General features: G+C 30.6%; 110 protein-coding genes, 1 tRNA gene and 3 rRNA genes (1 of these 114 cut by a window edge). 25 read left to right on the forward strand and 89 right to left on the reverse strand.

Annotated features, from left to right (window positions below):
- The first annotated feature begins 77 nt into the window (after positions 1-77).
- The gene (locus tag MOV42_RS10320) at positions 78-824 is read left to right on the forward strand and encodes a hypothetical protein (RefSeq protein WP_324171097.1); all 747 of its coding nucleotides are present in this window, start codon (positions 78-80) and stop codon (positions 822-824) included.
- On the opposite strand, the gene MOV42_RS10325 is transcribed toward MOV42_RS10320, so the two are convergent.
- The 22 genes from MOV42_RS10325 to MOV42_RS10430 all read right to left on the reverse strand — a co-directional run bounded on the left by MOV42_RS10325 (position 821) and on the right by MOV42_RS10430 (position 22,312).
- Positions 821-1,138, reverse strand: a complete 318-nt coding sequence (locus MOV42_RS10325) for a hypothetical protein (protein WP_324171098.1) — start codon at positions 1,136-1,138, stop codon at positions 821-823. The genes MOV42_RS10320 and MOV42_RS10325 overlap by 4 nt on opposite strands.
- Positions 1,122-1,421 carry a hypothetical protein gene (locus MOV42_RS10330; protein ID WP_324171099.1) on the reverse strand — a complete coding sequence of 100 codons (300 nt, stop codon included), beginning with the start codon at positions 1,419-1,421 and terminating at the stop codon, positions 1,122-1,124. Before MOV42_RS10330 ends, MOV42_RS10325 begins: the two co-directional genes overlap by 17 nt.
- Positions 1,422-1,606: 185 nt before the next feature.
- Positions 1,607-1,846: a hypothetical protein gene (locus MOV42_RS10335; protein WP_324171100.1), complete on the reverse strand. Its 240-nt coding sequence runs from the start codon at positions 1,844-1,846 to the stop codon at positions 1,607-1,609.
- 1 nt (position 1,847) lies between these two features.
- Complete coding sequence (locus MOV42_RS10340) at positions 1,848-2,501, reverse strand: ParA family protein (protein WP_324171101.1); 654 nt, start codon at positions 2,499-2,501, stop codon at positions 1,848-1,850.
- A gap of 117 nt (positions 2,502-2,618) precedes the next feature.
- The gene (locus MOV42_RS10345) at positions 2,619-6,923 is read right to left on the reverse strand and encodes a relaxase/mobilization nuclease domain-containing protein (protein WP_324171102.1); all 4,305 of its coding nucleotides are present in this window, start codon (positions 6,921-6,923) and stop codon (positions 2,619-2,621) included.
- 8 nt (positions 6,924-6,931) lie between these two features.
- Positions 6,932-8,575, reverse strand: coding sequence for a type IV secretory system conjugative DNA transfer family protein (locus tag MOV42_RS10350; protein ID WP_324171103.1), 1,644 nt, complete (start codon positions 8,573-8,575; stop codon positions 6,932-6,934).
- Positions 8,572-9,549 (reverse strand): ATPase, T2SS/T4P/T4SS family, encoded by a 978-nt coding sequence (locus tag MOV42_RS10355; protein WP_324171104.1) that lies wholly within the window; start codon positions 9,547-9,549, stop codon positions 8,572-8,574. The genes MOV42_RS10350 and MOV42_RS10355 overlap by 4 nt, the downstream gene beginning before the upstream one ends.
- A gap of 5 nt (positions 9,550-9,554) precedes the next feature.
- Positions 9,555-11,738 (reverse strand): hypothetical protein, encoded by a 2,184-nt coding sequence (locus MOV42_RS10360; RefSeq protein ID WP_324171105.1) that lies wholly within the window; start codon positions 11,736-11,738, stop codon positions 9,555-9,557.
- A complete protein-coding gene (locus MOV42_RS10365) occupies positions 11,735-12,868 on the reverse strand; it encodes a TrbI/VirB10 family protein (protein WP_324171106.1) in 1,134 nt (377 codons plus the stop codon). The genes MOV42_RS10360 and MOV42_RS10365 overlap by 4 nt, the downstream gene beginning before the upstream one ends.
- Positions 12,861-14,078, reverse strand: a complete 1,218-nt coding sequence (locus MOV42_RS10370; protein WP_324171107.1) for a TrbG/VirB9 family P-type conjugative transfer protein — start codon at positions 14,076-14,078, stop codon at positions 12,861-12,863. Before MOV42_RS10370 ends, MOV42_RS10365 begins: the two co-directional genes overlap by 8 nt.
- On the reverse strand, positions 14,075-14,734 hold the full coding sequence (locus MOV42_RS10375; RefSeq protein ID WP_324171108.1) for a VirB8/TrbF family protein: 660 nt from the start codon (positions 14,732-14,734) through the stop codon (positions 14,075-14,077). The genes MOV42_RS10370 and MOV42_RS10375 overlap by 4 nt, the downstream gene beginning before the upstream one ends.
- 142 nt (positions 14,735-14,876) lie before the next feature.
- Entirely contained in the window at positions 14,877-15,794 is a 918-nt protein-coding gene (locus MOV42_RS10380; protein ID WP_324171109.1) for a type IV secretion system protein, read from the reverse strand.
- Between the two features lie 8 nt (positions 15,795-15,802).
- Complete coding sequence (locus MOV42_RS10385; protein WP_324171110.1) at positions 15,803-16,816, reverse strand: hypothetical protein; 1,014 nt, start codon at positions 16,814-16,816, stop codon at positions 15,803-15,805.
- Positions 16,809-19,145, reverse strand: a complete 2,337-nt coding sequence (locus tag MOV42_RS10390; RefSeq protein ID WP_324171111.1) for a hypothetical protein — start codon at positions 19,143-19,145, stop codon at positions 16,809-16,811. Before MOV42_RS10390 ends, MOV42_RS10385 begins: the two co-directional genes overlap by 8 nt.
- Positions 19,135-19,425, reverse strand: coding sequence for a hypothetical protein (locus tag MOV42_RS10395; RefSeq protein ID WP_324171112.1), 291 nt, complete (start codon positions 19,423-19,425; stop codon positions 19,135-19,137). The genes MOV42_RS10390 and MOV42_RS10395 overlap by 11 nt, the downstream gene beginning before the upstream one ends.
- A 3-nt stretch (positions 19,426-19,428) precedes the next feature.
- Positions 19,429-19,677 (reverse strand): TrbC/VirB2 family protein, encoded by a 249-nt coding sequence (locus MOV42_RS10400; protein WP_324171113.1) that lies wholly within the window; start codon positions 19,675-19,677, stop codon positions 19,429-19,431.
- A 24-nt stretch (positions 19,678-19,701) separates the two neighbouring features.
- A complete protein-coding gene (locus MOV42_RS10405; RefSeq protein ID WP_324171114.1) occupies positions 19,702-20,091 on the reverse strand; it encodes a hypothetical protein in 390 nt (129 codons plus the stop codon).
- 28 nt (positions 20,092-20,119) lie between these two features.
- Positions 20,120-20,437 (reverse strand): hypothetical protein, encoded by a 318-nt coding sequence (locus MOV42_RS10410; protein ID WP_324171115.1) that lies wholly within the window; start codon positions 20,435-20,437, stop codon positions 20,120-20,122.
- Positions 20,430-21,464, reverse strand: coding sequence for a hypothetical protein (locus tag MOV42_RS10415; protein ID WP_324171116.1), 1,035 nt, complete (start codon positions 21,462-21,464; stop codon positions 20,430-20,432). Before MOV42_RS10415 ends, MOV42_RS10410 begins: the two co-directional genes overlap by 8 nt.
- A gap of 10 nt (positions 21,465-21,474) precedes the next feature.
- Complete coding sequence (locus MOV42_RS10420) at positions 21,475-21,912, reverse strand: hypothetical protein (protein WP_324171117.1); 438 nt, start codon at positions 21,910-21,912, stop codon at positions 21,475-21,477.
- Positions 21,913-21,914: 2 nt separating this feature from the next.
- Entirely contained in the window at positions 21,915-22,133 is a 219-nt protein-coding gene (locus tag MOV42_RS10425) for a hypothetical protein (protein WP_324171118.1), read from the reverse strand.
- Between the two features lie 5 nt (positions 22,134-22,138).
- Complete coding sequence (locus MOV42_RS10430; protein ID WP_324171119.1) at positions 22,139-22,312, reverse strand: hypothetical protein; 174 nt, start codon at positions 22,310-22,312, stop codon at positions 22,139-22,141.
- A gap of 145 nt (positions 22,313-22,457) precedes the next feature.
- On the opposite strand from MOV42_RS10430, the gene MOV42_RS10435 reads away from it, so the two are divergent.
- Together MOV42_RS10435 and MOV42_RS10440 are read left to right on the forward strand one after the other, a co-directional pair.
- A complete protein-coding gene (locus MOV42_RS10435; protein WP_324171120.1) occupies positions 22,458-22,868 on the forward strand; it encodes a helix-turn-helix transcriptional regulator in 411 nt (136 codons plus the stop codon).
- 19 nt (positions 22,869-22,887) lie between these two features.
- Complete coding sequence (locus tag MOV42_RS10440; protein ID WP_324171121.1) at positions 22,888-23,493, forward strand: DUF4852 domain-containing protein; 606 nt, start codon at positions 22,888-22,890, stop codon at positions 23,491-23,493.
- Positions 23,494-23,543: 50 nt separating this feature from the next.
- Here MOV42_RS10440 and MOV42_RS10445 read toward each other — a convergent pair whose 3' ends face one another.
- The 6 genes from MOV42_RS10445 to MOV42_RS10470 all read right to left on the reverse strand — a co-directional run bounded on the left by MOV42_RS10445 (position 23,544) and on the right by MOV42_RS10470 (position 28,532).
- Positions 23,544-23,789, reverse strand: a complete 246-nt coding sequence (locus tag MOV42_RS10445; protein WP_324171122.1) for a hypothetical protein — start codon at positions 23,787-23,789, stop codon at positions 23,544-23,546.
- Positions 23,790-23,866: 77 nt separating this feature from the next.
- The gene (locus MOV42_RS10450) at positions 23,867-24,097 is read right to left on the reverse strand and encodes a hypothetical protein (protein WP_324171123.1); all 231 of its coding nucleotides are present in this window, start codon (positions 24,095-24,097) and stop codon (positions 23,867-23,869) included.
- Positions 24,094-24,342, reverse strand: coding sequence for a hypothetical protein (locus tag MOV42_RS10455; RefSeq protein WP_324171124.1), 249 nt, complete (start codon positions 24,340-24,342; stop codon positions 24,094-24,096). Before MOV42_RS10455 ends, MOV42_RS10450 begins: the two co-directional genes overlap by 4 nt.
- 187 nt (positions 24,343-24,529) lie before the next feature.
- Complete coding sequence (locus MOV42_RS10460) at positions 24,530-24,814, reverse strand: hypothetical protein (RefSeq protein ID WP_324171125.1); 285 nt, start codon at positions 24,812-24,814, stop codon at positions 24,530-24,532.
- An 88-nt stretch (positions 24,815-24,902) separates the two neighbouring features.
- Positions 24,903-25,991 (reverse strand): tyrosine-type recombinase/integrase, encoded by a 1,089-nt coding sequence (locus MOV42_RS10465; protein ID WP_324171126.1) that lies wholly within the window; start codon positions 25,989-25,991, stop codon positions 24,903-24,905.
- Positions 25,992-26,483: 492 nt separating this feature from the next.
- Complete coding sequence (locus tag MOV42_RS10470) at positions 26,484-28,532, reverse strand: TonB-dependent receptor (protein WP_324171127.1); 2,049 nt, start codon at positions 28,530-28,532, stop codon at positions 26,484-26,486.
- A gap of 115 nt (positions 28,533-28,647) precedes the next feature.
- Here MOV42_RS10470 and MOV42_RS10475 point away from each other — a divergent pair, with 115 nt between their 5' ends.
- Positions 28,648-29,613 (forward strand): AraC family transcriptional regulator, encoded by a 966-nt coding sequence (locus MOV42_RS10475; protein ID WP_324171128.1) that lies wholly within the window; start codon positions 28,648-28,650, stop codon positions 29,611-29,613.
- Here MOV42_RS10475 and mnmH read toward each other — a convergent pair.
- The 3 genes from mnmH to MOV42_RS10490 all read right to left on the reverse strand — a co-directional run bounded on the left by mnmH (position 29,602) and on the right by MOV42_RS10490 (position 32,284).
- Complete coding sequence (mnmH, locus tag MOV42_RS10480) at positions 29,602-30,681, reverse strand: tRNA 2-selenouridine(34) synthase MnmH (RefSeq protein ID WP_324171129.1); 1,080 nt, start codon at positions 30,679-30,681, stop codon at positions 29,602-29,604. The genes MOV42_RS10475 and mnmH overlap by 12 nt on opposite strands.
- A 273-nt stretch (positions 30,682-30,954) precedes the next feature.
- On the reverse strand, positions 30,955-31,833 hold the full coding sequence (locus MOV42_RS10485; RefSeq protein WP_324171130.1) for a radical SAM protein: 879 nt from the start codon (positions 31,831-31,833) through the stop codon (positions 30,955-30,957).
- Between the two features lie 7 nt (positions 31,834-31,840).
- Positions 31,841-32,284: a hypothetical protein gene (locus tag MOV42_RS10490; RefSeq protein WP_324171131.1), complete on the reverse strand. Its 444-nt coding sequence runs from the start codon at positions 32,282-32,284 to the stop codon at positions 31,841-31,843.
- 102 nt (positions 32,285-32,386) lie between these two features.
- On the opposite strand from MOV42_RS10490, the gene MOV42_RS10495 reads away from it, so the two are divergent.
- Together MOV42_RS10495 and MOV42_RS10500 are read left to right on the forward strand one after the other, a co-directional pair.
- Positions 32,387-35,023, forward strand: a complete 2,637-nt coding sequence (locus tag MOV42_RS10495) for a hypothetical protein (protein ID WP_324171132.1) — start codon at positions 32,387-32,389, stop codon at positions 35,021-35,023.
- Positions 35,020-35,298: a heavy-metal-associated domain-containing protein gene (locus MOV42_RS10500; protein ID WP_324171133.1), complete on the forward strand. Its 279-nt coding sequence runs from the start codon at positions 35,020-35,022 to the stop codon at positions 35,296-35,298. Before MOV42_RS10495 ends, MOV42_RS10500 begins: the two co-directional genes overlap by 4 nt.
- Here the strand turns inward: MOV42_RS10500 and truC are convergent.
- Together truC and MOV42_RS10510 are read right to left on the reverse strand one after the other, a co-directional pair.
- Positions 35,252-36,004 carry a tRNA pseudouridine(65) synthase TruC gene (gene truC, locus MOV42_RS10505; RefSeq protein ID WP_324171134.1) on the reverse strand — a complete coding sequence of 251 codons (753 nt, stop codon included), beginning with the start codon at positions 36,002-36,004 and terminating at the stop codon, positions 35,252-35,254. The genes MOV42_RS10500 and truC overlap by 47 nt on opposite strands.
- A gap of 9 nt (positions 36,005-36,013) precedes the next feature.
- Positions 36,014-37,288, reverse strand: coding sequence for a DEAD/DEAH box helicase (locus MOV42_RS10510; RefSeq protein ID WP_324171135.1), 1,275 nt, complete (start codon positions 37,286-37,288; stop codon positions 36,014-36,016).
- A gap of 127 nt (positions 37,289-37,415) precedes the next feature.
- Between MOV42_RS10510 and MOV42_RS10515 the strand changes: the two genes are divergently transcribed.
- Together MOV42_RS10515 and MOV42_RS10520 are read left to right on the forward strand one after the other, a co-directional pair.
- Positions 37,416-38,747: a sodium:alanine symporter family protein gene (locus MOV42_RS10515; RefSeq protein WP_324171136.1), complete on the forward strand. Its 1,332-nt coding sequence runs from the start codon at positions 37,416-37,418 to the stop codon at positions 38,745-38,747.
- Between the two features lie 29 nt (positions 38,748-38,776).
- Positions 38,777-39,271 carry a DUF2062 domain-containing protein gene (locus MOV42_RS10520; RefSeq protein WP_324171137.1) on the forward strand — a complete coding sequence of 165 codons (495 nt, stop codon included), beginning with the start codon at positions 38,777-38,779 and terminating at the stop codon, positions 39,269-39,271.
- On the opposite strand, the gene lgt is transcribed toward MOV42_RS10520, so the two are convergent.
- From lgt to MOV42_RS10575, 11 genes are all read right to left on the reverse strand, one after another.
- A complete protein-coding gene (lgt, locus tag MOV42_RS10525) occupies positions 39,268-40,095 on the reverse strand; it encodes a prolipoprotein diacylglyceryl transferase (protein WP_324171138.1) in 828 nt (275 codons plus the stop codon). The genes MOV42_RS10520 and lgt overlap by 4 nt on opposite strands.
- Positions 40,096-40,128: 33 nt before the next feature.
- Complete coding sequence (gene rhuM, locus MOV42_RS10530) at positions 40,129-40,962, reverse strand: RhuM family protein (RefSeq protein ID WP_324171139.1); 834 nt, start codon at positions 40,960-40,962, stop codon at positions 40,129-40,131.
- Positions 40,963-41,468: 506 nt separating this feature from the next.
- The gene (locus MOV42_RS10535) at positions 41,469-42,389 is read right to left on the reverse strand and encodes a hypothetical protein (protein ID WP_324171140.1); all 921 of its coding nucleotides are present in this window, start codon (positions 42,387-42,389) and stop codon (positions 41,469-41,471) included.
- A complete protein-coding gene (locus MOV42_RS10540; RefSeq protein ID WP_324171141.1) occupies positions 42,386-42,631 on the reverse strand; it encodes a hypothetical protein in 246 nt (81 codons plus the stop codon). The genes MOV42_RS10535 and MOV42_RS10540 overlap by 4 nt, the downstream gene beginning before the upstream one ends.
- Positions 42,632-42,787: a hypothetical protein gene (locus tag MOV42_RS10545; protein WP_324171142.1), complete on the reverse strand. Its 156-nt coding sequence runs from the start codon at positions 42,785-42,787 to the stop codon at positions 42,632-42,634.
- Positions 42,780-44,579, reverse strand: coding sequence for an Eco47II family restriction endonuclease (locus MOV42_RS10550; protein ID WP_324171143.1), 1,800 nt, complete (start codon positions 44,577-44,579; stop codon positions 42,780-42,782). The genes MOV42_RS10545 and MOV42_RS10550 overlap by 8 nt, the downstream gene beginning before the upstream one ends.
- Positions 44,576-45,334 (reverse strand): type I restriction enzyme HsdR N-terminal domain-containing protein, encoded by a 759-nt coding sequence (locus MOV42_RS10555; RefSeq protein ID WP_324171144.1) that lies wholly within the window; start codon positions 45,332-45,334, stop codon positions 44,576-44,578. Before MOV42_RS10555 ends, MOV42_RS10550 begins: the two co-directional genes overlap by 4 nt.
- Before the next feature lie 27 nt (positions 45,335-45,361).
- Entirely contained in the window at positions 45,362-46,642 is a 1,281-nt protein-coding gene (locus tag MOV42_RS10560) for a (Fe-S)-binding protein (RefSeq protein WP_324171145.1), read from the reverse strand.
- 3 nt (positions 46,643-46,645) lie between these two features.
- Complete coding sequence (hemN, locus tag MOV42_RS10565; protein ID WP_324171146.1) at positions 46,646-48,013, reverse strand: oxygen-independent coproporphyrinogen III oxidase; 1,368 nt, start codon at positions 48,011-48,013, stop codon at positions 46,646-46,648.
- A gap of 336 nt (positions 48,014-48,349) precedes the next feature.
- Complete coding sequence (locus MOV42_RS10570; protein WP_324171147.1) at positions 48,350-50,056, reverse strand: ABC transporter ATP-binding protein; 1,707 nt, start codon at positions 50,054-50,056, stop codon at positions 48,350-48,352.
- Positions 50,057-50,064: 8 nt separating this feature from the next.
- On the reverse strand, positions 50,065-51,672 hold the full coding sequence (locus MOV42_RS10575; protein WP_324171148.1) for an LTA synthase family protein: 1,608 nt from the start codon (positions 51,670-51,672) through the stop codon (positions 50,065-50,067).
- A gap of 446 nt (positions 51,673-52,118) precedes the next feature.
- Between MOV42_RS10575 and MOV42_RS10580 the strand changes: the two genes are divergently transcribed.
- Entirely contained in the window at positions 52,119-52,985 is an 867-nt protein-coding gene (locus tag MOV42_RS10580) for an NAD-dependent epimerase/dehydratase family protein (RefSeq protein WP_324171149.1), read from the forward strand.
- A gap of 1 nt (position 52,986) precedes the next feature.
- Positions 52,987-54,219, forward strand: coding sequence for an O-antigen ligase family protein (locus tag MOV42_RS10585; RefSeq protein ID WP_324171150.1), 1,233 nt, complete (start codon positions 52,987-52,989; stop codon positions 54,217-54,219).
- On the opposite strand, the gene MOV42_RS10590 is transcribed toward MOV42_RS10585, so the two are convergent.
- Genes MOV42_RS10590 through MOV42_RS10600 form a run of 3 tightly spaced genes read right to left on the reverse strand, consistent with a single transcriptional unit; the run spans position 54,180 to position 56,852 of the window.
- The gene (locus MOV42_RS10590; RefSeq protein WP_324171151.1) at positions 54,180-55,004 is read right to left on the reverse strand and encodes a glycosyltransferase; all 825 of its coding nucleotides are present in this window, start codon (positions 55,002-55,004) and stop codon (positions 54,180-54,182) included. The genes MOV42_RS10585 and MOV42_RS10590 overlap by 40 nt on opposite strands.
- The gene (locus tag MOV42_RS10595) at positions 54,998-56,113 is read right to left on the reverse strand and encodes a glycosyltransferase family 4 protein (RefSeq protein WP_324171152.1); all 1,116 of its coding nucleotides are present in this window, start codon (positions 56,111-56,113) and stop codon (positions 54,998-55,000) included. The genes MOV42_RS10590 and MOV42_RS10595 overlap by 7 nt, the downstream gene beginning before the upstream one ends.
- Entirely contained in the window at positions 56,106-56,852 is a 747-nt protein-coding gene (locus MOV42_RS10600; RefSeq protein WP_324171153.1) for a glycosyltransferase family 2 protein, read from the reverse strand. Before MOV42_RS10600 ends, MOV42_RS10595 begins: the two co-directional genes overlap by 8 nt.
- Positions 56,853-56,918: 66 nt before the next feature.
- Here MOV42_RS10600 and MOV42_RS10605 point away from each other — a divergent pair, with 66 nt between their 5' ends.
- The 3 genes from MOV42_RS10605 to MOV42_RS10615 are packed head-to-tail and all read left to right on the forward strand — an operon-like array spanning position 56,919 to position 59,900.
- Complete coding sequence (locus MOV42_RS10605) at positions 56,919-57,668, forward strand: hypothetical protein (protein ID WP_324171154.1); 750 nt, start codon at positions 56,919-56,921, stop codon at positions 57,666-57,668.
- 25 nt (positions 57,669-57,693) lie between these two features.
- The gene (locus MOV42_RS10610) at positions 57,694-58,755 is read left to right on the forward strand and encodes an NAD-dependent epimerase (RefSeq protein ID WP_324171155.1); all 1,062 of its coding nucleotides are present in this window, start codon (positions 57,694-57,696) and stop codon (positions 58,753-58,755) included.
- Entirely contained in the window at positions 58,755-59,900 is a 1,146-nt protein-coding gene (locus MOV42_RS10615; protein ID WP_324171156.1) for a glycosyltransferase, read from the forward strand. The genes MOV42_RS10610 and MOV42_RS10615 overlap by 1 nt, the downstream gene beginning before the upstream one ends.
- Positions 59,901-59,902: 2 nt before the next feature.
- Here the strand turns inward: MOV42_RS10615 and MOV42_RS10620 are convergent, their stop codons facing one another.
- Together MOV42_RS10620 and MOV42_RS10625 are read right to left on the reverse strand one after the other, a co-directional pair.
- Positions 59,903-60,865, reverse strand: coding sequence for a glycosyltransferase family 9 protein (locus MOV42_RS10620; protein ID WP_324171157.1), 963 nt, complete (start codon positions 60,863-60,865; stop codon positions 59,903-59,905).
- Positions 60,866-60,868: 3 nt separating this feature from the next.
- On the reverse strand, positions 60,869-62,194 hold the full coding sequence (locus MOV42_RS10625; RefSeq protein ID WP_324171158.1) for a UDP-glucose/GDP-mannose dehydrogenase family protein: 1,326 nt from the start codon (positions 62,192-62,194) through the stop codon (positions 60,869-60,871).
- Between the two features lie 61 nt (positions 62,195-62,255).
- On the opposite strand from MOV42_RS10625, the gene MOV42_RS10630 reads away from it, so the two are divergent.
- The 4 genes from MOV42_RS10630 to waaF are packed head-to-tail and all read left to right on the forward strand — an operon-like array spanning position 62,256 to position 67,102.
- Positions 62,256-63,515 carry a glycosyl hydrolase gene (locus MOV42_RS10630; RefSeq protein ID WP_324171159.1) on the forward strand — a complete coding sequence of 420 codons (1,260 nt, stop codon included), beginning with the start codon at positions 62,256-62,258 and terminating at the stop codon, positions 63,513-63,515.
- Between the two features lie 8 nt (positions 63,516-63,523).
- A complete protein-coding gene (locus tag MOV42_RS10635) occupies positions 63,524-64,192 on the forward strand; it encodes a phosphatase PAP2 family protein (RefSeq protein WP_324171160.1) in 669 nt (222 codons plus the stop codon).
- On the forward strand, positions 64,185-66,098 hold the full coding sequence (locus MOV42_RS10640; RefSeq protein ID WP_324171161.1) for an LTA synthase family protein: 1,914 nt from the start codon (positions 64,185-64,187) through the stop codon (positions 66,096-66,098). The genes MOV42_RS10635 and MOV42_RS10640 overlap by 8 nt, the downstream gene beginning before the upstream one ends.
- The gene (waaF, locus tag MOV42_RS10645) at positions 66,095-67,102 is read left to right on the forward strand and encodes a lipopolysaccharide heptosyltransferase II (RefSeq protein WP_324173023.1); all 1,008 of its coding nucleotides are present in this window, start codon (positions 66,095-66,097) and stop codon (positions 67,100-67,102) included. The genes MOV42_RS10640 and waaF overlap by 4 nt, the downstream gene beginning before the upstream one ends.
- A gap of 11 nt (positions 67,103-67,113) precedes the next feature.
- Here the strand turns inward: waaF and MOV42_RS10650 are convergent, their stop codons facing one another.
- From MOV42_RS10650 to rfaD, 3 genes are read right to left on the reverse strand one after another with little or no spacing between them, the layout of a single operon-like run.
- Positions 67,114-67,707 carry a YfaZ family outer membrane protein gene (locus tag MOV42_RS10650; protein ID WP_324171162.1) on the reverse strand — a complete coding sequence of 198 codons (594 nt, stop codon included), beginning with the start codon at positions 67,705-67,707 and terminating at the stop codon, positions 67,114-67,116.
- Positions 67,707-69,131: a D-glycero-beta-D-manno-heptose-7-phosphate kinase gene (gene rfaE1, locus MOV42_RS10655; protein WP_324171163.1), complete on the reverse strand. Its 1,425-nt coding sequence runs from the start codon at positions 69,129-69,131 to the stop codon at positions 67,707-67,709. Before rfaE1 ends, MOV42_RS10650 begins: the two co-directional genes overlap by 1 nt.
- Positions 69,131-70,138 carry an ADP-glyceromanno-heptose 6-epimerase gene (gene rfaD, locus MOV42_RS10660; protein ID WP_324171164.1) on the reverse strand — a complete coding sequence of 336 codons (1,008 nt, stop codon included), beginning with the start codon at positions 70,136-70,138 and terminating at the stop codon, positions 69,131-69,133. Before rfaD ends, rfaE1 begins: the two co-directional genes overlap by 1 nt.
- A gap of 110 nt (positions 70,139-70,248) precedes the next feature.
- Between rfaD and MOV42_RS10665 the strand changes: the two genes are divergently transcribed.
- Positions 70,249-70,536 carry a cytochrome C gene (locus MOV42_RS10665; RefSeq protein WP_324171165.1) on the forward strand — a complete coding sequence of 96 codons (288 nt, stop codon included), beginning with the start codon at positions 70,249-70,251 and terminating at the stop codon, positions 70,534-70,536.
- A 154-nt stretch (positions 70,537-70,690) separates the two neighbouring features.
- Positions 70,691-70,978: a cytochrome C gene (locus MOV42_RS10670; protein ID WP_324171166.1), complete on the forward strand. Its 288-nt coding sequence runs from the start codon at positions 70,691-70,693 to the stop codon at positions 70,976-70,978.
- Positions 70,979-71,011: 33 nt separating this feature from the next.
- Here the strand turns inward: MOV42_RS10670 and ccoS are convergent, their stop codons facing one another.
- The 29 genes from ccoS to MOV42_RS10815 form a co-directional block, all read right to left on the reverse strand.
- A complete protein-coding gene (gene ccoS / locus MOV42_RS10675; protein WP_324171167.1) occupies positions 71,012-71,227 on the reverse strand; it encodes a cbb3-type cytochrome oxidase assembly protein CcoS in 216 nt (71 codons plus the stop codon).
- Between the two features lie 3 nt (positions 71,228-71,230).
- Positions 71,231-73,621 carry a heavy metal translocating P-type ATPase gene (locus MOV42_RS10680; protein WP_416385455.1) on the reverse strand — a complete coding sequence of 797 codons (2,391 nt, stop codon included), beginning with the start codon at positions 73,619-73,621 and terminating at the stop codon, positions 71,231-71,233.
- 1 nt (position 73,622) lies between these two features.
- Positions 73,623-74,108 (reverse strand): asparaginase domain-containing protein, encoded by a 486-nt coding sequence (locus tag MOV42_RS10685; protein WP_324171169.1) that lies wholly within the window; start codon positions 74,106-74,108, stop codon positions 73,623-73,625.
- The gene (gmhB, locus tag MOV42_RS10690; protein WP_324171170.1) at positions 74,095-74,622 is read right to left on the reverse strand and encodes a D-glycero-beta-D-manno-heptose 1,7-bisphosphate 7-phosphatase; all 528 of its coding nucleotides are present in this window, start codon (positions 74,620-74,622) and stop codon (positions 74,095-74,097) included. Before gmhB ends, MOV42_RS10685 begins: the two co-directional genes overlap by 14 nt.
- Positions 74,623-75,210 (reverse strand): D-sedoheptulose 7-phosphate isomerase, encoded by a 588-nt coding sequence (gene gmhA, locus MOV42_RS10695; RefSeq protein WP_324171171.1) that lies wholly within the window; start codon positions 75,208-75,210, stop codon positions 74,623-74,625.
- A 122-nt stretch (positions 75,211-75,332) separates the two neighbouring features.
- Positions 75,333-75,448: ribosomal RNA gene (gene rrf, locus MOV42_RS10700) — 5S ribosomal RNA — on the reverse strand.
- 289 nt (positions 75,449-75,737) lie between these two features.
- Positions 75,738-78,645: ribosomal RNA gene (locus tag MOV42_RS10705) — 23S ribosomal RNA — on the reverse strand.
- Between the two features lie 277 nt (positions 78,646-78,922).
- Positions 78,923-78,998, reverse strand: a tRNA-Ala gene (locus MOV42_RS10710).
- 124 nt (positions 78,999-79,122) lie between these two features.
- Positions 79,123-80,642, reverse strand: a 16S ribosomal RNA gene (locus tag MOV42_RS10715).
- Together the 16S, 23S and 5S rRNA genes with 1 tRNA gene alongside form the textbook arrangement of a ribosomal RNA operon.
- A gap of 428 nt (positions 80,643-81,070) precedes the next feature.
- On the reverse strand, positions 81,071-81,754 hold the full coding sequence (locus MOV42_RS10720) for a type II secretion system protein (protein WP_324171172.1): 684 nt from the start codon (positions 81,752-81,754) through the stop codon (positions 81,071-81,073).
- Positions 81,755-81,827: 73 nt separating this feature from the next.
- Positions 81,828-83,642, reverse strand: coding sequence for a citrate/2-methylcitrate synthase (locus MOV42_RS10725; protein ID WP_324171173.1), 1,815 nt, complete (start codon positions 83,640-83,642; stop codon positions 81,828-81,830).
- Between the two features lie 10 nt (positions 83,643-83,652).
- The gene (locus tag MOV42_RS10730; RefSeq protein ID WP_324171174.1) at positions 83,653-84,984 is read right to left on the reverse strand and encodes an ATP citrate lyase citrate-binding domain-containing protein; all 1,332 of its coding nucleotides are present in this window, start codon (positions 84,982-84,984) and stop codon (positions 83,653-83,655) included.
- Positions 84,985-85,072: 88 nt separating this feature from the next.
- On the reverse strand, positions 85,073-86,266 hold the full coding sequence (locus MOV42_RS10735; RefSeq protein ID WP_324171175.1) for a hypothetical protein: 1,194 nt from the start codon (positions 86,264-86,266) through the stop codon (positions 85,073-85,075).
- The gene (locus MOV42_RS10740; protein ID WP_324171176.1) at positions 86,263-86,832 is read right to left on the reverse strand and encodes an aminodeoxychorismate/anthranilate synthase component II; all 570 of its coding nucleotides are present in this window, start codon (positions 86,830-86,832) and stop codon (positions 86,263-86,265) included. Before MOV42_RS10740 ends, MOV42_RS10735 begins: the two co-directional genes overlap by 4 nt.
- A 3-nt stretch (positions 86,833-86,835) precedes the next feature.
- Positions 86,836-87,678, reverse strand: coding sequence for a UTP--glucose-1-phosphate uridylyltransferase GalU (gene galU, locus MOV42_RS10745; protein WP_324171177.1), 843 nt, complete (start codon positions 87,676-87,678; stop codon positions 86,836-86,838).
- Between the two features lie 53 nt (positions 87,679-87,731).
- Positions 87,732-88,766 carry an AI-2E family transporter gene (locus MOV42_RS10750; protein ID WP_324171178.1) on the reverse strand — a complete coding sequence of 345 codons (1,035 nt, stop codon included), beginning with the start codon at positions 88,764-88,766 and terminating at the stop codon, positions 87,732-87,734.
- 15 nt (positions 88,767-88,781) lie between these two features.
- The gene (locus MOV42_RS10755; RefSeq protein ID WP_324173024.1) at positions 88,782-89,579 is read right to left on the reverse strand and encodes an ABC transporter permease; all 798 of its coding nucleotides are present in this window, start codon (positions 89,577-89,579) and stop codon (positions 88,782-88,784) included.
- A 5-nt stretch (positions 89,580-89,584) separates the two neighbouring features.
- Complete coding sequence (gene flgK, locus MOV42_RS10760) at positions 89,585-91,465, reverse strand: flagellar hook-associated protein FlgK (RefSeq protein WP_324171179.1); 1,881 nt, start codon at positions 91,463-91,465, stop codon at positions 89,585-89,587.
- Between the two features lies 1 nt (position 91,466).
- Positions 91,467-91,895, reverse strand: a complete 429-nt coding sequence (locus MOV42_RS10765; RefSeq protein ID WP_324171180.1) for a hypothetical protein — start codon at positions 91,893-91,895, stop codon at positions 91,467-91,469.
- A 26-nt stretch (positions 91,896-91,921) separates the two neighbouring features.
- Positions 91,922-92,128, reverse strand: a complete 207-nt coding sequence (locus tag MOV42_RS10770) for a flagellar biosynthesis anti-sigma factor FlgM (RefSeq protein WP_324171181.1) — start codon at positions 92,126-92,128, stop codon at positions 91,922-91,924.
- Positions 92,129-92,196: 68 nt separating this feature from the next.
- A complete protein-coding gene (locus MOV42_RS10775) occupies positions 92,197-92,499 on the reverse strand; it encodes a rod-binding protein (RefSeq protein WP_324171182.1) in 303 nt (100 codons plus the stop codon).
- Positions 92,500-92,509: 10 nt separating this feature from the next.
- Positions 92,510-93,556 (reverse strand): flagellar basal body P-ring protein FlgI, encoded by a 1,047-nt coding sequence (locus MOV42_RS10780; RefSeq protein WP_324171183.1) that lies wholly within the window; start codon positions 93,554-93,556, stop codon positions 92,510-92,512.
- Positions 93,557-93,625: 69 nt separating this feature from the next.
- Positions 93,626-95,368, reverse strand: a complete 1,743-nt coding sequence (locus MOV42_RS10785) for a hypothetical protein (protein ID WP_324171184.1) — start codon at positions 95,366-95,368, stop codon at positions 93,626-93,628.
- Positions 95,368-96,174: a PKD domain-containing protein gene (locus tag MOV42_RS10790; RefSeq protein ID WP_324171185.1), complete on the reverse strand. Its 807-nt coding sequence runs from the start codon at positions 96,172-96,174 to the stop codon at positions 95,368-95,370. Before MOV42_RS10790 ends, MOV42_RS10785 begins: the two co-directional genes overlap by 1 nt.
- A gap of 113 nt (positions 96,175-96,287) precedes the next feature.
- Complete coding sequence (gene rsmD / locus MOV42_RS10795) at positions 96,288-96,884, reverse strand: 16S rRNA (guanine(966)-N(2))-methyltransferase RsmD (protein ID WP_324171186.1); 597 nt, start codon at positions 96,882-96,884, stop codon at positions 96,288-96,290.
- On the reverse strand, positions 96,877-97,242 hold the full coding sequence (locus MOV42_RS10800) for a hypothetical protein (RefSeq protein WP_324171187.1): 366 nt from the start codon (positions 97,240-97,242) through the stop codon (positions 96,877-96,879). The genes rsmD and MOV42_RS10800 overlap by 8 nt, the downstream gene beginning before the upstream one ends.
- Positions 97,239-97,934 (reverse strand): 3'-5' exonuclease, encoded by a 696-nt coding sequence (locus MOV42_RS10805; protein ID WP_324171188.1) that lies wholly within the window; start codon positions 97,932-97,934, stop codon positions 97,239-97,241. The genes MOV42_RS10800 and MOV42_RS10805 overlap by 4 nt, the downstream gene beginning before the upstream one ends.
- The gene (locus tag MOV42_RS10810; RefSeq protein ID WP_324171189.1) at positions 97,928-98,347 is read right to left on the reverse strand and encodes a hypothetical protein; all 420 of its coding nucleotides are present in this window, start codon (positions 98,345-98,347) and stop codon (positions 97,928-97,930) included. Before MOV42_RS10810 ends, MOV42_RS10805 begins: the two co-directional genes overlap by 7 nt.
- Before the next feature lie 112 nt (positions 98,348-98,459).
- A complete protein-coding gene (locus MOV42_RS10815; RefSeq protein ID WP_324171190.1) occupies positions 98,460-98,888 on the reverse strand; it encodes a hypothetical protein in 429 nt (142 codons plus the stop codon).
- A 103-nt stretch (positions 98,889-98,991) separates the two neighbouring features.
- Between MOV42_RS10815 and murA the strand changes: the two genes are divergently transcribed.
- Complete coding sequence (gene murA / locus MOV42_RS10820) at positions 98,992-100,254, forward strand: UDP-N-acetylglucosamine 1-carboxyvinyltransferase (RefSeq protein WP_324171191.1); 1,263 nt, start codon at positions 98,992-98,994, stop codon at positions 100,252-100,254.
- Position 100,255: 1 nt separating this feature from the next.
- Here the strand turns inward: murA and MOV42_RS10825 are convergent, their stop codons facing one another.
- The 4 genes from MOV42_RS10825 to MOV42_RS10840 all read right to left on the reverse strand — a co-directional run bounded on the left by MOV42_RS10825 (position 100,256) and on the right by MOV42_RS10840 (position 105,471).
- Complete coding sequence (locus MOV42_RS10825) at positions 100,256-100,633, reverse strand: heat shock protein transcriptional repressor HspR (protein WP_324171192.1); 378 nt, start codon at positions 100,631-100,633, stop codon at positions 100,256-100,258.
- Between the two features lie 12 nt (positions 100,634-100,645).
- Positions 100,646-101,509, reverse strand: a complete 864-nt coding sequence (locus tag MOV42_RS10830) for a DnaJ C-terminal domain-containing protein (RefSeq protein WP_324171193.1) — start codon at positions 101,507-101,509, stop codon at positions 100,646-100,648.
- 151 nt (positions 101,510-101,660) lie between these two features.
- Positions 101,661-103,199 (reverse strand): bifunctional phosphoribosylaminoimidazolecarboxamide formyltransferase/IMP cyclohydrolase, encoded by a 1,539-nt coding sequence (gene purH, locus MOV42_RS10835; RefSeq protein WP_324171194.1) that lies wholly within the window; start codon positions 103,197-103,199, stop codon positions 101,661-101,663.
- A 76-nt stretch (positions 103,200-103,275) separates the two neighbouring features.
- The gene (locus MOV42_RS10840) at positions 103,276-105,471 is read right to left on the reverse strand and encodes a response regulator (RefSeq protein ID WP_324171195.1); all 2,196 of its coding nucleotides are present in this window, start codon (positions 105,469-105,471) and stop codon (positions 103,276-103,278) included.
- A 147-nt stretch (positions 105,472-105,618) separates the two neighbouring features.
- On the opposite strand from MOV42_RS10840, the gene MOV42_RS10845 reads away from it, so the two are divergent.
- The gene (locus tag MOV42_RS10845; RefSeq protein ID WP_324171196.1) at positions 105,619-106,569 is read left to right on the forward strand and encodes a 6-phosphofructokinase; all 951 of its coding nucleotides are present in this window, start codon (positions 105,619-105,621) and stop codon (positions 106,567-106,569) included.
- Positions 106,570-106,577: 8 nt separating this feature from the next.
- On the opposite strand, the gene purL is transcribed toward MOV42_RS10845, so the two are convergent.
- The 3 genes from purL to MOV42_RS10860 form a co-directional block, all read right to left on the reverse strand.
- Positions 106,578-108,794 carry a phosphoribosylformylglycinamidine synthase subunit PurL gene (purL, locus tag MOV42_RS10850; RefSeq protein WP_324171197.1) on the reverse strand — a complete coding sequence of 739 codons (2,217 nt, stop codon included), beginning with the start codon at positions 108,792-108,794 and terminating at the stop codon, positions 106,578-106,580.
- Between the two features lie 62 nt (positions 108,795-108,856).
- The gene (gene greA / locus MOV42_RS10855; RefSeq protein WP_324171198.1) at positions 108,857-109,384 is read right to left on the reverse strand and encodes a transcription elongation factor GreA; all 528 of its coding nucleotides are present in this window, start codon (positions 109,382-109,384) and stop codon (positions 108,857-108,859) included.
- A gap of 15 nt (positions 109,385-109,399) precedes the next feature.
- Positions 109,400-109,726 (reverse strand): hypothetical protein, encoded by a 327-nt coding sequence (locus tag MOV42_RS10860; protein WP_324171199.1) that lies wholly within the window; start codon positions 109,724-109,726, stop codon positions 109,400-109,402.
- A 124-nt stretch (positions 109,727-109,850) separates the two neighbouring features.
- On the opposite strand from MOV42_RS10860, the gene MOV42_RS10865 reads away from it, so the two are divergent.
- From MOV42_RS10865 to MOV42_RS10880, 4 genes are all read left to right on the forward strand, one after another.
- Complete coding sequence (locus MOV42_RS10865; RefSeq protein WP_324171200.1) at positions 109,851-110,651, forward strand: HDOD domain-containing protein; 801 nt, start codon at positions 109,851-109,853, stop codon at positions 110,649-110,651.
- Positions 110,652-110,658: 7 nt separating this feature from the next.
- Positions 110,659-112,599, forward strand: a complete 1,941-nt coding sequence (locus MOV42_RS10870; protein ID WP_324171201.1) for a ribonuclease R family protein — start codon at positions 110,659-110,661, stop codon at positions 112,597-112,599.
- The gene (holA, locus tag MOV42_RS10875; RefSeq protein WP_324171202.1) at positions 112,592-113,560 is read left to right on the forward strand and encodes a DNA polymerase III subunit delta; all 969 of its coding nucleotides are present in this window, start codon (positions 112,592-112,594) and stop codon (positions 113,558-113,560) included. The genes MOV42_RS10870 and holA overlap by 8 nt, the downstream gene beginning before the upstream one ends.
- Positions 113,561-114,001: 441 nt before the next feature.
- Positions 114,002-115,186, forward strand: a complete 1,185-nt coding sequence (locus tag MOV42_RS10880) for an IS3 family transposase (protein ID WP_324171025.1) — start codon at positions 114,002-114,004, stop codon at positions 115,184-115,186.
- Between the two features lie 12 nt (positions 115,187-115,198).
- Here the strand turns inward: MOV42_RS10880 and MOV42_RS10885 are convergent, their stop codons facing one another.
- On the reverse strand, positions 115,199-115,343 hold the end of the coding sequence (locus MOV42_RS10885; RefSeq protein WP_324171203.1) for an RHS repeat-associated core domain-containing protein. It continues 182 nt past the right edge of the window; only the last 145 of its 327 coding nucleotides appear in the window; its start codon lies beyond the right edge, outside the window; the stop codon is at positions 115,199-115,201.

Consider the following 115,343-nt stretch of genomic DNA (forward strand, 5'->3'; position numbering starts at 1 on the left):
TCCCAAAACCGACTATGATTTTTCTTTCTTTTTAGATACAATTAGTTGCTAATTAAACTAATTGTTAGGTGCTTATATTGACAAAAAATAAGAGAGTATTAACTAGAATTGATGATAGACTTTTGCTTAAAATCAACCGTAAACTGGCGTTAAAAAAATTTAGCAGTTACGACATAAGTAAATTAATAAGAGCATCTATCGAAAGCTTTTTTAATAAGGATTTATTTGCTTATGTGCAGAATACAAATATAATTATTAAAGTTTTAAATGAACTAAAACTTGATTTATCTGGAGTTATCTCAAACTTCAGTCAAATACAAAAACATATAAAAAAGTTTACAAGTTCTAGTGAGCTAGTCAATTCTTTAGAACTTATGCAGCAAGATGTTAAAAAGCAAATATTAAATATTAATTCTCTTGTCCTATTATTAAAACCATTTAATGATCTAAATACAAAAGACAATATAATAACTCTAAGAATTGGGTCTAATGTCTACTCCCAAATTATGTCTAAAATTGAAGAGTACTCATTTATAAATTTTGATAGAAGTAAATTCATAAGAACTTCGTTGAAATACTATTTAGATAAAAAGTATTTTGTTATATCAGATAAAAAAATAGTTTTGGCTCGTGAGCTTATGAAAAATGCTTCTCAAGTAGATGCTGTATCTAATGACATTAATCAAATAGCATTTTATTTTAATGTTGAAAAAGAAGTGGATATCAATGAGATTAAGAGTGTTTTTAACAGTTTTGATAAGTATCTAGGAGATACTTACCTTTTAGTTAATAAACTTCATCATGAGAGTTTAAAAGAGTTTTAAGAGTGCTCATAAAAATATTCCAGAGCTTCGCCAATAGTGCCTATTAGTTTTTCTAGCACTATTAAATCTTTTTTTAGAAATCTTACTTCAAATCTTAACGAATTATCAGAGAACTCAACCATAATCAATTGAACTTCATCGTATTTTATCTCAGGTGTATCGATTATCTTTACGCTCTCGGTTGTGTCTTGATTTTTAATGCATGTTTCAATATAAGTTTGAGTGAGCTTCTTGTCAAAACTCATTCCAGAGCCACTCATGTTTATCACTACTGAATTGCCTTGACAATCAGTAAATTCAATCAGATTTGACATTCTGTATCTTTTGTTTAATTCCAGTATGCTTTGTTTCCTTGGATATTATTTTATAGCCTTTAGCTTTAAGACACATATCTCTAAGTTTTTTAACTCGTTCATTGGCAGCGTATTCGCTAATCATGCCTTTTTGAGTATTTAAATTTGCTTCATATACACATTTATTTAAATCTTCTCTAAACACTGTATCGTTAGTTACAGATGTATCCCAGTGAGTTGTAGTTTCTACACAACCTGTAAGAAGTAAGCCAACAATAGTGGCGATTAAAACTATTTTTTTCATTTTGTATCCTTGTTATAATTTAGATGAGCAATTAAGCTCATCATTTTGTTTATGCTATAATTTCTCTGTTAAGACAAATTTAGCAAGGTCGCTAATTGTTTTCAATGCAATGCCTTGTACTGTCGCCAAACTCTGCAAGGCTATCATTTTTTGATAACTCATACTTTTTTACCTCCTTTATAAATTTAATTTTTTATTATTAGTCCTTCTTCTTTAGCAAGTTTTAGCCCAGCTCTTTTCAAAAAACCGCTCAAACTTTCTCCAGATGCTTCCGCAGCATCTTGTAATTCTACAGATATGCCATAGACCATTCGATCTATCTTTTTTTTTATCGGAACTGCTTTAGCAGTTTCTTTTAAGTGACTATCTTTTTTTAAGTTTTTTACTTTATCAGTTTTCAATAAATCAAATTTATCTTTTACCACATTACGCCTTTTCTATAATTTCTTGAACTAACGATTGAATCTCTTTAGATGGCTTACTAAAAAATTGTTTTTCTACAACATTTTTCCCGGTTGATAATAATCTTGTGTGCAACTTGTTATCTCTAACTACAGTATCAAATACATTGAATATAGTATTTTCTACATATTTTGTTAAGCCTCTATGTGTTGATTTATCAGCGTGATGAACACGATTAACTAAAATAAATGCTTTGGAATCTGTTCTAATCTTAAAAGTTTTTTCTATTAGATGAGAAAACTCTCTAAAACCATCTATATCATTATCACTATCTGACATGGGTATAATAATCATATCTGCAAGTAGTAGCACAACTCTGGAGAGATCACTGTCGTAACCACCTAAATCAATTACCGTAAGACCTTTATCATTTCGCAAGAATTGCTCTAGTTTTCTTTCATCCTTAATTACAACACTATTTATAGGTTCTTCTCTATTATTGTTATACTTTGTCATTTGCTGTAGCTTGTCAAAGTCTATGAATGTAGTTGTAAATTGTTTAGATAGCTCAGTAGAAACATTCATACAAATTGTACTTTTTCCACTACCCCCTTTTTGATGAGCGAAAACAATTACAAAAGGCAACTTATTTAATAACTTCTCAAGTAGTTTATTCATAGATATCCTTTAATACTTAGTTAAAATGATAGTATAATTAACTTTAAATAGATATTAAACCAATATTGTATAAATATCTAAACAATGCTATATAAATATTTATACAATATTGATTATTTATCTTTCCATATCTCTTTGTTTTAGGTTTTTTACTTGTTCTTTATGTAACTTAGAAATAGTTCGTTCTTGCTTCCAAGTAGGGTTTAATTTATTGAAATCTTTTAATAGCTGTGATGATTTATCCAATAGTTCTAATTTAGTTTCTTTATCAATCTTTGGAGTTTCCAACTGCTTATTTATCAATTTAAAATGCTCTATACCTCTATCTAGCATCTCATTTTTAATACCTGGTATAGCATCTATAATTCGTTCGCTATATCTATATTTGGCTAACTCATCATATAAACCTAATTTATACTCTAGTTTAGATTTATTATCTAAATCACTTTTATCTATTGTTTCTATATATTGTTTTACTGCATCATTAGTTTTATTAGCTTTATAAAAGAAATCATTTAAATTTTCTTCTAAACACTTCTTTTCGACCTTGTAATTTTTTGGCATCTCTTCTAATACTCTCTTAATATCTTCAATTTGGTTTACATTTCTTTTGAGTTCACTGGAGAGTGTTTTAGAAGCTTTAAATATCATGTCTTTATAATCATGTGCCTTTTGCTCATTTAGTGATTTATCAAGCGTTACGATGAGTTTGTTTATAAACTCTTTTTCTTTATTAACATATTGCACTTTTAGTTTGTCATGCTTTGTAGGACTAATCGGCTCTAGTTCCTCTTTAATTTCTGTTGGTATCTTTAAATCAGTCTCAAGCTCTTTTGCAATTTCTTTAGGTTTGATGAATACTTGTTCTTTTTTAGGTGGATATTTATGTTTATCATTTTCAACAAAATCTTCTAAAAGATATGTTTTTTTATCCAATTCATTTTCTTTATTTATATGTAATGCAGCCGACTCTAAATCATTAGCAAACATATCGATATGCTCTTCATAATAGCCATCTAAAATCTTTATATCAACCTCACCAAGATTTGAATTTTCTATAACTTCTCTAGCCGATTTGAACTCTCCATATTTTAAGTGTTCTTTTACTGATTCTATGTTTTTTTGATATTCTTCATTTAAAAAGTATTCTTCTTTAAAATCTTCTAATCCTTTATTAAACTCGTCTATATTTTTTTGAATAAGTTCTCCGGGTATATCGTTTCTTTCAGACATAAATAAAAGATACTCTATAGAAATTTCATTTACATATTCTTCTATAAACTGTTCTTTATAATCATGCACCAATGTTTCTAAAACCATATCATCTGCTTTACTCCAAACTTCTGGCGGTGGTTGTTTAGTATTGCTATACCAAATATTTTTTTTAATATTTTTCGGATTTACATTTAATGCTTTTCCAAAATCCTTTATCATTTGGCTTTTGTCACTAAAGCTATCTAATTTGTAGGCTTCAACCAGTGTATCAATATCTTTGGCATCTTTGGCATTTGAGATTACAGCAAATAGTTTATAAAAGTCATTTTTATTCTTTTTCATAGATAAATTTTCAAATTTCATATTTTCTATTTCAGTAAAAACTTCTTTGTAGTTTTGATTTTTAATAATCTCATACGCTTCATCGGAAAATGAATCTAAATTAATAGGAGCATCTGGATTATTTAACTCTTGAATATCATCAATCTCTCTATTTTTAAATAGCTCTAAGTTCTCTTTTGAACTCATGGCTATTGTAAATACTTTTTTATCTATCTTCTCAACAGGAAGGTTAGCTGTATCTATATTTCTTGACTCTAAAAAGCTTTTAGGTACTTCTTTGATTTTGTCTTCATTTATCATGTACTGCATACCAGATAAAGTTTTAGTGTCTAAAACAGCTGCTAAATACTTTTTACTTTCACTCTTGTTTGCAGCTGCTTTAATGTACTCCTTTGCTTTATCTTTGAACTCTGCTTTTGTCTTATACTGGTTCTCTAGCTTATTAATAGCTTTTAAATCTATTTCATTTATCTTTACTTGCACTTTTTTGTCATGAGAGTTCTGCATCATAGTGTCAAATATATTATTAATACCTCCTCTAGTGTTATCATTAACTGGTACTACATCAACTTTTATAGAAGTTTCCATTTTGTCTTTAAACTCAAGAGTGTTTAAATTTATTTTACGCATATCGCTTTCAAAGATAGGATATAAACCTGCATTTTTTTGTAAAAATCCGGTTAAATTATTTAACTCTTTTTCTTCATTGCTTAATTTAGTTTTTGAAGCTTTTTTAGTTTCTATTTTGTCCAGGTACTTTTTAAATGTATTGTTGTCTTCTAGTTTATGTACTTTTCTAAAATCATTAATATTTTTATGTATTTCATTATCAATTAATTTTCTTAGTTCTGAGTGTTTACCTATTTTATTCATATTTTGAGATAACTGTTCTTTAGTCTTTATCTCAATACCAAGTTCATTTTTTAGTCTACTTGATATAGTCTCTAAAAATTTACCACTATTAAAAATTGCAGTCGATACAGTCTCATAGTAAATAGTATTTTGGTTGTCATTTAAATATTTATGATAACTATCAATATTTAATATCTCTACCTCTACTTCTCTCTTCTCTAGTTCTAAAGATCGCTTCAAATCAACAGGAAGCAATTTTATATTTTCATTGTTTGTAGCTTTTTCTAAAGCATAATTAAAATTTCTGTCTATTAGTTTATTTTCTTGTAGCTCTTTAACTAAAGTTTGATAGTTTTTTTTATCAAAATACTCTTTAAACTTCTCAAACTCTTTTAGATTCTCTGGAGTATTTTTTATATGATCAACCTGATAAACTTTTGTTGAACTCTCAAATGTGTTTAAATCAAATCCTATACTCTTCATGTCTCTCGCAGACACATCTTTATTGTTCTTGACATTGTTGATAACAACATCTAGTTTTTTATCTATATTCTTAATGAAATTATTTGTAAATTCATCATTTATAGGAATAGCTTTATTGCTGCTCTTTACTTCATTTAGTACTTTTAAAAAATCTGATTTGATTGTAGTGTGGTATTCATCATCTAAAATATCTTTTTTTAGCTCTTTTATCTCTTTAACTAACTTTGATTTTGGCATCTTTGTTTCTAATGTATTAAGTCTATATAATAAACTATTTATATCTTTTTTTGAATCATCCTTTAAATAGTCATTTAAATAATACAAAGTGTCTTTTTTTATCTTACTATTAAATGTAAGTTCGCCTTTTGTAGTTTCAATATAAAGTTGAGCTTTATTTAGCTCAAGCTTCTTTTGAATAACTAGCTCTTGAGCTTCATTAGTTCTTTTATCTATTTCTTTATAAGCACCTGTTTGTTTTAAATACCACTCTATGCTGTCTCTTTTTTTTATTAAGCTCGTATAATTCTTTGTTGCCTGTTGCAAATCATACTCCAAGCCATTTAGCTTGTGGATAATAGCTCTTTTATCTGCATATAAATGACTTATATTATCACTTATGACTTTTTTATCTTTTTTTAAAAGTTTTATATTTTCTTTTTGTTTTATTAAAATTTCTAAATCTTTGTCTATACTTTTGATAGTTTTAAGTAATCCATCGATGTTTTCATTTTCAAACTTTTTCATGTTTGATTGAAACCAACTTAAATCATTATGTTGCAGATATTTGAGTTGGCTATTAATGCCTAAAATTTTATTAAAATTTATAAAATTCTCGTAGTTTAATCCTCTTGAACGAAGTTCACTAGCAAATGTGTCTTTTACCTTATTTATGTCATCTTTTTTTATATCTAATCTCTTATCTTCCATAGCATTGTGTACTCTGACGATAGCATGTACATGTGTATGTTCTCTATCTCTATGTAAAACAAATATATAGTTATAGCCATCTTTTGCAAATTGTTTAGATAAAGTTTGTCGTGCTGCATCTAAAATTTCTTTATCATGAGTACCTGGTGCTTCTTTAGTTGAGAGTAAAATATGTTCAAAATCTTTACCATTTTTTCTATTTGTAAAAGTTTCTTTCCATTCGTTATATAAAATTAATCTGTCTTGTTTTGATTCAAGTTTTCTACCATCATCACACTCTAAAACCAAATTTTTATCTAAAAAATCTGGTCTATTTTGTTCCATCTGTTCTATTTTATCAGGTGCTGCTTCTTCATTAAGTTCGTCTACATCACGAGCTAAATAATCAAGAGCTTTCATCGTTGAGTAGCCTACATTTCTATTTGTTTTACCAGTTGCTTTATCTATATTTTTTATTATTTTAAATACAACTGGTGTAGGTACTCCATCATAATATGCAATTTGATTGCTGTTAGGTGATTTAAAATGCATGACTTTACTTCTAATGGCTTTAGCCTTTTTACCGGCTCTGTCATACTCTTCATATTCCTGTGCTAGATTCATAGACATATTTATTTATCTTCATTACGGGGAACAAGTTTTTTTAATTTTCTATCTTCAAAATATAAATATGGTTTTGCTTTAATTGGATGTTTGTAATAGTTCTTAACAAGTATATAAATTTGACCATCATTCATATTTAAGATATCTTGCTTTGATATTAGAGCTTGTCCTGAAAGTTGAGTAGATAAACTTTTGTTTGTGTGTCCATTAGCTCCAGCTGACCTACTTTCACTTCTGGTTTCTCTTGTAAAATCACCAATATACTTACTTGTCATTTCAGCTGTTTCTACATTTGTTTGAGGGAAAATAACTTTATATGCAGTAGAAGTGTTAATTTTACTAATATATGCTTTGCCATATAGTAACTCTATCTGACCATAATCTTGTGCTATTAAAAATGATATTATTTTATAGCTACGACCGAGTTCCGGCAAATCCACTAAATAAGGAATTTTACCAAATCTTGGGAACTCATCAAACATACCTAAAATATCTAAGTCACTTTTTTTAGGCTCTTTTGATAATAATTTTCTTAAATTGAAGTCAATAAAAATCCTATTGACAGTTGCTAATCTTTCCAAATCTTTTTCAGCTATCGTAATATAAAGAGTTGATGATTCTTGTCTAAAATCCTCAATAATTAAATCATTTGTTCTAAAACATTCTCTTACTGTTGTAGTAGCAAATATATTAAGTGGTGATTTACATGATGAAATTACACCAGAGAGTTCTTTATCAACTTTCCTTAAAAGTGAAATAGCTTCTTCTCTTATTCTTAAAGGTAAGGCTTCATCTTTTATCATGTCTTCTCTAATAAAATACATCATAGCTTCTGTTTCATCTTCAAATTGATACTCTTCACCATATAACTTACTAAAATCAGATATTATCAACTCTCTAACATCTGGTATTGAAGTAAATCCATTTTTAAAAGTTAAATATAAGACAAACATTATAAATAAACTTCTACCTTCTTCCATCCAATGATCATGGTGTTCTTTTTGTTGATAAATTAAATATCCAATTTGGTCTATAATCTCTTCTTTTTCATGCCATTGTAAATGTTGAAAAATTGATTTATCAAATGGATTAAATTTCATCGTTTCTAAAGATGCAGGATTGAATTTATAAATTTTAGATCCAAACTTTTTTTTTCTATATTCGTTTGTTTTATCGTAAAGCTCTCCTTTTACATCAAGCACAAAAGCAGAACCCTCATGAGTCAGTAAATTTGGTATAGCAATACCGGCTGTTTTACCTTCCCCTGGAGGAGCCAATACCAAAACAGCTAATTTTTCATTATATCTCAATAGTTTATTTCCAAATTTACCTAAAACAACACCTGATTTTTCAAGCAATTTCATTTTTTTTATTTGTGCCGCAGTTGCAAAACTTGCACTGCCATGTTCGCCTTTTACACCTTTTTTTGGTAAAAAGACTAAAAAAGGAAATACAAAAGCAACAATAGTAGACAGTTTAAATATTGGTTGTGCCGTTTTATTTACTATACTCTCAAGAGCTTCAACATGCTGCCAAAGGTGCAACTTAAGTGGATCTATTTGAAATATAAAATGTATGCTATACAAGTATAATATAGGTGTAAAAGTAAATAATAAAAATAAAAATAAATAAAATCTATGTAAAAATTTCATAGTTGGTTCTCCTTTAATAATTCTTTCATGGGCATGATTTCTACTATTTGATGGTGATACATTTGAATAATATGATCAACACCACTTCGCATAAGGTTATGCATCGCTTTTAGTGAAATTGGATTCTTTGTATGTCCTAAATTTGACTCCAGTGCAGTGATTGCATCTACTGGTGTATTTGCATGTAATGTTGCTATCATTCCTTTATGACCTGTATTACCTAGTCTTAAGAATGTTGATGTGTTGTTAGTGTCAAGTTCTCCAACTAATAGAACAGTTGGTCTTATTCTCGTTGAAATATCTGTAGCTTCTTTGTATGTAGTTTGTGAAATATTTGAACCACTTTTTGAAATTAGAAGTTGTGTTTTATTTCTATGTGGTATGTTTAATTCTGGAGAATCTTCTATAGTGACAACTCTATAATTTATATTGATAAATTCTATTAAAGCATTAAACAGTGATGTTTTACCGCTATTAGTTCCACCAGATATTAGAACATTTTCTTCTTTGTCCATAATAGCTTTTATTTTTGCCTCAAAACTATCATTTTTATTATAAGTTGGATTACCTGCTTCTTTATATGAGTCTGGTATTTCAGATTTTAAAAAACTCTCAAGATGAAACTTTGTAGGTTTTTGAATACGAATGTTTATAGTGTTACAGTCATGAATTGAGCGAAGTATAGATTTATGAATTACATTTACACGATTATATGTTCCTGGTATTGCTGTACTTAAATTTATAGTCTTTTCATCAAACTTTTGATTTGACCAAGTAGCTAACTGTTTTGGGAAGTTTTCCAAAAAAGCTTGAGTTATTACTTTGCTATTTATGTATTCCCATGTTTCATTACCTAAATCAAGTTTAGCTATACCAGGTTCATCTAAGATAATCTCATTTATATCAGTCCTTTTTAGTATAGGACTGATATCGCTTAACAAGTTCTTTAATATTTGTGAAGATTTATGAGGCATATTAGCTACCTATTAACTCTTAAAATCTCTTTAGTACTTTGATGAAAAATAGAGCTATCAGGTCTTAAAAAATCTGTTATAAGATTATATTTATCTATTTTTTCATAGTAATTCCATTTTCTACAATCTTTGTGAGTGTATGATTTTGTAAAATAACATTCTTTTAGTGGATACTCATCATCACAACCTATTCCAAGATTTTTTTTGTATATTTTGGTTGAACTAATTACATCGCCTCCTGAGCAACTAGAATATGTAACACGCAAATCCTCAAAAAAAGTGCCAATAAATAAAGTTGTAGTAATATTAATAACATCGTCATTATAAGTTGGATACAAGCCACCACCAAAATCTATAACCTTACTGTCATCACCATAAAATATATAATCATCATTAACTTTATCAAGTCTTTTATATCCTAATTGTTCTACAAACTCTAAGTTTTGTACACTCTTGACATAAGGTTGAGGAGCTAATGCTACATCATCACTACCATCATCACTTATGTAAACATCTGTATTTTCAAACTGATTATCAGTAAAAAAGAGTTTTACATGTTTTGTTCCAGTTAATTTTATATCATCATTCTCCCATCTAATTAGCTCTTGTTTATGAGGAAAATTGAAAGGTTGCTTTAAACACTGTGTAAGATATTTTTTATTATCTGTATCTGGGTCTTTAAACCATTTTCTACTTTTTGGATAAGACTGATGATTATTAAAATCATGTTCATACCCACAAAATTCTTCATACAGTTCTAATGCTCCATCTGTTGAAGGTTGACATTTAGTAATATATTTAACTATATTATTTACATCTCTATAAGCTACTCTTTTTTCAAATACTACCTTATCATCTCCAATTTGTTTAGGAGTGCATGTGTCATCAGTGATATAATGTCTAAAATCTACACTTGAGTCTTTACATTCTCCGGCAAAAACTTTTTTATTTTCAAACATATAATAAAATTTTTCTTGCTGAACACTTATCTTATTTGTAAAATCATCTCTAATCTGACAATCTTCATAAGTAGAGATAAGTTCATTAGTATTTTTTTCATAAGCACAAGGCTTTATCTCTTTTATAGACCCTTCTACATTGGCAACAGTTCTGTAACCAAATTGTACCTTTTTAGTTTTGTAATTAATAAGTGGAGAACATTCTTTATTTATCTCAATAAAAGTAGACACATCAAATGTTATATCACTATCTACACAACTACCGATGAGTATATCTTTTGTATTAAATATATAAAATAGCTGTTCCTGTTGTACTTGCTTAAGCAAGTCTTTTCTAAAAACTATGTCACAACCAACAGTTTTTGATTGAAGTTTTACAGGAGTTTTATAATCAACTGTGCAATCTTTAACCAAAAATTCTCCACCATCTTTAAAAGCAACTTTTCTTGAAGATACAAATACTTCTTTAGTTTTATAATCTATAATAGGATTACACTTTTTAGTTGTAATTTCTATGGGTACTGCATCACCCTTATTTATACAAGTATCTCCTACAAGCGTTCTAAATTGAATAGTATTACCATCAATGATATTGTCACAACCAACAGTCTTTTCTTTTTTAGATGCTGGAGGATTTGCTGTTCTAGGTTTATCATCTTTGCGGTATGGAGATGAAGATGGTTGTCTAGTACCTGAACTTGTAGCTAATGTACCTGCTACACCATTTGTCGGAGAATAATCACTTTGGTACTCATCTCTTTTATTTTTACTATCATCATCTTTATTCTTAGAATTTGAACTATCTACTTTATCCTTTTTATTAGAATTTGATTTATTACTATTTGGCATCTTTGAAACAGTGTTTAAATCATTATTTAAACTTTTAATATCTCCCTGAGCCTTAAAAATAGAGTTAGCTTCTATATTTGTAGAAGTTACTAAAATTGAATTAAGTGGTTTTTTAATTCTAATTGTAGCTTTACCTTTTTGTATTTCTGTCCATAAAATATCAATTTTATTTTTTCCACTTAATAATTTTGTGGGTTTATAAACTCCTTTTATTTCGTAAGTACCTTTAAAATTTTTATCAAATAAAATTTTTGCTGTTACTTTACCATTCTTATTTTTAATAAACATACTATCTATCGACTCAACTTTTATTACATCTTTAGCATTTAAAGATATAAACAAACTTAGTAATATTATTACTGTTTTTATAATTACTTTCATCTATTTTTTCCTTTTTTATAAGATTGAATTTTATTTACCAATCGAACATCTACTTTGTTATTCTCAGCTTGAGAAAACCAAATATCATCTATAGGTACTATATAAATACGAGTACCGGCAGGTATTTCAAGCGTTGGCTCAACTTTTTGCTCCTTTATAATTTGATTTGTGATAGAAGAAATGTCATTTTTATAATCTCTAATAATGTCATTTCTGGCATCGGTTGTTGTTGCCGAGCCAATAGTAGTTGTTTTTATTCCATCTGTCGCAAGATAACCTACAGCATTTGATACAGTTGATAAAGTAATAGCTAAACCAAACCTCATGAACCAACGATTATCTAGTTCACCTATTGCACCACTTCTGCCCATAACATCTGCACTTGATGCAAAAAGATTTATATTTACACCTTGAGGGGTTCTTATTTTGGTCCAGGTAATAGCTAATCTTTCATCACCAATTTTTTTAAGTGGGATATATCTACCATATGCTTTACTTCCTTTTGGTATTAAAATATTTCTCCCATGGGAAGCATATATATTATCTTCTATCATTGCCATGACAGGACCATCTAAAGTTGAGTTTACTGTAGGAAGAAGTATCGCACTTATCATTGTATTTAGCTCTATAGTTCTTTCTAAATTAATATATAAAGAGGCAAGATTTTTATTTTTACTATAATCAGATGCTCTTAGATAAGGGTCTTCTTCATCTTTTTCATCTACCTTGAGATTATTATGTAAAACATCATTTTTTTGAGTAACGATTTGTATCTTATTTTTAAAACTTGCTATCATCAATTTTGCAAGTATTTCTTTTCTTTTTTTTTCAGCTTCGGTCTCTTCATCTCTTTTAAGAAAGATTGAATAATCTATATTTGGCTCCAGTACTATTTGTTTAGGTTTCGTAGCTTGTTTAGGTTTATAATATTTTTTTGGTGTAGGTTCAAGCTGAACAATAGGTTTTTGACGAGGGAAATAATCAGCTGGTAGACTCAGGTTAAAGTCCATAAATTTAATTGCTGCATCTTCATCACTTGAATTAAAATATTTAGGAACAAGTATTATTCCTAAAGTAACTACTGTTAAAATTGCACCAAAGATTGTAAAATATTTATTTTCTTTAGTCATCTTCAAGCCTAATGCAGTTATGCTTTTCGCCTAATCGAAGAGTAAATTTTTTGTTTAGAGATTTCACAACAATAAAATCATCAATGATTTCAAAAATTGCAGGATTATCATAGCCATCAATTACTTTGTAGATTGCAGGAAATTTTTTAAATCCATCGCTTATATCAAATTTGAAATATGTAAATTCTTTATCTCTAAATATTGTTTCCGGTTTAAGCTCTTTAGCACCAGAAATACTTTTTAAATCAAATTCAGTTTCTGTCATATCCACATATATTTTTTTAAGAGAAAAATTTGCTTTAAACTCTCCAGTCTTTTCAATTGTAATATATGAACCATCTAGTTCTAGTTGCCATTTTTTTGACAACTTATGAATTTTAATAATATTTTCAAACATTGTGAAATTCATATTTACTTTGTCATGCAAAGTATCAACTGTAAAAAACTTAGGAATATTAAACTCTTTATCAAATTTGAAATATGTGTATTCTTTGTCATTAAATATTGATTGAAGTTGAAAATCTTTTTTAAATTTATAATCAAATTGAATTTTTGTTATATTAAAATTTTTTAGATTTTTTGTCTTTTTCTCTTTTATAAGATTTAATTTTTGTTTATACTTTTTTATCTCCTTGCGGAGTTTTGATATCTTTTGATCTTTCACATCAAAATCATCTAAATAATTTGCAGTTGGTATCTTTCCATTTTTAGTTATATATACTGTGCTGTTTGGAATTTTGGCACTATCAGTGCCAATAGAATAAAGATAAAAATTATATACTCTTCCACTTTGACCAAAAATTGTTAATGTTGTATCTGTACCAATATATCCAGCTGTGATAGTAAAAGTATTATTTATGTTGTATTTGAAGTCTATACCTTTTGAAAACTCAATTTTAAAGGCTGCTGGATTACCATTTTTTTTACTTACAGGTATTTCACCCTTTGGTAATATTACCGTTGTTTGTCCTAAAATTCTTGTTCTAATTTTCATTAGATTTTTTGGACTATATTTATATGAAATTATTGCATCGTTGGTTGGCTTAGTTAAATATACTTTTTGTAAGCTATCTAAATCTATAATATTTCCGATGGAGCTTTGCATTATTTCAGAACTTATATCTTCAACTTTTGTAGTTTTTTCAGATATAAAATCTTCAAAGGCAAAAATATTTATTGATATTACTATGATTAAAAAGATTTTTTTCATTTTTTATGTCCTTGATTTAAAGTAGTGATTGCGTAGCCAATAATATTGGTACCCAATGGATTTAAAGTTAAGTTTTCAGTGCTAATTTTTTGATTTATAAAGTTGTATCTAACAGTCACTTTAAACCATCTCTTTAGTGGAACTGTTCCATCTGCATACTCGTCGATAAGGCTATACTCTGCTATAGCTATGTACTCATTTGCTTGTGGTTCAAAAAGAACATCAGAAATAGATTTGATTTTGCATTTTCTTTTAAAACCTTCTAGTTTCCACAATCCTTTATTAGCTTGATAACTATTTAAAAAAGTCTTATAAATGCTATCGTTGCTTTTTAATCTAACTATCTGCGTATATCTTCTTACTTCATCTATCTGGTTAATATTTTCTCGTGCAATTATGTAGCCTTCAATTTCATTATGAAGTAAAGCCTTGTTGCTCAAAATTGTTGCATTGGCTTTTTTTACTACAACATAATTTTCTTGAGAAGATTTAAACTCTACAAAAAAAACTTCTTTTTCTTTTAGTGGAAACAGTGTCGCTATTGAAATAGCCTCAATTATTACAACAAGTACAAGAGCAAATATTACTTTCATTAAAATGACTGGTAGCTCTTGTAATGCCTTCTGTGATTCTAAGCCTTCTGATTTTTCTTTCATTTTTATGCCCTTTTTACATATGTGACATTGTTTATTGCACAAGGCGATTCTTCAAGCTGTATAGCTTTGGAAGCACATCCACTAAAGACAACTGTTATTAAAATTAAAATTACTAAAATTACTATTCTCATCTTCTATTTCCTTATTTTCTAAATTTTGAATACAGCTCTTTTGATTTTTTTGCTGCATTTATTGAGTTCATCGCACCACTTTTAAACCCTTTTCCCGTATTCATACCTGGCGTTATTTGACCTCCCATACCACCACCATCACTTGTAAGTGATGACATGATTCCGTTCGCAAATTCTGGTATCATACGAGTTAAAAATAGTAATACCCCCAAAGCTAGAATCACAAAAAACATTCCATCAAAATCTGTGCTAATAGATGCCGCTGATACTTTAGTTACATAGTAAATAAATATCATCATTATCGCCGATATTGGTCCGTAAAGAGCATAAGTGATAGTAGAGCGAAACCAACTACTAGATATATTTTTTGTTTTCTCAAATGCAAAAAGTGCGAGAGGGATAGGACCGGCTGTTAAAAATAGACCAGGAACTACAAATGAAACAATATGAAATGTTCCTATTGCTAAATATAATAATCCAAGTTCTAATAAAGCTGCGACTGATAATATCAAATCTACTATATTCCAATCTGTCCAACTAAATTCAAACCCATTATAAACTGTATCTTTCATACTTAAAAAGATTGTGTCTAGGGCAATAATATTATTAGTGCTTCCTTCATTGGCAATTGCTGTAATATAAGTTACAGTAAAATCTCTTATGATCATGATTGGATTCATTATATAATCTCTGTACATACCATAATCCATTACAATCATCATAATAATTGGGAAAATTAGAAATAATCTGATAAGATTTTTTTTACTTGTTTCTTCTTCGCCAAGAATTATTTTTATACCTATAAAAACAAGATATAAATTTATTACTGGGATAACAAAAGGTGTTAATGTGTCTTGAAACACACTATATATAGCATTACTAATTAATCTCAACGCCTCTTGGAACAAATATGACAACTTCTCAATCATGTTAAATCCTAGAACCTAAAGCCAACACCCAATGCATTAGCTCTTTTCAAACTATTGTATTTTGATGTGTCTCTTTTGTAAGGAATGTTTTTTAAATCCTCTTGTATCTTTTTTTGATTGTCAACTAATCGTGCTAAATATGCAGGATTATTTATATTTTTAATATGAAGAGTTGCAATTGCATTTCTGTATCTAAGAGCAGATTTATATTCTTTGTTGAGGATATTTAATATCTCAAGCAATATTAAATTAGATGTTTGTGTCTGCTGCATTAAATCATCGCTACTCTCTATGTATTGAGTAAAAGATTTTAATCTTTTTATATTCTTTTCTCTTTTATATTTTTGTTGAGCAGTAGGATGAAAAAAACTATTATAATTTTCTTGTACATTGGCAAAAGAATCCTGTTTAATATCATCTTTTGTTTGTCTCTCTAACTTTTCTAAATATTTAGATATTAATAGACTTTGATTTATTTTTTTATCATCTACTTTTGTAGCCATCATCGCTTTAAAATCATTAAGATTTGTTTTGTCTAAAGCTTTTCTAAAAGTATATAATTCAATCTCTAACTCTTTAAGTTTTTGTTTTCCACCCATCCGCTCAATTATCTCATCATCAGCAACTTTAAAATAAGCTCTTATTTTTTCAGAAATATCATCATACATTAAGCCACCTGACCCACCTCCTATTGAACTTCTTTTAATAGACCATAACGATTTGATTTCGGTGTTACGCATTGCATCAGTTAAAGTTTCCATACTTTCCAACATATTACCCATAACATTTTCTAAATTGTCTTTAGCATTGTATATATTTTTTTTTGTTTCATCTATTACTGTTCTTATTCCACCTAAAGTTTTAATCTGCGTAGTTATCAAATCAATTTGTTTAGTAACTTGTGTGATTTGTTGCATATAATAAGCATAAGAACCGGGGTCAGAAACTATATCCCCAGCTCCGCCTACTCCAAACAAATTTATATTTAATAAAATTGTGAGTAATATACTTTTCTTAATCATTTAAATACCTCTCTTTCCAGTTTGTTGGGAATTTCTTCTTTAATCTATCTAGTTTTAAAACAGCAACTGTTGAACTGTTGAATATATTTAAGTATTTTCCTAACGATGATAAATCTACATTTAGTTGCACAGAACCACCAGTATTTACTCTTTTTAAGAGTGGTTTTCTTTTATTTGTTTGAGTTTTTATATAGTTAAATTCTTCACTTGTGAGGTTGAGTATTTTTTTAGCTTCTTCTATTATTAAAGTGTCAGGAAATAATATAAAGTTGGCTATTGATGAGCCAATTATTTTTCTTCCTGCTTCCGTATCTAAAAAAAGACTCAAGCTTTGCCCCATTAAAATAGCTATGCCATCTTTTTTTCTTATTTCTAAGATTATCTCTACAACTTTTTTACCAAAATCTATATTTGCCAGGTAATCAGGTATTTCATCTATTACAACAATAGATGGGGAAGTAGTTTCAGAAACAATCATTTTTAATCTATGAAATATGTAATAACTTATGAGTGTTGGAGCTTTTTTATTATGAAATACGCTATCCATATTAAAAGCTGATATTTGTGTTGAAAAATCTAAGCTGTCTTTGGTAGCACTAAAAAATCTTTTATTTGCTCCAGTTGACCATATCTCTAAATTTGCTTTTAAACTGTCCTCTTCATTAGTTCCTGGTATTGCAATTACAAACTCTTTTAAATTTCTTTGTGCTTTTGGTAGATGCTCGTAAACTTGACTCAATGCATCATCAATATCTTTTATATCTTTTGCACTATTCTTTCCACTCATAATTTGAAAAAATGAATTTAAAAACTCTCTATTGATATCATTGTCTTCTAGTTGCAGAGGATTAAGAGAGATGTCTCCTTCAAACTTTGAATAACTTCCGTCCATGAACTCTGTAAAAACTTTCATACCTTGTAACTTGTCAAAATATAGTTGTTTCATATTTGGATATTTCAATGCCATCATGCACAAAAAAGTTATAAGTGTAGTCTTACCAGATGATGAACCACCGATAACAACTGTATTGCCAAGAGCTTGAGCGTTGGTACTCTCATGAAAAATAAAATCATAGTTTGTACTTTGAGAAGTTAAAAATTTTGTTAAACTCTCATTTCCCCAACTGCATCTATCATCACCTTGAGCAACAGTTGTAAAAGTTATCATTGAGCTGATGTTTGTAGATATAAGATGTCTTTTTGTTGCGTTATATCCTGCATAATCAGGCAGAGAAGACCAATACAGTGGTTCAATATTTTCAGTTTCTATATAAGAGCGATATCCATACCCATCTATAATATTCTTAATATTTTCAACATCATATTCTAATCTATTTAAATCACTGTTTTTTATTTGTATTGAAAATGAATAATTAAACAAAGAAATAACACTTCGCTCAATTGCTTGTCTAATATCATCTATTTCATCATACGCTAGAGAATTTGATGAGTCAGTATTGTTTTGTAAAATATTTAATTTTTTTTGAATAACAGCAAGTGCTTTATCTTTTGGAAATTTTTGAAAAGATTGGTATATTGTAAATACAGCTTTATAGCTCATAAGTTCTTCTATTAAAAGTTCATCAAATTTTTCATTATCAAAAAGTTGTATAGAAACCCATTTGCTGTAAATATTAATATTATTTTCGTAGATCATATAATCTTTATCTTTTGGAAATTTCAATGTCATACCAGGTAGTATATTTGTTAAACTTTTATTTTGTGGAATTTTTTGATTTGTGCTTTTTCCGTTTATGTAACTAGAAAAAAATGAAACCAATTCTTCATTCTTTAATATGTATGGTTCAAAATCACTAAGTTGTGCCTCTATTTTTTTACTATTGTCTAATACTTTTGATTTTTTGATTTTTTGGTTCGTTGATAAATTTTGAGATAGTTGTGTCATTATTGATAAATCAAGAAGTGAAGAATTTGAAATAACTATATAATGATATGTTTTATAGCTTTTTTGAAAATTTTCATTCCACTTTTTTGTAATAATGTCTTGATACTTTTTAGAATTATTTATGTAACTGTTGTTAATATCTACTTCTCTTACAGAATGTGTTGTTACATTAATATCATCATCAATCATTTGCAATAGTTCTGTTCTTATATTGAAATACTCTTCTATTTTTGTAATGTCGAGTCCACTATATTCTTTGCCTCTTAATTTTAAAACTCTTACAAAGTTACTATTTTTTGTTAATATTAAACTGTCTTCTTCTCTATCAAGTTCTAAAAATGGATTCATTTTTTCCCATGTAGTTTGAGCTTGAATTTTAGTAGTCAATAATTTAATTACTGTAGATATTATATTATGAGACATAGCAATTTCCTTTAAAATTTCCTGCATTTATCGTTGATTTTATTTTAATAAATAGTATGAGTTTTATCATTATGAAATCTGGGTTTATTTTTGACTTTAAAAGTATGATTCCATATAAAACTAAGACAGTAGGAAGAGTCACTGCTATTGCTATCATTACATTTGAAAATATAAGGGTGATATCAAATAATACTAATGAAACAACGGCAATAACAAGCCAACCTAATATACTAATGCCGTTAAGTATATTAGGTGCAGTAATTATTCTATAGTTTTTCATCGCTTATCCAAAAATAGCAGCTATTGAACTGGAAACGAGGATTAATACACCACCTTTCATTATTTGAATCAATCTTTCTTTCTGCTTTTCATCGTTTTGACCAAACATGTAACTGTAACCAACAAAAACGAGAGCTAATGTCATTATTATTGCCACAAACTTGCCTGTTAAAGCTACTGTTATTGATTCTGTAGGCTCTATCGCATTTTCAATATCAATAGTTGCTGCATATATTTTGCTCATAAATGTCATGAATAAAAAATAAATTTTTAACATTTAAACAACCTCTTCTTCAATATCTTCATCTCTTTCAATTTTTAAGTAATATCTAACTTCTTCCTTCTTTTTATTTTTACCTATAGTTGGATTCTTTGCATCTATAAATACAGTTAAATTATTTATGCGTAGAGTATCTTCACCGACAAGTGCTTTTAATTCATCTTTAAGCAGTAGTTTTGGTTCTAAGAGTTTTTGATTTGAGTAAACAATAAAATCACAACCAACATTTTTCTTTTGTTGTTGATCATATATATTCGTTGCACATTTGATTGCTTTTAATTTTTTTGTTGTTGGGTCTGTAGTGAATTTTACACCAGCACCACAAACTGGACAATTATATGCTTTTTTTTGCTCATTACCTTGCTCATTACTTATCTCTTTGCTCATCATCTTTACCTTTTTTTTTAATTACTTTTTAGTTAAAGCAACTTATATCTTTTAAACTCGCTAGTACATTATTCATAATAACTGAGTCACTAATTGTTGTTTTTTTCTCTCCTTTATTCATAGATTTAATCATATTCTTTACTGTATCAATCATATTTTTATAGTAATTTGGTGCATATACACACTTAAGTCTGCAAGACACTTTTATACTTTCTGAAACATAATTATCATAATTTTCATCTACCATAACCTTGTCATAATATATTTTGATAGCATTTCCAAAATCATCTTTATACTTTAACAATTCAGGATATATTTTTACATTCACACTATATCTTTCATTCATTTTTTTTCCTTAGTGAATCCCAAATAATTGTAGATTCAAACTCTTCTTTGAATTTATCAAGAACTTCTTGTTCTTTATAGCTCAATCCCTTACTAGCTTCTAAAAATGCGTAATCGATTCTATTTGTTGTTTTATAACTTTTTATAAAAATATCAATAGCATTCGAAGGAGTTTTTGCATCTATTAAATCAGTAGAAATATTTTGTTGTTTAGGTGATTGTTCTGTTTCTATTTTTTTTCTTTCACTTTCTAGTAGACCAGCATAAAGTAAGTCTATACCATTAAATGTATTATTTTGTATCTGTTTTTTTATCGAGTTTTTATATCCACCAATATTTTTAATTTTACCTTCTGCAATTTTAGTTTTTATCTTTTTAGTATTCATAATCCATTCGACAGTTTTATTTATATTTTCTACTGGTATTGTTACATTTGGACTTTCATCTTTTATCTCAACTTTCAATTTACTTGTTAAGCTTTCTAGTTGTGTTGCTAAATTATCTTTTGAAATGTTTCCTTCATTTGCAAGTTTTGTGATTAGTGATAGCTCTTTATTAATTTCATTTTCTGTTGGTTCTGTATCTTTAGTGTCATCATTAAAGTATTCATCAAATTCTTTTAGATATCGCTCTTTTGACCACTCCAAATCTACTACTGCATATGATTTAGTATTTATAATTTCCCTCTTAATTACTCCCAATTTTTCTAATTGTCCTTTAATATTTTTAACTGTCTGAATTGCATTTTTGATTTTCTTTTTTTTGTAAGCTATTTTTTCATCTGTTGTTAATGTCTGAAAATACTTATAATCTTTAGTATCACTATTTATAAGACCAAAGCCACCATAAAAAGCAATAGTTTTATTTGAAGCAAAACTATCTTTAGAGCGTGTTACATAATCGGCATGTGCAACAATCGCACTTAAAACTTTTAACTGTCCCGCATTTAAGTATCTAAAAAACCATGGTTCAAGCTGAACAGGTCTTGTTTTTGGTTTTAATATTTTTAAATATTTTATATTTACCAAATTTCAATCCTCAACTAGCTAATGTATTTATTGCACTTTTTAAAGCAACTGGGTCGACTTTGTAAACAATCGAATCAACTTTATAATTTTGAAGATGATCATATATTTCATCTATGTTAAAAACTCTATTCTTTTTAGTAACTTCAATAAATGGAACTAACCTAGCTCTTATTAGCTCTTCAAATTTTCTCATTGATATTGGAAATATTTTAATAATGTTTTTTTTTGATATATATGCTGGAGTCGTTGAGAAATTCTTTAATAAAAAAAGTTCTAAAGTGCTTGATAAAGCTTCTTGTGGATTAGTAGCACTTTCAAGATTTAAAATAAGTTGTTTTATCCAATTGTCATCTGCATGTAAAACAATTTTATCTATAATAGTTTCAGAAAGTTCAAATATTTGAAGATGTGTTTTTAAGTCTACTTGATTTTTATTTGCAAATTTCATATTTAACCTTTTTGTTTAGATGCTTCTAAAGCCTTTTTAACATCTTCAAAGCTATATTTCCATCTTGCTATTTTAGTTTCTGGTGTTCTTACATCAACTGCTGGGATTACCTTAGAGTTTCTTAATTTAACTATTGTTCCTGTTGAGAAATTAGAACTAAAATGTTCATTTAGAAAAACTACAAGTTGTTCTATTTTTATTAGATTCGATGATTCTTTCATATTTATTAATCCTTTTTTCGATAGATAGACTTCTTTAGTTTTTTAATAAGTTTTTGTTTGGATGTTATTTCATCTCTAACAAAATCATTTTTATGCTTATTAAAAGCTTCCCAACTCTTTAAATCAGTCTTTAAAAGTTTAATTTCAGACTTTATTTTTAAGATATATTCATTAATCATTAAAATTCCTCGTAGTTTATTTCATTACAATTTAATCTTTTAATTGGTATCCTAAAAGATTAAATCGTAAGAATATGTATAAATATTATGTATATCAATAATTATACATCTATTTATAACATAAGTCAATAAAAATAGGTTAATAATGAATATAAATAGCAATATATTGAATATTAGAAAAGAACTCAGGTTAAATCAAACAGATTTTGCTAAAAAACTCAATAGTACACAGGGTCAAATTTCTAGTTATGAGAAAGGGCAAGTAGAACCTCCGCTAAAAATAATTATAAACATGAATAAAATATTTAATGTAAATATTAATTGGTTAATAACTGGTAAAGGCGAGATATTTATTCAAGACTGTAATGGCATTAATGTTAATCATTGTAGTAATGTAGCAATAAACGGTTTTATCAAAGTGAATACAAATGACTACGCAGATAGTGAAGAGATTCAGGAGCTTCTTGAACTTCTAAAAGAAGTTCCTAAGTCTTGGATTGATAAAATCTTAATTAAACTAAAAAAACAACTTCAAGCTTTTGACGAAGAGTTTTAAATAAAAAAAGGATAACAATATGAAAATAGTAAAAATAGGATTAATAATATTAAGTTTATTATTGAGTTTAAATGCACAAACAGCCGATAGATTGACAGATGAAAATATAGCATTTATATATGAGTCGAGAGCTGACCTCCCTATAACGAATGAGAACCTTGTAAAGACCTTATCACAAGAATATAAAAATGCTCGTGACGAATTTACTCAATACGAATTAATGAAAAAAATCAAACCTGTATTTAAAAAGAAGCTCACTGATGCAAAAGCTAACAATAGTTATTTTGTAAAAGTTGGTTCTACACTTGGTAAGTATGATTTCAAAAACAATACATTTTCTACTGGTTTTTCAAAGGATACTTATATACCATTTAAAAATGGATATGCCTTATCATTTAACAATGTTGAGGATATAGCAAATATTAAAGTAGCATTTGTAGATGCTAAAAGATTATCAAAAAAACTACAAAGAAATAGAAAGATAACTGCTATTATTTATATTAAAACATCTAAAGTTCAGGTAAAAAAAGTGCATTGGAATCATTCTAAAGTTTTAAACGCAGATATAACAAGTATAACTATTTTAACAGATGATGGAAATGAAATAATTTCTAAAAATTTGTAAATAGTAAAAATAAATCAGGAGCTGTTTTTTCATACTCATAAGAAATAGCATTAATGCTCAGCTCTCAATGTATCAACAAACAGCCAACACAGCCAAAAAACAGAACCAACCACATTTCCTATTATTCCCCACAGAAGAGGTTCGAAAACAACATCTGAAAATCTAAAATTATCAGCTCCTAACCATCCAAGAAGCGGAAAAATGTTATCACCTCCACTAAATAAAACTACTATGTAAAACACAAGATACATCATCATCCCAACTACACTAAAAGTTAATGTTAATCCTCTATCCATCTAATTTTCTCCTTTTTTATTATTTTTATCTTTAGCTTTAGATTGAAACTTCATTGTATTCTCCAGTAGAATAATATTTAGCTATGAGGAATAAATTCCCAAGAACTAAAGATACCGAACTCATATCTAGTATCATTTGAAAGTGTCATAAATATTTCAGGTTTTATATCTTCACAATAAATAGCTTTTTCGTTAAGGTCTTTATTTAAAAAACCTTTACCTGAACCATGATAACCAATTCCAAAACCGTCTGATTGGCTATCTTTATTATAAAGCTTATGTTGCTTTTGTAAATTAACTACTTTCACAATACATGCTTTAGTATCATAAAAGAAGGATTAACTCTGTTCCATTTTTTTGGATTAAATTCTTCTGCTAATTTGAAAGTTTTTGCAACTCCATTAGAAACAAAAGTAACATCATTACAAATTGGTAAATCTATATTTTCTTTTGTTAAAACCTTAATTTCTTGAGGGTTGTAATTTACAAAACTACATTTTCCATGAGGAACAACAATTTTTAAACCATTTACTTCTTTAATATAAGTTTTCATAATTTAGCCTTTTCTTTTAATATAGTATATTATTACTATACTTTTTTACTTTTATTTCTTTTAACCGCCACAATCCATGTATCATTAAATCTCTTTTAATTTTAGGATATTGTTTGACGGTCTGTTCTGAAACTGATAGATATTTTGCTAGTTCTTTGTATATTGGTTTTTTTATTTTATTTATAATTTAATCCTCCTCTGTCTTGAAAAATCTTTTTTCAAAATCTTGTGCCGATAATTCTATTTCTTCTATTTTTTCATGTGAATTGTGTTTGCCTTTTCCATTTCTAAAAAGTTTGAATGTAAAGTTATCAGTATAACCAAAAGATAACTTATAGCCATCTTTCCCACTTTTTCTAATTAATTTTGATGGATGCCAAAATAAAAATTCTGTTTTTGGAACTTTAATTAAAGTCGCTTTTATTGTTTCAGTTTGAACGCTGTTTGAGTTAATTTCTATGTTCTTCCACATTTTAAGTCCTTTTTCTTTTGATATAGTATATTATACCTATACCTTGCTTAAATATAACTTAAAAAGTATATTATTACTATACCTTTTTCTATTTTAAATGCTCAAATATTAAATTAAGACCTTTTGATATAGTGTCTACTCTTACATCGCTGTACCGTTCTTCTACCATTGCATTAGTTGAATGCCCTAAGATTGCTGCTGCAACATTAGAACTAAGTCCAAGCTCATTTATTGTTGTGTTACCTATTAAATGTCTTATATCGTGTATGCGGAATGATTTAGTAATTTTTGCTTCTTTTTTTATTCTTACCCATGCTTTTCTAATATCTTTAAACTTAGTTCCAGTTACTGGAGACTTAAAAATATATTCACTTTTATCATCTATGTTTAAAAGAATCTCAAATAAAATATCTGTAATCGGATGTTTTTTATTTTTCTTTGCTTTATTTATCTTTGCCGGTATTTCATAAACTCTATTATTTAAATCTATATAATCCCACTTAAGATTTAAAATCTCTGATTTTCGATGTCCATGAAATAAAAAAGTGAATATACCTCTATACACTAACTCATTAAAATTTAAAATTGTAGAAAAGAGCTTTTTTGCTTCATCATTTGTAAGCGTATATTCAACGGTGTTGTCAAATTTTGGAAGTTCTACATGATTGGCAGCATTAAAATTTATGTATTTCATTCTAATAGCATAGTTTAATGTTGCTTTTATAATATTATTTAAATGCTTTGCAGTCTGAGGAGCATAACCATTTTTTAACATTTCGTTTATAATTTTTTGGATTTCACCTGGGACAATATTATTTATTAGCTTATTAGCTATTTTATTTTTTATATGCTTTTTAAAGTAGTATTCTTTCGTTTCTATTGTTGCTGTGGTTTGCACTTGTTTAACTGATTCTATATATTCATCAAAAAGTTTTTCAAATGTATAAATTTTTTTAATCTCTTGAGAGTCTTTATTTTTATATTTAGCTCTAAGAGTTTCTTTATTTATAAATGCCATTCTGGCATTTGTCTTATAATCGTCGTTACTATAACCTACTGTTCTTTTATATTGATCTTTACCTATTTTAAATGAGCCTACAAATACAGTTCCTTTAATTGGATGTTTGTATGTATAGATTCCTTTATGTTGTGTTGCGGTTAACTTTGGAAAAGCCATTTAAATCCTTGGGTCATACTTTAGGTCATACTTAATATTGTAAAGATATGTAATTATATTCGGAATATTACCGCATATAAACTTAATAATCAGGCTCAATATCGTGAAATAGCCCCTCTGTATCAATTTGTATATTTAGACCTTCTATCTCATAAGCCGGGGGTCGGGGGTTCAAGTCCCCCTCTTGACACCATCATTCTAAGATAATTTACTTTTTAGGTGGTACTTTTTGTAGGTAAACACATGTTGTAATTACACAATTACCCCTTCACTTTTAAATATACCAACCGTTACTTTTTCAATTACTAAATAGTAACTACACAATTACAAGTCCAACCATGTAAACTCAAATACCCAAATAAGACCTATAAGATATACCTTTTGAGCCTAATATTGCAGGAATTGCCCCATAGAAAAACCTAATGCTACAAACTGCAATGTATACAATAAAAGTAAAAAGAGATATTTTGTTATCTAAAATTTTAAAATTCATTAAAATCTATAGTTAAGAGCTACTCCAAAACTTTGTGGTGCTCCTGCTCTTGCATACCAAGCATTACTTACTTCGAAGGCTCTTGTTTTATACTCTTCATCTAAGATATTATTTCCATAAATATATACATCATAATCATCTTCTTCATATCCAATCTTGATATTTGAAATAGCATAACTTTGTGATTTTGTATTTCCATTATCAAAGTACAATTTACCAAATTTTGAATAGTTTACACTTGCATATATACCACTTGCATCTCTATAAGTAGAACTAAGATTAAAAGTAGTTTCAGGTACATCAACAACTTTTTTCCCACTATAATTTACTGTTCCCCTTGAATAAGAATCATATTTAGCCTCCACTTTAGATATTCCCATAGAGATACTTAAGTTATCTGTTGGCATATAGTCCAATTCTAATTCAACACCTTTACTTGTAGCTGTTGAAGCATTATCAGTATATACAGAAGTTCCTACTAAAACTTCTACTTGCATATCATCCCATTTTATATAGTATAAAGAGCCGTTTAAACTTAAATTATTTGCAAGTGATGATTTGAAACCTATTTCATAATTTGTAGTAAATTCAGGTTTATAAGATGTTCCCATTTTCTCTTTATCATTAAATCCACCACTTCTATATCCTTTAGAAATAATGACATAAGGTATAAAATTTTCATTTTTTTCATACATTAAAGATAGTTTTGGTAACCAAGCATCAAATGTTTTACTTTTATTGCCAGTTTCGTTAGCATACCCCATTGCTGCTAACATACCAACTCCACCAATACCAGTTTGGGTATAGTTAAATTCTTTTTTCTCTCTATCATACCTAAGACCAAAAGTAATTTTTATATCATATATTATTTTACTAACTTCACCAAAAAGGGCTGTTCCTGTTGTTTTGGTATCACTTTTTTGATTTAAAGTTTCTCCCGGTACTCCCATACCCATATTGGCAAAATTCATCCAAGTATTGTATTCTCTTTTATCTTTTTCTAATAATAAAAACACTCCACCAATCCACTCAAAATCATCATTGTTATTTGACATAAATTTCAACTCTTCACTTATATAATCTATATCTTTTGCTAAATCTAAATATACTAAATCAAATGGATTAAAATCTACATCATTTGCACTTTTATATTGTTCATCTCTTACAGAAGTTATTGATACAATTTTCATATCTTCAGTATCATACTTTAAGTTTAAATTTAGTCCTTGTGACTTTTTAGATGTTTTACCCAAGGCATCTACATTGATATCTTTTCTTAAATCTTTTGAATCATAAGCTGCAAATTGTGCATAAGATGGAGAATCACTATCTTGCTTTTCATACCCTAAAGTAAATTTTAATTTATCATTTATTCTTCTATCTAAAAATACTCTAAAGTCTGTAGTTATATTTTTACCTATCTTATCATCATTGTTATACTTATTTGTAAAATAGCCATCTGTTTTTGTATATCTAATAGCTGCTCTTAATACTGTATCTTTATTGATAATCTTATTTATATAAGCATTTGTTTTAATAGTATTAAATGAGGAGTAATCAATCCCAATTTTAGCACTATCTTTCATTTTACCTTTTTTTGTTACTATATTTACAATACCAGCTTCAGAATTTCTACCATATAAAGTACCTTGAGGTCCTTTTAATATTTCAATTCTCTCTATATCAAATAAAGCCATATCTAGCCCACTATAATATATATCATCTACATAAAACCCAACAGCAGGTATTCCTGTCATTCCACCTGTAATCCCTCGCATAGAAGCAAATGTAGTCATGGCAGTTGGTCCTGTTTTGGTTATGTAAAAACTAGGAGTCAAGCTTGTTAGTTTTGTTGTTTCATCAATATTCTGATCTGCAATTTTAATATCATCTACAACACTAACACTTCCCGCAATTTGAGATACTTTTTTGTTGCCTTGTTTGTTTGCTGTAACTGTGATATCATTGAGTATTGTTGTTTCTGCCATCAATATACTTGATGTTATTATACTCAATACTATTGCTACCCATTTAGTTTTTTTTATCATTATTTCTTTCCTTTCAAGAATAGTTAAATTTAATTACACTATACTTTAGTTAATAATAAATATCAATATCAATATCAATATCATTTTTATTATAAAAAAATTATGAAGGATTAAAATGTCTAAAGTAATATCTTTTTTGGATATAGAAGAATATACCAAACAGAAACTAAATACAAATACTAGTGATGAACTTATTATTCCAGACACTTTGGGTATAGGTACTTTTAAACATATAAATATTTCCAATGGTATTGGATTGACTCAAATAGATATAAAAGTAAAAAAAGATTTCATAATAAAAAATAAATTTGAAAAAAAAATGTTTTCCTTTACTAGTTTTCTACAAGGAGATATGCTATATCATAATTATGATTTTGATATTAGTAAAAAATTTGAAACAAATCAACTCAATATTTCTGCTTTAAATTGTGAAAATGGTACAAGCTTTTACAAAAAAGGCTCACATGTAAAAGCGATAAATATTTTTACATCTAGTGATTTTTTAAAACAAAATATTTTAGAAAAAAATTCTGATTCTAAGATAAATACAATTTTGTATAAATTAGAAACAAAACCTTATTTTGATTTTATAAATCAATCCCCCTGTAGTTATGACACAATATGTAAATTACATAATATTTCATCATTAAATTCTCATAATAAACTTCAAAAACTATTTATACAAAGTCAAACTTATGAACTCTTATATGATTGGCTCTCATCTATACAAAATATACAACAGAGTTCTATAAATCAACAAGAAAAAGCATATTTAGCTAAAGTACAAGAGTATATAATACTTAATTTAGATAAGGAGATTAGTCTAAAAATACTAGCAAAATTAGCAGCTACAAATGAAACAAAATTACAACAAAATTTTAAGCTTTACTTCAAAACTACTGTATTTAAATATATTTTAGAATGTAGAATGATAAAAGCGAAAAATCTATTAAAAAAAGGTAAACATTCAATCTTTGAAATTTCTTCATTTGTAGGTTATAAATATCAAAGTAATTTTTCTATAGCTTTTTTTAAAAAATATGGAATCTCTCCAAAAAATATAATTAAGTCAGCTTATTGACATATACTTTTTTGCTAAATACTCAACTATTTCTTCGCTTGAACCTCTAAACTCTACTTGTTCAAATCGTTTTTGAATTTGATAGTCATACATTGGATCATAATACTCAATTAAAAGAAACTCTATCCATTTTTTATGTCCTTCAATCGAGTTTTTTTGTAACTGCTCATTAAAAGCTTTTTCAAATATATCACAGACCTCTTTATGCCTCTGGCTCCCAAGTCTTTTTTTTATTCTATGCATCGCACCCAGTATTTCATCCCTCCATTTTTCAATATTATTTGCATACATTGTTTGTGCTTGGAGTACATATTCATAAAATGTTATCTCTACTCTTTTCTTTATTGGTGTTTCAAGTATTATTAGTGGAGCTTTGGAAAGATAGTCTGCAAAAATTTTAGGGATAAATACACTACCAATACGATTACCTTCATCTTCAAAAACTATGTATTTTAAACTCTTATCCAGTTTTTTAATAAGCTCATAAGCCATATCATTTTCAAAATTTATTTGTGAAGGTTGTGGAGTATTTTTTTGACCAAAAGATGAACCTCTGTGATTTGCTAGACCTTCAAGGTCTATAGAGTTTTTTAAAGTTTTAAGTAGGATTGTTTTTCCAGAGCCTGTACGGCCACCAAGGATAACTGGCTTAAAATTGTTGATAGACTCTTCTATTTCAGTTATAAGATAATTTCTAAAGGCTTTATAACCACCTTTAATTCTTGAAATATCGTTCCCTGATTGGCTAAGCCATTCTTGTGATATTTTTGAGCGTTGACCACCTCTAAAGCAAAAAAGCTTGGCATCAGAATTTTCTTTTATAAAGTTCGACCATGCTTGAACACGCTCATTTTTAATCCTACCGCTAACAAGTTTATACCCAAGTTTTACAGCTTCGTTATTACCATGTTGTTTATAACAAGTCCCTATTTTATGTCTCTCCTCATCATTAATAATTGGCAGATTTACTGCATGAGGAAATGAACCTTTTTTAAATTCCACAGAAGCACGGACATCAATAAGAGGTGTAGAGTTTAAAACGATAGACTTGAAGTCATTACTGAACATTAATTTACACTTTTACAAAAAACTATAGTTTTCATAGTCTTAGTATTACTAAAAAATCTATTATTTTTGATAACCCATCCTCTACTTTTTTGTACAATAATATTACCACACATAATCTTTTTGTTGGCTCTGAAATCTTTATATAGCTGTACTTTTCTATTTTTTTCATAAAAGCCGTATAGAGCTATTAAGAATATTACAATAATGAATATAACCACTCCATATATAAAAGTTTTGTTATTTTTGTTTTTCATACAAGATTATATCTATATTTTAGAACCCTCTAAACATCTGAGGTACAAAAGCCCTCTCGCCAACGATTAAAGCATTATTCAGTTCTTCTATGAGTCTAGCCTTTTCTCTTGGTAAGTTCCCTGCTAGATGCAGAGCATTAGAAGCGTGGTTCGAACGAAATATGACATTGTTAGTTGGGTTTAATAGTTCTAAAAACTTTTTTTGCTCTTGCAGTAGTTCTATATCATCCAACTTCTCAAAGTCGTTGAAGTGTTTGTAAAATTTTTCCTTTGCATCTTCTTCAAGTCCTAGTTGCAAAGTTGAGAGGTAGTTTACTCTTGTGGCATTCATGACTTCTGCACTTTTCTTTATATGCTCATCTGAATACTTTATTCCACCCATGCCAAGTATGACTGTTGCAGATATTTTCAGTCCTGCATCTGAGGCTTTATTTAGTGACTCGATGATTTCGCTTTGATTTACACCTTTTGTTATCTTCTTTAAAACTGTGTCACTGCCCGTCTCTACTCCGTAGTAAATAAGATTTAAACCATTTTCTTTTAACGCTTCTAACTCTTGACTAGATTTGTTAAGTATGTTTTGTGCAGATGCGTATAGAGAAACGCGTCCTAATTTTACAAATGATTGTTTTAAGTACAAAAGCAGTTTTAACAGATAGTCCGTATCAAGGGCTAGAGCATCTCCGTCTGCTAAAAATACTTTTCTAGCATCTGGATATGAGTGAGAAAGGGTATCAACATCTCTAAAGACATCTTCTATGACTCTTACTTCAAAGCTCTTTGTTTTGTACATAGAGCAAAATGTGCAGTTATTGTAGCTACAACCGTATGTAGCTTGTATGATGATATTGTCAGCTTCTGCAGGTGGTCTGTAAAGCGGGTATGAATATTCTAGCATCTATGATTTAAGCTATAAACATCCACTTAGCAGCTATTACTATAAAAAGTCCTAGAACTATTACAAGTTTATGAAAGTGATGTTCCATAAAATTGCTCTTTTTGCCCTTTGTATATCTTACATAAAGGTTTGATAAAACTCCTGCAACTATGACTAATACTAAAACAATTTTAAATACCAATATCTTTTGCAAATCTGTTTGGATGAAACCTGCATCCGAGTTGATGTACTTTGACATCATCATACCACCTGTTAAAACTAAAAGTAAAAGTGAAAGGGGAAATATCTTAAAACTTCTTTGTCCAAGTGTCTTGTTTATTTTTTGTTGTGTTTCTTTTTCAAACTTGTTCTTAAGTGTTGAGATAACAGCCAAGTCACTAAATACATAACCTAAAAAGATTATTGCTAAGATAAGGTGTATAATATGCGTATATGGATAAATTGCTTCCATAATTTCTCCTATTAAAATTTAATGGGATTATACATAAAGAGTATAAATTAAACATTGACAAGGTGCAATATTGTAAAATGCCTTAAAAACAGGAAAACTCCAGTGAAAAAGTATATTTTTGGTGTTGTTGTTGTTAGTGTTATTTTTTTCTTTAAACCTATTGTATCTCATTTAATAGAAAACTATGCATCTGCACTATTAGAACGAAAAGTAAAAATCACTTCACTTAGCATCATCCCTTTAAGTGCAAATGCTTATGTTTCAAAAACAAACAACACTATAATTGCAAATGTCATCAGCATCTATCCACTTAAAGTTAGAGCCTACTATCGTGGTGACATAGACGCTTTTAAAACTTACCATCCACTAAAAGGTTATGGAGAAGCTACTGCAGACATCTACTATGACAAGTTACTTCTTATAACTGCTCAAGCTTCTCTTTACGAAGCTGACGCAAATGTTACAATAAAAGAAATGCAAAATAACTGGTTCGTTGGAGTAGATGCAACTTCTTTAAACCTAAAAACACTTCAAGAGCAAAATGCTCAAGAAGTAAAAGCAAATGCAGTGCTTGACCTTTCACTAAAACTCTACACAGATGCAAACATATCTATAAACTTACAAACTAAAACCATAAATATTTTAGGAACAGAGTTTAAAGATGTAGCTATAAAACTACTTCATGAGAAAGATAACTTCAAACTTATTAGCTCATTTAAGCCTCCAAATTTTCACAAAACAAGTGTAGATGCTAATGCTACTTTTAAAGATGGAAATATTTCAGCCTATACAAAGATAGGCTTTAGAAATGAGAATATAATTTTAGACAATTTAAACTTTAATACTAAAAACCTCCATACTACACTTCACACATCTTCGCTTGGAGGTGAATTAAATATTACATATAAAGAAGATTATCTCTATTTAGATGCAAAAAATATACATCTTTCAAAAGTTCTTAAAACTACACAACAAAAAATAAAAGCGCGTGGTTATCTAAATCTAGAGGCTAAATTAGACATAAAAACACTAGATGCTGACTTTCTATTTAGCTCTCCTTGGCTCGTTTACAATAAACAGAGAATAGAAAAAGTTAAACTATCCGTTCCAAACTTAAAATATAAAGACAATAAATTAACTGCTTCATACAAAATAAGTGCCTTCTTTATGAAAAAACTGGACTTAAAAGAGCATAATATAAGCGTAATAGCGGATGGTTCATACAATCTAAAATCAAAACTACTAAAGTCTAACTTCAAAGCATCTGTGCCACTTAAAAATAATTTACTTGATATGAAAGGAAAAGTAACTTATCAAAATAACTTAAAACTGCAAGTATCTAGTTCTAGTTTTGAGTCTCAGACACTTTTAAAATTAGAAGATAAAAATTTTAACTTTTACACTCGTAACTTAAATCTTCATGCTCTAACTGCTGCACTTAATAAACCTATCGTATTCTTTGGATATATTGATGTTGAGGCAAAAGGTAATCTCAATAATATGGACTTTAACATAAATAGCGAAGAACTACGAAGAAACTTTAAACTAGGAAGAGTAGACAACTATTTATCACTAGATATTCAAGGAAACTATACCCCAGAACTACTATCTATTAAAAATAAACTTATTTTAAACTATAAAAAAGAGCATATACCGCTAAAGCTAAACCTAAAAATAGAGCCTGAAGCTCCATATAATTCTAAAGGGTCACTTTTTCATAAAGAAGATAAATTAGTGATACACTCTTTTTCTTATGAAAATGAACAAGTAAAAAGTGACTTTCTTTTTGATGTAAAAGAACTCAATTTATATAGAGCATTAATGGCAAATAAATTCCGAGGTCCAATGAGAATAGAGGGTACATATAAAGATGCATTAAATATAAAAACAAACTCTCTTGGAGGAGAGATAAGGTTTGTGCTAGACAAGCAAATAGCTTCACTATATATGAAAAAAGTTGATATTACAAAAGTTGCTAAACTCATAGAACAAAATGGCATACTTAGCCATGGAGTCATTGATGGAAATGCTACTTACAATATAAAAGAAAAAACTGCAAAAACAAATATAGCCCTTAGAGATGCTATTTTAACTGGTATAAATATAGATGAAAAAATATCATCTATAAACGATGCAATGGGTCTCAATATTATAAATTTATCAAAGTCTGTTATCTCTAACTTTTCAGATACAAATTCAAGTTATACAAAGATAAATCATCTACAACTAAATGCCTCATTAAAAGATAAAAAGATAAAACTTGATGATGTAGCATTTTCAACTGACAAGTTTCTCATAGTAGCTATTGGTGACTTTGAGCAAAACGGAGATATAAATTCACTTGATGTTAGCATCGTAAACAAACAAGGATGTGCAATAATCACACAAGCCTTAAAAGGAAATATTAAAGACCCACAGACAGCAAAGACTACATCAACTATTGTTAATATAACACAAAGAATTCCTACTTCTATTTTGAAGACAGGAAGAAAGATTCTAAACATTGGAACACAAGCTATTGATGATGTCGCTACATTTGGAGTAAATAAAATCTTAAAAGCAGATACCAATATATCTATAATTTCAGATATAGTATCTGGGAGTTCATCCCTCATAGAATCCACATCAGATATTATCGTTCCAGATATAATTATGTCAAAAGAGTGTCGTGTGATATATGATGGGAAAGTAACGCATCCAAGGAATCTAAGTAACAATTACATAAAGGAGAACAAATGAACAAAAAATTTAAAGTATTAAATATAAAATGTGGTGGTTGCGCTAAAACTGTTAGTGAAGCTCTAAAAAAAGATTTTGGCGAAGTTAAAGTAGATTTAGAACAAGAGCCAAGAGTTGTAAGCGTTGATATAAAAGATGAAGAACATGAGAAACTGTTTCGTAAAAAGATGCGTGGTTTAGGTTATCCTATGGATGATGAAGAACTAGGAGTTTTTACTGCGACAGGTCTTAAAGCAAAAAGTTTTGTTTCGTGTGCTGTGGGAAAAATGAGTTAAGCATAAAAGAAAAAATCTCATCTAACCCTGCTTCTATTTTTAAATGCTTTTTTCTATATGGATGCATAATCTCTAGCGAAGAAGCATGAAGCAAAAGTCTATGACAATTAAACTCTTTTCTTATTAACTTGTTATGCTCTCCTCTTCCATATTTTGTATCACCTAAAATATGATGAGACATATACTTCATATGTCTTCTAATCTGATGTTTTCTACCTGTTTTTGGAAGTACTTTTACAAGTGAATAACGAACTTTATCGTATCTTCCAACTGCAAAGTCGAGTTGTACAGATGCTAAAGTTTCATACGCAGTCATAGCTTTTTGAGGCTCTTTTTCTTTACTTTTATCTTTATCTGCAATTTTATCTAGTTTTTCTTTTAAAGCATGGTCTATTAAACCTGAAGCATCTGTAAACCCACGAACAATACATAGATATGTTTTTTTGATAGTATGGCTCATAAACTGCTCTGACATTAGTTTAGCACTATGTTTATCAAGAGCAAAAAGAAGCACTCCTGAAGTTGGTTTATCTAAACGATGAATCGGATAAACCCATTGACCTAGTTGATCACGAAGTATCTTCATAGCAAAATAAATCTCATGTCTATCTATCATAGATTTATGGACTAAAAGTCCAGATGGTTTATTAATTGCTACTAAATACTCATCTTTATAAAGAATTTCAAGAGAATAGTTTTCAAACAAAATCTAAGATTAATCTCTTTTTGTAGTTTTTCTTTTTTTCTTTGAAACAGGTTTTACAAAAGCTTTTTTTGAAGGTTTTCTAATTCTTTTTACTTCTGTTTTTTTATGTTCACTTTTTAGTTTTAATTCATCTTGGTCTTTTCTGCGTATGCTAGGGTCAGGTTCAAAGCCTTCTACTGTTTCTTGTGGAATCTTTTGACCTATAAGTCTTTCTATATCTCTAACATCATACTTTTCATATATATCTAAAAGTGTGATAGCCTCTCCATTTCGCCCTGCTCTTCCAGTTCTTCCAACACGATGTACATAGTCTTCAGGGATAGAAGGAAGCTCATAGTTTATAACATATGGAAGTTCTTCTATATCTAAACCTCTAGATGCTATGTCAGTAGCGACAAGGACTCTAACTTTACCTTCTTTAAATTGATTTAATGTTTTAAGTCTATGTGCTTGTGTTTTATCTCCATGAATAATTCCACACTTAAGTCCATCTTTTTGAAGTTCTAAAAATAACTCATCAGCACTTACTTTTGTTCTTGTAAAAACTAAAACTTGAGGGAAATTTCGTGAGCCTATAAGATAAGCTAAGAGTTCAGCTTTTCTAGTAGTATCTACCATATATGCAACTTGATTTATTGTATCTACTGTTGTATTCTTTTTCGCAGTTTCTATAAATGCTGGTTTTGTAAGTATCTGTTTTGAGAGTTTTCTTACCTTATCGCTATATGTCGCAGAAAAGAGTAGAGTTTGATGTCTTTTAGGAAGCATCAAGTGGATTTTTCTTATCTCTTTTGAAAAACCCATATCTAACATTCTATCTGCTTCATCAACTACAAATGTAGTTATGCCAGTAATCTTCAAACCATTTTCTATATGCTCCATAAATCTACCAGGAGTAGCAATAACTATATCAACACCTTTTTTTAGTATGCGTTGTTGAGCTAATATATCTTTTCCCCCTACTAATATCGTGCTAGTTACACTCATATTTTTAGAGTAATTTTGTATGTCTTGTTCTATTTGAATAGAAAGCTCACGAGTTGGAGATAAAATCACAGCTTTTATTAGTCTGTTTTCATCAGCAGTTGTGTTTCGAAGTTTTTGAAGTATTGGTAATGCAAAAGCAGCGGTTTTCCCCGTACCTGTTTGAGCCGTCGCAAAAACGTCACTCTTTGCCATAACTAAAGGAATTGCTCTTTTTTGTATGGTTGTCGGATTCTCATAACCCAAATCTTTAATCGCACTAAGTAGGGGTTTAATAAGTCCTAATTTTTCAAATGACATATGTACTCTTTATTTTAAATTATCGAATTTTAGCATATTATTAAACAAATAAAAGAAAATAGGTCATATAAATAGATTTTCAATTCTTTTTTGATACTATGGAGTCTATATTTACTAAAGGCACTATGTGGAATCCTTAAATCAAATAATTTCTGACATCTCATCATTAGTATGGGGCGTTCCTATGTTAACACTATTAGTAGGAACAGGTCTATATTTAACTATTAGGCTAAAAGGCTTACAGTTTTGGGCACTTGGTCATGCTTTTAAACTAATTTTAAAAGATGAAAAAGATGCCAAGGGTGATATCTCCAACTTTCAAGCACTCATGACTGCTTTAGCTGCAACTGTAGGTATTGGAAACATTGTTGGAGTTGCCACAGCTATCACCATGGGTGGTCCTGGAGCTGTTTTTTGGATGTGGGTTACTGGACTTGTAGGAATGGCTACAAAATACTCAGAAGCAATACTAGCCGTAAAGTATAGAGAAGAAGGGACAAACGGCTTTAAAGGTGGACCAATGTACTACCTTGCGAATGGTGCAAACCTTCCAAAACTCGGTTATGCATTTGCATTTTTCACAATACTTGCCTCTTTTGGTATAGGAAATATGACGCAAGCTAATGCTGTTGCTCACGCTCTTTCTACTCAGTTTTCTATAGAACCTTGGGTAAGTGGCATCGCTTTACTGACTGTTACTTCATTTGTAATTCTTGGAGGTATAAAATCCATTGGAAAGACTGCTTCTATCCTAATTCCATTTATGATTCTTGTCTATATTTCTACAGCTCTAGTCATTATAATTATGAACTTTGACAAAGTCGGGGATGCTTTTGGTCTGATATTTTATCATGCGATTAATCCAATAGCCGCTGGAGGTGGATTTTTAGGTGCCGCTGTTGCATCTGCGATTAGATACGGTATTGCCAGAGGTGTATTTTCAAATGAATCAGGTCTAGGTTCAGCTCCAATAGCTGCAGCCGCCGCAAGAACTGATGACCCAGTAAAGCAAGCTTTGGTATCAATGACACAAACTTTTATAGATACACTGGTAGTTTGTACTATGACAGCCCTTATAATTTTAATGGCTCCAGTTTGGATGACTGGAGGCAGTGCAGGAGAGTTAACACTAAAGAGTTTTGAATTTTTCTTAGGAGATACAGGTGCTATAATCATCGTTTTTGCTACTGTATTATTTGCCTACTCTACAATTCTTGGCTGGTCATATTATGGAGAGAGAGCTTTTGAATATATTTTTGGTGAAAAGTCTATCAAAATATATAGAGTCGTCTTTGTTAGTTTTGTTCTTGTTGGAGCAATGATGGAGTTAAAGTTTGTTTGGAACTTCTCAGATGTAGCAAACGGGCTAATGGCAGTTCCAAACTTGATAGCACTTCTTATTTTATCTAAGGTCGTGGTAGAAGAAACAGATAGATATTTTAATTTAAAAAAGATATAATTTGAGTAATATAATAATAAGCAGTATAAATGGTCAGAAAAAATCTTAAAAAAATAAGTAAAAGTGAAAAGTTAAAAAAATTTATAAAAAAGTATAAAGTCCCACCTGAGTACCTTTCAACAAACCGTAAAATGGTTTCAAAAGCTGTTTTCATAGGTCTTTTCATCGCTTTTATACCGATGCCAATGCAGATGGTTTTAGTTTTAGCGATGATGCCATTTTTTAAGTTTAATGTTCCAATTGCACTTGCTATGTGTTGGTTAAGTAATCCTTTTACAATGCCTCCAATGTACTATATCGAGTACCTGACAGGCTCCTATATTTTAGGGAGTGAAGCACTTTGTGTTGAGATGACTTTAGAGTGGTTTAGCGAACATCTTGATGATATTTTTATAGACTTGTATTTTGGAACTTTAATTTATGCGATAGTTGGTTCATTTACTGGGTACTGGTTAGTGAATTATTTTTGGAAAGGCTCAGTAAATAGAGATAAAAAACTTCATCGTCATCATAGAAAAACTTAATATTTAACTATCTTTCTACTATTATGCTTATAATAAAACCAAGCCAAAATACTTACAAAACTCATACCTAAACTCATAACTTGACCTTGAGTTATCATGTTGCAACAAACATATCCGATTTGTACATCAGGCGCACGATATATCTCTGCAATAGCTCTAAGAATTCCATAACTAATAGCATAGATTAAAATTAGTTCTCCACTAAATTTTTGATATTTTTTATATGCAAAAACTACAAGAAAAACTACAAAACCCTCAAGAACAGCTTCATAAAGTTGAGATGGATGACGAAGAACACCATCAACTAATATGCCCCAACTAACATCAGTTTCGCGACCTATAAGCTCTTGATTTAAAAAATTCCCTATGCGACCAAAAACAAAAGCCAAAGGAATAGAAAGAGCCACTAAATCCATAATCTTTCCAAAGGCAATTTGATGTTTTATGGAGTAAATATAAGTGCTAAGTAAAAAACCAATAACTGCACCATGATAACTCATGCCACGGATACCTACAAACTCACCATTTTGAAATGGGTTAAAAATCTCCCAAGGATGAGTAATATAATACATTGTTTGAGTGTCATAAAAAAGAATATAACCCAATCTTGCACCTAAAATAACCCCAATCTCTACATATATAAAATAGTTATCTAAATCTTTACTTTTAAAATCAAGTTTATCTTTTTTAATAAATGCTTTACCTATAAACAAAGCACTCACTAGGGCTAAAACATACATGATTCCATACCAATGTACAGGAAATGAAAATATATAAAAGGCTATCGGGTCAAAGGTATCGTATATATAATTCCAGTTATTCATTATTTGTTTTCCTATTTTTTATTTTCTTTTATACTACAGTTTTTTTATTATATCAATACTATCCATATCAATCTTACTAAATGCAAAAATTTTATTGCCTAAATCTTTTAAACTAGCCCCTATATGATAAACTTCTTTGTCATCTATTATCATAAATCTATCATGGAAATTTTTAGTAATCTTTACATGTAGATTATTGTATTGTTTATTGTATTTTTGTACATCTAGCTTTAACTGTTTTGATATTGATTGAGTATAGATGATTATATGGATATTCTGATTTTTAGACAATAATATCAATACTGCTTCATCAATGTAATTATCTATTAATACAACTGATTTTTTAGCATTTTTAATTATCTCAGATACAAATAGATAAGCATCAAATATCTCTCCTTTAAAAAATATCCCTTGCCTTATTTCTAAGATATTATTTTTAATATGTGATTTGAAAGTAGTCATATCATTTTCCAATGATTGTAGTCTTTGTTGTGTTATCTTTTCTCTATTTATAGCATAACCATCTTGAATATAACTTTTCAATACAGATGTAGCCCACTGTCTAAATTTTGTAGCAGTAATAGAATTTACTCTATATCCAATAGAGATAATCATATCAAGATTATAATGATCTACATCTCTTTGAACTTCTCTGTTTCCCTCTTTTTGAACTACTCTAATTCTTTGAGTAGTTGGATTTTTATCTAGTTCTTTTTGCTTATAAATATTTTTTATATGATAAGTTATATTATGAGATTCTACACTAAAAAGTTCCCCTAATTGCTTTTGTGTTAGCCACACTGTTTCTTTTTCTATGGATACATTTAATTCTAGTTCACCATCGTTGTATGTTATTAGATTATTCATTACTAAGCTTTTACATCTAAAGTATAATCAGTATTTATTATATTTTGTCTGCTTATATCTGATATTATTAAGTTTTTAGTCATTACCACATTTCCTTAGGTTAGTCTATATATAAATATATTAACTCTTTTAATATATTTATCAGTTTATACAATTGTCTTAAAAAATAAAATATTAAGACACCATATACAATAAACAATAAAATTAGGACTAGTATATTTGGTAAAAATACAATTTTTGACAATTCAATAAATAAGATAAATAAAAATAGATAAAATGATGCTTTGATAAGGCTTATATATCGTTCAAATATTTTCTTTTTCATTATAGGATTATCATTTATTCTATCAATATTTTTATTATTTTTTATTTCTAGAATTTGTATAGTCAATGGGATTGAAGCTATAATAAAACCAAATAATCCTGCGATTAAAGTTATTAGATACATAGAAATATTATTATTACCAACTAGTATTTTTTCAATTATATTTAAAATTATTGATATATTATTCATAATGCTCATCATAAAAATCAATGATTGTCTCATATATACTTTTTGAATATTTCAATCTTCTTTGTACATTATCTTCCATACTTTGAAATTCTTCTAAATAAACTTCTCTATCTTTTTTAAAAACCAAAAAATTATCTATAAGAGATAACGCTTCTAGCTGAGATTCTTCATTTTTATACTTGACACTCATATTTGATATATTTTTTAAAATTTCATTTTCTACATTTTTATTAAATAATTTAGAAAAAATATCAAAAACATATTTTCTTCCTTTATCTGTATCTAAATATGTTTTAATTTTTAATTTTGATTTATTTGTTCTTATGAAGTTCAAATACTCATCTCCATCTATATCTTTTAATATAGATGAAAAGTTTTTCATATCAATTTCTACACTTTCGATAGCCTCTAAAAATGTATTTAATCTGCTAATTGGATCTTCTCTTTGAATTGGTGAGAATTTAACATTTTCTATAATATAACTTTTAATAGCTCGTTCAATAACTGATTTAGATGGAGCGTTTTCAATTTCTTCAACACCTAAAACTTGTTTATCTGGAAAGTAAACAAAATGTGCAGGAATTTTTAAATGTATCTCGTCATCTATTATATTTTGATGAGATAGCTTATTATTCTTTTTGTCTTCTTTCATTATACTAGATACATCTTTTGCTAATAAAAAATAATATATATTATCAAAATTAAAATATTCTTTTTCATTAATATAATCAAACCAAATAGATGTTTCAAGTCCATTTTTATTTGTATCAATTACCTGTCTATTTGTATCTCCATCTAATTTTGTAGCCAATTCATTTAAAGATTCTTGAAAACTTTTATACATGAAATATGATTGTCGTTTCCTATTTATTTTTGATTCTAATTTATAAAATGCAATCTTAATTGTTTTCATTTGTTATTATCCTCAATATATTCCATAGCCAAATTTTTCCCATCTTCAATAGCAATCTCAACAGCTCTTTTAGCTACTTCTAAAAGTTGTTTTGATTCTTCTTTTAATTTAAAAGATTCTTTTACTTTTTCTTCTATTTTAGTTTGGATTATATCATCTATAATAGGAATTAAAACCTCTCCTATCTCTGATGGTTTCCAATGTTTTATTATAGAACCACCTGCATCTCTTTGACTTTGCATTTATACTACTAAACTATTTAATACAAGTGTTAAGTATTCAGGTAATACTTTATTGTCTTTTATTGTTAAATGAAGTATTGCACCAAAAGTTATAATATTTGTATCTTTTTTAATATTATAAGCTATTCCTACCGTTCCATCTTTTTGATTAAACATTTAAACTAGAGAAACCTTCATATTTCTTAAATGATAATAAATATAAACTTTTTAATATATTCTCATCTATACCTTCTAGTTCTTCAAATACAGTATTTTCAATACCATTTTGTTGTATTTCTGTTAAGACATCGTCCATCACTTGGGGTAAAGCTTCAACTAATTGTTTAAAAGCTTCTTTTTCTCCTGTTACTATTTCATAAAACTTATCAATAGAAACTCTTCTAATTCTATCATTTGACATTGGATTACCATTTAGAGATACTGCCCATTTTATATTTTGACTATATTTTGCTATTACTTCAACAAGCATACAAGTTGCTTTTTCATCTTCTAGTAATTTATTTTGCATCATCATGTATGTTGCAGGAGATGATTTAGAATTCATTGTATTGTGTTTATTTTTCATTTCAACATAAATTTTATCAACATCATTAATAATATCAAAACCTTTTTTAGGTACACTCCAGTTTGCTTCTTTAGTCTTCCCATTAACAATATACTTAAAAAAATTTTGCTGAAAATATCCTAGAGTATTACTATTTGATTTATCCATTTGCCTTATTGATTCTGCTTCAATAATATCTTCTATCGTTTTTCCATAAATTTTAGAATCAAATGTTAATTTAATTGGGTCAATTAAATTCTTATTGAATTCTTTTAAATTAATTTTAAATCTATATTTTTCTATTGTTTCTTTCACATGGTTAAATAAATTCACATCACTTATAAAACTTAAATTATATTCTCTCATTTTTTTTACCTCTTTTAATTTATCTAAATACTTTATTATTGATAATCCTATTTCTTTTGCCATATTTACAGGAACTGCATTACCAATTTGTTTGTATTGTTCTGCTATTGAACCCTCAAAAATCCACTCGTCTGGAAATGATTGTATTCTTGCATTTTCTCTAACACTAAATGGTCTTAGTTCATCAGGATGACACCTTTCAGTTTGCTTCTGTGCTGGTGTACATAGTACAGTTAATCCTGGTTCATCCCAAGATAATCTTCTGGCTATTCCAGTCCTTCCACCACCCATAAAATAAGTGGTTTTCATATATTCTCTAGCTATATCATCAGGTAAATCTCGCCAACAACCACCAGGTTTCACATGTTTTAAAACCTCTTTTTTCTTATCATTGTATGTAGCACATGGAGAATGTGGAACATTTCTTAATATATCTTTTAAAACTAATTGTTTTTTATATGGTTTAGGAAATGTATAATCTACCCCAATCTTTTCTTTAATATCATTTCTTATTCCGATTATTAAAATTCTTTGTCTTTTTTGAGCAACACCATAATCTAATGAATTTAAAACTTTATAAGTTACAGAATAACCAACTTCTTTAAATATATCTAACATTATTTGTAATGTATTTCCCTTGTCGTGAGTTGCCAAGCCTTTTACATTTTCAGCTAAAAACATTTTTGGTTTAACTTCTTTTAAGATTTTTGCAAAATCCCAAAAGAGTGTTCCTCTTGTGTCTTCTAGTCCTAGTTTTTTACCTGCATAACTAAACGATTGACAAGGATAACCCCCTGATAATAAATCTATTTCTTGATTGTCTTGTAAATAACTTTTTATTCCATTTTTTGAAATTTTTGTTATATCTTCTTGTATAACATTCCAATGTGGTCTATTTTTTAATAAAGTTTTAGTTGCCCATTTATTGATTTCAACAGTGATTTTAGTGTTAAATCCTGCTTGTTCCAATCCTAAAGCTAAACCACCTGCACCTGCAAATAGTTCAATAACATTATATTCTTTTGTAATTATTTTCAACTTGCTAACCTAACATACTCATCTTCTTTTGGGTTCATTATCTTTACACACATATCTATAACATCGAGATTTGAATTAAAAAGTTTTACATCCTGAGGTGATAAAACACAAACAGACAGATGAGAAGGGGTAAGTTCTATGATTTCATCTTCCATATCTAAAACGATACTTTTAAGACTTCTTTTTTGAGTTTTTAAAATATCTTTTTTGATTAAATCTTGTATAGTAAATTTTTCTTGTAAAACATCTCTTAATGATTTGTTTGCTTTTGGAATATCAGGAATAGGCTCAAAATAATTAGGGTCTTTTCTATGATAATAAATAGTTTGTTCACCATTACTCCATATAGCAATAGTTGCACCCGTAGAGTTACAATAACTCTTTAACTGCTCTTTTCCATCTTTTAATTTTGGCTTTTTTACTTCTATGACGATATAAGGAACAGTAGGCTGTACCTTGTCCATGATAACTATATCAGCTCGTTTCACTTCTCTTCCAAAATGTACTGCATATTCTATTTGCATACGACTATAAGGATAATCATAATCTTTATGAAGTGATAATAAAAAAAGTTGTCGTACTAACTCTTCTCGCTTAACTTGTATATCTTTTTGTCTAACTAAGCATTTTATAAAATTTACTTGATTACCTCTTAATTCTTTTTCAAAAATCAAAGAGTCTATCTCTTGGATTTGTTCAGTTTTAAATTGAGTTAGTTTATAGTTAGTATCTTTTAGTATTTCACTTATTTTCATAGCTTAACCCCTAATTTGATAAATGTTTTATTTCCTCAAAGCTTCAGCAATAAGCTCAATAGGATTTTTAAATATAGTAGTAGCTTCGTTCCCCATAGAGTTATTTATCTGCATACGACAAGCACTACACTCGGCACTTACGATATCTGCTTTTGTATTTTTTATCATAGCTGCTTTTGGAAGACCAGCAGCTTTTGCAAAGTGATATTTCTCACTCTGCATAGTCACACCACCAAATCCACAACAAGAGTTTGGGTCACTCATCTCTACAATATTGTAATTTTGACTTATCAAATTCCTTGGTTCTTTATGAATACCTTGCATCTTTTTTGCATGACAAGGATCATGGTATGTAACTATTTGAGTGTCTTTTTTCTTAGATGCTAAAAGTTCTTCTAGATGCGTGTGATGTTGGAGCCACTCTGTAGCCATAAAAATTTTATCTTTAATAGCTATTGCCCTAGCCTTCCACTCAGGTTGGTCATGAAAGTAGTGTTCATAGTCAATTTTTAGCATTGCAGAACAGGTTGCTTCTGGAACTATAATAGCCTCAACATCACTACTAAAACTCTCAAAATACTCTATATTAAACTTAGCGTTATAATCAACTGTATCAAAATCGCCCGTAAAATAAGCAGGAGCAGAACAACATTTTTGACTCTTTGCTAAAAAAGCATCTATTTCTAAATGTTTTAGTATCTCTAAAAGTCCTTCTCCAACATCTTTGTAATTGTAATTTCCTAAACAGCCTATAAAAATCGCTACTTTTCTTTTTCCACCATTATTTATATTTTCAGGGTGAGAATTTAAAAATGATGTTTTTGTAAGACTTGGAAGAAGTCTATCTGCTTTTAACATTGGAAATGAAAAACGAGAGTTCATAGAGTCTATGTCAGCTTTTATCTTAAATCCACAAGTTTGAAAAACCCAACCTAGCTTAAAAGCTAAATCATTCATCCATCTATGACGAAGCAAGAGAAAAAAAGCTCTCTTATACCAAGCAATACCAAACTTTTTTGCTATGTCTGAACGAACTTGCTCTATTACCATATCTGTTGGAAGTGATTTTGGACATACTTCAACACAAGCGGTACATAAAAAACAACTCTCAAAAATCTCTTTTACATTTTCATCTAAGTCTAGGTTTCCTCTTTGATACGCCCCTAAAAGGTCTAAAAAACCACGAGGAGAAGTTACCTCATCTGGATTTACTCTGTAAATAGTACAAACAGGAACACACTTTGCACATTTAATACAGTCATCAGTTATATCTATATAATTGAAAATTTCCTCTCTTGTTTTACTCAATATCTACACCGTTTTTGAAAATGTCTTAGAGTTTGCTGCATGTTTTTTCATATAAGCATCAAAAGGCATCGCAATATTTCTAATAAGCAAAGTTCCAGTTTCACTACACTCTATATGCTCTTCATCCATAGTTAAAAGTTCATCTTCGACAAATGGTTTAAGTGCTTCTATCGCATCTGCAAAATATGTTTTAAACTCTACATTAAATAACTTATCAAACCTTTTAATATCAAGTTTAAAGTTACTCATCAACTCCATAATTACAAATTGTCTTATTTGGTCATCTTCATTTAAAACAACTCCCCTTTCAAATGGTAACTTTCCAGCATCTATGGCTTTTTCATACTCTTTCATATCTTTAAAGTTTTGATTATATGAGTCAACACCTTCACCGATAGAAGTTAATCCAACCCCGATTAAGTCAGCTCCACCTTTTGTTGTATAACCTTGAAAATTTCTATGAAGTTCACCTTTTTTTATAGCCTTAAAAAGTTCATCTTCTGGTTTAGCAAAGTGATCCATTCCAATCATTTTATAACCATGAGAAGTTAAAAAGTCTATTGTATATTGCATGATTTGTAATTTTTCATCTGGGGGAGGAAGACTTGTTTCATCAATCTTTCTCATAGTTTTTTTCATCCAAGGAACATGAGCATAGTTGAAAACTGCAAATCTATCTGGGTCAAGTGTTAAAGCAAGAGATAAAGTTTCTTTAAAAGTTTCTAGTGTTTGATATGGAAGTCCATAAATAAGGTCAGTATTTACCGAGTGCATATTGTATTTTCTAGCTAAATCCATTGCATCTTTAGTTATCGCATAAGGCTGAACCCTATGAACTGCCACTTGAACTTTTTCGTTAAAATCTTGAATACCAAAACTTACACGATTGAAACCTGCTTCACTCATCACACGCATCTGGTCTTCATCGATATGTCTAGGGTCTATCTCACAACTTATTTCTGCACCATCTATAAAGTTTGGAAAGTATGATTTTATATTCTCTATAATTTCTTTTAATTGAGAAGCTGTAAAAAAAGTTGGGGTTCCACCACCAAAGTGCATCTGTATAACATTCCGTTTACAGTCTAGATGCTTAGATAAAATTTCTAATTCTCTTTTTAAATAGTCCATATAACGAAGCATTTTGTCTTCTTTAGAGGTAAAAACAACATTACAGCCACAAAAATAACAAGCATTTCTGCAAAATGGCAAATGAAAGTAAAGACTTAAAGGTCTAGAAGTAACTTGTGACTCTATTTTTTTGATGTACTCTTCATATCCATAAGCATCACTAAATTCTAGTGCAGTTGGGTAACTTGTATATCTTGGTCCAGGTTTTGAGTATTTTGTAAATTTTGCAAAATCGAGCATATTGTATAATCCATGTTTATTTAAGTTACAGACCATAGATAACTTTATTCTCAACAACATTTAAAAGGTTTAGGTTCAAGGCAAACTTTCTTTGGCGATACGAGTATCGTTAAAGAAAGTTTAACGCAGAAGATGAATCTTTTAAATGTTGCCCTTCGGGTGAGAAGATAAGCTACAAGCTACTTCGTTAAAAGCTCTTTAAGCTACTAGTAGCTCATGCGAACTTTCGCCTTATATCTTATAGCTTCTCTTCTCATTGAGTATGAAGTTATCTATGGTCTGTAACTTTATTACCGCGATTATCTCTAAATTTTACTAATAAGTCTATTAATTATATTATTCAAACTTTCCAGCTAATCTTTGATAAATTTCACAATCAGCTAAAAGCTCATCGTGATTTCCAGATGCGACTATGCAACCTTTTTGAATAACTAAAATTTTATCAGCATGTTTTATGGTGCTTAGTCTATGAGCGATAGTGATAGTGATTTTATCTTTTGTATATTTATCAAGAGCTTCTTGAATTCTTTTTTCACTCTCATTATCAAGAGCTGAAGTTGCTTCATCAAAAAGAAGAAGCGATGAATGTTTATATATGGCTCTTGCTATGGCAACTCTTTGACGCTGACCACCAGAAAGATTTGCTCCAAATTCTTCCATCTTAGTATAGATGCCTTCTTCTAAAGACTCCACAAAATCCCAAGCATCTGCTAACTTCAAAGCTTCATTAACTTTATTCTCATCTACCTTTTGTCCATAAGCAACATTTAAAGCAAGAGTATCTTGAAATATATAGATGCGTTGAGTCACTAAAGAGATATGATGTTTTAAAGATTCTAAAGTGTACTCTTTTATATTTTTTGAATTTATTAAAATTTCACCATTTTCACTATCATAGAAACGAAGAAGCATATTTATAAATGTACTTTTACCGCCTCCACTATCTCCAACAAGTGCAATGTTTTCACCCTCTTTCATAGATATATCTATATCTTTTAAAGCATAAGTTTCATCATACTTAAGACTTACATTTTTAAACTCAACACTTTTTATGTCAATATCTAAAATATCCTCTCCATCTATCGTTTTACTTTTAGTATCAAATATTTCAAAAACTCTCTCACTAGCAGCTACTGCATCTTGAATTTTGGAGTAAATTGAACCGATACGACGGATAGGTTGAAATACAAGTCCAACAGCCGTTAAAAAAGCTGTAAATTCTCCAACTGTCATACTTTCATTGTAAACTTCTTTTCCACCTATATATATAACTGCTGCAAGTCCAGCTGCACCTATAATTTCCATCATTGGAGAAACTATTTCACCAACATAAACAGACTTCATATTTATCTTAAAAAACTGCCAATTTTGTACACTAAAACGATTTATTTCAAACTTTTCTGTTGCATTTGCTTTTATAATTTCAGAGTTGTTAAAAACTTCTGTAAGCCTTGTTACAACATCTGCATTTTTTTCTTGTGAACGTCGAGAATATTTTTTAAGTTTTTTTGCAATTAAAATTAAAGGATAAATCACAAGTGGTACGACAACTAAAGAATAAAGGGCAAGAAGAGGGTTTAAATAAATAGTATACGCGACAAGAGCCACAACACTCAAAGACTCACGAAACAACTCAGGAAGCATGTTTGATACAAAATATTGAATTCTTCCAATATCATTTGTCACACGAGAAATAAGCTCACCACTACGGTTTAAATATAAAAAACCCATGTCTAAACTTATCATCTTAGCTAAGAGCATCTCTCTAAAACGAGTGACTATATGCAGTCCGATGTAGTTCATATAAACTGACTGTATATATCGTCCAATCGCTTTTACAAAATATATGCCGACTAAACCAAGTGGAATCAGATAGAGCATCTCTTCTTTTCTATTTATAAACATATCATCCATCAATGGTTTCATAATATAAGCAGTTGCAGTTGTTGCTGCAACTGTTAAAATAATCCCAAATAAAACTAAAAGATATTGTAACTTGTACTCTTTTATATATGGCCAAAAACGCTTTAAAACTTTATTCAAATATTTTCCTATTTTTTATGTGACTTTATTAAATACTCAGTTACTGACAATGAAGCTTTATAATATTCATAACATTTTTTTTGCTCATCAGACACAGCTTTTGTAGCTTTAAATCCACCCTCTTTTGCCATTATAACACCTGCATCATTAAAACCACAATGCAAAGTATTATTATTAAATAAATTAGTTCCGATTGCAGTATACTCCTTATTATAAAGGGTTAAATTATAAAGTGTTGGGAAGATATCCTTATGTGATGAAGCTACGGTTGTATCAATTACCGCTTTAGGTATTAAAGCATCTGGTAAATAGATATAAAAAGGAACTCTTTTAGATTGAGTATAATAATCATCGTACTTCATTACACCTTCAACAGTATTATTATCAGCTGTAATTGCTACCACACTATTTTTAGACAAAGCTGAAGACTTTATTTTATCCAAAAACTCACCCGCACTATCAACCGCATAAGCATAATCTTTAAATCTTTTTTTAACTAGACTAAGGTTACCACTAATATGTTTTTTTAAATCTGCTGAAACCTCTAAAGAATTTGATTTATAATGAGATGGAATAGTGTATGGAGGGTGATTATTAGTTGTTAATACAAAAATAAATTGTGGCTCTGTAGCATCTTTTAAAATCTCATACACATACTGATAAAGATACTCATCAAATACGCCCCAATCATGAGAAATTGCACCTATATTTTTATCTAACGATTTTGCTATTGCCCCTTTCCCTACTATCTGATTAAAGCCCTGTCTTGACATAAAACTACCAATATTTCTCCAAAATAAATCTCCACCGTAAACAAAACTTGTCTTATAACCTGCATCTGCATAGACCTTTGCACTTGCTTGTGTGAAGTGCGTATTTAAATATGAACTCTGGGCAAAAGATGTTGAGTTTGGGCGAGCTGTTATGTTTAAAAGAAGTGGTTCTAGAGATACTATTGTGCCGTTTGAACTTGAAATAAAAGATGTAAATAAAATATCTTCTTCAAAATGTTTTTTAATTTTCCCCATAATATTAAAAGTATCACTTTGATAATCAAGCAGAGGCATACCGAAACTCTCAACCATAACAACAACTACATGGGGTAGCCTACCTTTTAAATGCTCAGCCTTAGATGTTTTTTGAACCAGATTATTTAAAAGATTTTCTCTATCAATTTCCTTAGTTTGTCTAAATACTTCAAAAGCTTTTGGCATATTACCTTTATAACCAGACATTTTAATAAGATTATAATTACCTGACTTACTTTTTGTATACTGATTATATGAATCAAAAATTGCAAAGCTAGGAGTTTGTGGAAGTTTATTTACAAGTTGATCCTTACTCACATCTGAAATGCTATAAGCGAGAGGAAATATACCTACTGACCCCCTACCTAAAAGAGCCACACTTATAATAAGAATAAGAAAAAAACTTAACTGTTTTAGCCAGCTTAATTTTAGTTCAAATCTTTTAGTAACTTTTATCATATTAAAGATTAAAAAATATAAAAAACTAAAAAAAACTACTAACAATAATGCAACTAGCACTACATTATAGTTGTTAAATGCTGTATGGATAAGAGCTTCAGTATCATCATCAAAAACACCAAAAATCATGAGCGTAGAATGTTCCCCAAAAAAAGAAAAATATGTTAAATCTATAAATGTAATAAAAGCCAAGAATGTCAAAAAAAATATAAAGTAGACTCTATAAAAAGTATATAAATGGTTTTGCAAGAATTTCATTCTCAATAACCATATAATAAATATTAGTAAAACTCCAACAAAATTGATATAGGCTAACATACTTGCATCTAATCTAAATCCTAGGAAAAAAGCATCAAAAAGCTCAAAATACGAATAACTGCCTGATATTGCATAATTTAAAAATAAGTATAGTCTCGACAAAGTCATAAGGAATAAAACAACTAAAGATAGTTTCAATATCGAATATAGTAAATTAATTAAAAAATTGAAATGTTGGTATTTTTCCATTTGGAATTATACTCTTTTTAATCATCTTTTTAGTAATATAAATAAATATTTAAACTCAAGGCTAATTGATGAAAAAACAAATATTAGTGACAGGTGGGGCAGGATTTGTTGGTAGTAATCTATGCGAACGCTTAGCACAAGATGGAAATAACGATGTATATTCTTTAGACAATTACTTTACAGGTTCTAAAAAAAATCATGTACCTAATGTTAAGTATATAGAAGGTTCTACTGTAGATATAGCCAAATTGATTACATTTACGCCAGACATGGTCTATCATCTTGGAGAGTATTCAAGAGTCGAGCAAAGCTTTGATGATATTGAAGAAGTTTGGAGGTTTAACAAAGATGGAATTTTCGCAGTTTTACAATTTGTCAGAAAACATGGATGCAAGATACTTTATGCTGGAAGTTCTACAAAATTTGGCGATGGAGGACTAGGGAGAAGTGCATCTCCGTATGCATGGACAAAAGCTTCAAACACTGAACTTGTTCAAAATTATGGAGCTTGGTTTAATGTTCCATATGCAATTACATATTTTTATAATGTTTACGGGAACAGAGAGATTCAAACTGGAAAATATGCAACACTTATAGCACTTTTCAAAGAGAAAATGAAAAACAATGAGCCACTTACAATAGTAAGTCCCGGTACTCAGAAAAGAAACTTTACTCATATAGATGACATCATAGACGGTTTGGTTTTAGTCGGTGAGAATGGTTACGGCGATGAATTTGGCATAGGAAGTCCTGAATCTTACAGCATTAAAGAGATTGCTGAGATGTATAATGGAAAAATAAAAATGCTACCTGAGAGAAAAGGTAACAGGATGACCGCAGATGTTATGATTTCTAAAACGCAAGCTCTTGGATGGAAACCAACTAGAACTATTAAACAATATATTGAAGCTTCAAGAGCTAATAATTGGAGATAATATGGAATTAACTACAAATAAATTAAAACGAATTGACTTTAATAAACTAACAAATATTTTTTTTATAGGTTTTGCATTTTCAATACCTATATCCAAAGCCCTAGTCAGTATCTTTATGGCACTTATGATTTTATCGTGGCTTGCTGAAGGAAAATTTCTTGATAAACTAAATATTATTAAGCATGATAAACTAAGCTTAACTTTCATGTTCCTAATAGGTTTTAGTTTTTTGTCTCTTTTATGGTCACCAGATATATTGTATGCTCTAGATTTTATTATTAGAAAATATTGGCATTATTTAACAATTCCTATTATACTTACCTCGCTTAAATTAGAATATATTAAATATATTTTAAATGCTTTTTTAACAAGTATGTTTATAAGTGAAATCATGTCATATGGCATATTTTTTGAAATATGGACATATAAAAATATTCTACCTACTGATCCATCACCCTTCATAAACCATATTGATTATAGTATTTTTTTAGCTTTTGCTTTAATGATAATACTGACTAAGTTATTTAAAAAGAATGAAATTAAATGGAAAATTTTTTATTTATTTTATTTTTTAACTGGCATATCAAATCTTTTTATAAATGGAGGGAGGACAGGTCAAATAGCATTTTTAATATCTATATTTATTATGGTTTTAATTTATTTTAAAACTTCCTTCAGGATAATATTAAGTTCAGTAATAGGTATAGCATTAACATTAACACTAGCATATAATTTTAGCCCTAATTTTAAAAATAGAATTTCTCAATTAGAAGTAGATATTATTAACATTAGTAACAACAATTTCTCTGGGTCTGTCGGTCAACGAGTTTCATTATGGATAATTGGTAGTAAAATTTTTATAGACAACCCTCTTTTGGGGAAAGGTATCGGCGGAGAGATGGAAGACACTAATGCATATTCAGAACTTCTTAATATCAACTATACAAAAAAGAGTGACTATCATAATACTTTTGTGCAATATGCTGTCCAACTTGGTATATTAGGATTGCTTGTTCCTATTTTTGTATTTTATATATTACTTACTCTTAAATTTAAAACAAAAGAATATAAATTGTTAACAGTATCTTTTAGTTTGTTATTCTTTATGCATTCCATGGGTGGTTTTTCTTTTCATATTATGAACCCTTTAGTTTTATTATGTACATTTGCGGCTCTATTTAATGCTATATCATATCAAGAAAGCTTAGGTCTTAATATTCCAGAAGAACAATAAAACTTATTCTTAAGCTTTTTATTATTCATAATTTTTAAATTATCAAGGTTATCCCTAACTCTATTCGCTCTAGGATGATTTAAGTGTAATAGATGTGCTGAGTATTTGACACTTTTGACACTTAAACCAAGCGCTTGCAACCTCCATTCTAAGTCTACATCATCTGCTAAAGTTGTATTTTTAGAGTAAGATTCATCAAAGCCGTTTATCATTAATAAATTTTTCTTATGTAGGGAAAAGTTACATCCAATTAATGCTGTTTTCGTTTTTAGTAATTTATTAAACTTCAACTTAAGTATAACTTTCATTCCACATTCCAAATGTCTAGCTCCATCCTTTTTCATTTTAAAATAGTTTTTAAAAAAATGCTTCTCTAATTCCTTCACATTTATTTTCTTAGATCTTAAGTAATGAGAATATTCATCTCCAAGATTTACTCTTCTGCCACATAATACATAATTATAATTAGCATTACCAATATGAGCTTCTACAAAGTTTGAATAAGGTAAACAATCTCCATCAAAAAAAATAATGTATTCACCTTCACAAAGCTTAACTGCGCCATTTAATGCTTTTGGTTTTTGATATCCATCATCTGCTTGTGAGTAATGTTTAATTTTTAATTTTAGATTATTATCTTTCAAATATTCTTTCACATCATCAGAATCATTATCTTCTGCTACAACAACTTCAAAATTTTTATATGTTTGAGATTCTAAAGCTTTTAGAATAAGTTCTAGGGCTTCTAAATCTTTATATGTTGGAATAATTACAGAGACTAACACCTAAGTTCCTCTTGAAATATTTTAGATAATTTCTCAAACTGCAACTTATTAGAAAACTTTTCATCACATTTTTTTTGTCCACCTTTTGCTATATCTGAGAGTAATTCTGAATTATTTATCAGTTTTTCTATTGACGAAGCCAAACTTTCATAATTTTTACTCTCAAAGAGTAAACCAGTTTTTTCATCATCTATTATCTCAATGACCCCACCACTGTTTGCACCAATAACAGCAGTACCAACTTGCATAGCCTCTATAAGAACAAGTCCAAAAGTCTCTTTCTTAGATGCAAGCACAACAGCATCACAAGCTTGATAAAAGTGGTGTGGATTTTTCATAAAGCCTAAAAAATGTATATTATTTTCAAGTGTTCTATCTTTAACATCTTTTTTTAACATCTCTAAGTAAGATTCTTCCATCGCATGTCCAACAAAGTATGCATTTACATTTAAACCTTGTTTTATTAAAATATCAACAGCTTTTATAAGCAGATGCTGTCCTTTTGCTTCATTTATGCGACCTACTAGTCCAAGATTAAAAATATTAGTATCAAAATTCAATTCTGATTTTAGTTTAGTGACTTCATCATCACTTAGAATTTCAGGTTTATCTGAACCCATATACAATACTTCAATCTTTGGTCGTATATCTTGGGGTATAAACTTCTCTAACTGCTCTTTTACCTGAAATGTTACAGGTAGCATCAGGTCCATGTTTTTATACATAAGTCTATGATAGAAATCATCTTTAAATCTAGTCATAGTCATATTTCTGGTTTGAGCAATTTTTGGTTTTTTATTAGAAAGCATTTTTGCCAAAACTACGAAAGGAATATCTTTTGTCCAATGCATATGAATAATTTCTACTTGTTCTGTATCTATAATATTTGCAAGTTTTTTAGCGGCACCAAACATAAAAAGATTAGATATTTTTTTTATTTTTATATATTTATCATTTTCATCGTAATACTGTTCTAACTTTGAATTTTCATTTATGACGCTTATAACATTAAAGTCACTGCCTAAAGCTTTTGCAGCTCTCAGCATATAAAGTTCAAGTCCACCTAAATCAGGAGACATACAAAGTTCTAAAATTATTGTTTTACTCATTTTCTTGTTTCTCCAACATCAAAGCATATTTCATATAAGAACTAAAAGCAGAGATTACAGCCACATTCCACCCATGTATTCCATGGAATGCTCCACCTTTTAATACTAGTGCTTTAAATAAAGCTCCTATTCCATGAACAAATGGGTCAAATACAGAAGCTCTTTTTCCATCTTCATATGATATTCTAGCTCCTCGTGTTATAAACTTATGTGTTGTTTTTATCATATGAGAATAATCTTCATAAGAGTAGTGAAGCATGGCAGCATCTAATGCTTTTATATTTTCACTCTCTACTTTTGCATGCCCACCTTCTGTAGAGTAACCACACAAATCTCGATTATAAAGTCTAGTTACACGATCAGGGTACCAAAGCTTTATAAAATTCTTACCTACAAATGTTTTTCTTGCAAATGAAAAAGCTTCATAAGAAGTTGATTCCAAATCAATATTTTTTATAGCTTCGATAGCATTAATATCTAATCTCTCATCAGCATCTATGCTTAAAATCCATTTGTTCTTAGTCAAAGGAGCACCAAAAGCTTTCTGTCCACCGTCACCAAGATACTTTTGCTTCACAACTTTAGCACCCATTGATTCTGCAATCTGACAAGTTTTATCTGAACTAAATGAATCAATGACTAAGACTTCATCACAAACTTCTTGAACTGATTTTATAACAATTTTAATGTTTTCTTCTTCATTAAGTGTTATAATATTGGCCGTAATATATTTTTTCATAAAATTCCTAAGTATATTCATGAATTCTATCCAAATATCAGTTATACATAACTAAAGGCTTTATCTTTGTCACATAAACATGAAATAAATACAAAATATAATTTTTTTTTAAATGACTTACTTGATATAAAAAAAATATTTTTAAGTTCTAATAACACTATTCATAAAGCTAGAAATGAACTTAAAATAGTCGAATTAGATAGTATAAAGTGTGTAATTAAATCATTTAAAATTCCGCATATTATAAATAGATTTGCTTACACATTTTTAAGAGATGGAAAAGCTAAAAAATCTTACCATAACGCAAGTAGACTAATAAAACTTGGGGTTAGTACTCCAGAGCCTATAGGAATAATAGAATTTTTCAATTATGGTCTTTTATCTAATAGTTATTTTATCTCATCTTATGAGCCATATGACTTTACCATTCGAGAAGTCTTCCATCATAAAGTAGATAATCACAAAGAAATTTTAAAACAGTTTGCTAAGTTTACCTATGAGATTCATAAAAAAGGTGTTTGGCATGTAGACTATTCTCTTGGAAATATATTAATAACTAAAATGGATAACATATATAAATTTTCACTTGTTGATATTAATAGAATGGAATTTAAATCTATTGAAGGCTATGAAGGTTTAAAAAACTTAAATAAATTTTGGGCAAAAGATAAAAACGACTTGATTCTTTTAGCAAAAGAGTATGCTATAGCTGCAAATCTAAATGAGGACAAAGCTATTGAAATAGCTTTAAATGAAGCAAAAATTTTAGAAATAAAAGTTAATTTTAAAAGAAAAATAAAGGGTAAACAATCATAAATAAATATAACACCAAAGGTAATTTATGAAAATACTAGTAACAGGCAGTGCTGGTTTTATAGGAATGTTTTTATCTAAGAAACTTCTTGAGAGAGGTGATATTGTAGTTGGTATCGACAATCTAAATGACTATTATGATGTAAACCTTAAACTTGGTCGTCTTAAAGAACTTGGTGTGGAGTTAGAGAATGAACATCTAGACAGTTCTAAAGAGTCAGTAAAATTTGAAAACTTCACATTCATAAAAGCCGATATTTCGGATAATGTTCACATAGATAAAATATTTAAAGAAAATAATTTTGATGCTGTTTGTAATTTAGCTGCACAAGCTGGGGTAAGGTATTCTATAGAAAATCCACATACTTATGTACAAAGTAATGTAGTTGGATTTTTAAATATTCTAGAGGGATGCAGAAACTATAATGTTAAAAACTTATGCTTTGCATCTAGTTCTTCTGTTTATGGACTAAATAAAACTCAACCATTTAAAACATCTGATTCTACTGATCATCCTGTTAGTTTATATGCAGCAACTAAAAAATCTAATGAATTGATGGGCCATACATATGCTCATCTATATGGTATACATACCACTGGGGTTAGATTTTTTACTGTTTATGGACCATGGGGAAGACCTGATATGGCTCCTATGCTTTTTACAGATGCCATATTAAACAATAGACCAATAAAAGTCTTTAATAATGGAAATATGAGCCGTGACTTTACCTATGTTGGGGATATCGTTAATGGTCTTGTTAAAATAATAGACAATCCAGCTTCATCATCCAACAGTTGGGATGCAAATAATCCAAGTCCAGACATATCATCTGCGAACTATAAGCTATATAATATTGGAAATAACAAACCCATTAAGCTTCTAGATTTTATTAAAACTATTGAAAAGCACTTAAAAAAAGAAGCAGATAAAGAGATGCTTCCAATGCAAGATGGTGATGTAGAATCGACATTTGCAGATGTTGATGATTTAATTTTAGACTTAAACTATCAACCATCAGTAAACTTAGATGAAGGTATTGAAGCATTCGTTAAGTGGTATAAAGAATTTTACAAAATGCAAGATAAATAATGAGAACAGCAGTTATAGTAAAAAGTCTTAAAATAGGTGGAATGGAAAGAGCAGCTATAAATCTAGCTGATACTTTTGCAAATGAAGGACATGAGAGTCATTTAATTTATTTCAAAGCTAAAGACAAATCTCTATCACCAAATAAATCTGTAAAAACACACCTATTTGAATTAGAAAAATTATTAAAACTCACAATTATAGGTGTTATTTTAAATTTAATCGCAAAATTACTAAACGGTATAATTAGACATAGTTATTTCGTATGGCAAGGTCTTTTACTATCACCAATATTCAATTATAAATTAAAACAACTAGAAAAAAAATATGGAAAATTTGATTTAATAATTATTCGTGGTCAAGGTACTTTCGAAATGATTTGGACATACAATAGTGATAAACTTGTAATACAACAAGTAAATATATTAAGGAAATACAAAACACCCTTAAATAATTTTTTTAGAAGACTTATTTTCTCTAATAAACAAATCATGTGTAATGCACCAAGTGTATTTAAAGAGTTGGAAGTTGACTTTAAAAACAGTAAAGTTAATTACAAAAATTTATATGTAATTCCAAGTCCAATAAATACTAAGTTGATTAAACAAAGGGCTCTTGAGTATGAACCAGATATTAATAGTAAATATATTATAAATATTGGTAGATTAGCACCAGTTAAAAATATTTCTTTACTAATAGATGCATTTGCTTATGCCAAGTATGATTTAGGACTAGATCATAAACTTGTAATAGTGGGTGATGGTAATCTTAAATCTACTTTAGAAAAACAAGTACAAAAACTTAATCTTTGTAATGATGTTTATTTTACTGGAGCACTAACAAATCCATATCCATGGTTAAAAAAAGCCGAGTTATTTGTTTTTACTTCACTTAATGAAGGACTTCCTAATGTATTATTAGAGTCTTTAGCATGTGAAACAAATATAGTTTCCACTAGAGGTAGAGGTGGCACACTTGATATTATGTCAGATGAATTATCAAAAAATCTAACTAGTTTTGAGAAAAAAGAAGTTGCAAAAAAAATAATAGAACTTTTAAATAGCACTAATAATGTTGATTACACTAAACAATTAGAGAGATACACACCCTCCGAAATTGTAAAGAACTATATCAAGGCTTACTTGTAATTTCAACTATTAAGTAAACCTTTTACCTTTTCAAACAACTCGTCTCTTTTAAATCTATCAGATGGTATCTCAAAATTTTGCTGAAGTTTTTCATCTCCAATACTTTTCCATCTAGCAGAACTTGCAAAAAGTGAATCAGCAAAAAATGTCATAGTTGGGGTTCCAAGCATAGATGCCAAGTGATAAGTTCCAGTTGATGTGGATATAAAAAGCTTAAACTTACTTATGAGTTTTGCAAAATAGAGTATGCTTTCTTGAGAGTAGTAATATATTATATTATATTGCATTAGTCTATCTTGCATCTCTTTATAAAGATCTAATTCATCTGGTCCAAAAGTTAAAACTACTTGATACTTATTAGCATCAAGCACTTCTTTTATTAATACTTCATATTCATCTAAATTCCAGTTAGCATCTGAAGACCCACCAAATCCTAGATGAAAAGCTATGATTTCTCTATTAACCCCATGATTTAAACAAAATATATCATAGACTTGAGTAGAATCATCAAAACTTAAAAGTGGTTTTGGATAGTTAAATTTTATATCTTTAAATAACTCTGTTGTTAGCTCAAGATTGTACTCAAACTCAGCCATCTTAACTTCACTTCTTCTCTGCTTTACTCTATGTGTATAAAAAATTTGTGCAATTTTTGTAGCTGGAGCGATTCGTTTTGAAATTCGTGCTAAAAATTGAGCAATAGCAATTCGTGTATTGGAAAAAAGAGTTATAGAAGCGTCTATCTTTTTCTCTTTAATTTTTTTTGCAAGAGAAAAAATAGAACTATTTTCATCATCTATAATAACCTCATCTATAAAGCTACAAGACTCAGCTAAAGTTTTATTTAGTGGTACCACACAAGCTATAATCCTGTTATTAGGATTATGATGCTTTAGAACATACATTGTTGGAAGTGCAGTTATAAAATCACCTAGCTTATCTGTGCGACATACAAGAATATTCAACTTTTAGTTTGCTCCAATTTGGAAATACTCAAAACCATATTCATTCATTTTCTCTTTTTCAAACTGATTTCTTCCATCAAAGAAAATAGAATTTTTCATAAGTTTTTTCATTTCATCAAAATCAGGAGCACGAAATTCTTTCCATTCTGTAACAAGGACAACAGCATCTACACCTTTTAAAGCATCATATTTACTATCAACATAAGAAACTTTATCGTTACCTTTTAAGTAATGACTCTCTGCTTCATGTCTAGCTTTAGGGTCATAAGCTAAAATTTTAGCACCTTTTTTCGTTAACTCATTTATAATCGTAATAGAACTAGCTTCTCTCATATCATCAGTTTCAGGTTTAAAACTAAGTCCCCAGATTGCAAAAGTTTTTCCATCTAGATTTTCACCAAACCTTGCAATTACTTTGTTGCTCATTACATATTTTTGATCATAATTAACTGCTTCAACAGCATCTAAAATTCTTGGACTATATCCAAAATCTTTTGCTGTTTTTGCTAGGGCCTGAACATCTTTAGGAAAACAACTACCACCATAACCACAACCTGGATATATAAAACTATATCCTATACGACTATCACTTCCGATGCCGTTTCTTACTTTATTTATATCTGCTCCAACTCTCTCACAAATCTGACTCATCTCATTCATAAAAGATATTTTAGTAGCAAGCATTGAGTTTGCTGCATATTTTGTCATCTCTGCACTTTTAATATCCATGCCGATAAATCTATCATGGTGCTTCATAAATGGAGAATATAACTCTCTCATAATATCCATTGCTTTTTTGCTGTCAGCTCCAATTACAACGCGGTCAGGATGCAAAAAGTCTTGGATTGCTGCGCCTTCTTTTAAGAACTCTGGGTTTGATACAATATCAAATTTTATATCAGCACCTCGTTTATCAAGTTCAGCTTGAATAGTAGCTCTAACCTTATCTGCAGTTCCAACCGGTACAGTAGACTTATCTACAACAACCATATAGTTTTTCATCGACTGCCCAATAACTTTTGCAACAGATAAAACATACTGTAAATCTGCACTTCCATCTTCACCCATTGGAGTACCAACAGCTATAAAAGATATCGAAGAATTCTCGATTGCTTCTTGTGCTTTAGTTGTAAAAAAAAGTGTATTTATTTTATAATTTTCTAAGGTCATATCTTCTAAACCAGGTTCATAAATAGGAATAATTCCCTTTTTTAAGTCTTCTATCTTCTTTTCATCTATATCTATACAAGTCACGCTGTTACCCATTTGGGCAAAACAAACTCCAGCAACTAAACCTACATAACCTGTTCCAATGACTGATATTTTCATTAAATAATTCCTCAAAAAAATAATTAAACGATTTTACCTTAAAAAGGATATAATTCGCCTTATGAAAGAACCATTTAAATGGGATAATTATTCCGACCAACCAGCACAACTAAAAGATAAAAACTTTAAAAATAATATGAGAAAGAAAGAGTCTTCTTCAATTTTAAAAACAATCTTTACTGGCCTTATCATTTTGCCTGTTTCACTTGTCCTGATGCCTTTTGTCAAAAGAAAAGAAGTTGATTCTAAAAACTTTTTCTCTCTTGGAGTTGATTATAAAAGAGAAGAGGCACTTACTCTTGAACTATTAGAAGAACTAAATGTAAAAAGAATACTAATTCGTTTTAAACTTTGGGAAATTGATGAACTTAAAAATCTAAAAACATTTATACTAAAAAATAAAAATAGGAAAATAACACTTAAAATACTTCAAGACAGAGAACATGTTGAAAACTTAGAACTCTTAGAAAGAGATTTAAAGACTATCTTTACAAGTTTAAATGGACTAATAGATATTTATGAAATTGGTTCAACTATCAACAGAGCTAAATGGGGATTTTTTTCTGTTGATGAATATAACAAATTTTATAGTGTTGCTTATAATTTAAAAATGACCAAATTTAAGAACATAACCTTGATAGGAAGTGGTGTCATTGATTTTGAATATCATTTTACAGCTCACACTTTATTTAATTTTTTCAAATACAAATATGATGGTATTGCATCTTTGTTGTATGTAGATAGACGAGGTGCTCCTGAAAACATGCAGATGGGTTTTGCTCTTTCAGATAAAATCGCACTTTTAAGCACTATGATTTGGCTTAGTCCAAAAAGTAAGAATGTACTACATATTACAGAAACAAATTGGCCAATTAGCAAAACTGCTCCTTATGCTCCTACAAGTGAGCATGAGTGTGTAAGTGAAGAGTTATATGAAGATTTTATGCTTAGATATTACTTTTTATCTCTTGCTTCTCAACAAGTAGATTCTGTATCTTGGCATCAACTAATTGCTAGAGGTTATGGACTGGTGGATAATATTGACACTATTAAAAAGCGTTCAGCATTTTATGCATATAAATTCATGTTACAAACTTTACAAGAAGCACAATTTTTAAGACTTGATATAAAAAGAGGCTACTATATTTTACAGTTTTTAGTAAATGACAAACTTCTACAAATTCACTGGTCACTAAAACCAACAACATTAAAAAATGAAGACTTTTTTAATGTTTACTCAAGTATAGGAAAGTCCATAAAAGATGAGACTCTACAAATTGGATCATCTCCTTTATATATCTACATAAAAGACGGGGTATAATTTCATTCATGAATAAAAAATATTTAAATGTCAGCATCTATATCTGGATTTCTTTTTTAATCTCAGCATTAATTTTTATCTTTTTTCCACAAATTGACTTATTTATTGCATCTATGTTTTATGACGGTAAGTCATTTTTCATGAATGGAACTTTTTTTGAAGAGTTGTTTTACTATTCTGTTAAACCTATCATTATATTTTTCGTTTTAACTACTATTGGTATTTTCTCCTATAATCATTTTAAGAAAAAAAATATTTTAAATATTAATTCTAAAGTTCTTTTATATATTGTATTGTTTTTAACTATTGCTCCTGTTCTTATAGTAAATACTACGCTAAAAGAAAATTGGGGTAGAGCGAGACCAGCACAAACTATTAACTTTGGAGGACAAAAAGAATTTACTCCTGCTTTTATTATGAGTGATCAAAACGGATACTCTTTTTCATCAGGTCATTCTGCTGCAGCATTTAGTTTAATTGGTTTCGCTCTTCTTGCACACAAGAGAAGAAAAATGTGGATTAATATAGCTATTAGTTATGGTGTTTTTGTAAGCATCGCGAGGATGTCGGCAGGTGGACACTTTTTCAGTGATGTTGTAACTTCTTTTTTTATAGTTTATATCTCAACTCATATTATTTATAAATTAGTTTTTAAAGAGGATTCTGTAATTGAATAAAAATCAATTTACTCAAATACTATCTCTCTTAGTATTTAGTTTTGTAGTTTTAATGGCTATACGACTTACCCTTTATAACTTTTATATAGATGATTTTAGTGACCTTTCAACAAGTGAATTTTTCGCTTCACTTTTAATGGGTTTTCGAGTAGATATGATTACAATTTTTACTTTTTCTTCTATATTTATTTTAATACTTCTATTTATAAAAAACTCCAAATTACGATCAAAAATTGCACTACTGTGGGCTTTTATATTAAACACTATTTTTGTTATCAGCTTTAGTGATGTTTTATATTATGACTATATTCATAGACATATTTCAAATGAAATTTTTAATCTCGCTGATGATACAGATATTATTGTCGGTATGGCATTTGGTTCTATGTTGCACTATACATTAGGGGCAACTCTTATAAGCATCTTATTCTTATATTTAGTATTTAAACTATTTTCAGTAAAGTTAACTAGTTTTATTTCTGGAAAATATCTTCTTATATTAACTGTATTATCTATATTAGTTCTATTTATTGGTATAAGAAATAACTTTGGTGGAAAAAGTTTTGGAAGCAGTGACGCATATGCTGTAAATAAAGTGAGTAGTGGTAACTTAGCCTTAAATGGTTTTTTTACAATTTATAGAACTGCGAAAAAAACCATAAAACATGACCTTATTGATTATCATGAAGCTATTGAAGTTACACAAGAATTATTAAAAACACCAAATGCTCCATTTATTGATAAACAATACCCTTTAATGAGACAATATTCATTTAAAAATAAAGAAAAATATAATGTTGTAATAGTCCTTTTAGAATCTTTTGGAGCTGAACATATAGATGGATTTACATATTATAAAGAATTAAATGTTACTCCTTACTTTAAAAAACTAAGTAATGAAGGTTTGAAATTTACCTCTTTTTACTCAAATGGTTATCGCTCTATATTTGGAATCACTTCAATGTTTACAGGAGTTACTATACCAGCAGGAGCACAATACTTAGGAAAAGGTTTAGAACTATCAAACTTAAGTTACATAGGTGGGGTAGCAAAAGAAAATGGCTATTCTACTATCTCTATGCAAGCAGGAAATAGACGCTCTTACCGAGTAGATGCTGTTAGTGCTTTAGCTGGATTTGATGAGTATTACGGTGCACAGGACATGCCAAATGTTGAAGAAGTTGATGAAGGAAGAAAACCCCTAACTGGAACATATGATTTTAATATGCTTGATTTTTACCATAAAAAACTAAACACAATGAAAGAACCATTTTTAGGTTTCGCTTTTACATCTTCAACTCACTCAGATTTTCATTTACCAAGTAAAAAGTTTGAAAGATATCCACATGATTTAAAAAATTACAATGGCTCTTTAAATGCTTTTATATACGCTGATGATTCCATTCGTCGTTTTATGGAAGGTGTTAAAAATGAGCCTTGGTTTGATAGAACAATTTTTATATTCACATCAGATCATGGAAGTGGAAATGCTTTAAATCCTATCGCAAGAAAATATCGACCTAATGATAAAGCTCTTGCATCTATTGAGCATTTTAGGATTCCTCTTATCATATACGCCCCTAAGATTTTTAAAGTAAAAGAGATTAAAATATTAGGTTCGCATAATGATATATTTCCCACAATTGTTGATATGCTAGGTTTTAAAGCTAATATAACTACTATGGGAAGCTCACTATTTGATGAAAATATAGGTAAAAGATTCGTTTATTTTTTTGCAGGAAATCTCATTGGACTCATAACAGATGAAGGATATATAAAATACAATTTTAAAAATATAGTAGAAACATCCTCAAATGATACGCAAACAAAAAAGATGAAAAAACTTCTCTTTAGCATAGATACTACTGAGGCACAACTACTAGAAAAAAATAGGTGGACAAAATGATATCTTGCAAGATATTGGTAATATTACCAAATTGGTTAGGAGATGCTATTATGGCAACTCCTGCTATCGAACTTCTAAGTAAGTATTATCACAATGTTGAGTTCACATTTGTTGGAAGTTATGCTAGCATCCAAGCACTTAAACATCATCCACTCTGCAAAAGAGCAATAGTAGATAAAACCAAAGACTCTGGAAATAGATATATAAACACATATAAACTTGCGCATGAATTAGGGGAGTTTAATCTTGCTGTAACTTTTAGGAATCAGCTTCATTCATCTTTGCTTTTAAGATTTACATCAACCGTTATCTGCATTGCTAAAGAGTCATGGCATTCAAGATTTTTACTTTCACATACTCCAAAGATCAGCACCAAACAACATCTAGTAAAACAATATTCTCAGCTTGCCATGATTGATACAGATGCCTATGATGAAAATATATCTAAGTTAAAACTATATATACAACCAGTAAAGTTTGAGAAACCAACTCTTGGCATAAATGCCGGTGCAACTTATGGCAGTGCAAAACGATGGTATCCTGAACGATTTGCTCAAGTAGCAAAAGATTTTTCTCATCTTTATAATATTATTATTTTTGGTGGACCTAATGAAATAGAGATGGCTTTTGAGATAGAATCAAATTTAAAAAATTTAGATGTTGATAACTATATTAACCTTGCTGGAAAAACAACTATTAAAGAACTATGTGCAAACATAGGTGGGTGCTCACTATTTATTACAAATGATAGTGGACCTATGCATATTGCTGCTGCTTATAGAGTTCCAACAGTTTCAATTTTTGGGCCAACAAGATATAAAGAAACTTCACAATGGATGAATGATAAAAGCAATATTGTAAGACATGAAATGGCTTGTTCACCATGCATGAAACGAGAGTGTCCGCTAGAGCATCATGAGTGTATGAAAAGTATTACAGCTTCTGAAGTCACAGAAGCTGTAAATCTGGCACTAAATACCGATACCCTCGTGGTTAAAGCCTAAGTGGGGTAACATTAAAATGCGAATTTAAATCCCATATGAACTGATTTATTGTAATTTAAATCTCCACCTTTCTCTTTTACATAGTTTGTATCAATAGTTCTGTACCCAAGAGTAACACTTCCATTTTTTATGACTTCCAAATCAAGACCAACACGGTACTCTAAAAAGTTTTTTGCATCTTGCATTGATAAAACTTCAGGTGAATAGTAAATACTGCCGTTTAAAAATAGAGGCATTTTCTCACCAAAAGGAAGTTTATAACTAGCTTCTGCTCCTAAAGGAAATGAATTATAATTTTTTGTTCCATTAAGTTTTACACCAAGACCAATTACAAGATCGGTAGCTTTAACTTTTCTTTGCATCAAAAAATTAAACTCATAGTAATCATTTAAACTACGATTACTAGATGCATCACTATTTTCTTTACTACCATGAAGTAACTTTGCCCCAACAAAAACTGTATCTGGGTCTGCCGCCTCATTAAATTGACCCATATCAATTTTTACACCAAACTCCAAATCTTTATCATTTATATTAAGCTCTACTGTGTGCATCGCAAAAGCAGATGCAGCACAAAGTGCCAATAATCCAATTTTTTTAAGCATTACTGTCCTTGTATTTTTTGAATTGTTTTTGTCGTACTTTTTCCATCTACGAAGTCAACAAGTTTTAACTCACTAGCAAATTCGGTTCCAACAACCTCTTTTCCTTTGTAGTCCCCACCCTTAACCAAGGTATCTGGAGCAATCATTTTTATCAAATCAGAAGGAGTATCTTCTTCAAATGGAACAACAAAATCAACAGCCTCTAATGCTGCTAATAAGTATGCTCTGTCATGTACCATATTTATTGGGCGAGTTGGTCCTTTTAACCTAGAAACTGATTCATCAGAGTTTAGTCCAACTATCAATATATCTCCGAAACTTTTTGCAATTTGCAAATACTTAACATGTCCAACATGCAAAATATCAAAACATCCATTTGTAAACACAACTTTTTTTCCATTCTTTTTGAAACGATTAACTATATTTTCTATATCACTAAAACTTTTTATATGTGCGTCTGAGGTACTTTTATGTAATGATGCTTCATACTCTTCGATTTCATCAAGGGTTACTGTCGCGGAACCAATTTTACCAACAACAACACCAGCTGCCAAGTTTGCAAATGATGCGCTATCTTGTATACTTTTACCTGCACTAAGAGAAAAAGCTATAGATGCTATTACTGTATCACCTGCACCTGTTACATCAAATACTTCTTTTGCTACAGTTGGAAATTTTTCAACTTTCTTATCATAAGTCGCTATTCCATCTTCTGATAGAGTTATTAGAGAGATATCAAGATTTATATCATTCTTTAACTTAAGTAGTGCCTTTTCTAAAGAAAGTTCATCATCAATATTTATATTTGTTGAAAGAATTGCCTCTTTTTTATTTGGTGTTAAAAGATATGCACCTTTATATTTTGAAAAATCACTCCCTTTAGGGTCTACTAAAACTTTAATATTATCTTTTTTTGCAAGGGCTATAACTCCTTGACATAAAGCAGTAGTTAAAACTCCTTTACCATAATCAGAAAGGACAATAGCATCATAAGATGATATATTATTAGTAATTGAGTTTAGTATTTTTTCAACAGAGTCTTGAGTTATTTCATTTTTACTTTCTTTGTCATATCTTAAAATTTGTTGACTAACTGCAATAATACGACTTTTTTTAGATGTTTTTCTACTGTTTTGTATTATTAAATTTCTACTATCAATATTAATTTCATTTAACATCTCTTTTAGTTCTAATCCATTATTATCATCTCCTATTACACTTGCCACGCTAACATCTGCGCCTAATGCGTTTAGATTATTTATAACATTTCCTGCTCCACCTAGAACTGTAGTTTCTTTAGAAATATCTACAACTTGAACTGGTGCTTCTGGAGAAATTCTTTCACAACTTCCCCATAAATAGTGATCAATCATCAAATCACCAATAACTAATATTTTTGGTGTAAAATTCTTTAAAATTTGCATTATTTGACTTCTTCTTCGTATAACCTTTTAATCTCTTTTACATAGTCTTTAATAGCATCTTCCATTTCAAACTCTGGTTTATAACCGAGTGCTTCTTTAGTTGTTGATATATCTGCTTGGGTATGAAACTGATAACTTCCAACAAAAGGATTTTCTATGTACTCACATTCTAAAGTTGTACCTAATTCTCGTTGTAATATATTTACAATATCTTGAAAACTTCTAGCTTTTCCAGTACCTACATTATAAATTCCACTTTCATTTGGATTCATAGCTTTTATATTCGCTTGTATAATATCTTCTATATATATAAAATCTCTAAGTATTTTATCACTATCAACAAAAAGACGAGGTTTTTTTCCTGCTAAAAGCTGATGTCCAAATTGTAAAACCATAGATGCTGTTTTATCTTTAAAGTATTCTCCACTTCCGTAAACATTAAAATATCTCAATCCAACTATTGATATATCACTAGTTTTTATATATTCTCTACTTATATTATCCATGCTCAACTTAGAAAAACCATATACATTTTGAGGAGATTCTCTTCCTACTCTTTGAGGAGATTTTGCATTTCCATAAGTAGCGGCTGAAGAAGCATAAATCAGGTTTGCATCATGTCTTAGTGCAATTTCTAGTAAATCTTTATATGCATTTACATTTGTTTTTATCATTAAATCTTGCTCAAGTGCTGTTGTATCTGATATTGCTGCTTCATGAAAAATATAGTCAAATTTATAGTTTATTTCTAAATCAAGAAGTAAGTCTTTATCATTAATATCGCCACTTATTATTTCACCACGAAAGCCAAGAAGATTTTTAAAATGTCCAAAACTTTTTAAATTACCATTTGATAACATTTTTCCACTTCTAAAACTATCTAAAACAACAACTTTTGCAAAAGGATGATTATTTTGAAAATAAAAAGCTAAATTTGAACCTATAAAACCCGCTCCACCCGTGATTAAAATTGTTTTTCCTTTCAAATCATTTTCTATATATTTCATTATAATTCCTATTATTTTTAATTTATAAAATCATACACTATTATTCATTAACATGTATTTAAGACGCAAATCACTATAATTGTTTCGAAAATTAATCTTAAGGAAATCAAATGAAAAAAATCGTAATCGCTTCAATCGCAACTTTAGCACTAGCAACAGCTTCAATGGCAGCAGTAAATGCAAAAGCATGTACTTCTTGTCATGGTGCTGACTGGAGTAAAAAAGCTCTAGGTAAATCTAAAAATGTTGCTATTATGACTCATACTGAAATTGCTGACGCATTAAAAGGTTACAAAGCTGGTACATACGGTGGAGCAATGAAAGGTCTTATGAAGGGTCAAGTTCTAAAATATTCTGACGCTGATTTAGACGCTTTTTCACAAACTATCGGTAAATAAGCTATTTAAGTCGCCCTTTAGCAGGGTGGCATACTTCATTCTTCCTCTCATAAACCTATAATTAAATTTAATAAAACTACACTCTCAAAAACTTAACATACCCTTAAGTAGCATGCTACTATAATTTATTCATAAAAATATTTAAGGAAAATAAATGAAAAAATCAGTAATCGCGACAATAGCTATTTTAACTCTTTCATCAGCTTCTATCGCTGCAGTAAATGGAGCAGCATGTGTAGCTTGTCATGGTAAAAATTTTGAAAAACACGCATTAGGTAAATCTAAAATTGTTGCAAATTTATCACATAGCGAAATTGCTACTGCATTAAAAGGTTACAAAGCTGGAACTTTTGGTGGAACGATGAAAGCTGTTATGAAAGCTCAAGTGGCAAGATACTCTGACGCTGATTTAGAAGCTTTTGCACAAACTATTGGTAAATAATGTTACTTAAGTAGTCTGTCCATTTTGGGCAGTTTACTCTGGTCTATAGTTATTCTTTAATCTTTCTTTTTTTTCCTCTTGTTTTTGAGCATCGTTAAGTTCTTCTTCACCATCAAATTTTGCAGCATTTAGAAACTTTTTTTCATCATCAAATTGACCATTTCTTACTGCCCATAAAAATCCAAACAATGCAATCGCTCCTAAAAATAAAGAAACTCCTAGCATCATAGCAATTATCCAACTATCCATTAATTAAACCTTTTTATATTTATATTTTATCCTCATAGAATTACCAACAACAAGCAGTGAACTAACAGACATAGAAATAGCTGCAACTAAAGGAATAACATAGCCAGCCATCGCTAATGGTATCGTAATAGCATTATATGCTAAAGATATAAACAAGTTTTGTTTTATCAGTCCAAATGTTGTGCGACTAATTCTAAAAGCATCATGAAGTGATTTTAATGAATTATTCAACAAAACAACATCTCCTATTTCTACTGCTATATCACTACCACTTCCCATAGCAATACCAATATCAGCTTTTGCTAAAGCCAATATATCATTCACCCCATCTCCAACCATAACAACTTTTTTATTCTCTTTGTGCAATAAACTAATATAATTTGATTTATCTTCTGGACTTTGATCATATTTAAAATCTTTTATTCCAACTTTTTTAGCAATCTTTTGGGCACTAAATCTATTATCTCCAGTTAGCATAATAGTTCTAATATTTATCTTTTGTAAATTTTTTACAAGCTCTAATGCATCATCTTTAATCATATCACTTAGTTCATATATGGCAACTACTTTGTTATTTACTACATAATAAAATAAGCTGTTATCACTGCTGAAATCTATACTAATATTATTTTGTTCTAATAATTTTAAATTTCCACCAAAAACTTCTGTTGTTCTATATTTCGCTTTAATGCCTAAAGCAGGTATTTGAGATAGTTCATCAAAAATAATTTCTTGTAAATTTTCATCTTTTTCTTTTAAATAAGTATGTATGCCAGATGCTATGGGATGCTTAGATGCTCTAGTTAAGGAATAAAGCAATCCCGTATCAAAATCTTCATAAATATGTACATTAACTACTTCTGGCTTGCCCACTGTTATTGTTCCTGTCTTATCAATAACCAAAGTATCAACTTTAGCCATTGTTTCTAGCTGCAAGGCTTCTTTAAAAAGTATTCCTTTTTTAGTTGCTAAACTTAATCCAACAAGAGTCGCAACTGGTGTTGCTAAAGCTAAAGCACAAGGACAAGCTATAACAATTACAGAAATTCCTATCATAAAAGACATCTCAAAACCATTACCTAAATAAAACCAAAGACAAAATGTCAAAAATGAAAGAGCCAATATCATAGATGAGAAGTGCTCTGATAATCGATTTGCCATTTGCTGAATTTTTGGTTTTGTATTTATGGCCTCTTCTAAAAGTGTAACTAGATTTGATAAAGTAGAATGTTTAAAATCTTTAGTTGCAATAAAATGGACATCAGCATCTATACTTGTAGTTCCACTTATAACACTTTCTCCCAATTTTTTTTCTACTGGTTCACTCTCTCCTGTTAAATTTGACTCATCAAAAGAACCTTCTCCCTTTATAATTTTACCATCAAGTAAAATTTTCTCTCCAGACTTAACAACAACTATATCACCAACTTTTACATCTTCTAATTTAATACTTACAATCTTGTCTTCTAAAATAATATTTACTTCACTTGGAATATGTTTACCAATAATATCAAGGGTATCCGCTACATTTTTTTTACTTAAAATTTCTAAAAATTTTCCTATTAAAACAAAGGTAATAATCATACTTACAGAATCAAAATAGGCTTCTCCATTTTGCATTATTGTTATGTATATAGAATAAATATAAGTAAAAAGTGCACCTGTTGCTACCAACAAATCCATATTTACGACTTTATTTTTTAGTCCATAGTATGCTCCCCTAAAAAATACCCAACCACTAAAAAATAAAACTGGAGTTGCTAAAATTCCTTCAGCTACATTGAGTATTGTTTTAATATCTTGAGTTATACCTGTAAAATATCCTGCATATTGAGCAACTGCAATCCACATAATATTCATAGATGCAAAGATGGCAACAGCCATTTTTAAGTAATATGATTTTCTTTCTTTATTTGCATGAAGTTCTCCAATAGACGCATCATAAGCAAATGCATTGTAACCTATAGAGCGAATCATATCTATAATTTGTGATAATTTTACAATATCATCTACCCAGACAATTTTTGCTTTATTATTTGTAAAATTAATATTTGCTTCTATAACTCCATCCATTTTATGTAAAGCTTTTTCATTAAGCCAAACACATGCTGAACAATGTATACCCTCAATTATTAAGGAAACCTGACTAAAGCCATCCTTATCTTTTTCTACAAATGAATCTCTAAATGAATCTGTATCAAAGCTAAAAGAGTCATCATACTTAATAGACGGTGGAGTAAGGATTGTATTTCCACTTTTTTCATAAAAAGTTTCTAATCCTTCATCATTTAAAAGATTAAAAACTCCTTTACATCCATTACAGCAAAAATAATTATTTCCTTCTATTATCATTACTGATTTATCAAATTTAAGATGACAATGACTACATGAAATACTATTTGACAAGTTCAAATATTCCTAAGTTAGTATTTTTAATTATTTTTTCATATGGTTCAATCATACCACTCATACATATATAAACACCATTTTCTAGTGTTGCTTTTGCAAAACCTATAGCTAAACCTAAATTCAAACTTGATTCTATCTTATCTATTTCAAAAGGCTTCATCGCCCCAGTTAAGATAATCTTTCTATCTTTAAATATTTCAGATAAAAATTCAGCACTAATACTCATAGTATCTGTTCCATGAATAATAATAAAAATATCATCCTTAGACTCCATAATAATACTTGCTAACATTTTTCTATCATCAATATTCATCTCTAAGCTGTCTTTATATACAATACCTGCTAAATCATATTTAAACTCAACACTTTGCAAAATTCTTTCAATTGCATGGTTATCAAAAGGAACTTCCAATTCACCATTAAATAAATTATATCTTTTATTAAATGTCCCGCCACTATTAAGTATTAACACTATATATATCCTTTAATTTTGAAACAATTTTTGTTGCTTTTGAAGTTGTAATAGAAGCGCTTTCATCAAACAGATATGTAGTAATTAAACCCGCATTAATACCAGCTAATATATCTCTTTCCTTATCGCCAACAAGAATTGAATTTTTTAAATCTATATCAAAATCATTATATGCTTCTATTAACATTCCAGCTTTTGGCTTTCTACAATTACATACTCCTGATATATCAGGATGATGAGGGCAATAATAAACTTTTTTTATTTTTATTTCTTTTTTTAAAAACTCATTTATCATCCAAGAAGTAAGTTTATTAAAATCATTTTTATCATAGTAATTTCTTGCTATTCCAGATTGATTTGTAACAATAACAATTATATAGCCTAAGTCTTGATAATAATTACAAAGATCAAATATTCCATCTATAAACTCAAAATCTTCTATTTTATGTAAATAATCTTTTTCAATATTTATTACACCATCGCGATCAAGAAAAAGTGCTTTATTCTTTTGCAATTAATTAACGCCTTCACCAAATATCTCTTTTTCAATAATATCACATATTATATGCCCAATTAATATATGAGATTCTTGAATACGAGGAGTAGAATCAGATGGAATAATTATTGAATAATCTGCCATCTTTGCCATTTCTCCGCCATCTCTACCAGTTAAAGCTACAGTTATAATATTTTTATCTTTAGCAACTTTAAAAGCATTAATGATATTTAAGGAGTTACCAGAGGTTGAAATACCTATAAAAATATCACCACTTTGTCCCATACCTTCTAATTGGCGAGAAAAAACTTTATCATAACCGTAATCATTACCAATAGCAGTTAAATTTGAAGTGTCTGTTGTAAGTGCTAAAGAGGGGATAGAAGGTCTATCGAAGCCATATCTACCAACAAGTTCAGCTGCTATATGCTGTGCATCTGCAGCACTTCCACCATTACCAGCCAATATAGTTTTATTAGAACCTCTATAGAGTTCTACACAAAGTTGTGAAACTTCTAATATTTTATTTATAAGATCTTCATTTTCATAAATAGCAATCTTTGTTTCATAGGATTTTTTGATTTGATTTTGTATATAATTTTTCATAAACACACCTAAAATAATATACAAAATAATACCATAATATTAATACAATATCAGGCTATAATAAAATATTTTAATTGAAAAGAGATAAATAAAAGATTAATAGATTAAAAAAGAAATAATCAACTAGGCAGCGACCTACATTTCCACAGATGCAATCTGCAGTATTATCAGCGATGAGAGGCTTAGCTTCTGGGTTCGGAATGGGACCAGGCGTTTCCCTCTCTCTATAGCCACCTAGACAATCACATATAAAGATACCTAAGTATGTTTATATGTGACTGTATGAGTCAATATGAGTGAGTACTCATTAAATATTAATTGCTAAAGTCAACACCATCTTAGTAGATAATCGGGGTCATTGGTTGAATATTTTGTTGCAAAGCAATTAAATATTAAAGCTGTGACCTCTGTAAAACAAGACAAACAGTTAAAACTGCCTATATGTTTACATCTCCAAAGAACTAAATAACTATGTAAATACACTAAACAAGGTAGTGAACGAATTGTATTTCTAATTAAAGAAATGGTTAAAAAAGACAAACGATCTATTAGTACTGGTCAGCTAAACAGATTACTCTGCGTACACATCCAGCCTATCAAGCAGTTAGTCTTACTGCGATCTTCAGGGAGAGTTCATCTTAGAGTTGGCTTCCCGCTTAGATGCTTTCAGCGGTTATCTCATCCGTACGTAGCTACCCAGCGATGCTCTTGGCAGAACAACTGGTGCACCAGTGGTACGTCCAACCCGGTCCTCTCGTACTAGGGTCAGCTCTCTTCAACTCTCCTACGCCCACGGAAGATAGGGACCGAACTGTCTCACGACGTTCTGAACCCAGCTCGCGTACCGCTTTAAATGGCGAACAGCCATACCCTTGGGACCTGCTCCAGCCCCAGGATGCGATGAGCCGACATCGAGGTGCCAAACCTCCCCGTCGATGTGAGCTCTTGGGGGAGATCAGCCTGTTATCCCCGGCGTACCTTTTATCCTTTGAGCGATGGCCCTTCCACACAGAACCACCGGATCACTATGACCGTCTTTCGACTCTGCTCGACTTGTATGTCTTACAGTCAGGCTAGCTTATGCCATTATACTCTACGAGGGATTTCCAACCCCTCTGAGCTAACCTTTGTAAGCCTCCGTTACTCTTTAGGAGGCGACCGCCCCAGTCAAACTACCCACCAGACATTGTCCTCGCACGAGATAATCGTACCGAGTTAGCTATCAGAATATTCAAGGGTGGTATCTCAAGATTGCCTCATCTAAAACTGGCGTCCTAGAATCAATGGCTCCCACCTATCCTGCACATGAATATCCCAATAGCAGTGTCAAGCTATAGTAAAGGTGCACGGGGTCTTTCCGTCTTTCCGCGGGTAGGAGGAATTTTCACCTCCACTACAATTTCACTGGATCCATTGTTGAGACAGCTCCCATCTCGTTACGCCATTCATGCAGGTCGGTATTTAACCGACAAGGAATTTCGCTACCTTAGGACCGTTATAGTTACGGCCGCCGTTTACTTGTGCTTCAATTCATGCCTTCGCAAAGCTAAGCAATCCTTTTAACATTCAAGCACCGGGCAGGCGTCACACCCTATACATCCTCTTACGAGTTAGCAGAGTGCTGTGTTTTTGGTAAACAGTCGGGAGGGACACTTTGCTGCGACCATGAGAAGCTTTTGGGAGTAAATCCCATAACCTCTCTGGCACACCTTATACCGAAGATACGGTGCTAGTTTGCAGAGTTCCTTAACAATGGTTCTTCCACGCGCCTTAGAATACTCATCTCACCCACCTGTGTTGGTTTACGGTACGGGCAACATTACATCTCGTTTAGAGGCTTTTCTCGGCACGACAGTATCAACGATTCAGTTCGCTCTCCGAAGAGATTGAACTGCCTGTAAGATCTCGGTTTCATGAAGAGCGGATTTGCCTACTCTTCAACCTACTTCCTTCGAGCCACACTTCCATCGGTGACCTCGTTTAACTCTATGCGTCCCCCCATCACTCAAATGATGTAATGTCGGTATCGGAATATTAACCGATTTGCCATCGTCTACCCCTTTCGGACTCGACTTAGGTCCCGACTAACCCTACGATGACGAGCATCGCGTAGGAAACCTTGGGTTTACGGCGAAGGGAATTCTCATCCCTTTTCTCGCTACTCATGCCTGCATGCTCACTTCCATCCGCTCCAGCACTCCTTACCGGTGTACCTTCAGCGCTGAATGGAACGCTCTCCTACCACTTGGTAGTTATACCAAATCTAAAGCTTCGGTGTTTATCTTAGCCCCGTTATATTTTCGGCGCAGAATCGCTAGACCAGTGAGCTGTTACGCTTTCTTTAAAGGGTGGCTGCTTCTAAGCCAACCTCCTGGTTGTCACAGCAACTCTACATCCTTTTCCACTTAGATAAAACTTTGGGACCTTAGCTGTTAGTCTGGGTTGTTCCCCTCTCGACATAGGATTTTATCACCCTACGCCTGACTCCCGAGGTTACACATACAGTATTCGGAGTTTGATAGGGTTTGGTACCGCGGTAAGCAGCCCTAGCCCTGTCAGTGCTCTACCCCTGTATGCTAATGCTCGAGGCTATACCTAAATATATTTCGGAGAGAACCAGCTATCACTAAGTTTGATTGGCCTTTCACCCCTATCCACAAGTCATCCCAACAGTTTTCAACCTGTACGGGTTCGGTCCTCCACTGGCTCTTACACCAGCTTCAACCTGCTCATGGATAGATCACTTAGTTTCGGGTCTGCAGCATCTAACTATGTCGCCCTATTAAGACTCGCTTTCGCTACGGCTCCCCGTTAGGTTAACCTTGCTAGATACCACAACTCGCAGGCTCATTATGCAAAAGGCAGTCCGTCACACTTGTATTACAAAAGTAATTCAATAGTGCTCCGAATGATTGTAAGCCATAGGTTTCAGGTTCTATTTCACTCCGCTCACCGCGGTCCTTTTCACCTTTCCCTCACGGTACTTGTTCGCTATCGGTCTAGTAGTAGTATTTAGGGTTGGAGGGTGGTCCCCCCATATTCAGTCAAGATAACACGTGTCCCGACCTACTCGTTCCTTAGTCTAGTACCATATAAATGTTTTCGCTTACGGGAGTATCACCCTCTATGCTCACTCTTTCCAAAGTGTTCTGCTAACATCTATATTATCACTAAGTGCCCTATTCCCATTTCGCTCGCCGCTACTTTGGGAATCTCGTTTGATTTCTATTCCTTCAGGTACTGAGATGTTTCACTTCCCTGAGTTCGCCTCTATATAAATATAGATAACATGAATCGCTCCATGCTGGGTCGCCCCATTCAGAAATCCCCGGATCAAAGCTCTTTGGCAGCTCCCCGAGGCTTTTCGCAGCCTAATACGTCTTTCATCGCCTCTACTAGCCAAGGCATCCACCTATGGCCCTTAATATCTTTTTTATTATTCTAATTTGCGTTCACTACCTTGGTTAATGTACTAATACCATTACTGATATTTTAACTAATCAAGTTAGTAATTTGTTTATTGTAGTTATTTAGTTTATAATTAATAATTTACTTATCTTATAATTTAATATACGATATGTTTCTTATTATTATATGTTGACTTTAACAATTATAATTTAATGAACAAGACTAATATAAATAGAAGTCTAATAAAAAAGCTAAATCTCTTTAGTTCTTTTATTAGGTTTCTTTTTAATATGTTTTCCAAAAATGGTGGAGAATAACAGGATCGAACTGTTGACCTTCTACGTGCAAGGCAGACGCTCTCCCAGCTGAGCTAATCCCCCACTTTTGTAATCTTTTGTAAAAACAAAGATCACTGAAAACTAAGCAAGTAATAAACATTAATAACAACTGTGAGATTTTCTTTTTGTATGAAGTAATCAAACGAATGATTCTTCTTTACTCTAGAAAGGAGGTGATCCAACCGCAGGTTCTCCTACGGTTACCTTGTTACGACTTCACCCCAGTCGCTAATTCCACCGTAAGTGGTAGCCTCCCGAAGGTTAGCTTCCCAATTTCGGGTGAAATCAACTCCCATGGTGTGACGGGCGGTGAGTACAAGACCCGGGAACGTATTCACCGTAGCATTGCTGATCTACGATTACTAGTGATTCCAGCTTCATGGAGTCGAGTTGCAGACTCCAATCCGAACTGAGAGACGCTTTAAGAGATTAGCTCCACCTCGCGGTATCGCAACTCTCTGTACGCCCCATTGTAGCACGTGTGTAGCCCTAGCCGTAAGGGCCATGATGACTTGACGTCGTCCTCACCTTCCTCCTTCTTGCGAAGGCAGTCTCCTTAGAGTGCCCAGCTTAACCTGCTGGCAACTAAGGACGAGGGTTGCGCTCGTTGCGGGACTTAACCCAACATCTCACGACACGAGCTGACGACAGCCGTGCAGCACCTGTTTTCATGCTCCCCGAAGGGCACCTCTGTATCTCTACTGAGTTCAATCAATGTCAAGGCTAGGTAAGGTTCTTCGCGTATCTTCGAATTAAACCACATGCTCCACCACTTGTGCGGGTCCCCGTCTATTCCTTTGAGTTTTAATCTTGCGACCGTACTCCCCAGGCGGAACACTTAATCTGTTAAGTGCATCACCGAGATGACAAGCATCCCGACGACTAGTGTTCATCGTTTAGGGCGTGGACTACCGGGGTATCTAATCCCGTTTGCTCCCCACGCTTTCACGCCTTAGCGTCAGTAATGTTCCAGGAGATCGCCTTCGCTTTCGGTATTCCTAGTGATATCTACGGATTTTACCCCTACACCACTAATTCCATCTCCCCCTCCCATACTCTAGGTTAGTAGTTTCAAATGCAGTTCTACAGTTAAGCTGTAGGATTTCACATCTGACTTACCAACCCGCCTACGCGTCCTTTACGCCCAGTGATTCCGAGTAACGCTTGCACCCTCCGTATTACCGCGGCTGCTGGCACGGAGTTAGCCGGTGCTTATTCATATGCTACCGTCATTTTCTTGACATATAAAAGGAGTTTACACACCGAAATGCGTCATCCTCCACGCGGCGTTGCTGCATCAGGGTTTCCCCCATTGTGCAATATTCCTCACTGCTGCCTCCCGTAGGAGTCTGGTCCGTGTCTCAGTACCAGTGTGGCGGATCATCCTCTCAAACCCGCTACCCGTCATTGCCTTGGTAGTCTCTTACACTACCAACTAACTGATGGGATATAGTCTCATCTCGAAGCGAAAAAACGTTTACCAACTCTACTTATGTAGAGAAGGATTATTTGGTATTAATCATCGTTTCCAATGGCTATCCCAATCTTCGAGGCAGATTAACTATATATTACTCACCCGTGCGCCACTCGTCAGCAAGTAGCAAGCTACTTCTGTTACCGTTCGACTTGCATGTGTTAAGCACGCCGCCAGCGTTCACTCTGAGCCAGGATCAAACTCTCCATAATTAATTATGTAAAGTACTTATTGCTAAGTATTACTGATCTTTTGCCCAAGAATTAAAATTCATTGGCTTATTGTTTTATAGTCTAAACTAACTACTGCTTAAAGTATTAGTTACGACTTTTCTGTATAGTATCTATTACTATTTGGGAACCAAACATAACCTAAGTTATATCTGGTAACTAATAGAATAGACGGTTGTTGTTATATTAGTTATTTCTAAGTAATACTTCCAACTTAATAGTTATTATTAAGTCTATTACTTGCTTAGTTTTCAATGATCTCAAACATCTTTTGGTTAACTCCTATCGAAGTCTCCCGTAAGCCTAAACATTAGGTCTCTGTGTTTGTGGATGGGAATTATAGACAAGTGTTGCTTAGGTGGTTCTTAAGATTTGATTGAATTATAGGATTTAAAAAAGTTAATTAAAAATTAACTTTTAACTATATATGCATAGCCTGTTTCTGGCTCTATTGCTATTGTTACATCGCCTTCTGAGTTTCTTAGAATTATATTGCATGTTGTTTGAATAAGCCCTACTGTAGCTGTCTTTATATAAGGTTTATTATACGAAGTAAATGTGCCTCTTAATGGTCGCCCTAAATGGTCAAAAGAAAGTCGTTTAACCCTTGCTGAGGCACATCCACCAGTAAATAAAACTTTACTTATACTATAGGATGCCCCTATATTCATTTTACTGCTTGCTCTTGCATCATCTGTATCTAATATACCAGCATATCCTCCACTTAGATACTTATCACTACTAAGTGGGCTCAAAGCAAGTTCATTTAAATTTGGTTTTGAATATTCTCTTGAATCTGATCCATCATCTGAAAAAATAGAATATGCAATTTTTCCATTTGCCCCTATTGCAGCACCAGAGGCACCAAAGACAATTTGCCATCGCTTCTTATACCAATCATTTGCACCAGCACTATTATCACCATATTTATCATCAACCATAGCTAGATGCTGAGTGTACCTGATATGAGAAACAACTTGTATAGCAGCTTCTCTAAGTTTTGTAGATTTCATTTGTGGAGATATTACTGCAGCTAAAACACCTATTACTATTAGTACAAAAATTAACTCTAACATTGTAAATGCTTTTTTCACAGTAAACTCCAAAAAATATAATTCTTTTTAAAGTATAACAAAAAAAGTTTAATAATAGAACCTTTGTGCTATTTTATACTTCTTCTGCTTCTTGTACATCATAAAAAATATCATCCATTGGATGTCTATACATTGGCATTGCAAGTCTTTTTTCATCTAATATATGTCCAATAAAACCAATACTTCTTCCTACTATAAAAAATGAATTTAATGTACCTGATTCTACAAATTCATCTATTTCAAACTCTGGATAGTTTAATGCTCTCCACATATCAACCATTAATATTCCGATTGTCCCATCTACATTAAGAATTAAATTCTCTTTTTTTGATGTTGTTAATTGCTCAACTGTTAATGCATAATCCAACAACGGGGTAGAAGGAAAATAGTCTTTTGCAAATTTTTTCAAGCCTTCAACTCTTAAATCTGGATTTTTAAGAGATTTTATTCTATGACCGATTCCTGGAATTGGAACTCCTTCTTTTTTCATATAGTTTAAAAATTCGGCAGGTGAAAGGTTATTATCATCAGCATGTTTAAAATATTTAGCAGCTCCATCTATCGCTCCACCAAATCTAGGACCGATTGTTAATAAACCTGTAACTAATGACTCAACAACTGACTTTCCAGCTCTTGCTGTAACTTTTGCATTATGTGCACCTGAAACTGCTGGACCATGGTCAGCAACAGTTTTCATAACCGTTTCTATAAACTGAGTTGCCCATGTTGGGTACTGTTTTTTAAACCATAAAAGTGAAATAACATCACCTATACCTTTGCCAGTTTCTGGAGTAGCAACACTTGATATTGGGAAACCTGCGTAAGTACACTCATCTCCTCTATCATCAGAAATAGTACAAATAAACTCCTTACTTCTTCGTGTTTTTGGAATTGTTTTTAGTTCTTGTTCAACAATTTCTTCTATCGTACCATTTGCCTTTAACTCTTCATAAACTTTGTTTATCATTGCTGGTAAATCATTAAATGATTTAGGAACATAGATGCCAACTTCTGCCATTGCTTTATTTTTTGTAGCAGCAGTTTCTGCATCTGCATTTGCACTAGCTCCTGCATGACCGAACTGAACACCACTACTAAAATGTTTAGCAATAGTACCAATGCACCAACCTATCATAGGTTTTTTAATTCGTCCATCTTTGATAGCTTCTATTATTTTATATTCTTCAGTTCCACCAACTTCTCCAAGAAGTACTGTATATTTAACTTCAGGATTTTTCTCCATTCTTAGCAAGTTGTCTATAAAAACTGAACCAACAAATCTATCACCACCAATTGCAACACCTTCAGCAATTCCATCAGCATTGATACTAATAATATTTCCAAGTTCATTAAATAAACCACCAGAACGAGTTACTAGTCCACATGATCCTGCACGATGTAGTTTTGAATTAATAATATTCTCAATTGTCCCACCAATATTTGCTATTTTGAATGCACCAGGAGATATCGCACCAACTGTTGCTGGTCCAATTACATTCACACCTTGTGTTCTTGCTCTATTGTTCATCTTTCTTGCTAGTCGTTCTGGTATTCCCTCTGCTGTAATCATAATAGTAGAAAATCCACCTATATCCATAGCATCCATCGTCACATCATAAGCCGTTCTAAAAGAACCAAAATTTAAAAGAACATCTGCACTAGGATATGTATTTTTCGCATCTGCAGTTGTTTTAAAAAGAGGAATCATAACTTCATCAGAACCCATAAAAAATCTCTCAAATTTATTGGCACTTGTTGGAGCAACTATTGCTGCAACAGATGGTGTTTGTCTGTTAATTGTGTAATCATAATCTAGCATTCTTTGTATTGCCGTTTTATTGTTATTGAAAAAAATTGCTTGTGTTTCTTTTGTAAATAATTGTGTCATCTTAATCCTCCTACTTCTCTAATGCCATTCTAACAATGTCAGTAACATGTGTTTGTGGTCCATAAACTTCTATGTTTAAACCTAGTCTATCTGCTGCTTCTTTAATATTTTTAAGACCTATCTCATAATTTGGTCCACCTCGACGAACATATATTTTTGTATTATGTTCTTTCATTCTTTCATGATTTTCTTCAAATGATTGAATAATACCTGTAAAAGTTTTTGCAACATCAGTAAAGTTTGCTATAGCTCCACCAATAATTAAAATCTTATCTTGCCCTTGTGGATCTTTGTGTCTAGTCATTAAATCAATAACAGTATCAGCATAAAATTTTGTTTCACTAGTTGTTGGTCCACCAGAATACTCTCCATAATTGGCTAAATCTGCAACACTTCCGCCATTTGCTTCTGCAAAGTCTGCAATAGTATCAGCATAAACAACAGATGCTCCACCACCAGCAACCATAGTCCAAACTCTACCCATAGGATTTAAAATAGTAAGCTTTAATGAAGCTCCTGATTTACTATCTGCCACCGCAATAGCTTTTTCTTCTACTGTTTGGTCTTCCATACCAAATGGAGTTGGGTACTCAATATCTCCCCAAGCATCTTTCATCATAAAACCTGCAGTATCATCAAGTTTGGAAACTAAGTCAAGGATTGCAGTATTATTATCTTTTAACATTACTATTGGATTTATTTCCAAATAAGCAAAATTCATATCTCTATAAAAATGAAAAAATGAAATAGCAAATGCTGTAAAACAGTCTTTAGAATTAGGAGGAATTTCAGACGGAATATTTGCTTTAATAGCATGTTCCATATCTGCATCACTCATATCAATAGGAATAATAACTTGATTTACTTTATCGTCCCAGCCATCTTCAACTTCCATACCACCTTCAGCTGACATATATAAAACATCATCTTCATCTACACAAGTTGCACAAATATAGTACTCTTGTTCTTGAGTGTGGGGAATAAATGGCTCTACTATAAAGTGAGTAAGAGTTCCATGTTGTCCTGTAAGAAGAGTAGTCGTATGTGATATTTTTTCATCTATCCATGTAGCTGCTACTGCTAAAGTAACATCACCAACTTTCTTATCTTTAAAAAGAACTAAGTCATTTTTACCTCTTTTTCCAAAAAGCATATCTGGTTTTGCTACTAAAGTTTCTTGTTTTAACCACTCAAAACCATGTTCTTCAGCTTTTGCTAAAAGTTCTTTTCCACTAGAAACTAAAACTGATTTAAATCCATAATGGAAACCACTAAAATACTTTTCCCATTGTTTAGAAAAAAGTGCTTTACCGTCATATTCGCGTATCGCTTTTTGAGCCATTTGAAACTCCCTCTTTTTTTATATTTGTAATAATTTTATCACATATTATAAAATAAAGTTACTTTATAGGAATTTAATTTAATTAAGTTTAATCAGAGTTACTTTTCGAAACATTAGCCTTATATATAAGCTTATTTTTGTAACTTATTGTTACATTACTCTTTTTATTATCTTTTATTCTATTTTCAAAAAGTTTATAGTCGTTACAATTAGTTACACCATAGAATCTTAATCTACTTGATATTTTTTTATTTGCAGAAATACAGTTTATTCCTTTAGCTTTTAATATCTCTGCTAATTCTTTTGCAATATGCATATTGTAAGCAAAATGTTGTTGTGGTTTTTCTAAGACCAAATATAGCTCTTTATTAAAAAAAACTACTAATGAATTTGATACTAATAATATTAGTGAAACAACAAAAGCAAGTTTGTACTTAGTTCTAAAAACTCTTAACCTAACTCTATAAGAATGATAAAATGTTTGTCCAGCTAATGGAAGTGCAATTATTAAATATGGAGCAAAATGCTCTAGTTCTATTCTTTGTCTAAAAGATAGTAAAAGAGATATTATAAAAGCTATTGAAGAGATAAACCATAGCATATCTATCTCTTTTGTTAAATATTTTCTATATAAAATATAAAAGATATATATAAATATTATCGGTGTAAATATAGCTGCATAAACTGCAATAGAATCTAAAAAATGACCTTTTGCTACACCTCTTGCCTCAACTCCATAAATAAATATAGATGTGAAAAATGCAAATATATTAAATAAGAAAAATTGTTTTTGTGAAGTATATATAGAATAAACTGCTAATGATAAGAATAAATATAAAAATCCTCCATCAATAACTGCATAAGTACTCAGTATGATGTAGATACATGTTTTTGAAAAATGCTCATACGCGTACACAAAAAGTAGTAAACCAAATATCAACAATCCAGCACCATCTACAATAATAGCAGAACTTATAACCCCTGGAAGAAGAACAAAGACTAAAACTAGCCATAGTCTGCTTCTATCATCTTTTAAATATTTATTTGATATTTCATATAAGAGAAAAGCACTTAATATATGTAACACAATCATAGGAAATCTTAAAGCAAAATCATTTTGTCCAAAAAGTTGTATGGAAGATTTTATAATAAATTGTAAAAAAGAAAAATCACCATATAAAATAATAGATTCATTATATGAAATGGATAAAGATGAAGTTTGTGACAAAAGGACTAATGCATCTATTCCTAATATTAAGAATAAGATGTATCTATACCTCATAATTTTAAAAAATTTCCTATTATTTCATGACCGTACTCACTCATAATTGACTCTGGATGAAACTGTACGCCATATATATCTTTATCTTTTATTTTTATTGCCATTATTTCATTATCATCTTCACTATAAATAATTGGTTCTATCTTGTTTGGAAGTGACTCTTTATCTACTATGAGGGAATGGTATCTTGTTGCTACGAACTTTTGTGGTAAATTTTTAAAAATTTTGCATTGACTAACTATATTCATAGTTGATGTTTTACCATGCATCATATTTGTAGCACGAATGACATCTCCACCAAAAACCTGAGCAATACTTTGATGTCCCAAACAAATCCCAAGAATTGGTAATTTATCTTTAAAATAATCAATAACTTCTAATGTAATACCTGCTTCATCAGGAGATGCCGGACCAGGCGATATTATAATCTTTTGTGGAGAAAGTTTTTCAATCTCTTGAACACTCATTTCATCATTTCTTATTATTTTTAAATCAGCACCTAATTCTCTGCAATATTGAACTATATTATAAGTAAAACTATCATAATTATCTATCATTAAAATCATATTTTATCCATTAGCGCTTTTTTGATAAAAATAGTTTGTAGCTTCTACAAAGCCATCTACGCTACCACAATCAAATCTTTTACCTTTAAATTTATAAGCAATAACATTACCTTGCTTTGCTTGTGTAAGAAGTGCATCTGTGATTTGTATCTCTCCACCACGACCAGCTTTTGTTTCTTTTAAAATTTCAAAAATATCAGGAGTCAGTATATACCTTCCTATAATCGCTAAGTTAGATGGAGCATCCTTTGGCTCTGGTTTTTCTACCATATCACTAACTCTGATTATATTATCTTCTATAAATTCTCCAGCAATCACGCCATATTTATTTGAGTCATGAGTTGGAATTTCTTCAACTGCCACAATACTACACTTATATTTTTCATATAGTTTAAGCATTTGACTAAGCACTGATTCGCCACCTTCATTGTCACATAAATCATCTGCTAATATAACAGCAAATGGCTCATTCCCTATAAGAGTTTCACCACAAGCAATTGCGTGACCCAAACCTTTCATCTCTATCTGTCTAGTATATGAAAAAGTACAATTTGTAATTACATCACGAATCTCTGTCAAATAATGTTCTTTTGGTGTTCCCTTTATTTGGTGTTCAAGTTCATAAGATATGTCAAAATGATCTTCAATAGCTCTTTTCCCACGCCCTGTCACAATTGCCATTGTTTCAATATCTGCGCTAATCGCCTCTTCTACACCATACTGAAGTAGTGGCTTTGTTAAAACAGGTAGCATCTCTTTTGGTATAGCTTTTGTTGCAGGTAAAAATCTTGTTCCATATCCAGCTGCCGGGAAGAGACATTTTTTTATTATTATATTATTTGACATTTCAAACCTTGTAAAATTTTAAAGTATGAGTATATCTTTTTTGCTCTTTTATTTTACTTATTATCATTTTTTAGATTATCTCCGCTACCTAAAAGCACAGCTATCCATTTTGTATTTTCTTTTTCATAAAAAATTATTTTCATCATAATTGTTAACGGAATAGAAAGCAACATTCCAACAATCCCAAGTAACCAACCCCAAAATAGTAAAGACAAAAATACAACTAAAGTAGAAAGACCAAGTCCTTTACCCATTATTTTTGGCTCTATTACAGACCCGATTATTATATTAACACCTACATAAATTCCACTAACTATTAACGCACTAATAGAGCCTAGTTGAACTAAAGTAAGTAAAACTGCTGGAACAGCAGCAATTATAGAACCAATATTAGGAATAAAGTTCAACATGAAAGCTAATACTGCCCAAAGAAATGCATAATCTGTACCAATAATATAAAGAGAAATCCAAATTATTAAACCTGTAAATAATGATATAACAGTTTTTAAAACCATATAACTTTTTATTTTATTTGTAATTTCTTTTATATTATTAATAACCATAGTGTTTTTTGTTATTGATAAAATTTTACCTATAAAATTTTGAGATTCTAAAAGCATAAAAACTACGCTTAAAAGTATCACAAATCCATTTGTAAATAATGAACCAATACTTTGAATAATTGTGCTTGAAAATTGCATGATTTGTTTTGTATTTATAATATTAGATATTTCAGCTTCTGGTATTTCAATACCATATTTGGTAGTAACTTCTACAAACTGATGAAGAACTGCTGATAATTGTTGCTCATAAAAAGAAATATTAGCACTAAACTCTTGAGCAGAATTTCCTATCAATTTTGCAACAGAAATTAAAAATATTAAAAATAAACCAATAACTATTGTTAAAGAAATAATGCTAGGTAAACCTTTTTTATTTATATATGCATATAAAGGTGAGAGAATAATTGCAATAAATAAAGAAAGCAAAAAAGGCACAATGATTGCAGATGCACTCTTAATTCCTGCTAATACTATAATAATACTGGCAAATACAATAAAAAAATACCCTATATTTCGCTCTTGCATCTATGTATCCTTTTATTAATTTTGTATTTCTTTTTGATTTGTGATTTGTTGTAAATAATTTGAAATATTTATGAGTGAAAAAGTAACTAAAAAAATCATCAGCCCTGGGAAAAAACTAACCCACCAAGCTATTTCAATAACTTCTTTCCCACCACTTAAAATTGTACCCCAACTCATTTGTGGAGCGACTATACCAAGTCCTAAAAAACTAAGTCCTGATTCTGCAAGTATCGCACCACCAACTCCAAAAGTAAAACTAACAAAATATATAGGAGCCAAAATAGGTGCATAATATTTAAGTAGTATTTTTATTTTACTTACTTGCCCGATATTTAATATTTTAATATATGGCTGAGAAGTAACTCTAAAACTTTCAGAACGGATTAGTCTTGCCGTAGTCATCCAACCCGTTATGGAAATAATAATTATTAAAACCCATGCTGATGCATTTACATAACTTACAAGTGCTAATAATAAAAAGAATGTTGGGAATGTTAAAAATAAATCAACAATTATAATAAATACTTTATCTACATTTCCTCTAAAATAACCTGCGGCTGAGCCTAAAATAAGACCAATCACTGATGATATAAAAGCACTTCCAACTCCAATAATTAAAGATACTTTTCCACCTTCAATCAATCTGGCTAATATATCTCGTCCTAATCTGTCTGTGCCAAGAAGGTGTTCTAAAGAAGGAGAAATTAGTATAGAAGCACTATCTAACGAATAAGCATCTATACTATAAAACAAAGAGCCTAAAAATGAGAATAAAAAAATACTTATTAATATAGCTATACTGATTTTTGGTATTTGTTTTATGTTTTTATTCCCAATAATGTTTGCATCATTTGATCTATTGTTGTTATGATTTTTGCTGCTGCACCATAAGCAGTTTGATATTTAATCAAGTTTGCCATTTCTTCATCAAGACCAACTTTTGAAACTGAAAAATATTCTAATTCTATGGCAGTAAATTGAGTCGAGATTGTTTCATTTTTTAATATAGCAGCCTTTGTTTGCGTACCAACATCTGTTGCAATAATATCAAACATTGCGTATACCTTCTCATTATATGTATTCGCTCCTATTTTAAAATTATACTTTTCATATTGATGTTGAACCATGCTTAATGCTACTTTATTATCACCTGCTAAAGGTGTTGCTCCTGCAGATATAAGAGTAGGATTATTTTTTATGTTGCTACTTAACTTGATACTTTTCGCATCATTTCCATCAAAGTATCTGCTCATACCAAGAGCACCAGCGAAATTAGTTCCAGATGAATAAGAGTCAGTTTTTAAAGTATCTTCTAACGAAAAGGTATAACCTTGAGATTTAGCAAGTGCATCCAATTCAAATTCTAATGCCTTCTCACCACTTGCATAAGTAGCCCAATTGAATCTGATAAAATCATCTACATCATTATTCGCATTTCCATCACTATTATCATCTCCCTGTGATTCTATTTGTCCTTGGATAGAGTTAGAACCAACAATCCCTGTCATTGAGGTTGCTACATCAATTTTAATACTTCTTCTTGCTACGATTTTACCATCTATATCGTATATAACAATACTAAAAGATCCAGGATTAACATTGTATGATGAATTAACTATAGAGTTAATTGGATTTAAGCTTAAAGTATTTGACTCCATCTTAGTGGTAGCACTTCTCGCATAAATATTATTAGTGGACTCTATCAAACCTCTTGCAAAAGCATTTAGCTGAGTGACAACATTTTGAACTATTCCATCTGTTGGCATTCCACTTGTTGTGTCTAGTCCTGCTCCACGCAAATTTAATATAGAACCAACAACACCGCCAGAAATATTTTCTGTCATCGGTATAAGTACTCCATCTTGTCTCTCATACGAAACTACATAAAAACCACTTTCATTATTTTTATTATCAATATGAATCGGATGGTACGAATTTCCATCAACTATATTAAAACCATTTACATTAATGGTATAACTTCCTGTTTTAATATTGGCAGAACTATCTATTTGAATATTAGACTTTATGCTACTAGAATTTGTCACTGCTCCTATAAGTCTCGATAAACTTCTCTCTAAAACATTTCTTTTATCTCTTAAATCATTTGCTGTATAAGTTTTCCCAGCTTCAGCATTTTCTATTGATTTATTAATCCCTGCAAGTTCTTTGGCTATTGCATTAACTTCATTTATATTCACTGCCAATTGGTCATTTAATCTTAATTGTAAACCTTTAACTTTGCTTTGTGTATATGCTATATGTTTTGTCAATGTATTTGTTTGAGTTGCTAGTGCTAATTTAATAGCATCATTATCTGGATTATCTGCAAATGTTTGCCACATTTTATAGTATTCTGCTAAATCTGCTTTAATACCAACACCATCTATTTCTGGAAAATATGTTGAAAGTTCTTCTAAAGTTTTTTTTTCAAAATCACTATATTCTTTATCTGAAGATGCATCTGTATATTTGTCAAATACAAAATTATCAAATATCCTCTTTATGTTCATAATAGTAGCACCATTTCCTACATTTCCAGGAGCTGCTTGTAAAGGTGTTGATGATGCTTGAACTACTCTTTGTCTTGTGTAGCCCTCTGTCTCTGCATTTGAAATGTTGTGTCCAGTTGTATTTATACCATTTTGAGCTACATTTAAACCTGAGTAACCAATATGAAGCGCATTAAATATGGAAGCCATCTTACACTCTAACTTCCAAAATAGAAGAGTTCTTAGATGCTACTTTTTTATACCCTTGCATTTCGATAGGAACAACCTTTTCTAAAAAACTGTTATATAGATTGCTTACAACCAAAACTAATCTAGCATAATGCTTATTTGCATCTCTTAGCTTATTTAGTTCTACTTTTAAATCATCAAGCAGCAAATGTTGTTCTTCGCTTAGTAATTTTGGTAAATCCATATCAGGATTTTGTGTCATCAATGATGATATTTCATGGTCAATCATCGCTTTTTTAGCCTCAAAACCTTTAAGTTTCTCTTCTTTAAGTGATAATCTATCAAATTGAGGATCATTTTTGGCCTCTTTTATATCTTCTATATCAGACTCTGTAATTTTAATTAAGTCCCGTAAATCTTTTAGGGCACTTTGTAAATGGTGCGACAACATCTTAAACCTCTATCTTAACTTTAAACCTATAACAACTCTTCGGCTATCTTTTGCGAAAGAGCTTCTAGGTTAATTTTATACTCACCAGATTCAAGAGCTTCTTTAATTCTCTCTACCTTGCTTGTATCACCTTGTTTTGATATATTTGCTTGTGCCTTATCAGTCTCTTTGGATTCTCCAAAGTTACTAGTATAAGCACTGCGAACCGCTGAACTATTCAGTTGCGAAATCATAATCTTTCCTTCTTATATCAATATAAACTTTCTAATATACAGCTATATCGACAAATAGATAAAAAACTTCAATTTTTTCTAGATAAAAAATCATACAACATTTCGGAAAAACCGAAGCTACCAGCACTTGCTTTTGCTAACTCTTCTCTGTACATTGACTTATATATTTTATCGCCTGGGTCATTTTGTTCTGAGAAAATATTTTTCTCATCTTTCATTGCATTATCCATAAGCATCTTAATTATTATAGACTCAAATGCGTCTGTTTGCTCTTTTAATTTTGCAGCATCTATATTTGAATCGATTTTTGGTATTGCTGAATTTTGTGTCATCAATTTTGCTTGCATATTAATAGAGTTAGTTCCGTACATCATCTCCTCCTTACATTATTTTTAATTCTGCTGCTATGCTACCAGCACTTTTCATCGCTTCTAAAATAGCTATAATATCTTTAGGAGTAGCTCCTAATTTTTGAAGAGAACGAACTATGTTTGCAACAGTTGTTGTTCCTATTTTTGTATAAATCTCATTTTGATTTAACCCAATAACCAAATCTTGATCAACAACCATTGAACCTTCTGGTTGCACAACAGTATCTTGTGCTACTATCTTAATAGTTATATCACCATGAGTTAAAATTATTGGTTTTACTTCTATATCTACACCAGCGATAATTGTTCCAGTTCTTTCATTTATGATAATTCTACTCTTTGGAGTGTAAACCATATCTATATCTTGAATCTCTGCTAAAAACTCTATCATGCTTTTGTTTTTAGGCCTTTTAAGCCTAATAGTTCGAGGATCCATTGCAACAGCAACCTGTGTATTATAAGTGTCATTTATTGCTTTTTGAATAGCAACACTGTTTCTAAAGTTATGCTCTTTTAAGGATAAAGTTACATATTCTTGATGATAAAGATCTATATTTATTTCACGCTCTACAAAACCACCTTCAAAAACAATACCAGATGTTGGATGGGATTCACTTCCCGCTCCTCTAGTGTTTTTCCCACCTATACTTACAGCTCCTTGAGCAAGTGCATATATCTTTCCATCCACTCCTTTTAAAGGAGTCATTAAAAGCGTTCCACCTTCTAAAGATTTGGCATCTCCAATGGATGAAACTGTTATATCAAACTTATCACCTTGACGAGAAAAAGCTCCCAAAGTTCCTGTAACTACAACAGCTGCGACATTCTTTGATTTTATATCAATAGGATTCATATCAATATTCATGGCTTTTAACATGTTTGAGATAGACTGAAGTGTAAACTTAGATGTAGTTCCATCACCAGTTTTTTTAAGACCAACTACTAAAGAGTAGCCTATGATTTGATTATCACGAACTCCAACAATATTAGCAACATCAGTAATTTTTGTTGCGTATATCGTTGAAATAGTGAGTAAGAGTAAAATGATTGTTTTCATAGCTAGTCCTTTAACTGACTATTACTTAGCAATTCTTATTCCATGTTATTTTTTTAATGTAGGCATTCCTTATAAAGCATATCTAGTAAAATAACGCTTATACCCATATACATTCCAAAGTCCATAAGACCTATCTCCAACAATATTTTCCCAATAATAGCCATGCTCATAATAAACGTCAAAATCACCATAAGAAGCATAAAATGTACGTCTAGTAACTTTTGGTTTTTGCCAAGCCTTATAGTACGGGTAAAAGCGGTCTGCTATATACTTGTCCCATAATAGTGAGCTATTCTCATTTAGACATGCATAACCGTCGTTGTCTGGACACAATGCTGTTTCTTCTATATAAATTTCATCTATATCAATCCCATCTATTGGCATAATAATCTGAATCCACCCAACAGACCATAATATTGTACCATCCCATTGATTAGTACCTCCACCATATGTTGCAACACTATTGACTAACCACTGATAGTTATTATTTACAGAACCTAATATTATTTCTCCTAAAGGCGTCGGGGTATTTATAATTAAACAAGTTGCTGTCGCACAATCTAAATAATATCCATCAGCACACTCAGCACTCATAATTTCATTAGTTCCCTTAAGTTTATATAGCTCATCACAAGCTTGATTATCCCAAATTGCCTCAACTTTATAGCCACCACAACTAGCTTTTACATATCCTGATATATCTTCTGATACAGCTCCTTGCACATAGTAAAGTTTTTTAGCTACTGCAAATGGATAGACATCTTCACTCATAACTACACTAGGATCATGTAAATGTTTTACAGTTATACGATAATTTTTTGTACCTTTTTCTATTTCTTGGTCTGTTGCCCATTGTGAGGATGCTTTTTTATGTTTTTCAATAGAACTACTTAAAAAGTCCATAATCACTTTTTTACCTATATCTGTAGATATGCCCCTTTTTCCGTATCCATCTTCAAATGATATATTTTGACCCATATAATAATCAAATGCATGAAACTGCATATCAGAACTATTTTCAATATATTCATTAACAGCATTAAGCATGTATGATCTATTTGGATTTGTTGTTGCATCTAATGTACCTTGATCTGCCACTTTATCATTATCAAAATTTATATATGGGTGGAACCCTCTAGCTTCTCTTGTTGGCGAGCCTACACTCATCCAACTTATATAATCTTCTAACCATGCATTATCTCTATTTCCTTCTGGCTTTAACATATCTTCATATGCTTTAGCCGTAAAGATATCACCTTTCCCATGTGCAACGATTATAATACCATGCCCTAGTCTAATACTCTTTTTGTAATCATTAATTTGTTTAGATAAATCAATATTTCTATCAACACTATATATATCAAGATAGTTTGTACCTCCTAAATCATCTACAATTTTATCAAATAGTTCTTTTTCTTTTTTTGATAATTTTGCTATTTTTCCAGCAAGATTAGTTGCTTTACTAAGCCCTCTCATTAGAACAAGCTTCATAACTGTTGTCAATGTGTCCCAGCCATCTTCTTCAAGAGACAGAAACATATATGTATCATATATATCTCCATAATATCCATGAGTTTGGTTGTATGATGTTTTAAAGTTTAGTTCTTTTTTCATCTTTGTTACATTACCAGCATATTGTTCTTCTAATATTTTTCTTTTAATTAAGTCTTTATAATTATCTGCTTTTTTTTCACTTGTCATAATACTGTTAGCAAAATATATATCATTAATACACTCATTTATCTTGGGTGTATTCGCTTGAAGAGACAATGAAACAAACAATAAAAAGATTAAAATCATATACTTTTTCATTAGTTGCCTCCAAGTAAAGATGCGACATCGAAGTTACACTTTTCTTTAAGCTTATCTGACTTAGTAGACTCATACACTCCACCGCTAAGTTGTGCATCATATTCTAGATAAGCTTTAACTCTTGACTTTCTGTTTAATTGTAGATTTTCAAAATCTTCATCTATATAATCTTTTGCTAAAATTGATTCACCATAATATTTTGCATAATAACTAAAATAATAATTACAATCCATAGCATCATGTAACGCTTTATGATTAGCTTCAGTATCCAAAGGATTATCTAAAATCTTCTGATATGCACTAGCAAGCTGAAAACCTATCTCAGTTACAATCTTATGATCTGTTGCATATTTTTTTATAACAAATATCTCCACATCATCCCTAACACCATTATCATTAGAGTCTATCCCGAGAAGTGTTGAGTTATTAAGAGCTTCATCTGGTTCAGGTGGTAGTTCATAACCATTTATAATTTCAGCTTTTGTAACTATTACTTCCATAGTAGCTTTAAAAGGTTTTCTGTTTTTCTTAGCTATGACTTTTAGAGTATATTTTCCAGCACTTGATGCCTTAAAGGTTACTTCTGAAGTAGTTTCATTTGTAAGATGATAATCTTTATTTTTTGATATTACTTTCCATATATAGCTATCCATATCTTGATATTTTGTAGAAACGATGATAGCTTTGTAAGTATGAGATTCATTTGTTTTTATCTCTTTGTTACCTTCTATCTCTATGACTTCCATACATCCAGTTATAAAAAGAACTAAAAACAGACCTAAAATTACTTTTTTTATACTACTCATGATTATTTCCTTTTTTTTGCAATAATTGATAATAGTATCTTTTAGTTTTATTTAGTGCATTAAGATATAAATGTTTATCTTATATTATTAACAGAGTAACAAGTGGTAACACTCTACACTAGATATGTCAATGAGGTTTTTCCAAACTTTTTAGATTTTTTCATCTTGAAGGTACCTATTTTTTCTGGTATTTCTAAACCTGTCATGTGTTCGATGATTATAAGCTTTGTAAGTTGTGGAGGTATAGATGCTATCATTTTTATCATCTTGTCGTAGATATCTTCCATGCCTTCTCGGATGCTAAAAGGTGGGTCTATGTAAAAGTATGCTATTTGATTATTTTTCTTTAAACGAGATATAACTGCTTTAATATTCTCAAAACTATCTCCACTAAAAATTTCACAAGCAGATTCATCTGTTTTTGAGATATTTTCTTTTAAAACTTTTATGGCATCTCTATCTTTTTCCATAAAGATTATATTGTTTGCTCCTCGGCTAAGAGCTTCAAGTCCAATAGATCCACTTCCAGAGAAGACTTCAACAAAGGTAGCATCTATGATATCAAACTGAATTGTATTAAAAAAAGATTCAAGAACTATGGACTTTGAAGAACGAGTAGTTATTTTAGACGGAAGCTTTAAAACAACATTTTTAAACTTTCCAGAAATTATTTTTTTTGTTAATTGTTTCGTATTTGATTTACTATTCATAAAATGCTTTTACTGCTTTTAGTATATTTTGCTGGTACTCTTTAGTAATTAAATCTATTCTTTTTTCTAAAATATGGAAATTAGCACCACCTTGTTCAAAGGATTCAATTTTATTTTCTAATTTCGGACTTATACTCTCATACCTATTTTCAAGTGCTAAAATAAGAGCAGACTTTGAAAAAGGCTTTATTAAATCTGCATCTTTATCTTTTCCAATATAAAAATTTCTATCATCATTATCAATTTTAAAATCTCTTACAACAACATCACATCGCTTTACAGAACTCAAATGAGAAGACAAAAATAGTTCTAACGATTTTTGTAATAATGGTGATTTGCACTCAACTGCTACTTTCATAAAATACTCCCTAAATTATACTCAATACTATATCTTAAATCTTCATCTAAATCTACAACATTATTTAGCATCCATTCCAAATATCCTCTATCATTCATTGAAATTTCTTCTATATAACGCCCGCTATATTTTCCAAATTCAAATTTTTCTATCAATACTTTTTTAAAACTAAGTTCAGTAAAATCACTTTTAGAATTCATCTCTTTGAGATAGTCATAAAGATTTTTCACTACTTGTGCATTATCTAAAGCATTATAAGCATCTAAGCTTTTTTTTTCTTTTTTATAAAGTTTCAACTCATACCTTAAAAACTGCAATGAAAACATTTCACATTCAGGAACTAGATGCTTAGTAACTCTTAGCGTATCTATAACTTCTCCTAAAAAACTAAAACCAGCATTTTGGAGCATATTTAAATCAAATTTTACATTATGACCTATTATAGTGCTAGACGCGTTATTGTATTTTAAAAGAAATTTATAGGCTTGGCTTTCAATTAGTTTAGACTTATTTTTTAGCATCTCTGTTGTTATATGATTTATACTCGAAGCAATAGCAGGTACTTTTTTCCCTTCATTTACAAGTTCATAGAAAGTTGTGACTTCATCATTTTCAAAACAAACAAGACCAATAGAAACTATTTTATCTTTAGTTTCTAAACCTGTTGTTTGAACATCAATAAAAATTAACATTTAACTATCTTAACTCTTTTGCATCTATGAGACATAATCATAAAAGAAAAATATCCACTTACTAAAATAAATGTAAACAACCAGTAGATGCTAAACCATGAAAATACACTGTGAAATGATGTAAAAATATATGTAAAAAAAAGTGCTAAAATCATTAAAGAGCCAACTAGCCATATCATTAACATAAACCACTTTCTCCATACCTTGACTAAATCTCCATAGCCTATTTCTTTGAGTACATCTTTTAAATCACAAGAATACAGTTTAAGTTCATACCCATAAATTTTGGTGTTAAATATATATTTTAAAGCTCTAAAAAGAGCTATGAGAAGTGCCAAACTCCAAGAGATTGGAAACCAAAATTTAAATAAATTTTGTAACGCTAATATAACTTCACTGTTTAAAGGTCGCATACCTTGGTTTATGTATATAATTATCGTTATACTGAGCGAAACTATAGATGCTAATATTAGACTGCACAAGCTTAAACGCACAGCCCATCTAAGCCATAAAAAAAAATAAAACTTACCCATTATTTTTAAATTTACCTAACATACCATAGTAGTTTTCTAAAGTCATAAAACTTTTCTCAAATCTATATCTTATGATAAACTCAACTATTTTATTTTTTAGATTTATTTCTACATTTTCTGCTTTACCATAGTAACCTAAAGATATATTTGTGCTTTTTTTAATTGCATTTTTATCATAACTTATTGCTAGTATTTGAAGATATTTTCCTTTTTTTATTTCACCTAAATTTTCATCTAAGAGTGAAGCACCAGAAAGGTTAATAGCTTTAAAATTAAACAAATCTAAAAAATTTTCTAACTTTTCATCTAAGTTAATTTCTGTATATAAACCTTTTAAAATCTTCATATTTTCTTGTCTTGTAGTTTCATAAGAAGAAATCTTATTTGTTAGGTTTTTTAATCTCTCAAGTGCCGAACTCATAATACTTCTCCTAAGTTTTAAACTACTCGTACATATTATAGAAGTATATCAAAAAAGATTTCTTTTAGCTATAATTTCATTACTTAAATCATAAGAGAGTTATATGGACTATTTACAGATAAAAAAAGTTAAATCTTTGAGTGGAAATATCAAAATTTCTGGTGCAAAGAATGCCTCTCTTCCTCTAATAGCAATGACTATTCTTGCTAAAAACAGCGTTAGTATTAAAAACTTACCTCAAGTAGCAGATATTAGAACACTTTTAAAACTTCTCTCAAACCTTGGAGCAGAATGTAATTTTCATGATGATAAAGTAGTTGTTAATACGTCCTCTCTAGCACAGACAAAAGCAACATACGATATTGTAAAAACCATGAGAGCTTCTATCTTAGTTTTAGGGCCAATTTTAACAAGATTTGGTCATTGTGAAGTTTCTTTGCCAGGTGGTTGTGCTATCGGTCAAAGGCCTGTTGACTTGCATCTAAAAGCATTGGAGCAAATGGGTGCAATCATTGATATAAAATCTGGATATATTGAAGCAACTGCTCCAAACGGACTAAAAGGCTGTGACATAATTTTTGACAAAATCACAGTTACTGGAACTGCCAATATTATAATGGCAGCAGCTTTAGCAAATGGAAAAACAACGCTTACAAATGCTGCAAGAGAACCAGAAGTGGTTCAACTTTGTGAAGTTTTAAATAATAGCGGAGTAATGATAGAAGGAATTGGAACTGCTATTTTAACCATCCATGGAACTAACTCTAAGTTACTAAATATTGAAGGATTTACAGTTATTCCAGACCGCATTGAAGCTGGAACTTACCTTTGTGCTGGAGCAATTACTAGAGATGAATTGACTTTAACAAATGTAAATGCTGGGCATCTAGGCGCAGTCTTATCAAAACTTGAAGAGATGGGAAGTAGCTTTAGTATTACAAAAGACACGATAACTATTCATCCATCTAAAGTCATAAAATCTGTCAAAATTGTAACTCAAGAATACCCTGCTTTTCCAACAGATATGCAAGCTCAGTTCTTAGCACTTGCAACTCAAGCAAATGGAACATCAATCATAGAAGAAAGACTATTTGAAAATAGATTTATGCATGTTAGTGAGCTTCAAAGAATGGGAGCAGATATCTCTTTAAATGGGCATGTAGCGACCATAAATGGTGGAACTAAACTAAGCGGAACAGATGTAATGGCAACAGATTTAAGAGCATCTAGTGCTCTTGTTTTAGCTGGACTTGTAGCAGATGGGGTCACAGATGTACATCGCATCTATCATCTAGATCGTGGTTATGATGCGTTAGAGAAAAAACTTGAAGCTGTTGGAGCAAATGTTAAAAGACTTAAAGAGTAACTTACTCTTCAAATATTATCATCTCATAAACACTTTTTTTTGTAACTAAGGCTTTATCTGGTGATACAGAGTGGGTATTTTGAGCGCGAGAAACTTCGTGACGAAGTTCTGCTATTTCTGTTTCCATACCATCTACATTTTCTTTTAATCTAAGTATAATATCAACACCCGCTAAATTAACTCCTAGCTCACGAGTAAGTCTCAATATTAATTTTATTCTGTCAATATCTCTTTGTGAATATAGTCTAATTCGTCCATTTGAACGAGATGGGCATACCAAATTTTCTCGTTCATACTGCCTAAGAGTTTGAGGGTGTATTTCTAAGATTTTTGCTACGATACTTATAAGATAAACTGGTTCGTCATATTTATGTATCATTATGAACTCCTCTTACTCTTTAGGTAATTTTTCTTTCATTATATCTACTAACTTTTTGTCAAGTTCATCAACAACTGGCAAGATAATATTTGCTTCAAGATATAAATTACCACGAATTTTTGTTTTTCTATTCATTGCACCCATCTCTTTTACACGAAAGCGTTGTCCATTTTTAGTGTTTTGTGGAACTTTTAGTTTAATCTCTTTTTCTAATGTTTTTATGGCAATTTTATCACCAAAAAGTGCAGCGTACAAAGGTACATCAAAAGATTTGATTAAATCATCATCTTCTCTAATATACTCAGGGTTAGATGCAACTTGAATCTTCAAAAATAAATCCCCTGCTCTGCCACCTTGAGCATGTCCTTTGCCTTTTACGCGCATCTTTTCTCCACTCTTAACACCTGCAGGGATTTTAATATCAAATCTATCACCATTAACTGCTACAGAGTGAGAACCACCTAAAATAGATACGCTAAAAGGAATTGTCACACTTGTTTCAATATCTAAATTTACTTGTTGCTGTTGAAATCCTCCACCAAATGGACTTCCGCCACCAAAACCACCGCCACCAGCGAACATTTGTCTTAGTATATCATCTAAATCACCTTGTCCACCACGACCATGAGAACGAGAAAAATCATGAAAATTTTGTCCACCAAACATGCTATCACCATGCATGTCATACTGTTGTTTTTTCTCTTTACTACTTAAAATCTCATAAGCAGAATTTATCTCTTTAAACTTATCTTCTGCACCTTTATCTTTATTTACATCAGGGTGATATTGTCGTGCTAGTTTTCTATAAGCTTTTTTAATTTCTGATTCACTTGCACCTTCATTGATTTCAAGTGTTTTGTATAATGATTTTGCCATTACTATTTTGTCCTAAATTTATATTAAATGTATTTTTATATTTAAGTGTTATTATATCACAAGGGTTGAGTGGAAGTCAATCAAGTTGTAAATTTACCAGGGAAAACTAATAGCTATAACAGAAAAATACTTTCTGTTATAGTTAACTCTTTTAATGTAAAAAGTGGCGAACTTCTGAGAAATATAAACTCATACCAAATTCATTGGCAGCATCTATAATCTCTTGATCCCTGATACTTCCACCTGGTTCAATTATATTTTTTACACCAGCTTGTGCTGCTGCATCAATAGAATCTCTAAATGGGAAGAATGCTTCAGATGCGAGAGCAGCACCACTTACATCAAGTCCCATATCTTTTGCTTTTTTCAAAGCACACTCAGCAGCATCTACACGACTTGTCATGCCCATACCAACTGCTACCATTGCAGAGTTTTTAACATACACAACACAATTTGATTTTGTTAGAGATGCAACTTTATATGCTATCTCTAAATCTTTTATCTCTTCTAGAGTTGCCTCATTTTTGGAAACTAACTTAGCATTTTTAACTTCATCAGATGCTACTCTATCAGCATCTTGGAAAACAAATCCACCATCTATATGTTTGAAATCTTTTTTATCATTTGCTAAGATAAGTTTATCACTACCCATTTCAAAAAGTTTTATACGCTTTTTCTTTGCGAAAACTTCTTGCGCTTCCTCAGTAATATAACCAGCAATTACAACTTCCAAAAATATTTCATTCATTTTCTCAGCCAACTCTTTATTAACCGTTCCATTTACTGCAACAACACCACCAAAAGCAGAAACTGGGTCACATTTTAAAGCTTCTATATACGCATCTAGTAAGTTGTCTTTTATAGCAAAACCACAAGGATTTCCATGTTTAGAGATACAAACAGCATTATCCTCTCCAAAAGCAGATGCTATCTTCACAGCACCATTTAAATCATTAAGATTGTTAAAACTTGCCTCACCTTTTAATGTTGTGAAGTTGTTTGTAAAGTGCTTATCAAACTCATACAAAGCACCTTGTTGATGAGGATTTTCACCATATCTTGTAGCCATTACTTTGTTTCCAACTATAAACTGTTTTTCACCAAAACCTTTATTAAATCGTTTGTTCATATAGTTAGCTATCATGCTATCATAAGCCGCTGTATGCTCATATGCTTTTATCATATATCCACGACGAAATTCTTTAGTATTTTTTTCATTTTCTATTGCATCTATAACTTCACTATAATCCTCTACATTTGTAACGATAATAACAGCATCAAAGTTTTTTGCAGCAGAACGAACCATAGCAGGTCCGCCAATATCTATGTTTTCTATAATATCATCAAAATCATCAGTTCTCTCGATAGTTTCTTTAAAAGGATACAGATTCACACAAACTAAATCTATTGACTCTACACCTAACTCTTTAGCTTGGTCAAGGTGTGATTGTTTATCACGACGATGTAAGATTCCACCATGAACGAAAGGGTTTAAAGTTTTTACTCGCCCTTCAAAACACTCAGGAAATTTTGTAACCTCATCAATCTCAATAGCTTGAATGCCAGATTCAACTAACTTTTTATAAGTTCCACCAGTTGAAATAATCTCATAACCATTTTTTACTAAAGATGTACAAAACTCTACAACACCATTTTTATCGCTAACACTAATTAATGCTCTTTTTGCCAAAAATTATCCTTTTTTTTTATTATGGAATTTTATCTAAAATAAGATTATGATTTAATGAAAATTAAGAGCTGTAGTATTAAACTTTATCTTGGAATTTATCACGAATTTTTAAAAACTTTTCAATATTTTCTAAAAAGATGTCTAAAAGTTTTGGGTCAAAATGTTTTTCTCTTTCTTCTTTAAAAAGCTCTAAGATTCTATCTAATTCCCACGCTTCTTTATAACTTCTATCACTTCCTAGAGCATCAAAGACATCCGCAATTGCCGTGATTCTTCCAAAAATATGAATTTTTTCACCGACTATCTTATTTGGGTACCCTTTTCCATCCCATCTTTCATGATGAGTAAACGCGACAATTGCTGCTGCTTTTAGTATGCGTCTTTTTGACTTTTTCAAAATATTATAACCGAGTTTACTATGAGTTTTCATGATTTTCCATTCTTCCTCATCTAACCTTCCTGGTTTTAAAAGTATCTTATCAGGAATACCAACTTTACCGATATCATGCATAGGAGATGCACTGTATAACAACTCTGCATTTTTCTCGCCAAGTCCAGATAACAGCGCTAATAACTTTGAATATTCAGCAACTCTTTTAACATGGAAACCTGTCTCTTTTGAGCGTGTCTCACCAACCTCACCCATACGATGTATAATCTCTTTTTGAGTCTCTTCAAGTTCAGTATGAAGTTTTACAAACTCTGTCATATTATGGCTAATAAACATATGCTCTATAGTATTATCATCGGCATCTTTAATAGGAACAATAGTACTATGAACATGATAAGTACTTCCATCTTTTGCAACATGTCTTATTCCTCCATTCCAACTATTACCACTTAGTATTGTATCCCATATGTTTTTATACAAACTTGGTGCAATTTCAGGATGATTAAGCATATTATGTGAATTACCTATAAGTTCTTCTTCTGTATATCCGGATATATCACAAAAAGCCTGATTTACATAGGTTATTGTCCCATCAACATTTGAACGAGATAAAATATTACTTACATCGATTGCTTTTTCATACTCTGAAGAGCGTTTATACATCTCTTGGAAATTACCCTCTGAAATGTTTAATTCATCCTCAAGATGCTCTTTCATAGTTTCAATAGTTGTTATGTCGGTTCCAATGCCTATATACTCAACAATATTTCCATCATAGTCCACTATAGGGCTTATTACAGTATCTATATAATAAGCTTCTCCATTTTTTTTACGGTTTTTAACTATTCCAAACCATGACTCTTTATTTTTTATAGTCTTCCATAGCTCTTTAAATACTTCTGAGGACATGTCCTTATGCCGTATTAAATTATATTGTTTACCTATTAATGTACTCTCACTATATCCCGAAAGTTCACAAAACTTATCATTTACATAAGTAATATTACCTTTTAAATCTGTCTTAGATACTATTGTACTTCTATCAACCGCATCTTTGTATTCGTTTAGTAATTGTTGTTTACATAAAATTTCTCTACTTTTACGGTTTGACTCAATAGCAGTATCAACTTTGAGTACAAATTCTTCAATATTAAATGGTTTTTTTATAAAGTCAGAAGCACCTAGTTTTAGTGAACTTCTTACCAGTTCAGGATCACTTTTCCCAGAAATGACTATAATAGGAATTGAATATTTCTCAGGAATAGACTTAATCTCTCTGATAATATCCAGACCATGCTTACCAGGAAGTTCCATATCAAGGAGTATGAGGTTTATCGTACTAACTTTTAATTGTTCAAAAGCCTGCTCTGCATCTTCAGCCTCTACAATGTTGTAGTTTCTTACATTAAGGATTGACTCTATATGTTTTCTAATTAGTTTAGAATCATCTACAACTAAAATATTACTGCTATAATTTTTTTCTATAGAATGTATAACCTGATCTATAGCAGCTATAGAGTTATTGAAATACTTATCTTTAACAAGATAGTCTAAAATACCATTCTTAAAAAGGTTCTCTCTTGTCTGTATATCTGTTTCTGTAGTAAGTATAATAATTTTTGCTTTACTTAAGCGCTTAACCTCTAGTACAAGTTTCTCACCATAGGCATCTGGAAGGTTGAGATCTAAAATAATAAAATCATATTTACTATTTACTAAATTATGAGAAGCGACTGCATAATCAAATGCTTGTTTGCATACATAACCCTTATCTACTAATATTTTATTAATGGAATTATTTACAAATTCAGAGTCTTCTACAATCAAAATTTTATATGATGAATTTTCAATACTCTGTTCATGCTTATCACAATATAACATTTATTTATAACCTTTTAAAGACTTAATTTACGAGCATACAATAAATAATATTAAAAAATGATTTCTAAAATTAAATTTTCTTAAATTTAAACTTTCTCAAAGAGATTTTTTATTATTATATTTAAATAAATTTACAGGAGGTTCAATATGCAAAATATAGCTATTTTATGTTCCGGTGGGGATGTCTCCGGTATGAATCCAGCGCTAAAACACTTTGTAGAATATACACTGCAACATAGACTGATTCCATACTTTATCTACGATGGATATGAAGGTCTTATTGACAATAAAATAGAGCGAGCAAGCTACTGTGATGTATCTGGGATTATCAATCGTGGCGGGACAAAAATAGGTAGTGCTAGAAGTAAAAGATTTATGCAAAAAAAGTATAGAGATATTGCAAAACAAAACCTAGATGCTTTAAATATCAAGATGCTAGTTGTTCTTGGTGGAGATGGCTCATTTAAAGGCTTAGATATATTTTATAAAGAAAGTGGCATAAAGTTCTGCGCTATTCCTGCTACGATAGACAATGACATAAACGGAACTGATTACTCCTTAGGGGTTGATACTGCATTAAACATCATAAAAATATCTATAGATGCCATAAGAGATACTGCTTCTTCATTTAAACGAGCCTTTGTAATAGAAACAATGGGAAGAGATTGTGGATACTTAGCCTTAGTATCTCATTTGACATCCGGTTCTGAACTTTGCCTTATTCCAGAAAAAGAGTACAACTTAGAGTCTTATGAAGCATCTTTTAAAGAGCAAATTAAAAATGGAAGAAGATATTTTATAGCCATTGTTTCAGAAGGTATCAAAGAAGATTCTACAGAAATAGCACAATGGTTTGAAAAAAAGCTTGGGATAGAGTCCAGAGTAAGTATTTTAGGTCATATTCAAAGAGGCGGGAACCCGACTATATATGACAGACTTATGGCTTATAAGTTTATAACTTATGCTATTGATGGTTTACTAAAAAACATAGACGAAAGTGTCATCTGCTATACTAAAAAAGGTTTTGTTTATAAAAGTATCCAAGAGGTTGTTAGTAGTCCAAAAAAAATGGACCCTAACCTGTTGAGTTTATTGTAAAAAAGAGATTAGATATCTCTTTCTATAACTCTTTGGAATGTTTTAAAGTAACTGTCTTTTAAGTTTTTCATGCCTAAAGTAACATCATTTACTTTTATGAAGGCACCACCAACTGTTCCTATTTTTTCAACACTTGATTGTTCATCTAACATAGCTTCAAAAGCTTCACAATTTTCAGGTTTTACTTCGATAATTGCACGACTCATAGACTCAGCAAAGATATCTCTTTCATCAGATACACTCATTTCAACATCACAACCAAAACCAGAAGTTGCTGACATTTTTGCTAGTGCAATTGCGACACCACCTGAACTTGCATCTTTAGCACATTCAAGTAAGTTTTTCTTATTGCCTTCTATAACTAAGTCCCAAAGAGCAAGCTCATTTTTGTAGTTTATTTCAGGTAAAACACCTGCAACAGTGTGACAAATCTCTTTCATATAAAGTGAACCACCAAACTCGCTTTTACTCTCTCCAACTAAATAAAGTGAATTGCCCTCACCTTGAAATGAAGACATCAACACATTATTTTGATCATCATTTACACCAACAGTTGCAATAGAAGGAGTTGGAAAAACTGAGACTCCATTAGTTTCATTATAAAGTGAAACATTACCACCAATTACAGGTGTTGTAAGTTCACTACAAGCTTCTTTAATTCCTAAACAACCTTGACCAAATTGCCACATAACTTCTGGATTTTCAGGATTACCGTAGTTTAAACAATCTGTAATTGCTAAAGGTCTAGCTCCACTCATTGCAACATTTCTACCACTTTCTATTACAGCAGCAGCAGCTCCACCTCTAGGGTCTATGTAACAATAACGAACATTACAATCAGCACTCATAGCAAGCGCCTTGCCATTTTCTTTTACACGAACAACAGATGCATCTAACATACCACCATTTTTGATAGTGTTTGTTTGTACCATAGAGTCATACTGAGTATAAATCCATGATTTATCTACAACTTCCATAGATTTAATCAATGTTTCAAAAGCATCTTGATTTGAAACTTTATCAAAGTCGTTAATAGTTACAGATGCTAAAGCATCTAAATAAGTTGGTTTACTCATAGGACGATTTAGTTCTGGTGCTTCTTCACTTACAGGGTCAACAGGAACATCAGCACATTTTTCTCCATGCCAAAAAAGTTCCATATTTCCAGTTCCTGTAACTTCACCAACAACAGCAGCATCTAAATCCCATTTTTCAAATATATCAATAATCGCTTGTTCTGAACCTTTTTTAGCACATAAAAGCATTCTTTCTTGAGACTCACTAAGCATAAAGTCATATGGAGTCATATTTTCTTCACGAGCAGGAACTTTGTCTAGATTCATAATCATTCCAGAGCCACTTCTTCCTGCCATTTCAAATGCAGATGAAGTAAGTCCAGCAGCACCCATATCTTGGATACCAACAACATAATCAGTTTGAAAAAGCTCTAAACAAGCTTCAAGTAAAAGTTTTTCAGTAAAAGGGTCACCAACTTGAACAGTGGGACGAAGAGATTTTGACTCTTCTGTAAAACTATCAGAACTCATAACAGCTCCACCAAGTCCATCTCTACCTGTTTTTGCGCCAACATACATTACAGGATTTCCGATACCTTCTGCTTTACCATAAAAGATCTCATCACTTTTTGCAAGACCAAGAGTAAAGGCATTTACTAAAATATTTCCATTGTAACACTCGTCAAAACTTGTTTCACCACCAATTGTTGGAACACCCATGCAGTTACCATAAGAACCGATACCATCAACTACACCACGAACCAAGAAGCGTTGATGAGCTGATACTTTATCATCGTTCATAACATTACCAAATCTAAGTGCATTCATATTTGCTATTGGTCTTGCACCCATAGTAAATACATCACGCATAATTCCACCAACACCAGTTGCAGCACCTTGAAAAGGTTCTATAAAACTCGGGTGGTTATGTGACTCCATCTTAAATACAGCAGCATAGCCATCACCAATATCGATAACACCAGCATTTTCTCCAGGACCTTGAATAACCCATGGTGCTTTAGTAGGAAAACCTTTTAAATGTACTTTTGATGATTTATAAGAACAATGCTCACTCCACATAGCTGAAAATATACCAAGTTCAACGATATTTGGTTCACGACCCAAGATCTCTTTCATATGTGCATAATCATCTTGACTTAACTTATGGTCTGCTAATACTTGTTCTATATTTTCTAGTTGTTGGCTCAAGATAGAATCCTAAAAATTGGTTTTTAAATATGGATTATAGCTAAAGGAAAGTAAAAGTTGTTTTAATGAAAGGAAAAGTCAACTTTTGAACGAATATTTTTCTTTAATGAGAAGATATTTTTATATTTTATATTTAATATTTCATACTCTTTTTTACCATTTGCTAACTTAAGTATAAACTCATCATCTACTTCTTTTCCTATCATAGCTTTTGCTATAGGAGAGTGGATAGAAATCAGTCCGATTTCTGGTTCACTTTCTAAAACACCACACAAAGTAAATGTTTCTTCTTCATCTGTTTGAATATTTACTATATCCACGGTACTTCCAAAACTTACTTTTTTATGTTTAAATGTAGATGGGTCTATAATTTGTGATTTTGCAATCATGGAGTTTAGATAATAAAGCCTTCTGTCAATAAAACGAAGCTTTTCTTTTGCCGCATGATAATCAGCATTTTCACTTCTATCACCATGTGCTGCTGCTATAAGTTTTTCCTCAGCAGTTTTAGGTTTTTCAACCTCTAGTAAGAACTTAAATTCTTCTATTAAAAGGTCATACCCTTCTAATGTTATCGGTTCTTTATTCATAAAGAATCAACCAATTTAATGGTTGAAACCAACTATATAGTATGTTTCTTTATTGTCTAATTTATTTACTGTAACTTTAAATTTGTCACTAAAATGTTTAATTTTTTCATGTGCTTCTTGTGCAATTTCACTTGAAGGTGCTTCTATCTTAATTTTAAAATAATCATTTGTATTTGACATGGCAACATACGAACCATCAATTTTTAAATGATCGTGTAAATCCATGATATGTTTTTGTATTTTCTCATATCCCGTAGTATTATTTTCTATTCTTTCTAATTGACTCAATAAAGCACTATTTGGCGCATAACCCAATTGTTTTAACATTGCATCTCTTTGCATTTTGACTCCTAAAGTTTATTTAATTCGAAAATAATAACAGTTTATTGTAAATATTCAGTATTAATTTATTTGCATAGACTATAATATTAGAATAAATAAATTATTTCAAACAAGAGAGAGTATCATGACTAACGACATTTTAAAAAAAATCAAACAACTTCCACCACTTCCTGAATCTGCTATGCAAATAGAAGCTGTTTACCAAGATCCTGATAGTAGTTTTAATGATATGGTCAAAATTTTAGAAAAAGACCCTCTTTTAACAGCAGATATTTTAAAAGCTGCAAACTCTCCACTATATGGTTTTTCTCGTGAAATTAATGCTATCAGTCAAGCTGTTGGTCTTTTTGGAATGGGAACTGTTCGTGGTTTTGCACTAGCTAGTATAGTTAAAAAAAGTTTTACATTAGACTTATCTCCATATGGGATTAATAATGATATGTTCTCTGCTCTTTCTAAAAAGCAACATGGACTTATGATTTCATGGTGCATAAGAAAAGAAAATAAACTTCTTGGTATTTTATCTCCAGCAGCTTTTCTTGTTGAGATTGGTAAAGTTCTTATTGCTCAACAAATTATTTCAGATGGTAAACAAGAAGCATTTAGAGACGCCCTTGTGGAACTTGGTGATGTAGAAGCTGCAGAGCAAAAAGTTTTAGGAGTAAATACACCTGAAGTTAGTGCAACAATATTTGAGCACTGGAGATTTGAAAAAGGTTTAGTTGATGTAATCTCTAACTGCCAAAGTCCCCAAAAAGCGAAACCTGAAGACCAAAGAGCTGCAAGTATCTTACATGTTGTTCGTGTTGCTGTTCCTATAAATGGTACTATTACAGATGCTAGTATAACCGCTGCTAAAGAACTTATTACAAAATATCAACTAGATATGGAAAGTTTTGATAAAGCTTTAGAAAACGCTAACTAAGATAAACTTGAAATCTCTACTAATTCGGCTCACTCTTGGTTTAAGTGAGCAAGATATAAGCTCGAATGAGCGTTCTAACATAACAAACTTTTTAGCTAAAAAATATATAACTAAAAAAGACAATATCTATAAATTTAACTCAAAATATCGTGCCGGTACACTTGGACTTATTCAAAAAGATACAGCATATTTAAATGTTATTGGTGAAAATATTCGTGATTTATTTATAGCTGAAGGTGATTTAGGAGATGCAAAAGAAGGTGACCTTATTATCGCTCAAAGACTTCTTGGCATCAGAGGAACTCCTCGTGCAAAGATAGCACAGATAGTAGGACGAGCTCTTTCATATAGTGTTGCTTTTATTATCGCTAAAGATGGAGTCAAATCTTTAGTAAATTTAAAAACTGACTACCCTGCTGGAGTTGAACTTACACAAGAGGTTTTAGATACTTATGAGGTAGGTGATGTTTTTAAAATAAACAATCAAGAAAATTCTATCATGGAAAAACTTGGAAATATAGAAGACCCTCTTGTAGATGAAAAAATAGTTCTTGCGCAGTTTAATAAACATGATGAATTTGAAGAAGAAGTTTTAAAAGTTGCGACATCTTTTAAAGCAGTAGATGCTGCAAATTATAAAGATAGAGTTGATTTAAGAGATTTAACTTTTTGTACTATTGACCCTGTCACTGCTAAAGATTATGATGACGCGATTTACTGGGATGATAAAAAGACAACCCTATTTGTTGCTATTGCAGATGTAAGTGAATATGTAACACCTTTTGGAACTATAGATAATGAAGCTATATATAGAAGTTTTTCTATTTATCTTCCACATCGTTCTATCCCAATGTTGCCCCGTCAACTAAGTGAAACTCTCTGTTCTCTTCAACCTAATGTAGATAGATTAGCTTATGTTTTTGAAATGAAACTTGATATTAATACTCTTGAAGTTATAAACTCTAAAGTTTATGAAGCTATCATCCATTCTAAAAGAAGATTCAATTATGAAGAGATAGATGATTTTTTTGAGGGCAAATTAAAACCAAAAAATGATTCAGAAGTTAAAATATTTTCTTGGATTAAAAAGTTACGCATTATTACAGATAAACTAAAAGAAAAACGATTAAAAGTTGGTTATGACTTTCGCTCAAACGAATTAGAAATGAAAATTGATGAAAAATCAAATATCGTGTCTACGACTTTTGCAGAAGAAACTCCATCGCATTCGCTCATTGAAGACTGTATGCTTTTAGCAAACAAAGAAGCCGCGTCTAAATACACTAGAGGTATATTTAGAATTCATGAAGAACCTACTCAATCAAAAATCCAGATTCTTTACCAAGAATTAGCTGGAATTGGGATGTCTATTGATATTAAGAACTCTATAAAAGAAACCATAACTGACATACAGACTCAAGCTAGAGATATAGACTTAGAAGCTGAAGTAGATACTCTAATTATCCAATCACAGATGCAAGCGAAATATACTCCACTTAATGCAGGACACTTTGGACTTGGTTTTGAGGCATATACTCATTTTACTTCACCTATTAGAAGATATAGTGACTTAATCGTGCATAGACTCTTAAAAGCTATAAATAACGACGATAAAGAAGAAGGCTCTTATGTTTTAAGAAATATAGAAGCACTAAGTATGGCAATAAGTGAAAAAGAGAGGGAAGCAAGTAGTATAGAGATAGAATTTGCTCAAAGAAAATTTGCTCGATGGGCGAATAATAATATAGATAAAGAATTTAATGCTCGCATAACAGCAACCCAACCAGAATACAAAGCCGAAATTCATTCTGAGATAAGTGGCGCTAGAGTAATTATTACTTTAAGTGAAAACTCTGTACTTTTTGAAGATGTCATTATTTATATAAATAAGGTTGATATTGCAAAAGCAAAAATATTTGCTCATGTTGTAAAGAATAACGATGTATAAACAAGCTCTTGATAAACTAATTCAAAGTGGCAAAGTTTCAAATAGTTTTGTATTTTTCGGTGAAAGTAGTTTTCTTATAGATACCTACACAAAAATGCTTAGTAATATTGAAGATGCATCTACTCTTAGCTTTTATTACGATGAGTATAATTTTAAAAGTGCTAAAGCACATCTTAGTCAATCTTCACTTTTTGGTGGACAAAATATTTTAATTATAAAAAGCGATAAAAAAATTCCTAAAAAAGAATTGGATGAGTTTATAAATTTATGTGAAAAAAATAGAGATAATATATTGATATATGCTTATTATGGAGATAATATTCAAACATATAGTGCAAAAACCTTTTTAGCTAAAACTGACACTATCGTTGTTAGGTTTTTTCATCCAAATCACCATGAAGCATTAAGTATTGTGCAGAGTGTTGTTAATGATAAAAAAGTAAAAATGGATAAATTTTCAATCAATCATCTTTTAAGTATACACAATGGTGATGTAGCACTTGCCTGTAATGAAATAGATAAGCTTAGCATCTATGATAAAGAGATAACAACAAAAGATATAGAGCATCTAGTATCTGGCTTAGCCGAAATAAGTATAGATGATTTTATAAAAAATACATTAAATAAAAAAGAGTTTACTGAAGATTTACTAAATATCATAGACCATGGTGAAGATGAGATTAGAGTTATTACATCTTTAACTTCATATTTAACCCAACTCTACATGTTCAACATTTATATAAGAGTTAATGGGGCGCCAAATCCTATTGAAATTTTAGGTTACAAACCTCCAAAAGTTATTGTTGATGAGAAAGCCGCACTTTCATTAAAGTTTAAACCACAAACATACTACAAACTGCACAGTTTACTACTAGATAGTGAATTAAAAATGAAAAGTTCAAATGTTGATAAAGGTGCAATCTTACTCTCAACTCTCATACGAGTTCAAGCATTAATCTAAATCCTCCACTATATATAATGGCCTAAAAAATCAAGACAATTTTTCTGACTTAATAGTAAAAACGGTTGCTATTATTAATGTAATTTCCATTTTATAATTTCTCTAGTTCATCAATTTTTTTGTAGTGAGTTGCTAAGGGTTACGAGATTTGGAGGTATTTTAGAAATGGACTATCCTTTTAAGTTTTGTAGGTATACATAAATTAGTGCTGACACTTTTTCCCTAATTTAGAGACTCCTGATTATAGTTTAGTATGGGTTACACATCGGGAGATGTGGAACCAGAAGTTAGTGCCATTCTTCACAGGTGTATATTATGAGAGGAATTCATTTTTCTTTTTTTATAAAGCCAACTATACTACCCCAAGAAAATCAAACAACTATTTCTAAAGTTTAATTCTTAAAAGAGTAAAATTAAACAATAAAAATAGAAGGTAATCTTATGAGTCGAAAAAGAACAACATATACAGCAGAATTCAAGACAAAGTTAGTTTTAGAAGTTTTAAAAGAAGATAAGACACTAAATGAAATAGCAAGTGTAAATAATATCACACCAAAAAACTTACAAAATTGGAAGAAGATATTCTTGGAAAATGCAGAAGTTGCGATGGAACCTGCAAAAGTAATTAAAGAGTACAAAGAAGAGAATGTAAGATTACAAGCTAAACTTGATGAATATGCAAAGGTTGTAGGTCAACTAACAGTAGAGAAGGACTGGGCGGTGGGAAAGTTAAGTAGCTTGGACTCTAGCTATAAAAAGGAGTTGATTGATAGAGATGAAAATAAGGCATTATCAGTTGTAAAACAATGTAATCTTATTAACTATAACAGAAGTAATTTGTTCTATGCACCAATGGTAAATCTTGCTAAAAATGTAATTAAAAAACATATAGAAAAAGTATTTGAAGAGATACCAAGCTATGGCTATATGAAAGTGTATCATCAACTACTAGAGGATGGTTTTCGTGTCAGTCCCAACACAGTGCTGGCATACCGTAGAGAGTTAGGTTTACAGGCTGTTTTAGCTGTAAGACCACCAAATACAAGCTGGGCGGACAAGCAACATCATAAATACTCTTACAAAATAAGAGGATTAGATATCGTAAGAGCAAACCAAGTATGGTCAACAGATATAACCTATATTAAAATTAAAGGTGGTATGGTCTATATGGCTGCCATAATTGATTGGTATTCTAAAGCAATATTATCTTGGCGAATATCCAACACAATGGATACAGATTTAGTCATGGGTGTACTAGATGAAGCACTCGCACTCTATGGTAAGCCTGAGATATTTAATACTGATCAAGGGTCACAATATACAAGCTGTATCCACACTCAAACATTAAAAGATAATGACATAATTATCTCTATGGATGGCAAAGGTAGAGCAACAGATAATATTTGTATTGAGAGGTTCTGGAGAAGTGCTAAAGTTGAAAAAATATACCTCAATGAATATGAGAGAGTATCAGTTCTCAAAAGTGATGTTAAGGATTATATAGAATTTTATAATCACAGAAGATTTCATGAGACATTGAAATATAAAAAACCTATGAATGTTTATTATGATAGTTTAAAAATCAATGATGAGAATTACACTAAATCTAGTGAAAATGTAGCATAGGGTAACAGGTATTTAGGGAATTAGATTTTTGAAAAAGTTGTCTTGACATATTGGGGGAGTATAGTTTAACATGTCTAATCCAGCTGACATTACTGCAACTCCTCCATACATACCTTTTATATAATTTTTTAACCAATCAGAAAATGCAAAATCCATA

The organism is Sulfurimonas sp. (assembly GCF_029027405.1).
In the GTDB taxonomy this organism is placed as follows: domain Bacteria; phylum Campylobacterota; class Campylobacteria; order Campylobacterales; family Sulfurimonadaceae; genus Sulfurimonas.

What these genes read in the sequence shown, in the direction of transcription:
- MOV42_RS10520 (WP_324171137.1), top strand. Translation starts at nt 38,777, where the DNA reads ATGGTCAGAAAAAATCTTAAAAAAATAAGTAAAAGTGAAAAGTTAAAA.
- MOV42_RS10600 (WP_324171153.1), bottom strand. Translation starts at nt 56,852, where the DNA reads ATGAAAAAATATATTACGGCCAATATTATAACACTTAATGAAGAAGAA.
- MOV42_RS10865 (WP_324171200.1), top strand. Translation starts at nt 109,851, where the DNA reads ATGACTAACGACATTTTAAAAAAAATCAAACAACTTCCACCACTTCCT.
- MOV42_RS10630 (WP_324171159.1), top strand. Translation starts at nt 62,256, where the DNA reads ATGAAAGAACCATTTAAATGGGATAATTATTCCGACCAACCAGCACAA.
- MOV42_RS10625 (WP_324171158.1), bottom strand. Translation starts at nt 62,194, where the DNA reads ATGAAAATATCAGTCATTGGAACAGGTTATGTAGGTTTAGTTGCTGGA.
- MOV42_RS10420 (WP_324171117.1), bottom strand. Translation starts at nt 21,912, where the DNA reads ATGAAATTTGCAAATAAAAATCAAGTAGACTTAAAAACACATCTTCAA.
- holA (WP_324171202.1), top strand. Translation starts at nt 112,592, where the DNA reads ATGTATAAACAAGCTCTTGATAAACTAATTCAAAGTGGCAAAGTTTCA.
- MOV42_RS10385 (WP_324171110.1), bottom strand. Translation starts at nt 16,816, where the DNA reads ATGATTAAGAAAAGTATATTACTCACAATTTTATTAAATATAAATTTG.
- rfaE1 (WP_324171163.1), bottom strand. Translation starts at nt 69,131, where the DNA reads ATGCAAATTTTAAAGAATTTTACACCAAAAATATTAGTTATTGGTGAT.
- MOV42_RS10815 (WP_324171190.1), bottom strand. Translation starts at nt 98,888, where the DNA reads ATGAGTTCGGCACTTGAGAGATTAAAAAACCTAACAAATAAGATTTCT.
- hemN (WP_324171146.1), bottom strand. Translation starts at nt 48,013, where the DNA reads ATGCTCGATTTTGCAAAATTTACAAAATACTCAAAACCTGGACCAAGA.
- MOV42_RS10485 (WP_324171130.1), bottom strand. Translation starts at nt 31,833, where the DNA reads ATGCTAGAATATTCATACCCGCTTTACAGACCACCTGCAGAAGCTGAC.
- MOV42_RS10325 (WP_324171098.1), bottom strand. Translation starts at nt 1,138, where the DNA reads ATGTCAAATCTGATTGAATTTACTGATTGTCAAGGCAATTCAGTAGTG.
- MOV42_RS10725 (WP_324171173.1), bottom strand. Translation starts at nt 83,642, where the DNA reads ATGACACAATTATTTACAAAAGAAACACAAGCAATTTTTTTCAATAAC.
- MOV42_RS10465 (WP_324171126.1), bottom strand. Translation starts at nt 25,991, where the DNA reads ATGGCTTTTCCAAAGTTAACCGCAACACAACATAAAGGAATCTATACA.
- MOV42_RS10595 (WP_324171152.1), bottom strand. Translation starts at nt 56,113, where the DNA reads ATGAGTAAAACAATAATTTTAGAACTTTGTATGTCTCCTGATTTAGGT.
- mnmH (WP_324171129.1), bottom strand. Translation starts at nt 30,681, where the DNA reads ATGTTCAGTAATGACTTCAAGTCTATCGTTTTAAACTCTACACCTCTT.
- MOV42_RS10860 (WP_324171199.1), bottom strand. Translation starts at nt 109,726, where the DNA reads ATGCAAAGAGATGCAATGTTAAAACAATTGGGTTATGCGCCAAATAGT.
- MOV42_RS10805 (WP_324171188.1), bottom strand. Translation starts at nt 97,934, where the DNA reads ATGTTAATTTTTATTGATGTTCAAACAACAGGTTTAGAAACTAAAGAT.
- murA (WP_324171191.1), top strand. Translation starts at nt 98,992, where the DNA reads ATGGACTATTTACAGATAAAAAAAGTTAAATCTTTGAGTGGAAATATC.
- MOV42_RS10575 (WP_324171148.1), bottom strand. Translation starts at nt 51,672, where the DNA reads ATGATTTTTGGTGTTTTTGATGATGATACTGAAGCTCTTATCCATACA.
- gmhA (WP_324171171.1), bottom strand. Translation starts at nt 75,210, where the DNA reads ATGAAAAATTATATACAAAATCAAATCAAAAAATCCTATGAAACAAAG.
- MOV42_RS10490 (WP_324171131.1), bottom strand. Translation starts at nt 32,284, where the DNA reads ATGGAAGCAATTTATCCATATACGCATATTATACACCTTATCTTAGCA.
- MOV42_RS10510 (WP_324171135.1), bottom strand. Translation starts at nt 37,288, where the DNA reads ATGTCATTTGAAAAATTAGGACTTATTAAACCCCTACTTAGTGCGATT.
- rsmD (WP_324171186.1), bottom strand. Translation starts at nt 96,884, where the DNA reads ATGAATAGTAAATCAAATACGAAACAATTAACAAAAAAAATAATTTCT.
- MOV42_RS10785 (WP_324171184.1), bottom strand. Translation starts at nt 95,368, where the DNA reads ATGAAAAAGTATATGATTTTAATCTTTTTATTGTTTGTTTCATTGTCT.
- MOV42_RS10740 (WP_324171176.1), bottom strand. Translation starts at nt 86,832, where the DNA reads ATGATTTTAATGATAGATAATTATGATAGTTTTACTTATAATATAGTT.
- MOV42_RS10535 (WP_324171140.1), bottom strand. Translation starts at nt 42,389, where the DNA reads ATGAAAACAATTAAGATTGCATTTTATAAATTAGAATCAAAAATAAAT.
- MOV42_RS10555 (WP_324171144.1), bottom strand. Translation starts at nt 45,334, where the DNA reads ATGAAAATAAGTGAAATACTAAAAGATACTAACTATAAACTAACTCAA.
- MOV42_RS10830 (WP_324171193.1), bottom strand. Translation starts at nt 101,509, where the DNA reads ATGGCAAAATCATTATACAAAACACTTGAAATCAATGAAGGTGCAAGT.
- MOV42_RS10500 (WP_324171133.1), top strand. Translation starts at nt 35,020, where the DNA reads ATGAACAAAAAATTTAAAGTATTAAATATAAAATGTGGTGGTTGCGCT.
- MOV42_RS10845 (WP_324171196.1), top strand. Translation starts at nt 105,619, where the DNA reads ATGCAAAATATAGCTATTTTATGTTCCGGTGGGGATGTCTCCGGTATG.
- MOV42_RS10330 (WP_324171099.1), bottom strand. Translation starts at nt 1,421, where the DNA reads ATGAAAAAAATAGTTTTAATCGCCACTATTGTTGGCTTACTTCTTACA.
- MOV42_RS10540 (WP_324171141.1), bottom strand. Translation starts at nt 42,631, where the DNA reads ATGCAAAGTCAAAGAGATGCAGGTGGTTCTATAATAAAACATTGGAAA.
- MOV42_RS10390 (WP_324171111.1), bottom strand. Translation starts at nt 19,145, where the DNA reads ATGTCTCATAATATAATATCTACAGTAATTAAATTATTGACTACTAAA.
- MOV42_RS10350 (WP_324171103.1), bottom strand. Translation starts at nt 8,575, where the DNA reads ATGAAATTTTTACATAGATTTTATTTATTTTTATTTTTATTATTTACT.
- MOV42_RS10340 (WP_324171101.1), bottom strand. Translation starts at nt 2,501, where the DNA reads ATGAATAAACTACTTGAGAAGTTATTAAATAAGTTGCCTTTTGTAATT.
- greA (WP_324171198.1), bottom strand. Translation starts at nt 109,384, where the DNA reads ATGAATAAAGAACCGATAACATTAGAAGGGTATGACCTTTTAATAGAA.
- waaF (WP_324173023.1), top strand. Translation starts at nt 66,095, where the DNA reads ATGATATCTTGCAAGATATTGGTAATATTACCAAATTGGTTAGGAGAT.
- MOV42_RS10840 (WP_324171195.1), bottom strand. Translation starts at nt 105,471, where the DNA reads ATGTTATATTGTGATAAGCATGAACAGAGTATTGAAAATTCATCATAT.
- MOV42_RS10750 (WP_324171178.1), bottom strand. Translation starts at nt 88,766, where the DNA reads ATGCAAGAGCGAAATATAGGGTATTTTTTTATTGTATTTGCCAGTATT.
- MOV42_RS10475 (WP_324171128.1), top strand. Translation starts at nt 28,648, where the DNA reads ATGTCTAAAGTAATATCTTTTTTGGATATAGAAGAATATACCAAACAG.
- MOV42_RS10405 (WP_324171114.1), bottom strand. Translation starts at nt 20,091, where the DNA reads ATGAGCAAAGAGATAAGTAATGAGCAAGGTAATGAGCAAAAAAAAGCA.
- MOV42_RS10770 (WP_324171181.1), bottom strand. Translation starts at nt 92,128, where the DNA reads ATGATTTCGCAACTGAATAGTTCAGCGGTTCGCAGTGCTTATACTAGT.
- MOV42_RS10455 (WP_324171124.1), bottom strand. Translation starts at nt 24,342, where the DNA reads ATGAAAACTTATATTAAAGAAGTAAATGGTTTAAAAATTGTTGTTCCT.
- rfaD (WP_324171164.1), bottom strand. Translation starts at nt 70,138, where the DNA reads ATGAAATATATAGAAAATGATTTGAAAGGAAAAACAATTTTAATCACG.
- MOV42_RS10360 (WP_324171105.1), bottom strand. Translation starts at nt 11,738, where the DNA reads ATGAAAGTAATTATAAAAACAGTAATAATATTACTAAGTTTGTTTATA.
- MOV42_RS10610 (WP_324171155.1), top strand. Translation starts at nt 57,694, where the DNA reads ATGAAAATACTAGTAACAGGCAGTGCTGGTTTTATAGGAATGTTTTTA.
- rhuM (WP_324171139.1), bottom strand. Translation starts at nt 40,962, where the DNA reads ATGAATAATCTAATAACATACAACGATGGTGAACTAGAATTAAATGTA.
- MOV42_RS10880 (WP_324171025.1), top strand. Translation starts at nt 114,002, where the DNA reads ATGAGTCGAAAAAGAACAACATATACAGCAGAATTCAAGACAAAGTTA.
- MOV42_RS10730 (WP_324171174.1), bottom strand. Translation starts at nt 84,984, where the DNA reads ATGGCTCAAAAAGCGATACGCGAATATGACGGTAAAGCACTTTTTTCT.
- MOV42_RS10765 (WP_324171180.1), bottom strand. Translation starts at nt 91,895, where the DNA reads ATGTTGTCGCACCATTTACAAAGTGCCCTAAAAGATTTACGGGACTTA.
- flgK (WP_324171179.1), bottom strand. Translation starts at nt 91,465, where the DNA reads ATGGCTTCCATATTTAATGCGCTTCATATTGGTTACTCAGGTTTAAAT.
- MOV42_RS10425 (WP_324171118.1), bottom strand. Translation starts at nt 22,133, where the DNA reads ATGAAAGAATCATCGAATCTAATAAAAATAGAACAACTTGTAGTTTTT.
- MOV42_RS10735 (WP_324171175.1), bottom strand. Translation starts at nt 86,266, where the DNA reads ATGAGGTATAGATACATCTTATTCTTAATATTAGGAATAGATGCATTA.
- MOV42_RS10395 (WP_324171112.1), bottom strand. Translation starts at nt 19,425, where the DNA reads ATGAAAAACTATAGAATAATTACTGCACCTAATATACTTAACGGCATT.
- MOV42_RS10375 (WP_324171108.1), bottom strand. Translation starts at nt 14,734, where the DNA reads ATGAAAGAAAAATCAGAAGGCTTAGAATCACAGAAGGCATTACAAGAG.
- MOV42_RS10470 (WP_324171127.1), bottom strand. Translation starts at nt 28,532, where the DNA reads ATGATAAAAAAAACTAAATGGGTAGCAATAGTATTGAGTATAATAACA.
- MOV42_RS10445 (WP_324171122.1), bottom strand. Translation starts at nt 23,789, where the DNA reads ATGGATAGAGGATTAACATTAACTTTTAGTGTAGTTGGGATGATGATG.
- MOV42_RS10780 (WP_324171183.1), bottom strand. Translation starts at nt 93,556, where the DNA reads ATGAAAACAATCATTTTACTCTTACTCACTATTTCAACGATATACGCA.
- MOV42_RS10545 (WP_324171142.1), bottom strand. Translation starts at nt 42,787, where the DNA reads ATGTTTAATCAAAAAGATGGAACGGTAGGAATAGCTTATAATATTAAA.
- MOV42_RS10670 (WP_324171166.1), top strand. Translation starts at nt 70,691, where the DNA reads ATGAAAAAATCAGTAATCGCGACAATAGCTATTTTAACTCTTTCATCA.
- MOV42_RS10810 (WP_324171189.1), bottom strand. Translation starts at nt 98,347, where the DNA reads ATGCGACCTTTAAACAGTGAAGTTATATTAGCGTTACAAAATTTATTT.
- MOV42_RS10615 (WP_324171156.1), top strand. Translation starts at nt 58,755, where the DNA reads ATGAGAACAGCAGTTATAGTAAAAAGTCTTAAAATAGGTGGAATGGAA.
- MOV42_RS10825 (WP_324171192.1), bottom strand. Translation starts at nt 100,633, where the DNA reads ATGATACATAAATATGACGAACCAGTTTATCTTATAAGTATCGTAGCA.
- MOV42_RS10355 (WP_324171104.1), bottom strand. Translation starts at nt 9,549, where the DNA reads ATGCCTCATAAATCTTCACAAATATTAAAGAACTTGTTAAGCGATATC.
- MOV42_RS10410 (WP_324171115.1), bottom strand. Translation starts at nt 20,437, where the DNA reads ATGAATGAAAGATATAGTGTGAATGTAAAAATATATCCTGAATTGTTA.
- MOV42_RS10440 (WP_324171121.1), top strand. Translation starts at nt 22,888, where the DNA reads ATGAAAATAGTAAAAATAGGATTAATAATATTAAGTTTATTATTGAGT.
- MOV42_RS10775 (WP_324171182.1), bottom strand. Translation starts at nt 92,499, where the DNA reads ATGTACGGAACTAACTCTATTAATATGCAAGCAAAATTGATGACACAA.
- MOV42_RS10430 (WP_324171119.1), bottom strand. Translation starts at nt 22,312, where the DNA reads ATGATTAATGAATATATCTTAAAAATAAAGTCTGAAATTAAACTTTTA.
- lgt (WP_324171138.1), bottom strand. Translation starts at nt 40,095, where the DNA reads ATGAATAACTGGAATTATATATACGATACCTTTGACCCGATAGCCTTT.
- MOV42_RS10460 (WP_324171125.1), bottom strand. Translation starts at nt 24,814, where the DNA reads ATGTGGAAGAACATAGAAATTAACTCAAACAGCGTTCAAACTGAAACA.
- MOV42_RS10665 (WP_324171165.1), top strand. Translation starts at nt 70,249, where the DNA reads ATGAAAAAAATCGTAATCGCTTCAATCGCAACTTTAGCACTAGCAACA.
- MOV42_RS10800 (WP_324171187.1), bottom strand. Translation starts at nt 97,242, where the DNA reads ATGAAAGTAGCAGTTGAGTGCAAATCACCATTATTACAAAAATCGTTA.
- MOV42_RS10380 (WP_324171109.1), bottom strand. Translation starts at nt 15,794, where the DNA reads ATGATTGAGAAGTTGTCATATTTGTTCCAAGAGGCGTTGAGATTAATT.
- MOV42_RS10790 (WP_324171185.1), bottom strand. Translation starts at nt 96,174, where the DNA reads ATGAGTAGTATAAAAAAAGTAATTTTAGGTCTGTTTTTAGTTCTTTTT.
- ccoS (WP_324171167.1), bottom strand. Translation starts at nt 71,227, where the DNA reads ATGGATAGTTGGATAATTGCTATGATGCTAGGAGTTTCTTTATTTTTA.
- galU (WP_324171177.1), bottom strand. Translation starts at nt 87,678, where the DNA reads ATGTCAAATAATATAATAATAAAAAAATGTCTCTTCCCGGCAGCTGGA.
- MOV42_RS10635 (WP_324171160.1), top strand. Translation starts at nt 63,524, where the DNA reads ATGAATAAAAAATATTTAAATGTCAGCATCTATATCTGGATTTCTTTT.
- MOV42_RS10650 (WP_324171162.1), bottom strand. Translation starts at nt 67,707, where the DNA reads ATGCTTAAAAAAATTGGATTATTGGCACTTTGTGCTGCATCTGCTTTT.
- MOV42_RS10400 (WP_324171113.1), bottom strand. Translation starts at nt 19,677, where the DNA reads ATGACATTTATGAGCAAAATATATGCAGCAACTATTGATATTGAAAAT.
- MOV42_RS10370 (WP_324171107.1), bottom strand. Translation starts at nt 14,078, where the DNA reads ATGAAAAAAATCTTTTTAATCATAGTAATATCAATAAATATTTTTGCC.
- MOV42_RS10345 (WP_324171102.1), bottom strand. Translation starts at nt 6,923, where the DNA reads ATGAATCTAGCACAGGAATATGAAGAGTATGACAGAGCCGGTAAAAAG.
- MOV42_RS10580 (WP_324171149.1), top strand. Translation starts at nt 52,119, where the DNA reads ATGAAAAAACAAATATTAGTGACAGGTGGGGCAGGATTTGTTGGTAGT.
- MOV42_RS10585 (WP_324171150.1), top strand. Translation starts at nt 52,987, where the DNA reads ATGGAATTAACTACAAATAAATTAAAACGAATTGACTTTAATAAACTA.
- MOV42_RS10365 (WP_324171106.1), bottom strand. Translation starts at nt 12,868, where the DNA reads ATGACTAAAGAAAATAAATATTTTACAATCTTTGGTGCAATTTTAACA.
- MOV42_RS10435 (WP_324171120.1), top strand. Translation starts at nt 22,458, where the DNA reads ATGAATATAAATAGCAATATATTGAATATTAGAAAAGAACTCAGGTTA.